This window comes from uncultured Tateyamaria sp., assembly GCF_947503415.1.
GTDB lineage: Bacteria > Pseudomonadota > Alphaproteobacteria > Rhodobacterales > Rhodobacteraceae > Tateyamaria.
In genome coordinates this window covers 1,007,149-1,122,491 of record NZ_CANNDS010000002.1, presented here as the reverse complement: position 1 = coordinate 1,122,491, position 115,343 = coordinate 1,007,149, and the positions used below count along the sequence as shown (strand labels likewise).

The 115,343-nt window shown below is 61.8% G+C and carries 100 protein-coding genes, 1 pseudogene and 1 riboswitch (2 of these 102 only partly in view); of the genes and pseudogenes, 52 read left to right on the top strand and 49 right to left on the bottom strand.

Features of this window, described 5'->3' with window-relative positions; translation table 11 throughout:
- From Q1A32_RS16610 to Q1A32_RS16510, 21 genes are all read left to right on the top strand, one after another.
- Positions 1 to 491: the 3' end of an NAD(P)-dependent oxidoreductase gene (locus Q1A32_RS16610; protein ID WP_299655541.1), read on the top strand. The gene continues 538 nt to the left of window position 1, outside the view; the window shows 491 of its 1,029 coding nt (coding positions 539-1,029); its start codon lies off the left edge, out of view; its stop codon occupies positions 489 to 491.
- 11 nt (positions 492 to 502) lie between these two features.
- A complete protein-coding gene (locus tag Q1A32_RS16605; RefSeq protein WP_299610999.1) occupies positions 503 to 1,507 on the top strand; it encodes an ABC transporter ATP-binding protein in 1,005 nt (334 codons plus the stop codon).
- Positions 1,508 to 1,526: 19 nt separating this feature from the next.
- Positions 1,527 to 2,570 (top strand): LacI family DNA-binding transcriptional regulator, encoded by a 1,044-nt coding sequence (locus Q1A32_RS16600; RefSeq protein ID WP_299655538.1) that lies wholly within the window; start codon positions 1,527 to 1,529, stop codon positions 2,568 to 2,570.
- 12 nt (positions 2,571 to 2,582) lie between these two features.
- The gene (locus Q1A32_RS16595) at positions 2,583 to 3,362 is read left to right on the top strand and encodes a ThuA domain-containing protein (RefSeq protein ID WP_299655535.1); all 780 of its coding nucleotides are present in this window, start codon (positions 2,583 to 2,585) and stop codon (positions 3,360 to 3,362) included.
- Positions 3,363 to 3,855: 493 nt separating this feature from the next.
- The gene (locus Q1A32_RS16590) at positions 3,856 to 4,356 is read left to right on the top strand and encodes a YbjN domain-containing protein (RefSeq protein ID WP_299611007.1); all 501 of its coding nucleotides are present in this window, start codon (positions 3,856 to 3,858) and stop codon (positions 4,354 to 4,356) included.
- A 30-nt stretch (positions 4,357 to 4,386) separates the two neighbouring features.
- Entirely contained in the window at positions 4,387 to 5,199 is an 813-nt protein-coding gene (proC, locus tag Q1A32_RS16585) for a pyrroline-5-carboxylate reductase (RefSeq protein ID WP_299655532.1), read from the top strand.
- Entirely contained in the window at positions 5,192 to 5,530 is a 339-nt protein-coding gene (locus tag Q1A32_RS16580; protein WP_299655529.1) for a tRNA-binding protein, read from the top strand. Before proC ends, Q1A32_RS16580 begins: the two co-directional genes overlap by 8 nt.
- Positions 5,530 to 6,480: a D-glycerate dehydrogenase gene (locus tag Q1A32_RS16575; protein ID WP_299655525.1), complete on the top strand. Its 951-nt coding sequence runs from the start codon at positions 5,530 to 5,532 to the stop codon at positions 6,478 to 6,480. The genes Q1A32_RS16580 and Q1A32_RS16575 overlap by 1 nt, the downstream gene beginning before the upstream one ends.
- Positions 6,481 to 7,011: 531 nt before the next feature.
- Positions 7,012 to 8,583: an acyl CoA:acetate/3-ketoacid CoA transferase gene (locus tag Q1A32_RS16570; protein WP_299655522.1), complete on the top strand. Its 1,572-nt coding sequence runs from the start codon at positions 7,012 to 7,014 to the stop codon at positions 8,581 to 8,583.
- Positions 8,580 to 9,347: an enoyl-CoA hydratase/isomerase family protein gene (locus Q1A32_RS16565; protein WP_299655519.1), complete on the top strand. Its 768-nt coding sequence runs from the start codon at positions 8,580 to 8,582 to the stop codon at positions 9,345 to 9,347. The genes Q1A32_RS16570 and Q1A32_RS16565 overlap by 4 nt, the downstream gene beginning before the upstream one ends.
- A gap of 4 nt (positions 9,348 to 9,351) precedes the next feature.
- The gene (locus Q1A32_RS16560; protein WP_299655516.1) at positions 9,352 to 10,872 is read left to right on the top strand and encodes an aldehyde dehydrogenase family protein; all 1,521 of its coding nucleotides are present in this window, start codon (positions 9,352 to 9,354) and stop codon (positions 10,870 to 10,872) included.
- Between the two features lie 40 nt (positions 10,873 to 10,912).
- Positions 10,913 to 12,163 (top strand): ABC transporter substrate-binding protein, encoded by a 1,251-nt coding sequence (locus Q1A32_RS16555; protein ID WP_299655513.1) that lies wholly within the window; start codon positions 10,913 to 10,915, stop codon positions 12,161 to 12,163.
- Positions 12,164 to 12,244: 81 nt separating this feature from the next.
- Positions 12,245 to 13,138, top strand: a complete 894-nt coding sequence (locus Q1A32_RS16550) for a carbohydrate ABC transporter permease (RefSeq protein ID WP_299611027.1) — start codon at positions 12,245 to 12,247, stop codon at positions 13,136 to 13,138.
- Positions 13,138 to 14,019: a carbohydrate ABC transporter permease gene (locus Q1A32_RS16545; RefSeq protein ID WP_299655508.1), complete on the top strand. Its 882-nt coding sequence runs from the start codon at positions 13,138 to 13,140 to the stop codon at positions 14,017 to 14,019. Before Q1A32_RS16550 ends, Q1A32_RS16545 begins: the two co-directional genes overlap by 1 nt.
- A gap of 5 nt (positions 14,020 to 14,024) precedes the next feature.
- The gene (locus Q1A32_RS16540) at positions 14,025 to 15,137 is read left to right on the top strand and encodes an ABC transporter ATP-binding protein (RefSeq protein ID WP_299655505.1); all 1,113 of its coding nucleotides are present in this window, start codon (positions 14,025 to 14,027) and stop codon (positions 15,135 to 15,137) included.
- Positions 15,137 to 16,630 (top strand): GMC oxidoreductase, encoded by a 1,494-nt coding sequence (locus tag Q1A32_RS16535; protein WP_299655502.1) that lies wholly within the window; start codon positions 15,137 to 15,139, stop codon positions 16,628 to 16,630. The genes Q1A32_RS16540 and Q1A32_RS16535 overlap by 1 nt, the downstream gene beginning before the upstream one ends.
- On the top strand, positions 16,627 to 18,222 hold the full coding sequence (locus Q1A32_RS16530; protein WP_299655499.1) for a GMC family oxidoreductase: 1,596 nt from the start codon (positions 16,627 to 16,629) through the stop codon (positions 18,220 to 18,222). The genes Q1A32_RS16535 and Q1A32_RS16530 overlap by 4 nt, the downstream gene beginning before the upstream one ends.
- Positions 18,219 to 18,527: a Dabb family protein gene (locus tag Q1A32_RS16525; protein ID WP_299655496.1), complete on the top strand. Its 309-nt coding sequence runs from the start codon at positions 18,219 to 18,221 to the stop codon at positions 18,525 to 18,527. Before Q1A32_RS16530 ends, Q1A32_RS16525 begins: the two co-directional genes overlap by 4 nt.
- Before the next feature lie 51 nt (positions 18,528 to 18,578).
- Positions 18,579 to 19,583, top strand: a complete 1,005-nt coding sequence (locus Q1A32_RS16520; protein ID WP_299655493.1) for a LacI family DNA-binding transcriptional regulator — start codon at positions 18,579 to 18,581, stop codon at positions 19,581 to 19,583.
- 92 nt (positions 19,584 to 19,675) lie between these two features.
- Complete coding sequence (locus tag Q1A32_RS16515) at positions 19,676 to 20,839, top strand: Gfo/Idh/MocA family protein (protein WP_299655489.1); 1,164 nt, start codon at positions 19,676 to 19,678, stop codon at positions 20,837 to 20,839.
- A gap of 30 nt (positions 20,840 to 20,869) precedes the next feature.
- Entirely contained in the window at positions 20,870 to 22,966 is a 2,097-nt protein-coding gene (locus tag Q1A32_RS16510) for an FAD-binding protein (protein WP_299655486.1), read from the top strand.
- A gap of 162 nt (positions 22,967 to 23,128) precedes the next feature.
- Here the strand turns inward: Q1A32_RS16510 and Q1A32_RS16505 are convergent, their stop codons facing one another.
- Positions 23,129 to 23,710 carry a thymidine kinase gene (locus Q1A32_RS16505; protein WP_299655483.1) on the bottom strand — a complete coding sequence of 194 codons (582 nt, stop codon included), beginning with the start codon at positions 23,708 to 23,710 and terminating at the stop codon, positions 23,129 to 23,131.
- A gap of 438 nt (positions 23,711 to 24,148) precedes the next feature.
- On the opposite strand from Q1A32_RS16505, the gene Q1A32_RS16500 reads away from it, so the two are divergent.
- From Q1A32_RS16500 to Q1A32_RS16490, 3 genes are read left to right on the top strand one after another with little or no spacing between them, the layout of a single operon-like run.
- Positions 24,149 to 24,604 (top strand): hypothetical protein, encoded by a 456-nt coding sequence (locus tag Q1A32_RS16500; protein ID WP_299611054.1) that lies wholly within the window; start codon positions 24,149 to 24,151, stop codon positions 24,602 to 24,604.
- Positions 24,597 to 25,307, top strand: coding sequence for an arsenical resistance protein ArsH (gene arsH, locus Q1A32_RS16495; RefSeq protein ID WP_299655480.1), 711 nt, complete (start codon positions 24,597 to 24,599; stop codon positions 25,305 to 25,307). Before Q1A32_RS16500 ends, arsH begins: the two co-directional genes overlap by 8 nt.
- 37 nt (positions 25,308 to 25,344) lie before the next feature.
- Complete coding sequence (locus Q1A32_RS16490) at positions 25,345 to 25,662, top strand: hypothetical protein (protein WP_299655477.1); 318 nt, start codon at positions 25,345 to 25,347, stop codon at positions 25,660 to 25,662.
- Positions 25,663 to 25,783: 121 nt separating this feature from the next.
- Here Q1A32_RS16490 and Q1A32_RS16485 read toward each other — a convergent pair whose 3' ends face one another.
- On the bottom strand, positions 25,784 to 26,041 hold the full coding sequence (locus tag Q1A32_RS16485) for a YjhX family toxin (RefSeq protein WP_299655474.1): 258 nt from the start codon (positions 26,039 to 26,041) through the stop codon (positions 25,784 to 25,786).
- Positions 26,042 to 26,419: 378 nt separating this feature from the next.
- On the opposite strand from Q1A32_RS16485, the gene Q1A32_RS16480 reads away from it, so the two are divergent.
- On the top strand, positions 26,420 to 26,890 hold the full coding sequence (locus Q1A32_RS16480) for a DUF992 domain-containing protein (RefSeq protein WP_299611064.1): 471 nt from the start codon (positions 26,420 to 26,422) through the stop codon (positions 26,888 to 26,890).
- A gap of 49 nt (positions 26,891 to 26,939) precedes the next feature.
- On the opposite strand, the gene Q1A32_RS16475 is transcribed toward Q1A32_RS16480, so the two are convergent.
- The gene (locus Q1A32_RS16475) at positions 26,940 to 28,067 is read right to left on the bottom strand and encodes a beta-ketoacyl-ACP synthase III (protein WP_299655471.1); all 1,128 of its coding nucleotides are present in this window, start codon (positions 28,065 to 28,067) and stop codon (positions 26,940 to 26,942) included.
- 182 nt (positions 28,068 to 28,249) lie between these two features.
- On the opposite strand from Q1A32_RS16475, the gene otnK reads away from it, so the two are divergent.
- Positions 28,250 to 29,482, top strand: a complete 1,233-nt coding sequence (gene otnK, locus Q1A32_RS16470) for a 3-oxo-tetronate kinase (protein ID WP_299655468.1) — start codon at positions 28,250 to 28,252, stop codon at positions 29,480 to 29,482.
- Positions 29,479 to 30,129: an aldolase gene (locus tag Q1A32_RS16465; RefSeq protein WP_299655466.1), complete on the top strand. Its 651-nt coding sequence runs from the start codon at positions 29,479 to 29,481 to the stop codon at positions 30,127 to 30,129. Before otnK ends, Q1A32_RS16465 begins: the two co-directional genes overlap by 4 nt.
- Before the next feature lie 180 nt (positions 30,130 to 30,309).
- Here Q1A32_RS16465 and Q1A32_RS16460 read toward each other — a convergent pair whose 3' ends face one another.
- From Q1A32_RS16460 to Q1A32_RS16440, 5 genes are all read right to left on the bottom strand, one after another.
- Positions 30,310 to 31,362 (bottom strand): ABC transporter ATP-binding protein, encoded by a 1,053-nt coding sequence (locus Q1A32_RS16460; RefSeq protein ID WP_299655463.1) that lies wholly within the window; start codon positions 31,360 to 31,362, stop codon positions 30,310 to 30,312.
- 2 nt (positions 31,363 to 31,364) lie between these two features.
- Positions 31,365 to 32,618, bottom strand: coding sequence for a hypothetical protein (locus tag Q1A32_RS16455; RefSeq protein WP_299655460.1), 1,254 nt, complete (start codon positions 32,616 to 32,618; stop codon positions 31,365 to 31,367).
- 8 nt (positions 32,619 to 32,626) lie between these two features.
- Positions 32,627 to 33,841 carry a carbohydrate ABC transporter permease gene (locus Q1A32_RS16450; RefSeq protein ID WP_299655457.1) on the bottom strand — a complete coding sequence of 405 codons (1,215 nt, stop codon included), beginning with the start codon at positions 33,839 to 33,841 and terminating at the stop codon, positions 32,627 to 32,629.
- Positions 33,842 to 33,974: 133 nt separating this feature from the next.
- Positions 33,975 to 35,207 (bottom strand): carbohydrate ABC transporter permease, encoded by a 1,233-nt coding sequence (locus tag Q1A32_RS16445; protein ID WP_299655454.1) that lies wholly within the window; start codon positions 35,205 to 35,207, stop codon positions 33,975 to 33,977.
- A 68-nt stretch (positions 35,208 to 35,275) separates the two neighbouring features.
- The gene (locus Q1A32_RS16440; protein ID WP_299655450.1) at positions 35,276 to 36,622 is read right to left on the bottom strand and encodes an ABC transporter substrate-binding protein; all 1,347 of its coding nucleotides are present in this window, start codon (positions 36,620 to 36,622) and stop codon (positions 35,276 to 35,278) included.
- A 277-nt stretch (positions 36,623 to 36,899) separates the two neighbouring features.
- Here Q1A32_RS16440 and Q1A32_RS16435 point away from each other — a divergent pair, with 277 nt between their 5' ends.
- A complete protein-coding gene (locus Q1A32_RS16435) occupies positions 36,900 to 37,913 on the top strand; it encodes a LacI family transcriptional regulator (RefSeq protein ID WP_299655448.1) in 1,014 nt (337 codons plus the stop codon).
- Positions 37,914 to 37,977: 64 nt separating this feature from the next.
- Here the strand turns inward: Q1A32_RS16435 and Q1A32_RS16430 are convergent, their stop codons facing one another.
- A complete protein-coding gene (locus Q1A32_RS16430; protein WP_299655445.1) occupies positions 37,978 to 39,573 on the bottom strand; it encodes a GMC family oxidoreductase in 1,596 nt (531 codons plus the stop codon).
- Positions 39,574 to 39,682: 109 nt separating this feature from the next.
- On the opposite strand from Q1A32_RS16430, the gene Q1A32_RS16425 reads away from it, so the two are divergent.
- From Q1A32_RS16425 to Q1A32_RS16410, 4 genes are all read left to right on the top strand, one after another.
- On the top strand, positions 39,683 to 40,915 hold the full coding sequence (locus tag Q1A32_RS16425) for a TRAP transporter substrate-binding protein (RefSeq protein ID WP_299655442.1): 1,233 nt from the start codon (positions 39,683 to 39,685) through the stop codon (positions 40,913 to 40,915).
- Positions 40,916 to 41,062: 147 nt separating this feature from the next.
- Positions 41,063 to 41,734, top strand: coding sequence for a TRAP transporter small permease (locus tag Q1A32_RS16420; RefSeq protein ID WP_299655439.1), 672 nt, complete (start codon positions 41,063 to 41,065; stop codon positions 41,732 to 41,734).
- Positions 41,731 to 43,089: a TRAP transporter large permease gene (locus Q1A32_RS16415; protein ID WP_299655435.1), complete on the top strand. Its 1,359-nt coding sequence runs from the start codon at positions 41,731 to 41,733 to the stop codon at positions 43,087 to 43,089. Before Q1A32_RS16420 ends, Q1A32_RS16415 begins: the two co-directional genes overlap by 4 nt.
- Positions 43,090 to 43,101: 12 nt before the next feature.
- Entirely contained in the window at positions 43,102 to 43,881 is a 780-nt protein-coding gene (locus Q1A32_RS16410; RefSeq protein WP_299655432.1) for an IclR family transcriptional regulator, read from the top strand.
- Here the strand turns inward: Q1A32_RS16410 and Q1A32_RS16405 are convergent.
- The 3 genes from Q1A32_RS16405 to Q1A32_RS16395 are packed head-to-tail and all read right to left on the bottom strand — an operon-like array spanning position 43,878 to position 46,629.
- Entirely contained in the window at positions 43,878 to 44,540 is a 663-nt protein-coding gene (locus Q1A32_RS16405; RefSeq protein ID WP_299655429.1) for a GntR family transcriptional regulator, read from the bottom strand. The two genes, Q1A32_RS16410 and Q1A32_RS16405, sit on opposite strands and share 4 nt — an antisense overlap.
- A complete protein-coding gene (locus tag Q1A32_RS16400; protein WP_299655426.1) occupies positions 44,540 to 45,556 on the bottom strand; it encodes a Gfo/Idh/MocA family protein in 1,017 nt (338 codons plus the stop codon). Before Q1A32_RS16400 ends, Q1A32_RS16405 begins: the two co-directional genes overlap by 1 nt.
- The gene (locus Q1A32_RS16395; RefSeq protein ID WP_299655423.1) at positions 45,553 to 46,629 is read right to left on the bottom strand and encodes an isocitrate/isopropylmalate dehydrogenase family protein; all 1,077 of its coding nucleotides are present in this window, start codon (positions 46,627 to 46,629) and stop codon (positions 45,553 to 45,555) included. The genes Q1A32_RS16400 and Q1A32_RS16395 overlap by 4 nt, the downstream gene beginning before the upstream one ends.
- Positions 46,630 to 46,738: 109 nt before the next feature.
- Here Q1A32_RS16395 and Q1A32_RS16390 point away from each other — a divergent pair, with 109 nt between their 5' ends.
- The 6 genes from Q1A32_RS16390 (at position 46,739) to Q1A32_RS16365 (ending at position 51,995) form a co-directional block, all read left to right on the top strand.
- Positions 46,739 to 47,032 (top strand): putative quinol monooxygenase, encoded by a 294-nt coding sequence (locus Q1A32_RS16390; RefSeq protein ID WP_299655420.1) that lies wholly within the window; start codon positions 46,739 to 46,741, stop codon positions 47,030 to 47,032.
- A complete protein-coding gene (locus tag Q1A32_RS16385) occupies positions 47,029 to 47,823 on the top strand; it encodes an N-acyl homoserine lactonase family protein (protein ID WP_299655417.1) in 795 nt (264 codons plus the stop codon). The genes Q1A32_RS16390 and Q1A32_RS16385 overlap by 4 nt, the downstream gene beginning before the upstream one ends.
- 191 nt (positions 47,824 to 48,014) lie before the next feature.
- The gene (locus tag Q1A32_RS16380; protein ID WP_299655414.1) at positions 48,015 to 48,791 is read left to right on the top strand and encodes a 3-hydroxybutyrate dehydrogenase; all 777 of its coding nucleotides are present in this window, start codon (positions 48,015 to 48,017) and stop codon (positions 48,789 to 48,791) included.
- Positions 48,792 to 48,802: 11 nt separating this feature from the next.
- Positions 48,803 to 49,900 carry a patatin-like phospholipase family protein gene (locus Q1A32_RS16375; RefSeq protein WP_299655411.1) on the top strand — a complete coding sequence of 366 codons (1,098 nt, stop codon included), beginning with the start codon at positions 48,803 to 48,805 and terminating at the stop codon, positions 49,898 to 49,900.
- A 4-nt stretch (positions 49,901 to 49,904) separates the two neighbouring features.
- Entirely contained in the window at positions 49,905 to 50,777 is an 873-nt protein-coding gene (locus Q1A32_RS16370) for a cupin domain-containing protein (RefSeq protein WP_299655409.1), read from the top strand.
- A gap of 3 nt (positions 50,778 to 50,780) precedes the next feature.
- Positions 50,781 to 51,995 (top strand): MFS transporter, encoded by a 1,215-nt coding sequence (locus Q1A32_RS16365; protein ID WP_299655406.1) that lies wholly within the window; start codon positions 50,781 to 50,783, stop codon positions 51,993 to 51,995.
- Positions 51,996 to 52,079: 84 nt separating this feature from the next.
- On the opposite strand, the gene Q1A32_RS16360 is transcribed toward Q1A32_RS16365, so the two are convergent.
- Genes Q1A32_RS16360 through Q1A32_RS16345 form a run of 4 tightly spaced genes read right to left on the bottom strand, consistent with a single transcriptional unit; the run spans position 52,080 to position 56,201 of the window.
- Positions 52,080 to 53,789, bottom strand: a complete 1,710-nt coding sequence (locus Q1A32_RS16360) for an ABC transporter ATP-binding protein (RefSeq protein WP_299655403.1) — start codon at positions 53,787 to 53,789, stop codon at positions 52,080 to 52,082.
- 3 nt (positions 53,790 to 53,792) lie between these two features.
- Complete coding sequence (locus tag Q1A32_RS16355; protein ID WP_299655400.1) at positions 53,793 to 54,266, bottom strand: hypothetical protein; 474 nt, start codon at positions 54,264 to 54,266, stop codon at positions 53,793 to 53,795.
- Positions 54,266 to 55,219 carry an ABC transporter permease gene (locus Q1A32_RS16350; RefSeq protein WP_299655396.1) on the bottom strand — a complete coding sequence of 318 codons (954 nt, stop codon included), beginning with the start codon at positions 55,217 to 55,219 and terminating at the stop codon, positions 54,266 to 54,268. The genes Q1A32_RS16355 and Q1A32_RS16350 overlap by 1 nt, the downstream gene beginning before the upstream one ends.
- 1 nt (position 55,220) lies before the next feature.
- Positions 55,221 to 56,201, bottom strand: a complete 981-nt coding sequence (locus Q1A32_RS16345; protein WP_299655393.1) for an ABC transporter permease — start codon at positions 56,199 to 56,201, stop codon at positions 55,221 to 55,223.
- A 126-nt stretch (positions 56,202 to 56,327) separates the two neighbouring features.
- On the opposite strand from Q1A32_RS16345, the gene Q1A32_RS16340 reads away from it, so the two are divergent.
- Positions 56,328 to 58,118, top strand: coding sequence for an OmpA family protein (locus Q1A32_RS16340; protein ID WP_299655390.1), 1,791 nt, complete (start codon positions 56,328 to 56,330; stop codon positions 58,116 to 58,118).
- A 40-nt stretch (positions 58,119 to 58,158) separates the two neighbouring features.
- Here Q1A32_RS16340 and Q1A32_RS16335 read toward each other — a convergent pair whose 3' ends face one another.
- The 4 genes from Q1A32_RS16335 to Q1A32_RS16320 form a co-directional block, all read right to left on the bottom strand.
- The gene (locus Q1A32_RS16335) at positions 58,159 to 59,718 is read right to left on the bottom strand and encodes an ABC transporter substrate-binding protein (protein WP_299655387.1); all 1,560 of its coding nucleotides are present in this window, start codon (positions 59,716 to 59,718) and stop codon (positions 58,159 to 58,161) included.
- A 111-nt stretch (positions 59,719 to 59,829) separates the two neighbouring features.
- The gene (locus tag Q1A32_RS16330) at positions 59,830 to 61,407 is read right to left on the bottom strand and encodes an ABC transporter substrate-binding protein (protein WP_299655384.1); all 1,578 of its coding nucleotides are present in this window, start codon (positions 61,405 to 61,407) and stop codon (positions 59,830 to 59,832) included.
- Positions 61,408 to 61,530: 123 nt separating this feature from the next.
- A complete protein-coding gene (locus tag Q1A32_RS16325; RefSeq protein WP_299655381.1) occupies positions 61,531 to 64,671 on the bottom strand; it encodes an efflux RND transporter permease subunit in 3,141 nt (1,046 codons plus the stop codon).
- On the bottom strand, positions 64,671 to 65,837 hold the full coding sequence (locus Q1A32_RS16320; protein ID WP_299655378.1) for an efflux RND transporter periplasmic adaptor subunit: 1,167 nt from the start codon (positions 65,835 to 65,837) through the stop codon (positions 64,671 to 64,673). The genes Q1A32_RS16325 and Q1A32_RS16320 overlap by 1 nt, the downstream gene beginning before the upstream one ends.
- 105 nt (positions 65,838 to 65,942) lie before the next feature.
- Between Q1A32_RS16320 and Q1A32_RS16315 the strand changes: the two genes are divergently transcribed.
- A complete protein-coding gene (locus tag Q1A32_RS16315; protein WP_299655375.1) occupies positions 65,943 to 66,545 on the top strand; it encodes a TetR/AcrR family transcriptional regulator in 603 nt (200 codons plus the stop codon).
- A 99-nt stretch (positions 66,546 to 66,644) separates the two neighbouring features.
- On the opposite strand, the gene Q1A32_RS16310 is transcribed toward Q1A32_RS16315, so the two are convergent.
- The 5 genes from Q1A32_RS16310 to Q1A32_RS16290 form a co-directional block, all read right to left on the bottom strand.
- Positions 66,645 to 67,658: an AbrB family transcriptional regulator gene (locus tag Q1A32_RS16310; RefSeq protein WP_299655372.1), complete on the bottom strand. Its 1,014-nt coding sequence runs from the start codon at positions 67,656 to 67,658 to the stop codon at positions 66,645 to 66,647.
- Positions 67,655 to 68,287, bottom strand: coding sequence for a GntR family transcriptional regulator (locus tag Q1A32_RS16305; RefSeq protein WP_366141237.1), 633 nt, complete (start codon positions 68,285 to 68,287; stop codon positions 67,655 to 67,657). The genes Q1A32_RS16310 and Q1A32_RS16305 overlap by 4 nt, the downstream gene beginning before the upstream one ends.
- Before the next feature lie 64 nt (positions 68,288 to 68,351).
- A complete protein-coding gene (locus tag Q1A32_RS16300; protein ID WP_299655366.1) occupies positions 68,352 to 72,287 on the bottom strand; it encodes a translocation/assembly module TamB domain-containing protein in 3,936 nt (1,311 codons plus the stop codon).
- The gene (locus tag Q1A32_RS16295) at positions 72,287 to 74,071 is read right to left on the bottom strand and encodes an autotransporter assembly complex family protein (protein ID WP_299655363.1); all 1,785 of its coding nucleotides are present in this window, start codon (positions 74,069 to 74,071) and stop codon (positions 72,287 to 72,289) included. Before Q1A32_RS16295 ends, Q1A32_RS16300 begins: the two co-directional genes overlap by 1 nt.
- A 101-nt stretch (positions 74,072 to 74,172) precedes the next feature.
- Entirely contained in the window at positions 74,173 to 77,109 is a 2,937-nt protein-coding gene (locus tag Q1A32_RS16290) for an ABC transporter transmembrane domain-containing protein (protein WP_299655622.1), read from the bottom strand.
- A 225-nt stretch (positions 77,110 to 77,334) separates the two neighbouring features.
- On the opposite strand from Q1A32_RS16290, the gene Q1A32_RS16285 reads away from it, so the two are divergent.
- The gene (locus Q1A32_RS16285) at positions 77,335 to 77,715 is read left to right on the top strand and encodes a DUF3307 domain-containing protein (protein WP_299611164.1); all 381 of its coding nucleotides are present in this window, start codon (positions 77,335 to 77,337) and stop codon (positions 77,713 to 77,715) included.
- A 3-nt stretch (positions 77,716 to 77,718) separates the two neighbouring features.
- Here the strand turns inward: Q1A32_RS16285 and Q1A32_RS16280 are convergent, their stop codons facing one another.
- The 4 genes from Q1A32_RS16280 to Q1A32_RS16265 all read right to left on the bottom strand — a co-directional run bounded on the left by Q1A32_RS16280 (position 77,719) and on the right by Q1A32_RS16265 (position 87,871).
- The gene (locus tag Q1A32_RS16280; RefSeq protein ID WP_299655360.1) at positions 77,719 to 79,446 is read right to left on the bottom strand and encodes an adenylate/guanylate cyclase domain-containing protein; all 1,728 of its coding nucleotides are present in this window, start codon (positions 79,444 to 79,446) and stop codon (positions 77,719 to 77,721) included.
- Positions 79,447 to 79,498: 52 nt separating this feature from the next.
- Entirely contained in the window at positions 79,499 to 84,340 is a 4,842-nt protein-coding gene (locus tag Q1A32_RS16275; RefSeq protein WP_299655356.1) for a PKD domain-containing protein, read from the bottom strand.
- Positions 84,341 to 84,380: 40 nt separating this feature from the next.
- Entirely contained in the window at positions 84,381 to 86,717 is a 2,337-nt protein-coding gene (locus Q1A32_RS16270) for a FecR domain-containing protein (RefSeq protein WP_299655353.1), read from the bottom strand.
- A 203-nt stretch (positions 86,718 to 86,920) separates the two neighbouring features.
- The gene (locus Q1A32_RS16265) at positions 86,921 to 87,871 is read right to left on the bottom strand and encodes a LysR family transcriptional regulator (RefSeq protein WP_299611174.1); all 951 of its coding nucleotides are present in this window, start codon (positions 87,869 to 87,871) and stop codon (positions 86,921 to 86,923) included.
- 68 nt (positions 87,872 to 87,939) lie between these two features.
- Here Q1A32_RS16265 and Q1A32_RS16260 point away from each other — a divergent pair, with 68 nt between their 5' ends.
- The 11 genes from Q1A32_RS16260 to Q1A32_RS16210 all read left to right on the top strand — a co-directional run bounded on the left by Q1A32_RS16260 (position 87,940) and on the right by Q1A32_RS16210 (position 99,739).
- Positions 87,940 to 88,995, top strand: a complete 1,056-nt coding sequence (locus tag Q1A32_RS16260) for a maleylacetate reductase (protein ID WP_299655350.1) — start codon at positions 87,940 to 87,942, stop codon at positions 88,993 to 88,995.
- Positions 88,996 to 89,016: 21 nt separating this feature from the next.
- Positions 89,017 to 90,783 (top strand): FAD-dependent monooxygenase, encoded by a 1,767-nt coding sequence (locus tag Q1A32_RS16255; RefSeq protein ID WP_299655347.1) that lies wholly within the window; start codon positions 89,017 to 89,019, stop codon positions 90,781 to 90,783.
- Positions 90,780 to 91,652: an intradiol ring-cleavage dioxygenase gene (locus Q1A32_RS16250; protein WP_299655344.1), complete on the top strand. Its 873-nt coding sequence runs from the start codon at positions 90,780 to 90,782 to the stop codon at positions 91,650 to 91,652. The genes Q1A32_RS16255 and Q1A32_RS16250 overlap by 4 nt, the downstream gene beginning before the upstream one ends.
- Before the next feature lie 173 nt (positions 91,653 to 91,825).
- Positions 91,826 to 92,938 carry an S-(hydroxymethyl)glutathione dehydrogenase/class III alcohol dehydrogenase gene (locus tag Q1A32_RS16245; protein ID WP_299655619.1) on the top strand — a complete coding sequence of 371 codons (1,113 nt, stop codon included), beginning with the start codon at positions 91,826 to 91,828 and terminating at the stop codon, positions 92,936 to 92,938.
- 14 nt (positions 92,939 to 92,952) lie between these two features.
- The gene (locus Q1A32_RS16240) at positions 92,953 to 93,768 is read left to right on the top strand and encodes a hypothetical protein (RefSeq protein ID WP_299655341.1); all 816 of its coding nucleotides are present in this window, start codon (positions 92,953 to 92,955) and stop codon (positions 93,766 to 93,768) included.
- A 104-nt stretch (positions 93,769 to 93,872) separates the two neighbouring features.
- Complete coding sequence (locus tag Q1A32_RS16235; RefSeq protein WP_299655339.1) at positions 93,873 to 94,331, top strand: (2Fe-2S)-binding protein; 459 nt, start codon at positions 93,873 to 93,875, stop codon at positions 94,329 to 94,331.
- A gap of 2 nt (positions 94,332 to 94,333) precedes the next feature.
- Positions 94,334 to 96,571: a xanthine dehydrogenase family protein molybdopterin-binding subunit gene (locus tag Q1A32_RS16230; protein ID WP_299655337.1), complete on the top strand. Its 2,238-nt coding sequence runs from the start codon at positions 94,334 to 94,336 to the stop codon at positions 96,569 to 96,571.
- 138 nt (positions 96,572 to 96,709) lie between these two features.
- Positions 96,710 to 97,009: a dihydrodipicolinate synthase family protein gene (locus Q1A32_RS16225; RefSeq protein WP_299655335.1), complete on the top strand. Its 300-nt coding sequence runs from the start codon at positions 96,710 to 96,712 to the stop codon at positions 97,007 to 97,009.
- Positions 97,010 to 97,030: 21 nt separating this feature from the next.
- A complete protein-coding gene (locus Q1A32_RS16220; protein ID WP_299655332.1) occupies positions 97,031 to 97,180 on the top strand; it encodes a hypothetical protein in 150 nt (49 codons plus the stop codon).
- Positions 97,181 to 97,655: 475 nt separating this feature from the next.
- Positions 97,656 to 98,408, top strand: coding sequence for an aldehyde dehydrogenase family protein (locus Q1A32_RS16215; protein ID WP_299655330.1), 753 nt, complete (start codon positions 97,656 to 97,658; stop codon positions 98,406 to 98,408).
- Positions 98,405 to 99,739: an FAD-binding oxidoreductase gene (locus Q1A32_RS16210; protein WP_299655328.1), complete on the top strand. Its 1,335-nt coding sequence runs from the start codon at positions 98,405 to 98,407 to the stop codon at positions 99,737 to 99,739. Before Q1A32_RS16215 ends, Q1A32_RS16210 begins: the two co-directional genes overlap by 4 nt.
- Before the next feature lie 93 nt (positions 99,740 to 99,832).
- Here Q1A32_RS16210 and Q1A32_RS16205 read toward each other — a convergent pair.
- The 20 genes and pseudogenes from Q1A32_RS16205 to cbiE form a co-directional block, all read right to left on the bottom strand.
- A pseudogene (locus Q1A32_RS16205) lies at positions 99,833 to 101,304 on the bottom strand (trimethylamine methyltransferase family protein).
- A gap of 348 nt (positions 101,305 to 101,652) precedes the next feature.
- Positions 101,653 to 102,279, bottom strand: a complete 627-nt coding sequence (ureG, locus tag Q1A32_RS16200; protein ID WP_299655326.1) for an urease accessory protein UreG — start codon at positions 102,277 to 102,279, stop codon at positions 101,653 to 101,655.
- A complete protein-coding gene (locus Q1A32_RS16195; protein WP_299655324.1) occupies positions 102,276 to 102,905 on the bottom strand; it encodes an urease accessory protein UreF in 630 nt (209 codons plus the stop codon). The genes ureG and Q1A32_RS16195 overlap by 4 nt, the downstream gene beginning before the upstream one ends.
- Positions 102,902 to 103,357 carry an urease accessory protein UreE gene (gene ureE, locus Q1A32_RS16190; protein WP_299655322.1) on the bottom strand — a complete coding sequence of 152 codons (456 nt, stop codon included), beginning with the start codon at positions 103,355 to 103,357 and terminating at the stop codon, positions 102,902 to 102,904. The genes Q1A32_RS16195 and ureE overlap by 4 nt, the downstream gene beginning before the upstream one ends.
- Before the next feature lie 16 nt (positions 103,358 to 103,373).
- Positions 103,374 to 103,544 (bottom strand): hypothetical protein, encoded by a 171-nt coding sequence (locus Q1A32_RS16185; protein ID WP_299655320.1) that lies wholly within the window; start codon positions 103,542 to 103,544, stop codon positions 103,374 to 103,376.
- 123 nt (positions 103,545 to 103,667) lie between these two features.
- On the bottom strand, positions 103,668 to 104,258 hold the full coding sequence (locus Q1A32_RS16180) for a hypothetical protein (protein WP_299655318.1): 591 nt from the start codon (positions 104,256 to 104,258) through the stop codon (positions 103,668 to 103,670).
- On the bottom strand, positions 104,258 to 106,018 hold the full coding sequence (gene ureC / locus Q1A32_RS16175) for an urease subunit alpha (protein WP_299655316.1): 1,761 nt from the start codon (positions 106,016 to 106,018) through the stop codon (positions 104,258 to 104,260). The genes Q1A32_RS16180 and ureC overlap by 1 nt, the downstream gene beginning before the upstream one ends.
- A 366-nt stretch (positions 106,019 to 106,384) precedes the next feature.
- Entirely contained in the window at positions 106,385 to 106,780 is a 396-nt protein-coding gene (locus Q1A32_RS16170; protein WP_299655314.1) for a carboxymuconolactone decarboxylase family protein, read from the bottom strand.
- Positions 106,780 to 107,601: a cyclase family protein gene (locus Q1A32_RS16165; protein ID WP_299611224.1), complete on the bottom strand. Its 822-nt coding sequence runs from the start codon at positions 107,599 to 107,601 to the stop codon at positions 106,780 to 106,782. Before Q1A32_RS16165 ends, Q1A32_RS16170 begins: the two co-directional genes overlap by 1 nt.
- Positions 107,602 to 107,631: 30 nt before the next feature.
- A complete protein-coding gene (locus Q1A32_RS16160) occupies positions 107,632 to 107,937 on the bottom strand; it encodes an urease subunit beta (RefSeq protein WP_299655312.1) in 306 nt (101 codons plus the stop codon).
- Positions 107,934 to 108,098: an LPXTG cell wall anchor domain-containing protein gene (locus Q1A32_RS16155; RefSeq protein ID WP_299655310.1), complete on the bottom strand. Its 165-nt coding sequence runs from the start codon at positions 108,096 to 108,098 to the stop codon at positions 107,934 to 107,936. The genes Q1A32_RS16160 and Q1A32_RS16155 overlap by 4 nt, the downstream gene beginning before the upstream one ends.
- Positions 108,099 to 108,118: 20 nt before the next feature.
- The gene (locus Q1A32_RS16150) at positions 108,119 to 108,421 is read right to left on the bottom strand and encodes an urease subunit gamma (protein ID WP_011569872.1); all 303 of its coding nucleotides are present in this window, start codon (positions 108,419 to 108,421) and stop codon (positions 108,119 to 108,121) included.
- A gap of 3 nt (positions 108,422 to 108,424) precedes the next feature.
- Positions 108,425 to 109,255, bottom strand: coding sequence for an urease accessory protein UreD (locus Q1A32_RS16145; RefSeq protein ID WP_299655307.1), 831 nt, complete (start codon positions 109,253 to 109,255; stop codon positions 108,425 to 108,427).
- A gap of 98 nt (positions 109,256 to 109,353) precedes the next feature.
- Positions 109,354 to 110,097, bottom strand: a complete 744-nt coding sequence (gene cobF / locus Q1A32_RS16140; protein ID WP_299655304.1) for a precorrin-6A synthase (deacetylating) — start codon at positions 110,095 to 110,097, stop codon at positions 109,354 to 109,356.
- A gap of 54 nt (positions 110,098 to 110,151) precedes the next feature.
- On the bottom strand, positions 110,152 to 110,829 hold the full coding sequence (locus Q1A32_RS16135; RefSeq protein ID WP_299655302.1) for an energy-coupling factor ABC transporter permease: 678 nt from the start codon (positions 110,827 to 110,829) through the stop codon (positions 110,152 to 110,154).
- Positions 110,830 to 110,879: 50 nt separating this feature from the next.
- Positions 110,880 to 111,067: riboswitch (cobalamin riboswitch) on the bottom strand.
- Positions 111,068 to 111,203: 136 nt separating this feature from the next.
- On the bottom strand, positions 111,204 to 111,923 hold the full coding sequence (gene cobA / locus Q1A32_RS16130; RefSeq protein ID WP_299655300.1) for a uroporphyrinogen-III C-methyltransferase: 720 nt from the start codon (positions 111,921 to 111,923) through the stop codon (positions 111,204 to 111,206).
- The gene (locus tag Q1A32_RS16125) at positions 111,920 to 113,227 is read right to left on the bottom strand and encodes a cobyrinate a,c-diamide synthase (RefSeq protein ID WP_366141236.1); all 1,308 of its coding nucleotides are present in this window, start codon (positions 113,225 to 113,227) and stop codon (positions 111,920 to 111,922) included. Before Q1A32_RS16125 ends, cobA begins: the two co-directional genes overlap by 4 nt.
- Complete coding sequence (gene cobM / locus Q1A32_RS16120; protein ID WP_299655295.1) at positions 113,220 to 114,014, bottom strand: precorrin-4 C(11)-methyltransferase; 795 nt, start codon at positions 114,012 to 114,014, stop codon at positions 113,220 to 113,222. The genes Q1A32_RS16125 and cobM overlap by 8 nt, the downstream gene beginning before the upstream one ends.
- Positions 114,011 to 114,367, bottom strand: a complete 357-nt coding sequence (locus Q1A32_RS16115) for a cobalamin biosynthesis protein (RefSeq protein WP_299655292.1) — start codon at positions 114,365 to 114,367, stop codon at positions 114,011 to 114,013. Before Q1A32_RS16115 ends, cobM begins: the two co-directional genes overlap by 4 nt.
- Positions 114,364 to 115,343, bottom strand: the 3' portion of a protein-coding gene (cbiE, locus tag Q1A32_RS16110; protein WP_299655289.1) for a precorrin-6y C5,15-methyltransferase (decarboxylating) subunit CbiE. Its footprint extends 232 nt past the window's final position; only the last 980 of its 1,212 coding nucleotides appear in the window; the start codon falls outside the window, past its right edge; its stop codon occupies positions 114,364 to 114,366. Before cbiE ends, Q1A32_RS16115 begins: the two co-directional genes overlap by 4 nt.

The window sequence follows — 115,343 nt, the reverse complement described above, 5'->3', positions numbered from 1 at the left end:
CAGCCTTTGATCCTTGGCTGAAAGCATCCGGGGCGGCGCCGAAAGACATCGCCTTTTGCGAGCTTGAAGAGGCGTTGACGACCTGCCGCTGCGTCGTGATCGCAGCCACGCCGACGGAAGAGAACTACCAACTGGTGTCGCGCGACCTGATCCGAAAAATTCCCAACGGCACCTTGGTTGTCGTCATCAGCCGCGCCCATCTGGTCGATTTCGAGGCTCTGATCGAAGCCGCCGAACGCGGCCAAATTCGCCTCGCGAGCGATGTCTTCCCGCAAGAACCCGTCTCGAAACGCGCAGCCCTGCGCCAAGCCGAGAATGTCATCTGGTCGCCGCATCGTGCCGCCGCCGTCGAAGGTGGTCGCCATCCCATTGGCGACATGATCCTGCACGACATTCAGGCCATTCAGGCCGGACGGCCCGAGCGCAGATTGCAGGCCGCATCCAAAGACACCGTCCAAAAGATCATTCGCGCACCGCTGGTGGCGAGCTAAGGGAGGACCCAATGGCTGGACTTGAACTGAAGAACCTGTCGAAAGCCTACGGGCAGACAGAAGTGTTGCACGACATCAACCTGTCGATCGCGGATGGTGAATTCATCGTGTTTGTCGGCCCATCCGGCTGCGGGAAGTCCACGCTGCTGCGGATGATCGCCGGTCTCGAAGAGATCACGGGCGGCGAGTTGATGATCGGCGGCACCCGCGCCAACGAATTGTCCCCCAAGCAGCGCGACATCGCGATGGTGTTTCAGTCCTACGCGCTCTACCCGCAAATGACGGTGGCCGAGAATATGGGCTTCTCCCTCAGCCTTGAACGCAAATCCAAGGCCGAGATCGCCGCGAAAGTGCAGGAGGCGGCGGATGCCTTGCAGCTTGGCCCCTATCTGGACCGCAAACCGGGTCAGCTGTCGGGCGGTCAGCGCCAGCGCGTCGCCATTGGCCGCGCCATCGTCCGCAAGCCCAAAGTGTTCCTGCTGGACGAACCCCTGTCCAATCTGGACGCCGCCCTGCGGTCGGAGACACGGGTCGAGATCAGCGAACTGCACCAACGCATGGAAACCACCATGATCTACGTCACCCACGATCAGGTTGAGGCGATGACGATGGCCGACCGGATCGTGGTGCTGAATGGTGGCTACATCGAACAGGTCGGCAGCCCGATGGACCTCTACAATAACCCGGCGTCCGAGTTTGTCGCGGGCTTCATCGGCTCGCCCAAGATGAACTTCATCAAGGGGGCCCCGGCGGATGCTGTGGGCGCGACAACCCTGGGCGTGCGGCCCGAGCATTTTGAGATGAACCCGTCGGAGGGCGCGTGGCAAGGCAAGGTGACGCTGGTCGAACGGCTTGGCCACGACACCGTTCTATACGTGAATGTCGAGGGGGCGGGCCCAGTCACCGTCAACCTGAGCGGTCAGCACAGCCAGAATGTTGGCGACACGGTGCACTTGAAGCCCGACGCACACTTCATCCATAAATTCGACCACGAGGGTCGGCCGATCTCGGTATGATCATGGGGATGTGGTGAGCATGGGTGCCAAACGGCCGACAGTAAAAGATGTGGCACGCGAAGCAGGCGTTTCGATTGCAACCGTGTCGCGCGCCATGTCCAAACCCAATGATGTGAAATCGCAAACACGCGATCTGGTTCTGGACGCGATGAAGCGCCTTGGCTACCGCGCCAATCAGGCCGCCGCCGAACTGCGCCGGGGCAGCAGCAAGACCCTGCTCGTTCTGGTGTCCGACATCACCAACGCCTTCTTCGCGTCCTTCTTCAAGGGCATCGAGGAAGAGGCCCGCCTGAACGGCTATGTCGTGCTGATCGGCGACACCTCCGAAGACACGGAGACAGAGCGCGCCTACGCCGACATGCTGCTGATGAACCAGGCGGGCGGCATGATCCTGAACACGCTGTCCATCCCCGAAGACCTTCTGCCCAGCGACGAAGACGGTGCCTATTCCGGCCCGCCGCTGGTATCATGTGGCGGGCACCGGGAGCTTGATCTGCCCACCGTGCGCACGGGCGATGAGGCAGGGGGGCGACTGGCCGCCGAACACCTCATCGGGTTGGGCCATACCAATATCATTCAGGTCTGCGGATCGCTGAACGTCCCTCCGTTCGAGCGGCGCTATCTCGGCTTTCGCGATGCGCTGCAAAAGGCGCAGATCGACCCACAGGACGAACGCCGCATATTCGGCGACCTGTCCATCGAATTTGGACAGCAGGCCGCCAAGACACTGGTCGCATCTGGTAATATGCCCACGGCCGTCTTTGTCCACAACGACGAGACTGCAACAGGGCTTCTGCACGGGTTCGCCCGCGCCGGCGTCCGCGTGCCCGAGGATATTTCGGTCATCGGATATGACGACATGCCCTATTCGGCTGTGTTCAATCCCGGCCTGTCTACCATTCGGTTGCCGCGGCGCGAATGGGGGCAGTTGGCCGCACGCAAACTCATCGCCGTTCTCGAAAATCAACCGGGGGCCAAGGCCCCGCTGATCATCGAGCCCGAGTTGATTGTGCGCGACAGCACCGCCGCACCGCGCGCGCCTTCCCATGGTCCCAAGGAATGAGGAAATGATCAGATGATCCGAGCCGTTGTCTGGGGCGAAAATGTCCACGAGAAGAAAAGCGATGTCGTGGCCAAGCTGTATCCCGATGGCATGCACACCTGCATCGCTGATGCGTTGACTACGGGTGGCATCAAGGCGTCGACAGCGACGCTGCAAGACCCCGAACACGGGCTGCCACAAGCACGGCTGGACCAGACCGACGTGTTGATCTGGTGGGGCCATGCCGCCCATGGCGATGTGGACGATACGGTCGTTGATCGGGTGGCCGACGCGGTTTGGGGCGGTATGGGTCTGATCCTGTTGCACTCCGCCCATTTCTCCAAGATCTTCAAGAAACTCATGGGCACGCCTTGCAACCTCAAATGGCGCGAAGCAGGGGAGCGTGAGCGGCTATGGGTGACATCCCGTCACCATCCCATCGCGCGTGGTTTGCCGGACCATTTCGAGCTTGAGCAGGAGGAAATGTACGGCGAACCTTTTGGCGTGCCCGAACCACTGGAAACGGTGTTCATCAGCTGGTTTCAGGGCGGAGAAGTGTTTCGCTCCGGCCTGACCTACAAACGCGGGGCCGGAAACGTCTTCTATTTCAGACCCGGACATGAAACCTACCCCACATATTACGACAGCAACGTGCAAAAGGTGCTGGTCAATGCCGTCGAATGGGCGGCCAATCCGGAACGTCGGATCACAGACGTCCACGCCGCACCCAATGTCGACGTGTCAAATGCTCTGGAGCCGATCACGGCGCGCGGACCCAAACTGCATGCGGATGGAGAAGAAGGGTTCCGGTAAGAGGTTGCAAGCGCTGGCTCAACGCTGCGGCACGCAGGGCGGATAGGGCTGCCACCTCTCTTTTGATACCCTCCGCCCATGCGGGCAGGGGAGCGGCTAAACAGCCTGCACGGTGCCCCATGAATTTTTGGTTCATACGATCAACGTCAGACCATCGCGCATGTGGACCCGGAGAGATTGGATGCCGAGCGCTGCGCGGCGCGCTCCGGGCCAATCCTGACCGACACCTGTGCGAAAGTTGTCCCGATGTGTTGCCGTCGAACCCGGAAAAAGTCATCCCATGACAGTCGCGTTGGCAGCCCGTATCTTGACCAATAACCCATCTTGTCCCCAACTTATTGGGGTTATCCCCAAATAAAGGGTTGCCAGATGGCCGCCCCACAGTCACCATATCTTGTAGAGGCACGGGGGATCGCCCCGATATCTCACAGCAGGCACCTAGCGCTTGGGGCGCTGCCAGCCCCACTCGCTACAGCGAATAAGAGGTGGCACCATGGCCCTTTCCGAGCAGTTCCTGGAAGACGAAATTCACCCCATCGACATCGTCGAGCATCTGGCCGAGCATCACGAGTGGGATTTCGACCGCATCGCAGATGACCAGATCGCCATGGCCGTCGAAGGTCAGTGGCGCACCTATTCCATCACGCTGGCATGGTCCGGCTATGACGAAACACTGCGCATGGTCTGCACCTTCGAAATGGAGCCGCCAGAAGAAAAGCTGGGCGGTCTGTACGAACTTCTGAACCTTGTGAATGACCAGTGCTGGGCAGGGGCTTTCACCTATTGGGAAGAGCAGAAATTGATGGTCTACCGTTACGGGCTTGTCCTGTCGGGCGGCCAGATCGCATCCGCGGACCAGATCGACACGATGATCGGCGCAGCCGTGATGAGCGCGGAACGCTACTATCCCGCGCTGCAGCTTCTGGTCTGGGGGGATCGGACACCCAAGGATGCGATGCAGGTCGCCATTGCAGAGGCTTATGGCCGCGCGTAACCTGCGCCCCTGATTGATCAGGGGGTTTTCATGAAAGACAGTCGGATTGCAGCCCGGGGCCTTGTGCTTCTGGGCTGTGGCAAGATGGGTTCGGCGATGCTGGCCGGGTGGTTGGACCGTGGCTTGCCTGCCGCGTCCGTGTGGGTGCAGGACCCGGCACCGTCCCCGTGGGTACAGGCCACCGGTGCGCATGTGAACGCGGACCTGCCCGCTGACCCCGCCGTGATCCTGATCGCAGTGAAACCGCAGATGATGGGCAACGCGCTGCCCGACATCGCGGCCTTCGGTGGTGGCGACACGGTGTTCGTGTCGGTCGCGGCAGGCACGCCTTTGTCCGCGTTTGAGAACGCCTTCGGTCAAGCGACCCCCATCGTCCGTGCCATGCCCAACACACCCGCTGCCGTGGGCCGTGGCATCACGGCGATTTGCGCCAATGACGCCGGGCAGGGCGCGTTGGATGAGGCTGAGATGCTGCTGTCTGCCGTGGGCGATGTGGTGCGGCTGGAGGGCGAGCACCAGATGGATGCTGTCACAGGGGTCAGTGGCTCCGGTCCGGCTTACGTCTTTCACATGATCGAAACCCTCGCCGCTGGCGGTGTGGCCCAGGGCCTGCCCGAAGACCTTGCCTTGCAGTTTGCCAAGGTAACTGTCGCCGGGGCAGGGCACCTTGCGATGGAGGCCACCGAGGACCCCGCCCAATTGCGCATCAATGTCACCAGCCCCAACGGGACAACACAGGCGGCGTTGGAGGTGCTGATGGATGAACAGACAGGCTTCCCGAGCCTCTTGCCCCGCGCCGTTGAAGCGGCCACAAAACGATCAAAGGAGCTGGCCCGTGGCTGAGATTTCGTTCGATGACTTTCTGAAGGTTGATATTCGCGTGGGCCGAGTGATCAAGGCCGAACCCTTTCCCGAAGCGCGCAAACCCGCGATCAAGATGTGGGTCGATTTCGGCGGCGACATCGGGGAGCGGAAGACCTCAGCTCAGGTGACGGTGCACTATGAGCCCGAGACGCTTGTGGGGCGTCAGGTGATGGCGGTGGTGAACTTCCCGCCCCGCCAGATCGGTCCATTCATGTCCGAGGTTCTGGTTCTCGGGTTTCCCGACGACCAAGGCAACATCGTGCTGGCCACGCCCGACAAGGACGTGCCGGTTGGCGGGCGGATGCATTGATGCGGTTGTGGGTGACGCGGCCCTTGCCGGACACCGTGCTCAATGCCGCTCGGGCGCTGTGCGAGGTTGACGTGCGGGCAGAGACCGCGCCCCTGACAGACAAGGAATTGTGCCGCGCGTTGACCGACTTCGACATCGTGCTGCCGACGCTTGGCGATGCATTTTCGGCCGACGTGTTTGCCGATGTGGCAGAGCCACGGTGCAAGCTGCTTGCGAACTTTGGGGTGGGTTACAATCACATCGACGCGGCCGCGGCGCGGAACGCAGGGATTGCCGTGACGAACACACCCGGCGCGGTCACGGATGCGACTGCGGACATTGGTATGATGCTGATCCTGATGTCAGCCCGCCGCGCCGCCGAGGGCGAGCGATTGGTCCGCACGAACGATTGGCCGGGCTGGCATCCGACGCAAATGTTGGGGCTGCATGTCACCGGCAAGCGTGTCGGCATTGTCGGCATGGGACGGATTGGACAGGCCATTGCACGGCGCTGCCACCTTGGGTTCGGGATGCAGGTGTCCTACTACAACAGATCCGAAAAGGATGTCGGCTTTGACGCGCAGCGGGTGCCCGACCTTAGGACTTTGGCGGCATCGGTCGATGTGTTGGTCGTGGCTGTCCCCGGGGGGACGGAGACGCGGCATTTGATCGACGCAGAGGTGCTGAACGCCATGCAAAGTCACGCGCACCTGATCAATATCGCCCGCGGTGATGTGGTCAACGAGGCGGCCCTGATCGAAGCGCTGGAGGCGGGCGCGATTGGTGGCGCCGGGTTGGATGTGTACGAACACGAACCGGTTGTGCCCGACGCATTGCGACGCCTGAACAACGTGACGCTGTTGCCGCATCTGGGAACCGCTGCGCTGGAGGTTCGGGAAGCGATGGGGCTGATGGCGGTCGAGAATATCGCGGCATTTCTGGACGGAACGGCGCTGCCCAACGCGGTTTGACAGGTTTGTCCCCGCGGGGACAAGGTGTTCGCAAGTGTAGGGAAATGTTGATGGATTTCAAATCTGTACCTCGTTTCAATGCCTTGCCCGCCGCGCGGTAGGACAACGCAAATTTAACCACGGCGCGCGCATCCTGCGCCCCGGCGCCGGCTTGGTTTCCGTTTTGTCGGGTGAGGTCGGCTGACATTGGGTCTGGAATGAAAAGCGCACTGGCAAGCACTTTGCCAATTGGTGGCGATGTCTCCGGGCCCTTGTTCTTCGCATGTCAGCCGCCGAGCTGGTACGTTATCATTGCACAAGTGCGGCTTGTAAGAGGTTGTGCGCCGTAGACCCCGTTCCACGTGTCAGCGTGGCGGCATCCGCAACCCGAATGGCTTTGCGAGCGCGATGCGCACATGTCAAATCCCTCACCTTTCGGACCCCCCCCCCGACATCCCGCGAAAGATTTTCCTTGAGAAATATGGAACGTTCCAATATCAAAATGTGGAACGTTCCGATTTCCTGATTTCAGGGATGACGATTGGGGGGCACATGCGCAAAACTGTTTCAGCCAGAGAGGCGGTCAGCCGTATTCAGGACGGGGCAGTTGTCTCTGTCTCATCATCCTCGACGCTTGGGTGCCCGGATGCGGTTCTTGAAGCCATCGGAGCCCGCTTTGATCACGAAGGGCAACCGCGCAACCTGACGGCATTGCATCCGATTGCGGCGGGTGACGTCTATGGCGTCAAGGGAATGGATCACATCGCGAAAGATGGTCTGTTGTCACGTGTGCTGGCCGGGTCGTACCCGTCCGGTCCGTCCAGCGTGGAGATGCCGGACATCTGGAAGATGATCGTCGAGAACCGGGTCGCCGCCTACAACGTGCCATCCGGCATCATGTTCGACATGCACCGTGAAGCTGCGGCCCACCGGCCCGGCGTTTTGACCAAGGTTGGTTTGGATACGTTTGTTGACCCGGTCCGGCAGGGCTGTGCAATGAACGACCTGGGCGCGGCGGCGCCTGTTGTCTCTCGCGCTGAGTTTGCAGGCGAGACGTGGCTGCACTTTCCCAACATCGTCCCGGACGTGGCCATCATCCGTGCGACCACCGCTGATGAACGGGGCAACCTGACATATGAGCACGAGGGCGCGTATCTGGGCGGCCTGGAACAGGCAATTTGTGTGCGTAACAACGGCGGGCTGGTCATTGCGCAGGTCAAGCGCGTGACCGCAACCGGCAGCTTGCGCCCCCATGACGTGCGCGTGCCCGGCCATCTGGTTGACTGCATTGTCGTCGATCCGGATCAGAAGCAGACCACCGAAACGCCCTATGATCCCGCGATTTCGGGCGAGGTGATGCGCCCCTGGGACAGTTTTGCGATGGCGGACCATGGGGTGGAGAAGGTCATTGCACGCCGGGCTGCACAAGAACTGCGTCAGGGGATGACCGCCAATCTGGGTTTTGGCATCAGCGCGATGATCCCGCGCGTTCTGCTTGAGGAAGGGCATCGGGATGCGGTGACATGGGCGATCGAGCAGGGGGCTGTCGGTGGCGTCCCGCTGACCGGTTTTGCCTTTGGGTGCGCATCAAATGCGGATGCGTTTGTCCCGTCGCCACAGCAATTCATCTACTTCCAGGGCGCGGGCTTTGACATGTCGTTCCTGTCGTTTCTCGAGGTCGACATCGAGGGCAATGTGAATGTGTCGAAGCTGGGCAAGAAGCCCTATTTGACGGCAGGCTGCGGTGGGTTTGTGGACATCACAGCGCGGGCAAGGCACATCGTGTTTTCGGGCTGGTTCGAAGCAGGTGCCAAGATCAACCTGACAGAGGACGGCATCGACATAGCGGCCCCGGGCAAGTTCACCAAGATGGTGGACGAGGTGGAGCATGTCACATTCTCGGGTCGCCGTGCGCGCGAACAGGGGCAGAACGTCATCTATGTGACCGAACGGTGCGTGATACGCCTGACTGACAATGGTCTGCTGGCGACTGAAATCATGCCGGGCATCGACCCGCAAACCCATATTGTTGCGGCGTCGCAGGGGCGGGTTCAGGTGGCCGAGAACGCCACTGCCATGCCGAAATCCCTGTTGTCGGAAGCCCCGATGGGGTTGGTCCTATGAGCGAGGTCACATGTACCCATGAGGGCGGTGTGGCCGTTCTGACGCTGAGCAATGAGGCGAAGCTGAATGCCCTGACGACCGGGATGTTGCGCCAGTTGGAAGCGCATTTGGCCGATCTGGACCGAGCGACGGATGTGCGGGCTGTTGTGGTCACAGGTGCCGGGACCAAGGCGTTTTGCTGTGGTGCCGATATTGCAGAGTGGGGGCCGCTTGGCCCTGCCGAATTTGCCCGCAACTGGGTCCGTGACGGTCACCGTGTGTTTGACCGGTTGGCCCGGCTGTCGAAGCCGACCATTGGCGCGTTGAACGGCCATGCGTTCGGTGGCGGTCTGGAATTGGCGGCGTGCTGCGACATCCGCGTGATGACCCTGCGCGCGACGCTGGCCCTGCCCGAGGGAAAGGTCGGGATTGTGCCGGGATGGTCGGGCACACAGCGTCTGGCGCGTGTGTTGGCCGAACCTGTTCTCAAGGAGATGGCGCTGTTCGGCCGTCGGGTGACTGCCGAGCGGGCCGTGGCCCTTGGTTTCGCGGCGGAGGTGGCGGATGATGCGCTGGCCGCCGCACAGGACATCGCTGGATCGCTGGCGGATATGTCGCCGCGCGCCAACGAATTGGCCAAGGCCATGATCCACGCAGCCGTCGACGAGGACCGGGCTGCTGCCATCGAAGTCCTTGGCAGTGCGGCTGCGGCTGCCAGCGATGACCGGCAAGAGGGGGTGCACGCCTTTCTCGACAAGCGGTCCCCGAATTTTACGGGGAACTGACCTTATGAAAGATTTCACGGTAAATGCCGCCATTGATTGTGACCTTCCACCCCCTTTTCGGGGTCGGCATCTGATTGCCGGGGAGTGGGTCGACAGTGCGGAGACGTTTGAGCGCGCGTCGCCCTCCCACGGCACGGTGGTCAGCGTCTCCGCCTGTGGCGATCACGCCACCACGGAACGCGCAATCGGGGCTGCGCGGACGGCATTCGATACGGGCGTGTGGAGCCGCGCCTCGGGCAAGGAACGCGCGACGGTCCTGCTGCGGGTTGCGGCTCTGATCGAAGCAAATGTGGAGCGGATCGCGGTTCAGGAAACACTGGAAAGCGGCAAGCCGATTTCCCAATCCCGCGGCGAGGTTGGCGGTGCCGCTGATCTGTGGCGCTATGCTGCGTCGTTGGCCCGCACCGCGCATGGGGACAGTCACAACACGCTGGGCGAGGATATGCTGGGCGTTGTGCTGAAGGAGCCCATTGGCGTCGTGTCGATCATCACGCCGTGGAACTTCCCGTTCTGGATCCTGTCGCAAAAGCTGCCCTTTGCACTGGCCGCAGGCTGCACGGTGGTGGTGAAGCCGTCAGAGATGACGCCGTCCTCGACCGTGATGATGGGCGAGTTGCTGTTGGAGGCAGGGTTGCCTGCGGGCGTCTGCAACATCGTTCTGGGCCATGGGCAACCGGTTGGCAGCCTGCTGTCGACGCACAAGGATGTGGACATGGTGACGTTCACCGGATCGACCGCGGTGGGCAAACTGATCACGCAGGCGTCGTCGGACACCCTCAAGAAGGTCGCACTTGAGCTTGGCGGGAAGAACCCGCAAGTCATATGCCCCGATGCCGATCTGGAGAGTGCTGCCGATGCGGTCACGTTCGGTGTGTATTTCAATGTTGGCCAATGCTGTAATGCGTCCAGCCGGATCATCGTGCACGAGGATATCGCCGCCGATTTCGTGGCGCGTGTTGTTGCCTTGTCCCGCAAGGTCAAATTCGGGGACCCGCTGGACCCGGACACGCAAGTCGGTGCGATTGTTACGCCGGAGCATAACGCCAAGATCGACGCATACGTGCAGGCCGCTGTTGCGGCAGGGGCCACTTTGGAGCTGGGCGGGGGAATGTTGCCTGTGGAGGGGCTGGGCGCGCAGTTCTACCAGCCCACGGTGATCAGCAACGTCTCACCCGATATGGCGATTGCACGGGCGGAGGTCTTTGGTCCGGTCCTCGTGGTGATGACATACCGGACGCTCGATGAGGCGATCTCACTCACAAATGATAGCGTGTACGGACTCTCGGCTGGGATTTGGAGTGAAAACGTACATACTTGCCTCGAATTTGCGCGGCGCGTGGAGGCGGGCACCGTTTGGACGAACACCTGGATGGATGGATACCCCGAGCTTGCCTTTGGAGGGGTCAAGCAATCGGGGCAGGGCCGCGAGATTGGCCGCTATGGATTTGAGGAATTTCTTGAGGTGAAATCACTGGTCATGCGCATCGGACGCAGCAGGGCGCCTTGGGTTGAAAGCGACGTCTGACACAGACGCCGAAACACGAAACGCAAAATGGGAGGATACCATGCGTTCATTCTTTAAGACGAAGACTGCGATTGCACTCGCGCTGTCCGTAGCAGCGGGCACGGCGACAGCGGAAGATGTAGAGGTGCTGCACTGGTGGACGTCGGGGGGTGAAGCGGCAGCGTTGAACGTCCTGAAACAGGACCTTGAAGGGCAAGGCATCGGCTGGACGGACATGCCTGTCGCCGGTGGCGGTGGTGAGCAGGCCATGACGGTACTGCGCGCCCGCGTGACGGCTGGCAACGCCCCAACGGCTGTGCAGGGCCTTGGCTTTGACATCATCGACTGGGCGGACCAGGGGTCTTTGGCCAACCTGAACGACGTGGCGGCTGCCGAAGGATGGGATGATGTCGTCCCGGCCGCGCTGCAGCAATTTGCAAAAGTGAACGGTGAGTGGGTGTCTGCCCCAGTGAACGTACACTCGACCAACTGGGTCTGGGCCAACAAGGCCGTGCTGGACGCCAATGGCATCGCAATGCCCGAGACATGGGACGACTTCGTGGCGGCAATGGACACGCTGTCAGCGGCGGGGATCACACCCATCGCCCATGGTGGCCAAGCGTGGCAGGAAGCCACCGTTTTTGACTCGGTTGTCATGTCGGTGCTTGGGCCGGACGGCTACAAGGCTGCGTTCATCGATCTGGATGCAGATGTTCTGGGCAGCGACGGCATGAAAGAGGCGTTTGACCGCATGTCCGTGATCCGCGCCAATGTGGACGACAACTTTTCGGGCCGGGACTGGAACCTTGCAACCGCGATGGTCATCAATGGCGATGCCGGTTTCCAGATGATGGGTGACTGGGCAAAAGGTGAGTTCATCAACGCAGGCAAAGTGCCTGGCGAAGACTTCCTGTGCTTCCGCTTCCCCGGCACGTCCGAGCAGGTCACATTCAACGCCGACCAGTTCATGATGTTTGATCAGGGCGGCGCGGTGTCCGCTGAGCAGGCCGCGCTGGCAACCGCGATCCTGTCGCCGTCCTTCCAGTCCGCGTTCAACGTGGTCAAAGGATCGGTGCCGGCCCGTACAGACGTCTCGAACGAGGCGTTCGATGCCTGCGGCAAGAAAGGCATGGCTGATCTTGCGGCTGCTGCGTCCTCGGGCAACCTGTTCGGTTCCATGGCGCATGGTCACGCGAACCCCGCGTCGGTCAAGAACGCGATTTATGACGTGGTGACCGCGCATTTCAACGGCGAGTACGACAGCGAAACAGCTGTTCAGGAACTCGTCGATGCGGTTGATATCGCGAAATAATCAGCGCGTGGTGGAGCGGCGGAACATGCTACTCCACCCATTTCTCACTGCCCTGTCACATCGGCCCAAGGAGGGTGCGTGATGGCTTTGTCCACCAACGCAGATTTCAAAACGCGGCTCCAGTCCTGGCTGCCGAAACTGGTGCTGTCGCCGTCGCTGGCCCTTGTTCTGGTGTTTGTCTACGGCTTCATCCTGTTTTCGGTTTACCTGTCTTTTACCGACAGTAGGTTGCTGCCGTCCTTCGGCTGGGTCGGTTGGGAGAACTATTCCAAGCTGTGGCGCCTGAGCCATTGGGAAATCTCACTGAAGAACATGGGCGTCTTTGCCGCCCTTTATATTGGCATCTGCACGATGCTGGGCCTTGGCCTTGCCATATTTCTTGACCAGAAAATCCGCGGCGAAGGCATGATCCGCACCATCTACCTCTATCCAATGGCGCTGAGTTTCATCGTGACCGGCACCGCGTGGAAATGGTTCCTTGATCCGGGGATCGGTCTGGAAAACGTCATCCAAAGCTGGGGGTGGACCAGTTTCGAATTCGACTGGATCAAGAACCGGGACTACGCGATTTACACCGTCGTGCTGGCCGCCGTCTGGCAAACCAGCGGGTTTGTGATGGCCATGTTTCTGGCCGGGCTGCGCGGCATCGACAACGAGATCCTGAAGGCGGCCCAAATGGATGGCGCGTCGAACTGGAACCTGTATCGCCGGATCATCATCCCGCAACTGCGCCCCGCCTTCCTGTCTGCGTTCGTGATCCTGAGCCATCTTGCGATCAAGACCTTTGATCTGGTCATCGCCTTGACCGGCGGGGGGCCCGGACGCGCCACGGAACTGCCTGCGACGTTCATGTATTCCTACACGTTCTCGCGCAATCAGATGGGGATCGGTGCCGCGTCGGCCACCATCATGCTGATGACCATCGCCGCGATCATGATCCCATATCTTTATGCCGAATTGCGGGAGAAGAAGTGATGTCCATCGCGACCCAGGATACCGCCATTCGCACAGGCCGCGTCATGCGCACGCTGATCTATCTTGTGCTGCTGCTGTTCGTTCTGTTCTACATGCTGCCGCTTTACGTCATGGTCGTGAATTCGGTCAAACCGCTGGAAGAGATTACGGGCGGCGGCATGATGAACCTGCCGCAGGTCTTTACGCTGGAGCCTTGGGCCAAGGCGTGGTCCTCGGCCCAGATCGGCGTGGAGCCGACCGGGCTGTCGCCCTATTTCTGGAACTCCATCAAGATGGTCGTGCCCGCCGTGGCCATCTCTACCGTATTGGGTGCGCTGAACGGCTATGTGTTGACGAAATGGCGGTTCAAATACGACACCATCGTGTTTGGCCTGATCCTGTTTGCCTGCTTCATCCCGTTCCAGATCGTGCTGATCCCCATGGCGAAGATGCTGGGGTTGATGGGGCTTGCCGGCACCACGTGGGGGCTGGTTCTGGTCCATGTGGTATATGGCGTCGGGTTCACCACGCTGTACTTCCGAAACTACTACGCCGTTTTCCCGACCGAGCTGATCCGGGCCGCCCAGATTGACGGGGCCGGGTTCTTTCAGATTTTCTGGCGCATCCTGTTGCCGTCCTCCGGGCCGATCGCCGTGGTTTCGATCATCTGGCAGTTCACCAATATCTGGAATGACTTCCTGTTTGGCGCGTCCTTTGCCGGGGCCGACAGCCAGCCAATGACCGTCGCGCTCAACAATCTGGTGCAGGCGAGCCACGGGGTGAAGGAATACAACGTCCACTTCGCCGGGGCGATCCTTGCCGCACTTCCCACACTTCTCGTCTACATCGTCGCTGGCCGCTATTTCGTGCGCGGTTTGATGGCCGGTTCAGTCAAAGGATAAGACCTATGGGCTTTCTCGATATCGACAACACAACCAAGTCCTACGGCGCTGTTGAGGTGCTGCACAAGGTCGACATCTCTGTGCAAGAGGGTGAGTTTCTTGTGCTCGTCGGTCCGTCCGGCTGTGGCAAGTCCACATTGCTGAACATGATCGCCGGTCTGGAAGAGATCACTAGCGGCGAGATACGCATCAAGGACAATGTGATGAACGGGGTTCATCCATCCAAGCGCAACATCGCGATGGTGTTCCAGTCCTATGCGCTCTACCCGAACATGACTGTGGGGCAGAACATCACCTTCGGGCTTGAGATGCATGGCACGCCCAAGCCCGAGCGCGACAAGGCGATGAAGGACGTGGCCCAGTTGTTGCAGATCGAGCCGTTGCTGGATCGCAAGCCGGGGGCATTGTCCGGCGGTCAGAGACAGCGGGTGGCCATGGGGCGCGCGCTGGTGCGCAACCCGGATGTGTTCCTGTTTGACGAACCGCTTTCGAACCTCGACGCCAAGCTGCGTGTGGACATGCGCACCGAGATCAAGAAGCTGCACCAAAAGCTGGGCACAACCATCGTCTACGTCACCCATGACCAGATCGAAGCCATGACGCTGTCGACGCGGATTGCGGTGATGAATGGCGGCTATGTGCAGCAGCTTGGAACGCCGCAGGAAATCTATGACACGCCCGCCAATATCTTTGTGGCGACGTTCATGGGATCGCCCGCGATGAACGTGGTGCCGGCCAAGGTCGCGCTGGAGAATGGGCGACCGGTGGCGCAGGTGTCGCTGTTCGACGGATCGACTGTCGCTTTGCCGTTCAGCCAGAACAACATGAGTGATTGGGCGGGCAAGGACATCCTTCTTGGCATCCGGCCCGAGACGATCACCGACGAAGATGCGGCGGACCGCAAGTCGTCGAACATCGCGCATATGACCAACCGGATTGTCGTCACCGAACCTGCCGGATCAGACACGTTCGTGACTATGACCCTTGGCGGCAAGGATGTCATTGCGCGTATGCGATCCGATGCAGATGTGCATCCCGGTGCCGACTTCATGTTCGCGGTGAACATGGAAAAGGCCGTCGCGTTCGACCCAAAGACCGAGAACCGGATTGCGCCCTGATGCAGCCCGATGTCGTTATCATCGGATCTGGCATGGGGGGCGCGACCTTGGCGGCGGCACTTGCCCCGACAGGGCGTCGCATCCTCATACTGGAACGCGGCGAGCACCTGTGCCCTTCCGCGTGGGATCGTGATGCAACAGCGATATTTGGCAAGGGTGTCTTTCGTTCGGACGAGGATTGGCTGGACGGCGCGGACACCCCGTTCAATCCCGGCAACTACTATAACGTCGGCGGCAATTCGAAGTTCTATGGCGCAGCGCTGATCCGGTATCGCGCGACCGATTTTGAGCAATGCCAACACGCGGGAGGTGCAACGGCGGGCTGGCCGATATCCTACGCTGACCTTGAGCCTGATTATCAGGCGGCTGAACACTTATACGCCGTGCGTGGTGCCTTGGGCGATGACCCGACTGAGCCTGCGCATTCCGGCACATACCCGTATGACGCTGTCCCGCATGAAGCCGATATCGCCCAATTGCGCGACCGCTTGAAAGCGGCTGGATTGCACCCCTCATCAATCCCGCTGGGCGTCGATCTCGACGGCTGGCTCGCGGCGGGGCAGACGACATGGGACGCGTATCCGAACACCTGCGGGGCCAAGATGGATGCGGAAACATGTGCGCTGAAAGCTGCATTGGCGCATCCCAATGTGGAGCTTCGGACAAGGTGCCGCGTCACTGCGCTTCGGGCCGGGACGGACGCGCGCATTCAAAGCGTCGAGGTAGAGGTGGACGGGGCGGCGGAGACAATTGCGGCGCCGGTTTTTGTCGTGGCGACAGGCGCGGTGCAAACGGCGGCGCTTTTGCTGGCGTCGGCAAATGACAACTGGCCCACGGGACTGGCCAATCGGTCTGATCAGGTCGGGCGCAATTTCATGAACCACAACTGCTCTGCCGTGATGGCGCTGCACCCGTTGCGGCGTAACGGGGCAGTGTATCAGAAGACATTGATGCTGAATGACTTTTACCTTGGGTCCGAGGATCAGCTTCCTTTGGGCAACGTCCAGATGCTGGGTAAAATCACCGCGCCGATCCTTGCCGCCAATTCGAAACTGCCGACATGGGCGGCCCGGTGGATCGCCGCGCGCAGCTTTGATTTCTATGCGATGTCCGAGGACCTGCCCAATCCGGACAGCCGGGTCACATTGAAAAACGGACGGATCAAGCTCGACTGGCAACGGTCCAATTGGGATGCGCATCAGCGGCTTGTGGCAACGCTGAAACAGGCGTTGCGGCGCGCGGGGTTTCCCATTGTGCTTGCGCAGGCCTTTGACCGGCGCACACCGTCGCATCAATGCGGTACCGCGCGCATGGGCAACGACCCGGCGACCAGTGTGGTCGACACGTTCTGCCGCAGCCATGACCACGGGAACCTGTTCATCGTCGATGCGTCTGTCCTGCCCACATCGGCAGCTGTGAACCCGGCCCTGACCATTGCCGCTCTCGCCTTGCGCGCCGGCCGGCACATAGAACAGACGGAGTTTGCCGCGTGACGGCCGCCGGGTATGATTTCATCGTGATCGGCGGGGGATCTGCCGGGTCGGTCATTGCGGCACGCCTGTCCGAAAACCCAGATGCGCGCGTTCTGTTGCTGGAGGCTGGCGGAAGCGACCGGCACCCGTTCTTTCATCTGCCTGCAGGTTTCGCGAAGATGACCAAGGGCATTGGGTCTTGGGGCTGGTCCACCACGCCGCAGCGGTCCATGCAGGGCAAGGTGTTCAACTACACCCAAGCCAAGGTCATTGGGGGCGGGTCCGCCATCAACGCGCAGATCTACACACGTGGTGCAGCGCAGGATTACGATGAATGGCGGCAGATGGGCTGTGATGGCTGGGCCTATGACGATGTCCTGCCCTATTTCCGGAAATCCGAAGACAACGACACGTATGACGGCCAATATCACGGTGCGGGTGGCCCGATGGGGGTGTCGATGCCAGCAGCCCCGTTGCCGATCTGTGATGCGTTCATCGAAGCGGCGGGGCAGCTTGGTATACCCAAGACAACCGACGTGAACGGGCCAAAGCAGGATGGTGCCGGTTACTACCAACTGACCCAACGCAATGCGCGCAGGTCTTCGGCGGCGATGGCGTTTCTGGCCCCTGCCAAGTCACGCCAAAACCTGACCATTCAAATGAACGCGCAGGTGCGTCGGATCACGGTCGAGAATGGCCGTGCCACGGGCGTTGAAATGGGTGATGGCACCAGGATCACGGCGGATCGCGAAGTGATCCTGTCCTCGGGAGCCATTGGCTCTCCCCGCCTTTTGCAGCTGTCAGGCATCGGTCCGGCGGACGCGCTTGCGCCGCTTGGGATCGACGTGATGCTTGATCGCCCGGGCGTTGGATCGAACCTGCAGGATCATCTGGACCTCTATGCGATTTGCGAGGTGACGGGGCCCCACACGTATGACCGTTTTGCCAAGCTGCATCTGTCTGCGCTGGCAGGGTTGCAATATCTGTTCACGCGCAAGGGGCCCGTTGCCTCCAGCCTGTTTGAGACGGGTGGGTTCTGGTACGCGGATGAGAATGCCCGCTCGCCCGATATCCAGATGCATCTGGGTCTTGGCACCGGCATCGAAGCCGGGGTCGAGGCCATGCCCAACGGGGGTGTGACGCTGAATGCGTGCCACTTGCGTCCGCGGTCGCGCGGGACGGTGCGCCTGCAAAGCGACAACCCCGCCGATATGCCGTTGATCGACCCGAATTACCTGTCCGAAGACTATGACCGCGAGATGTCGATCCGCGGCCTGAAGCTGGTGCAGGACATCCTCGCCCAAGATGCGCTGAAACCGTACATCATGGCCGAACGTCTGCCCGGGCCGGATGTGCGCACGGATGAGGAGTATTTCAACTTCATCTGCGTGCACTCCAAAACCTCGCATCATTGCGCGGGCACCTGCCGGATGGGCAGCGATGCGGAAGCCGTCCTTGATCCGCGCTTGCGGTTCAACGGGATCGACGGCCTTCGGGTGGCCGATGCGTCGGTGATGCCGACCGTCAACTCATCCAACACCAACGCGCCTTCGATCATGATTGGCGAGAAGGCCGCTGACATGATCAAGCAAGACCAAGGAATGAACCCATGATCCGTCACATCTTTCTGACCAAGTTCAAACCCGAGACGCCCGAAGACAGGATCGCAGAGATCTATGCCGGTCTGTCTGCGCTGGCCGACACACTGCCCGGTGCGCAGAGCTTCACGGGTGGACGGTCCGAAAGTCCCGAACAGATTGAACGTGGCTACATGCATGGCTTCGTCATCGACTTTGACAGTTGGGATGCCCTGCAAAGCTATGCAGACAACCCCGAACATCAGGCGCTGGGCGGCCAGCTTGTTGCCAACGCGGTTGGCGGGATTGACGGAATTCTGGTGCTTGATCTGGATGTTTAGGTTCAGGCAGGGATGTGGCGGCAACGCACAACGATTGGACAGCGCGGCGATATGAAACCTCGGCCCACCATTTTGGATGTTGCGAAACAGGCCGGTGTGTCGAAATCCACGGTCAGCCTTGTTTTGCAGGGATCAAAGGCGGTCAAGGAAGCGACCCGAGTGGCCGTACGCGAGGCGATGGCGGAGATCGGGTATGTTTACAACCGGTCGGCGGCGACGCTGCGGTCATCGTCGTCCGGACTGATCGGTCTGGTGATCAATGACTTGCGAAACCCGTTTTTCACCGAATTTGCGGCCCTGTTTCAGATGGAGCTTGCGCGCAATGGCTTTGCCACGGTTCTTGCCAATTCTGACGAAGACCCAGAGCTTCAGACGCGCATGATCTCTTCGCTGGTGGAGCACGGTGTGTCGGGGTTCATCATTTCGCCCAGCTACGGGGGCACGCAAGAGACGCTTGCGGTACTGGAGGCGTCCAATACACCCACGATACAGGTGTTCCGGTCGCTGACATCCGGTGATCCCAAATTCCCCTTCGTTGCGCCTGATTACGACCTGGGTGGTCGCCTTGCCACTGAGCATCTGCTTGAGATGGGGTGCAAACGGATCGCCTTCATGGGGGGGCTAGAGGGGCGCGCCGTGACCGAAGAACGCATGAGCGGCTACTTGTCCGTGCTGGCTGACAACGGGATGGAGCCGGTGGTGTTGACCGGACAAGCGACGCGGGCTTTTGGAAAGGCAACGGCGGCACAGCTTCGGGCTGATCATCCAGAGGTGGATGGTGTGATTTGCTTTAACGATCTTGTCGCTTTGGGCGTGTTGGCGGCGGGGCCGGAACTTGGCGTGAAGATCGGCAGGGACCTGCGCGTGGTCGGATTTGACGACATCGAAGATTGCCGGGACAGTTATCCGCCCTTGACCTCTGTCAGTTGCAATATCCCTGACTTTGCGACGTCGACGGCAGAGCAAATCCTGGCATGGGTCAAGGATGGCAAAGTACCACGCATGACCGCGCGCAGCCCGGTCGCCCTGATCAAGCGGGCGTCGAGCGGCGCCTGACACAATCATTTTGCAAACCGGACCGCATGTTCGGTTTTCGATGCGAGTAGAGTGGAACGTTCCAGACCGGAGCGGGATGAAAGGAGAGGGATATGACAGAAGTAAAGGTGGCCGTTCTGGGCGCGTCCGGGTGGATGGGCAAGGTGCACACAATGGCCTATCAAAGTTTCCCGCATTTCTTTGGTGACGGTGATGGGACCGCCCGGGTTGTGGCGCTGGTCGAAACCGATGTGGATGCGGCAAAGAGCCTTGCCTTTCGCGCGCCCGGCGCGAAGATCCTTGGCACTTGGCAAGAGGCAGTTGCCGACCCGGACGTGGATCTGATCGACATCTGCCTGCCTGACAACCTGCATTACGAGGTGGCCAAGGCGGCCCTGTTGGCGGGCAAGCATGTCTATTGTGAAAAGCCTTTGGCCGACACCGCAGCACAGGCGCGCGAATTGGCGGACATTGCCAACGAAAAGGGGCTGATCACTCGTGTCGGACACTCTTTCCCGCGCAACCCGGTGCATGACCTTGCCAAAGAGATCATCGACGCCGGAGAGATTGGCGACATCACGTTGTTCAAGGCCTGCCAACACGTGGACATATACGGCGATCCGCTGGCTCCGTTCATGTGGCGGGCCAATGGCGATCTGGCCCCCACGGGAATGATCGGCGACACGGGCAGTCATGTCTTCAGTTTCATGGAGTTTCTGGTCGGCAAGGTCAGTGCGTTGATTGCGGACAATTTCATTGTGACCGAAAAGCGCCCCGTTGTGGACAATTTCGGATATGGCAAGGAGACGGTTCTGACCGGTGACGAGGCGTGGTCCGATGTCACGAACCCCGATGGCTCCAACATTCTGTGTCGGTTCGAAGGCGGTGCGCGCGGGTTGGTGGACTTCAGTCGCGTGGCGACGGGGCGCAAGTTCATGCAAACCTACGAGATCTACGGCACCAAGGGCAGCCTGACCTACACCTATGACGAGGTGAACCGGCTGCGTTTCTATTCAAACGACGACAAGGTTGGTCGACGCGGTTATCGCGAAATTGATGTCGGCCCGGAGCATGAGACCTTTCGTGCCTTCCTGCCGCTGCCCAATTTCGCGCTGGGCTATAACGAGGGCAAGATCATTGAAGTAGCCGAAGTCATCAAGTCCATCGTCTCGAACCAGCCGATGTGGCCGACATTCGAGACAGGCCATCACATCTGTCAGATCGTGGACGCGTGCATGGAATCTTCTCGTGAAAACAGGTGGGTCGAGATTGGTTGATCCATGGACGGTTTGCAGAGGATTTGATTGATGAGCCTGTCCGTTCCCCAGCATATTCTTGATGCGCTGACCGATGTGGCGATGCCGCGGCTGGGTGGCGAGCCCGATCCGGTGGACCATCTGACGGTTGCTGGGTTCGACATTCCTGTCTTTCGATGCGGCGGCCTTGTCATTGGCAGTGGCGCGGCCGGGCTGCGCACGGCTGTCGAGATGAGGCGCCGCGCTGTCGATGTCGTGATCATCAGCCAAAGCGCCTGGGGCGGAACCTCGGCCTGTTCCGGGTCGGACAAGCAGACGCTGCACACCGCCAATACCAAGGATCAGGGCGACAATTTCAAGGCGATGGCCGCTGCAATCCGTGCGGGCGGGGCGATGGACGAAGACACGGCCTATGTCGAGGCGGTCGGGTCGGTTCGGGCCATGGCGTCGCTGCAATACCTCGGGTTGCCCCTGCCGCAGGATAATCTGGGCGGCACGTTGCGATACCAGACGGACCATGACGAGGTCGGGCGCGCGACATCGTGCGGGCCGCGCACCTCGCGCCTCATGGTCAAGGTTCTGGCCGAAGAGGCGTTGCGGCAGGGCATCCCGTTCTACAACCACACCACTGCCGTCAAAGTGCTGACCGAAGGGCAGGGGGATCACGCGCGTGTGGTTGGTGTCTTAACCATCCGCCCAAAGGCCAGCAGCAAGGCGAACCCTTACGGTCTGGCGCTGTTTCAATGCGCGGCCCTTGTGTTTGCCGCAGGTGGTCCGGGTGAGTTGTACCGCGACAGCGTGTTCCCGAACGGCTGCTTCGGCACCCTTGGCGTTGCCTTGGAGACGGGGCTGGAACTGGTCAACATCACGGAAAGCCAGTTTGGCATCGGCACCCGGCGTGAAGGGTTTCCGTGGAACCTGTCAGGCACTTACGTACAGGTCATTCCGCATATCTTTTCACGCGACGCGGCGGGCAACGAACATCACTTTCTTGCAGACTACTACCGCACCACCCAAGAGATGGCGTCGAACATCTTCCGCAAGGGCTATCAATGGCCGTTCCATGCCAGCCGCATGTTGGACTTCCAGTCCAGCCTCGTGGATCTGGCGATCTTTCGCGAGAACCAGAAGGGGCGGCAGGTCTTTCTCGATTTCAATCGCAATCTGTTGCCGGTGCCGGGGGATGCGCCGTTCAGTCTGGACCGGTTGGATGATGATGTAGCCGCTTACCTGAGCGCTGCGGGCGCGGGGCAGGACCTGCCCATTGACCGCTTGAGCCACATGAACCCGCTCGCGATCGAACTTTACAAGCGGTACAAGGTCGACATCACCGCTGCGCCTCTGGAGTTTGCGGTGAACAATCAACACATGAACGGTGGCATCGCGGTCGACACCTGGGGGCGCACGAATATCGCCGGGATCTATGCCGTGGGCGAGGCCGCGGGCACCCATGGCGCGACCCGTCCGGGTGGGTCTGCGTTGAATGCGGGTCAGGTCTTTGGCACGCGGGTCGCCGAACATGTGGCTGCGGGCGGGCATGCCGCCAAGCCATCCAATCAAGACGCAAGTGCCCAAGCCCTTGTGGCAGTCAAGGACATCAAAGCCGTTCTGAAGGCAGACAGTCCCCAGACCATCCGAAGCGTCCGCGCCGATGTTCAGGCCAGAATGAGTGACCACGCTGGCATCCTGTGCACCGCCACAGATGTCGCGCAGGCGCATGTTGAGGCCCAACAACTGAATACGGCGATCCGTCGGCATGGCATCTCCTTCGCGCGCACCAGCGAAGCTGGTCGGGTTCTGCAATGGCAACAGATGGCGCTGGCGTCCGAGGCCGTGCTTTCAGCGCTTGATTTCTATATCGCGCAGGGGGGCGGGAGCAGGGGTGCGCGTGCGATCTGTGATCCCGAAGGCGCGTCCTTGCCCGAAGCGCGGACGGGGCCACTGCCAAAAACCCGGTTCCGCCCGGAACGCCACGAGGACATGCAAACCCAAATTCTTGTTCGGCTGGATGGGACGAAGATGGTGATCCGCATGCGCCCAAACCGACAATTCGATGAGAATACAACGTCCGTATTCGAACGCGACTGGCCCGCTTGGTTGACGGGCGGCATCTATGATCTTGGCGATGCCGATGGCCGTCCTGCTTGAGGTTTCAATGTCCGTCGTTGCGGGGCAGATGACGACAGCGAGGGCGTGTTGCGGCGCAGTTTCGTCATGCATCCGTGCGGTACGCTCACATCATGGCGGGGTCCCAAACGGGTGCTACGAAAGAGCCGCGTGGACATTCTGCTGTCTTCACGCGGCCGTGGGTCAGCCGTCGCCCACCGCATCGCGCCAGTGCCGTCGGCACAACGAAACATAGGTTTCGTTTCCGCCGATCTGAACTTGCGCGCCATCCGTGATCGTGTTGCCGTCCGAATCCTGACGGATCACCATTGTCGCCTTTTTTCCGCAATGGCAGATTGTGCGCACCTCGCGCATCTCATCGGCGAGGGCCAAAAGGGTGGCCGATCCGGGGAACAACTTGCCCCTGAAGTCGACACGCAATCCGTAGCACATCACCGGCAGACCCATGTCATCGACCGCGCGGGCCAGTTGCCAGACTTGATCTTCCGTCAGGAATTGCGCCTCGTCCACAAACACGCAGGCAATCGGCTTCGAAGCCCGGCGCGCGTCAAGGATGTCGAACAGATTGTCCTGTGTGGTGAATGTGTCCGCTTCTGCCCCGATGCCAATGCGCGATGCGATGCGGCCTGCACCCGCCCGGTCGTCAAAGGACGCGGTGAGCAGGTATGGCTCCATCCCGCGTTCGCGGTAGTTGTGAGCGGCTTGCAGCAGGACCGTCGATTTTCCTGCGTTCATCGTCGAGTAATGGAAATAGAGTTTGGCCATGGCACCGTGATTAATTCGCACGCACACAGGGAGCAAGGGGCGGGCGTACGGCCAGGTGGGGCAAGGGTGCTGCGCTTGGTCTTGGTTGCCCGCGTCTCGCACCCTTGCGCCGCTTCGGCACAAAGTCACTTGTGGGTCAGGCGATAGGCGCGGATGCGCCCTTGGGGAGGATGCCTGCCCCGATACTCAAAAAACCTCCGTCGGATCCGCCACGCTTGCTGCCGGTCAGACCGGCCTGTCGCCCCCATGGGACAGAAGATGTGGCGGACCCCACCCGGACCCGGCGCTTGGGGGCACCGGGCACTCGTTACGTCCCGAAAACCGATGGGACGCTTTTAAAATGACATTTGACGGCGAGACGATTAATGGGAAAAGACCGACGAGGTTCCCCCCGTGCCTGGGGTTGAACCACGTCCGAAGGCAACAGGGAGTTGGCGTATGGCCATCGGCAGTTATCTGAAGAAGCACACAGAATCCCTGGTCAAGGACGTGGGCATTGAGCCTGCGTGTGAATTGACGGGCAAGTCCAAGGCAACGCTGGGCCGATACTATTCCGACAATCCCGAACATGCTGATCGCTTCATGCCCATTGATGCCGTGATCGCTTTGGAGGAGGCCGCGAGCTACCCGCATGTGACCGGCGCGCTGGCCGAATTGCAGGGCATCACCCTCAGCCATGATGACCGTCGCCCCAATGATGAACGATCCGGTGGTGTGAATTCGGATGTCATCGCGCTGAGCCAACGCTTTGCCATGCTGATGTCCGAATACCAGCAATCTATCGAAGACGGCGTGATCACCGTGAACGAGGCCAAGCGCCTGCTCAAGGAAACCACGATGCTCCAGCAGGTGCTGATCGACATGAAGCTGCATCTTGAGGACGAAAGTGGCTGAGGATCTTCCAGCTCTGGTGTCGGAGGCCTTGTCGCAAATCGACGTAGAGGCCTTGCGTGCGCCGGATGATCCGGGTCATCCGCCGCGTATTCTTCTGCTTTATGGCTCGCTGCGCGATGTAAGCTACTCCCGCCGCGCGGCAGAGGAAAGCGCGCGCATCCTGCGCCATCTGGGCTGCGAGACCCGTATGTTCGACCCCTCCGGCTTGCCGCTGGTTGATGATGCGGAGGCTGATCATCCAAAGGTGGTCGAGCTGCGCGAATTGGCGACATGGTCCGAGGGTATGGTGTGGTCCAGCCCCGAACGGCATGGTGCCATGACCGGTTTGATGAAGACCCAGATCGATTGGCTGCCCCTGTCCATGAAGGGCGGCATCCGTCCCACGCAAGGAAAGACTCTCGCGGTCATGCAAGTGTCGGGCGGGTCCCAAAGCTTCAACGCGGTCAATCAGATGCGCATCCTGGGGCGATGGATGCGCATGGTCACAATTCCCAATCAATCTAGTATCCCCAAGGCGTGGCTGGAGTTCCAGGATGGACGCTTGCCTGCGGGGCCGTTCTATGCCCGTGTGGTTGATGTGATGGAAGAGCTGGTCAAATTCACGTGGTTGGTGCGGGGGCGCAAGGACTATCTTGTGAACCGCTATTCCGAACGGTTGGAGAGCGTGGATCAGGTCCACGAACGGGTGTCCAAGGCCAAGTAGGCGCATGACGCCAGACTGTACGCAGCCGGGGGGCGCCGTGATCGTTAAAGCCATCTTTGTCGACAACTACAGTGGTGATTTGTCCGGGTTCGTTTGGATTGTGGACACGCGTTCAAACCGCGCACGCTTCGAGCGCGCCCGCGCGCTGGATCACAGCAGCGCGCTGTTTTCAATGGACCCGGGGAGCCCGCTGGAGTCCGTGTTGCGTCAAACGGTCTTTAATATCCAAGACCATTATCCAGACCTCAAATCCATAACTGTGATCGGCCTTGAACTGTCTGTGGTCGAAACGCTTGCCGACATGTACCAGATCACGCCCACCACGAACGGGATCATGTGCCGCTTTTCCGCATAGGATATTGCCGGTCCGGCCCGCCGCCGCGAACAAGTTCGCAACGACGAAGGGGCACAGGATGGATGAGATCATCTGCCCTGCTGTGACGGACGGTCTTGTCGGTCACGGTATTGTCCTTTCGTCAACGTTGGTTGAGTTGCGCGCGGACGGCTTTGATGTACGCCCGGGAAGCACGATAGGGTGATCCGTTTGTGGACCGGATGAAGCGCCGTTTTTTCAGGCGCAGGAACACGGGCATGGTGCAGTCCAAAAGACAGTGGCTGTTGCGCGTGTAAGGGGTGATGTCACGTACTTTGCCGTTTTCGCCACGGGCATGCTGGATGCTGCCACCCAGGGCGAGTTCATGCAAAATATGCTGTTCGCGCTTTGAGATGTTCAACGGAAGTCTTGATCTTATGAGAGTGCAGAAACAGGGTCACTCAACGTAGCGCGCGACTGTCCTTGGTGTTCCGATGTTCTCGACGCGGGAGTTCGAGAACGGGCTCATGCCCGGGGCTCTTGCATAAAGTCTCCATTGCATGAGGCGTCATCCTCGTGCTGGTGATCAGATAGCCCTGCCATGATTCTCAAACAAGATGGACGGATCCTTTGAAATTTTGACCGTGTCTTGACCGCTCACCCGGCAGTAACAAACCCGCGCTGATACGTGTTGCATGTTACAGCTTTTGCGGGTTGTGTACCAAATGGTTCCGATTAAATGTTGGTGCATGAAACAACGCAGCCCCAGCGGGCCGCACCAACCCAAGGAACCAGACCCATGACGTCCAAACTGAAAATGATCGCCCTTGCTGCCGCTTCTGTTGCTGCCCCGATGGCCGCCTCCGCTGGCGGTGTCGCCACTGGCGTGCTGACCTGCCACCAGTCCAACGAGTCGAACTTCGTGGTCTATTCAAGTGCGAAGTACTCGTGCGATTACACCTCGGCCAGCGGTCGGTCGGATCAGTTTACGGGCGTCATCCGCAAGGTGGGTGTGGACCTGTCCACCAGCAACGAACAGACGCTGGTCTGGTACGTGTTCGCCCCGCAAAGCGGTGTGAAGGATGGTGCGCTGGAAGGTGGCTATATCGGTGCGTCGGCTGATGCATCGGTGGGTGCCGGTGCCGGTGTACACGCCCTGATCGGTGGTCTGGACCGGTCGTTCACATTGCAGCCCGTGTCCGTCTCTGGCGAGATTGGTGTGGGCGCTGCGGTAGGGGTCGAAACCTTGCGCTTGAAGCACAAGGGCTGACCCCAAGGGGCCGTCGCACTTTTGGGGAGAGCGGCGGCCCTATTTTTTCCTACCCGTGCCGTTCGACCAGAACGGACCCCACGGAATACCCCGCGCCAAACGAGCAAATGATGCCTTTGTCGCCCTCGGCCAGATCATCCGAATACTTTGAAAACGCGATGATCGACCCTGCTGAAGATGTGTTGGCATAGTCTTGCAGGATGTTGGGCTGTTCGCCCGGCGCGGGATCGCGGCCCAGCACTTTTTTCCCGATGAAATCGTTCATGGACTTGTTGGCCTGATGCAGCCAGAGCCGTTTGAGGTCCGTCGCCTCGACCCCTTCATCACCCATGTGCCCCGCGATGTGCTGGCTGACCATCGGCAGCACTTCCTTGAACACCTTACGCCCGTTCTGCATGAACTGCATGTCGCGGCGGTCCTTCACGCCGTCGGGGCGCGACCGGCGCAGGTAGCCGTTGTTGTTGCGGATGTTGTTGGAAAAGGCCGTGCCGCAGCGGGTGGACTTGATCTCGAAATAGCCGCCCTTGGCGTCTTCGGCCCGTTCGATCAGGGTGGCCGTTGCCACGTCGCCAAAGATGAAATGACAGTCCCGGTCGCGCCATTCAAGGTGCGCAGAGCAAATCTCGGGGTTCACGACAAGGGCCGACCGGATGGAGCCAGAGCGCACCATGTCTGCCGCCGCCTGAATACCGAAGGTGGCAGATGAACAGGCCACGTTCATGTCGAACGCGAAGCCTTCGATGCCCAGCAGGTCCTGAATTTCGATGGCAACGGCGGGGTAGGCGCGTTCGAGGTTGGAGGCCGCGCAGATCACTGCATCGACATCTGCGGCTGTCTTGCCCGCTTGGGCCAGCGCCTTGTTTGCCGCATCCAGCGCCATTTCCGCCATGATCGACGGCTCGTCATCGCTGCGTTGGCGGAGCAGCGGGTGCATGACCTTGGGGTCGAGGATGCCGGACTTGTCCATGACGTATCGGCTTTCGATCCCTGACGCTTTCACGATGAACTCTTCGGAGGAGTGATCCTTGGCAGTGACCTCTCCCGCCGCGATCGCGTCCGCGTGCTCGGCGTTGTAAAGATCGGCATAAGCGTTGAAGGCCACGACCAGTTCCGCGTTGGAAATGGACTGCTCTGGCGTGAAGACGCCCGTGCCGGTGATCGCTGGAGTGAAAGCCAAGGTGCGCCCCCTTCAGGGTTGTCGATGTTTGCGCGAACCTACAGGCCCCAACCCCTTGTTCGCAAGGGGGCGCGGGTCCATGTGCCGTCCGGGAAATCCCGAAATTACCGGACTTTCGGCGGGTGGGCTTGCCATTGCGGGTGCGCGGGTGCTTGTCTGCCCGCAAACGAGGGGACGACGCTGTGAAATTGGGATGTATCGGGGACGACTTTACCGGATCAAGCGATCTGGCAAATACGCTGGCCAAGGAAGGCATGCGCGTGACGCAATATACCGGCATTCCTGACGGTGACGCGGACCCGTCGGTGGAGGCTGGGGTGGTGGCGCTGAAGTCGCGGTCGATTGATCCGGGTGACGCCGTGGCGAAGTCGTTGGAAGCCTTGGAGTGGTTGCGCGCGCAAGGGTGCACGCAGTTTTTCTTCAAGTATTGCTCGACCTTTGACTCGACGCCTGAGGGTAATATCGGCCCCGTCGCCGATGCCCTTGCCGAGGCGCTGGATGCCCATCAGGTTATCGTATGCCCGGCCTTTCCCGGCACCGGGCGGTCCGTGTACCAAGGGCACCTGTTCGTGAATGATGTGCTGCTCAGCGAGAGCGGGATGCAGAACCATCCGCTCACGCCGATGACGGACCCTGATCTGCGTCGGTGGTTGGCGCTGCAGACGCGATATGCGGTGGGGCATGTTGGGTCGGGGGCCGTGTTTGCCGGAGCTGCGGCGATCCGTCAGGTTTTTGCGACCGAGCATGAGGCAGGCAAGCGTCACATCGTGGTCGATGCGATCCGGGATGAGGATTTGCGCGCGATTGGGGCAGCGGCAAAAGAGTTGCCGTTGATCACCGGCGGGTCGGGTGTGGCCCTTGGCTTGCCTGCAAATTTCGGTTGTGTCGCGGGGGAGGTGCCGTGGACGGGGCAGTCTGGAACGGCTGTGGCGCTGTCCGGGTCCTGTTCCATCGCGACGCGGGCGCAGGTGGCGTATCACGCCGCCCGTAACCCCGCGCGCGAGGTTGCAGCGGCAGATGTGATCGAGGGGCGTTTGACAGCCGCTGAGGCAGCCACTTGGGCCTTGGCGCAGGACGGTGTGCCGCTTGTTTATTCCTCGGCCGATCCGGATGTGGTGCGGAAGGTGCAAGCGCAATTTGGACGTGAGCAGTCAGCGGGCGCGCTTGAAGGGTTCTTTGCCGATGTGGCCCGCGCGGTGCGTGCGGGCGGCGCGACGCGCATCATCACCGCGGGCGGCGAGACATCGGGTGCGGTGGTCGAGGGTCTGGGCCTTGATACGCTTGAGATCGGGCCGGAGATTGATCCCGGCGTGCCCGCCTTGCGCGCGCGGCCTGATCTGGTTGTTGCGTTGAAGTCCGGCAATTTCGGAGCCGAGGATTTCTTTGAAAAGGCGGATCGGGTGTTGGGCGTATGAGTGCCGAGACCGCCTTGCGCGAACAGATATGCCTGCTGGCGAAGTCCCTGTTTGATCGGGGCCTGACCCATGGATCGACCGGCAATATCTCTGCCCGGACTGACGATGGCGGTTTGCTCGTGTCACCTACAGGCACAAGCTTTGGGCGGCTTGATCCTGGGCGGCTCAGCCGGTTTGATCCGAACGGCCAGCATGTGGCGGGGGACGCGCCGACCAAGGAGATGCCGCTGCATACCGCATTCTATGACACGCGCAGTGCCGCCGGAGCGGTGGTGCATCTGCATTCCTGCCACTCGGTTGCGCTGTCGATGTTGCCGGGGGCAGATGCGGATAACTTCCTGCCGCCGCTGACGCCCTATGGGATCATGAAGCTGGGAAAAGTGCAGTTATTACCCTTCTTCCTGCCGGGCGATCCGGCGATGGGGGATGCGGTGCGCGGTCTTGCGGGCAAGCGGTCAGCGGTAATGCTGGCGAACCACGGGCCTGTTGTCGCGGGCAGGGATGTGGAGGCTGCTTGCAATGCCATTGAAGAATTGGAGGATACCGCGCGGCTCGCGTTGATGACCCGTGGGATGCGCGCGCGGGGACTGACGGAGGATCAGGTCCAAGCGGTGGTGACAAGGTTTGATGTGGAGTGGGATGACTAATCGTGCAAGCACCGGGCTGCGGGGGGGCACATGGAAGGGCAATTCGGCGCGATTAATCTCAAATCCGTTACCGCTAGGCCAAAACGATGCGCAGGTGTTGATATAGCGCCGCCCGAGGGGGCGGTTCGGCGCTGGCACGGCGGGCTTACGCCCTTGATCCCGTGCCGTGTGCGTAGAGGTTCACGCTTGGATCGTGTTGCCATCCGTATCAAAGAAATGGGTGCGCGCTGGATCGAAACTGAGGCCCACGACGTCACCCACTTCCAACGCGGCATCCCCCGAAATCCGCACGTTGATCTGCCCTGCTGCGCCACAATCAAGCAGGACGAACGTGTCGGCCCCAAGGTATTCGGCCACATCCACGGTGCCATCACATTGGCCCGTGCCCGCCGCGCCAAGGCTGATGTGTTCCGGCCTGATGCCCATCTGCACAGCGTCCCCGCTGAGCGAATATGTCCCGCCACGCCCACCGGGCACGGTGTAGGTGCCGCCCGCAGTAGCACAGCCAAAGACGTTCATCTTCGGGCTGCCGATGAACTGCGCCACAAAGACATTGCCGGGGTGGTTGTAAAGCTCACGCGGGGTGCCAACCTGAATGATCCGGCCCGCATCCAGCACCACGATCCGGTCGGCCAATGTCATGGCCTCGACCTGATCATGGGTCACGTAGATCATTGTGGCGGACAGGGACTGGTGCAGCTTGGAAATTTCGTATCGCATCTCGACCCGCAGTGCGGCGTCAAGGTTCGACAGCGGTTCGTCAAAAAGGAACGCCGTCGGATCGCGCACGATGGACCGGCCAATCGCCACGCGCTGGCGCTGACCGCCAGACAGGTCCTTGGGGCGTCGGTCAAGATATTGGTCCAGCTTCAACGTCTCAGCAGCGGCGTTCACCTTCTCGGTGATCTCGGCCTTGGGCGCACCCGCCGTTTTCAGTGAGAACCCCATGTTGTCACGCACCGACATGTGCGGATAGAGCGCATAAGACTGGAACACCATGGACAGCCCCCGCTTGCTGGGCGGCTGGTCCGTCACGTCCGTGCCGTCGATGTCCAAAGACCCGCGGCTGATGTCTTCAAGCCCGCCGATCATGCGCAACAGCGTGGACTTGCCACAGCCCGAGGGGCCGACAAAAACAACAAACTCGCCGTCGTTTATCTCAAGGTCCACCCCCTTGATGACCTGCACCTCGCCATACCATTTCTCGACGGCATTCAGAGTGATCGCGCCCATCTTTACGCTCCTTGCCGTGAGGGAGAGGCCCACGCGAGCCAAACCGCGGCCGTCCATGTGAAGGTGCTGCCGCCTGCGGGGGTGCCATCGCGCGGGTCGAAATACTCGGCAAAGCCGTGTTCCGCGATCAGGTCAGCGGTGTTGTCGCGCAGGGCGGCCCCTTGCGGCAGGTCAAACTCCATGAGGCCGGTGCCGATCATCATGTTCATGATGGCCCAGACGGGACCGCGCCAGTAGCGCTTCCCATCAAAACGGTCGTCGTCCGGGGTCAGCGATGGCACGCCGTATTTCGAGAGCGCCATCACCTCTGCCAGACGGGTCCGCATGTCGGGATGGTCGACCCCGGCATACCAACACAGGAACGACGCGTTCGAGACGGACCCGGCCCAGCTGCCGCCCAGGACGTCGCGCCCATCAAAACAAGCCAGCGCCGGGTTCCAGAGGGTTTGCGCGCCGACTTCCAGCGTCTCAACCCAGCCCTGCAGTTCGGACACATCTTCGCCCAACATCTCGCCCATGGCGATCAGGTCACGGGTGGCGCGCAGCAGGATGAACGTCATGGTCGGATCGGCCACGCGGAAGGGCGTACCCTCCAGCATCGTTGCCTCGTCCCAGCCCAGCCGCGCGCCGCGCTGCACCAGCCAGATATAACGGTCGTAGTCGTATTTCGTCGGTCGCATAGAACTGTCCACGTGGCTGGTGTCACGGCGCGTGTATTCGCCCACACCCTCCGGCGTGATGGCCGCCATCGCAGCATCCCAGTCAGGCGCATTGTCGCGGCCTGCTTCCCACGGATGGGTGACGCAAACGGCACCTTGATCCAGCCGCCAGTCCATGAACCAACGGTGCCAAGCGACCATCTTGGGGAACAGTTCCGCGATGCGCGCGCGCCCTGCCTGCGGGTCTTTGTCCAAAACCATCCGCGCCATGGTCGCCGCCACAGGGGGCTGGCTGATGCCCGACGACGGGATCGGCCCCGTGCCCTGCCACACATCGTGGTTCGGGAAATACCCCTCATCGGGCACATGGAACAGGATATGCGGCACCATACCGTTATCCCACTGGCCCGAGAACAGCGTCTGGATCTCGGCCCAGGCGCGGTCGACGTCGAACTCGGCAAAACCCACGGCGGCAAAGGCGCTGTCCCAGTTCCACTGGTAAGGGTACAGCCCCGAGGTCGGGATCGTATACCCGCCCTTGTCGTTGCGTTTCAGGATCGCGCGCGCCTCTTCATCGCGCATGTCTGTGGATGTCATGTCTCGCATCATCCTTTCACCGACCCGGCGGTCAGCCCTTTCGTCATGAACCGTTCCAGCCCCAGGAACAGGGCCATGATCGGAATGGTCGCGATCACGGCACCCGCCATCAGGTGCTGGCGTGGAATTTCGGAGGAGTTCAACATCGCAACGCCGCGCGTCAGCGTGAATTTCGACGGATCGTCCAGCAGCATGAAGGCCAGCAGGAACTCGTTCCAGGCGATCATGAAGACGTAAAGCGACACCGACACCATCGCAGGCAGCGACAGGGGCAGAGTGATCTTCCAGATCACCTGCAGGCGCGACAGACCGTCCATCAGCCCCGCTTCTTCGACCTCGCCGGGCAGGCCGCGAAAATAACCCTGCAGCATGTAGAGTGCGACGGGGATCGTGGTGACAGGATAGATCATCAAGAGCCCCGGAATTGTGTTGCGCAGGCCCGTCATGGAAAAGACGATGTAGATGGGCAGCGCCAGCACGATCATCGGCACCATGTAGATCAGCAGGATGGACCGCGAAAACGCCGCCCGTCCCTGAAATCGTAGACGCGCCACGGCATAGGCGCCGGGGACCGAGAAAAGGAGCGTGATGACGACCGTCAGAACCGAGACGTAGAAGCTGGTCCAGAGATAACTGCCGAAATTGAACTGGCCGAACAGCTCGATATAGCTGCGAAACAGGTCCCACCCGCGGCTGAGTTCGATGGAAAAGTCCAGTGGATTGCGCAGCAAAGCCTGCTGCGACTTCAGGCTGGTCATCACCATAACGTAGAAGGGGATCAGCACCACAGCGGTAAAGACGATGTAGCCAAACCCGGTCAAAAACCGGATCACAGCGTCCTCAAACGCATGGCGGGTGAGCGCCCCGGGATGCACCTCGACCAGCATGACGTTCAGGGGCCAGATGGTGAATATGCCAAAGGCAACAACACCCAAAAGCTGCCAGTGCATCGGCACATTGTCCTGAAACAGAACCGGGGACAGCGGCGTGAAAATCAGCACCACGCACAGCAAGACAAACCCGCTGATCACCAGCCGTACGTCGCGCACATAGACAAGGGGAAGTCCCCCTGCGAACCCGAGGATCAGACACCCGAAACCGCCGGGCCGGAACCCAAGGCCCGAGGCAAAAGACAGAGTGACCGAAACGGTGATCGCAATGACAAAGGCCCAGAACAGCCCGATCAGCGCAGCCGTCACCGCGCCTTGACGCAGAACGCTCATGCCGATCCTCCTTCATCTTGCCAGATAAACTCCGGGATGAGGCCGCAGGTCGAAGGGCAGAGCCCTTGCGCGCGCAGCGCGCTTCCCCCGCCCGCCGCAGGCGCGCCACAAACTTGTTTTGTAGTTCCCACACTCACAGCCCTTCCTCCTGTGAAATGTACTTGAAGAAGAAGAAGCTGAACAAAAGCAGCGTGGCAAAGATCACCACGGCCACGGCCGCCCCGGCACCAATGTTGGAAATGGCAAAAGCCTGCTCGTACACGTTCACGGTCAGGGTCCGGGTGCCCGCATTGCCCCCTGTCAGCAGGAAAATGTCGTCGAACTTGTTGAAGGTCCAGATGAAGCGCAGCAGGAACAGGACCGACAGGATGCCCAGCAGCATGGGCAGCGACAGGTACCAGAACTTCTGGAAGGGCGACGCGCCATCCATATCGGCGGCCTCGTACATATCCGTGTCGATGGACTGCATCCGCGCCAAGATGAAGAGGAAGGACAACGGGAAATAGCGCCAGATCTCGAACACGGTGACCATGATCAGGGCAAGGGGACGCTGGCCGAAGAAATTGATGGGGCTGGCGACCACACCCATCTGAATGAGCAACGCGTTCAGCGACCCCGAGAACGGATCAAGCAGCGTGACCCAGGTAAAGGCCACGGCGATGATGGGCGAGACATAGGGGAACAAATACAACCCCCGCAGCACGCCCTTGCCCCGGAAGGACTTGTTCAACAGCAGAGCGGCAAACAGTCCGACAACCAGCGCGCCGATGGTGCCGAATACAGTGTAGAAGACGGTGGCCCACAGCACGGACCAGAACTCGTCTCCGTTAAAGATGCGGGCGAAATTGTCGAGCGTGAACTCGGAATTGGTAAGGATGTTGTCGCCGGTGCCGTAACCCGCAGGCTCTGTGCCTTCGACGATGTCCTCCAGCATGTCGGGGTCGCCATCAAGGGTAACGGGGACACGGATGCGTTCGTTAAACCCGCCTTCCACATCGCCAAAATCACACCGCAGCGCACCACCATCAACGGAACACTGTTCGGGCAAGACCCCAAGCGTCACGCCATCATGCACGGTGTCCGTAAACCCAAGGCCCACAATCTCTTTCTGCTGGGACGAGTTGCGCACACGGTACTCGATCACCATCTCGCCCGACCGCTCGCGCAGGCTTTCGCGGATCACAGGGGCCACCGGGCGCAGATCGGCCAGCCCCACGGGCTTGAAGCTGATCCAGAAGATCGCCAGCAGCGGCAGCACGATCACAAGGCTCACGATTGTGATCGTGGGCAGCAAAAGCGACCAGGCCAGCCGCGCCTCGCGGCGCTCAAGCGCACCACGGGTGGTCGGTGGGGTGGGGACTGTCATGGGATGTCTCGGACCGATGGGAAAGAGAGAGGGCAGGTGGCCCCGCCCTCTCGATGACCACGCGGGTCTTAGTTGATCGACGACAGCTCGCTGTTCATTGCCGCGATGGCACTGGCAGCATCCACTTCACCGTCGATGTACTGTCGCACGATGCGGTTGATCGCCTGGCTGTTGATCATCTTCGACGCCAGCGAAAGCTGGTTCTCTTCAACGCCCCAACGCTGAGCCACCTTGAGCCCACCCACGATCTCATCCAGCATCTCAGCGGCATAAAGGTCCTTCATCGGGGCCTTGCGGTCCACACCGACTGGAATTTCCGACCACGCAGCCGAAAACTTGCCCGGCTCGTCTGCCGTGCCCGTGCGCACAGGGAACTTGCCCTCGGCCGCGATGGACAGCGTCTGCATGTAGCCATCGTTCATCGAAAACTCGACAAAGGCCTGCGCTGTTTCGGTGTCCGCATCGGACGTGATGCCGAAGTAGCGCACGTCACCCCACGCCGCCCCGTCAGGGTTCGATGGACCGGCGAAGTTGGTCACGATGCCCGTGGCCGCGGCGAGTTCCTTGGTCGTGGGGTCGTCGTTGATGGTGGGGGCAGCACTGTCCCGCAGACCAGCCAATTCGTCCAGAATGAAGGGCGACCAGATGATCATGGCCGCGTCACCTGCGAAATAAATCTCGCGCGATTGCTTCCAGAACAGCTCTCCGGGAGGGGAGGCTTCGGCGATGGCCTTGTAGAAATCCAGCACTTCGGTCGTGGCCTGCACGTCCAGTTCCTGGAACCCGCCATCTCCCACGGGGCTGACGCCATTGGCCAGGAACACATGCTCCAGAACCTGAGACATGAAGTTCTCGTCGACCTTGGTCGCGGCGACAAAGCCGTACATTTCCGGTGGGTTGTGCAGCGCTTCAAGTGCTGCTTGGACATTGGCGAACGTGTTGGGCGGCTCCAGACCTTTCTCCGCAAACAGGTCCGCGCGGTAGACGATCATCTGCGTCCAGCCATCCACGGGAACCGACGCGATGTCGCCGTCATAGGCGGCCATCGACAACGGGCCGGAAGCGAACGTGTCACGGCCCAGACCGTCAACCACTTCGGTCGCGGCCTCAGAGTCCAGAATGCCCGCTTCGGCCCATGGCAGGGCGTATTGCAGCGGATGGTAGATCACATCCGGCAGGTCGCCCGCGGCAAATGCGGCGGTGGTGCGCGTACCAAGCTCGGTTTCGGACACCGGGATCACCTCAACAGAGTTTCCGGTCGCCTTTTCAAACTGCGCAGCCATCTCCTGCTGCTTGGCCAGACGCTCGGGCTGTTCCTCCGTTGTCCAGAAGCGGATGTCTTCCGCCATCGCTGCACTTGCGCCCAGCACAAGGGCCAGCGCGGTGCCGGTCATCAGACCTTTGGTTGCATACATTCAGATGTCCTCCCACGGAATTGTCTTTTGGTCCGGTCGCCTGCACAGCAATCCGAACGGAACCTGCCATAAATGGTCGCAGATAATTGCAACGATGCAACAGATTTCTTCGCTGCGCTGCATTCTCAAAAATATAATAAAAATCATCATTTTGCCGCATTGCAGCGATGAGCACAGGCATAAAATTGCAACGATGCACTTCGATTCGCAGTTGATCGAAGCTGCATCTCCTGTTCAGGTATTTTGACAATTCCCGCCACCTTGACCAAAGCAGGACATGGCCGACCCGACCCGCAAACCACCAACCCTCAAGACAATTGCCGAGATCACGGGCCTCAGCCTGTCGACGGTATCGTTGTCCTTGCGCGACGGGTCGCGGCTGAAGAAAGAAACGCGGGACAAGATCGCGCAGGCCGCAGCCGACGTGGGCTATGTGCCCAACCGCGCAGGCGTACGCTTGCGTACGGGGCAGACCAATGTGCTGACGCTGGTGCTGTCGCCCGCCAAGAACACGATCGACTACACCCGCCAGATGATTGAAGGGATCGGCGCGCATCTGTCGGGCACCAAGTACCACCTGAACGTCATTCCCGACCTTCAGGGCGCCACGCCCGAGGAGTCGGTGCGCTATGTCCTTCAGAACCGCACATCCGACGGGATCATCCTGACCCACACCAGCGCGCGCGACCCGCGGGTCCAGATGCTGATCGACGCGGACTTCCCGTTTGTCTCGCACGGGCGAACAGAATTCTATGCCGCACACGCCTTCCACGACTTCCATGCCGAACGGTTTGTGGAAATGGCGGTCGAGCGGCTGATCGAACGCGGGCGCAGGCGATTGGTCCTCGTCGCCGAAGACGACGCCACGACCAACTTCGCCAAGATCACGGGCGGCTTTCAACGCACCCTTGCGCGCCACGGAATGACGGGCGAAGTCGCGACCGAGACGGGTATTTTGATTTCAACGGACACCGCCCGCGCCTTTGGTCAAAACCTCGCGCAGCGCAGTGATCCCTTCGATGCAATCATCAGCAACAACGAGTTGGCGACGCTGGCCCTGATGGGCGGCATGGCGGATCAGGGGCGAATGCTGGGCCGCGACTATGATCTGATCTGCCGCCAGACGACGCAATTGCTGCCCACGCTGTATCCGCACATCGACACGGTAGGCGAAGATCTGGTTGCCACGGGGCGAGAGCTGGCCCGTCTGCTCATCGAAAGGGTGGCTTGTGTGCCAGTGGATCAGTTGCAAACCTTGCACGAACCGGAGCCGTTGTGGCGCAGCGGATAACGGCCCGAGCGAATAATCAGGCCGAACCTGCCATTGCCTTCACCGCATTGATCACGCCGCTGATTTAGGCAGAGCCCAAGATCAAGTCAGACGCTTTTTCACCGATCATGATGGCGGGGGCGTTGGTGTTGCCGCTCACAATCTCGGGCATGATGGAACAATCCGCGATGCGCAGGCCGGAAATGCCATGCACACGCAACTGATCATCAACCACAGCCCCCTTGTCGGACCCCATCTTGCAGGTGCCCGTCGGGTGATAGATCGACGCGGTGTTGTTGCGGGCCCAATCCAAAGTGGCGTCGTAGTCGTCCATCGGCAGATCGGCGTGGGGCCGGTACTCTTCCGAGATTTTCGACGTCAGCGGCGCATGACGTGCGATGCGCCGGGCGATATTGATGCCTTCGACCACCGTGCGGCAGTCGGTTTCGGTGCTCAGGTAGTTCGGAATGATCTTCGGGTACGTCCGCCCGTCCTTGCTGACGATGCGAATCTCGCCCTTTGATTCGGGGCGAAGCTGACAAACGGACATGGTGAACGCCGAAAATGGGTCAGCCCCCTTGCCAGGATTTTCTGCAGAAAGGGGCTGGACATGGAATTGGATGTCGGGGGTTTCCAGATCGTCACGGGTCTTCATGAACCCGGTTGCAAGGCTTGCTGCCATGGTCATGGGACCCGCCCGGAACATGAGGTATTTGAGGCCGATCTTGGCCTGACCAAACAGGCTCGACACCTCGTCATTCAGGGTGGGTTCGTTGCATTTATAGACCAGCCGGGCCTGCAAGTGGTCCTGCATGTTTTTGCCCACACCGGGCAGGTCGGCCACCACCTCGATGCCGTGTTCCTGAAGCTGTGCAGCCTCCCCAATTCCCGACAGCATCAAGAGCTGCGGCGAGTTGATGGCACCGCCCGACAGGATGACTTCCTTGCGCGCTTTGACGGTCTGCCAGACACCACCCTTGTCCCGGTAAGACACGCCGGTGACCCGGCTGCCATCCAGTTCGATTTTCTCGACTTGGGCGTGGGTGACAATGTTCAGATTGTCCCGGCTCCGCACCGGGTTGAGGAAGGCCACAGCCGACGAACAACGGCGTCCATTGCGGGCTGTTAATTGAAAGAAACCAACACCTTCCTGATCGGCGCCGTTGTAATCGGGATTGAACTTGTAGCCCGCGGCCTGCGCCGCTGCGACCCACGCATCGGTGATGGGCCGCTGGATGCGCATGTTGGACACGGACAGGTTGCCTTGGTCACCATGGTATTCGTCTGCACCGCGCTCGTTCTTTTCGGACCGCTTGAACAGGGGCAGGACGTCGTCCCAGGCCCAGCCCCGATTGCCCATCTGTGCCCAGCGGTCATAGTCCTGCGGCTGGCCCCGGACATAGAGTAAACCATTCAGCGACGATGACCCGCCCAGCACCTTGCCGCGGGGCCATTCGATGGACCGGCCATTGAGGCCCGGATCTGGCTCGGTCTTGTAGCACCAGTCGACATTCGGATTGTGGATGGTTTTGAAATATCCAACCGGAATGTGGATCCAAGGATTCCAGTCGCGGCCACCCGCTTCCAGCAGCAAAACCTTGGTGTTCGGGTCCGCGCTGAGACGATTCGCGATCACGCAGCCAGCACTTCCGGCACCCACGATGACATAATCGGCTTCCAAAACGGCCCCTCCCTTCCCTAAAGTCAAAAAAAGACTAGGCAGATTGTGTTCGCTGCGCTAGCCTTTTCTGAGATAAAACGTCTCAATAATGCGTATCAGGGAGGATTGCATGAAACTCAACAAAAACCTCGCGGGCATTTCGCGCCGCGATTTGTTCCGTGTGGCAGGACGCTACGGTCTGAGCTCGACGCTGCTTGCAGCGGGTAGCTTTGGCGGTGCGATGAGCCTTGCCAATCTGGCGAAAGCAGCGGAATCGACCTACGACAAGCGCTTCAAGAAAGAAGCCAAACACGTTCTGAAGTTCGGCGCTGCCGGCTTCAACCAGCAAAACTTGCTGATCGAACGCGCCGGGTGTCTCGAATTTGCCCGCGATCTGGAAGAGCGCACAGATGGTGAGATCCGTGTCGAATTCATCGGCAACAACCAGATCTGTGGCCAGCTGTCCTGCGTTGAGAAAGCACAGCAGGGCATCGTCGACATCTACGCGGCGTCCACCCAGAACTCGGCCGGTGGTGCCCCCTATCTGAACGTGCTCGACTATGCTTACATGTTCCGCAGCCGGGCGGACCAGTACTACTTCATGTACAGCCCCGACAGCCAGCGCATCCTGCGCGAGCCATTCGAGAAGCGTCACGGCCTGAAGTTCCTGTTCACCCATGCAGAATTGCGCGGCATCCAGCTGGGCCTGTCGTGGGAAGACAAGGATACGGTCACAAGCATCGACCAGCTGCGCGGCACCAAGAACCGCGTAACGGGCACACAGCTTGGCCGGATCGCCATGAACGCTTTGGGTCTGAACCCCGTGCCGGTGGCGTGGGAAGAAACCCTTGATGGTCTGAAGCAGGGCCTGATTGATGGCGCGGAAACATGGGCCTCGGCCGTGGCATATGCCAACATGTCGCCCGTCGTCAGCCAGTGTGTGGACCTGCGCTTTTTCTGCGGGACCGAACACACGGCGATGAACGCGCAAAGCTTCGACAACCTCGGTGGTGAGCTGCAGGATGCTGTCATGGAAGCGTCGTACCTGACACAGGTGCACGTGCAGGCCGCGAACGAGGCCGCTCTGGTCAACACCGTTGGGTTCTCGCACCCGCATCAGGGTCCGGACACCATCTTTGCCCAGAACAATGTGCGCGTGGCCGCACTGTCCGACGCAGAGATCAAAAAAGCGGAAGAGCAGTGCTCGCCCGAGTTCCAACCGCAACTGTGGGAGCAGTGGCGCGAGCGGATCAACGGCTGGGCCGGTGGCATCGACACCTATCAGGAAATCTACGACGGCGTGCGTCAGAACCCGCACACACTCGCAGAGAACGTCGAACCCCGCCGCTGGTGGAAAGGCTGATCCGGCAACGGATTTACCGCAAAACCAATTGCCTGGGCGCAGGTCGCCCAGGTTTCAATCCATGTCGCAGCGGTGCGGCATGGATTTCCGTATCCTGATTGCACGAAGACGTAGGAGCGGAAACAGCACGCACGAGGGAGGTGCATCATGGACATGATCGCGGGTATGGGAGAGATCCTCTCCGCCCTGATGACAGGCGATTCATTCGAATTGCAGACCGCATTGCGGGGCAATTCAGGCATGTGGCCGCTTGGTTTCATCGTGACCCTTGTGGGGGGCGTGCTGGTCGCAATGCTTTACCGCGCTGTGCCCCTGCTTGAGCGGCATCTGGAACCCGGCGTGATGGTCGTGGCGTATCTTGCCATCGGGTACATCATCTTTGCAGGTGTCATTCAGCGGTTTTACCTGAGCGGGCAACCGGCCTGGTCCACAACGCTTCCGCCCTTTCTGTTCCTCATCATGACGTGGGTGGGCTGCAGCTATAACGTCAAGCTGCGCACGCACCTCGCCTTTGCCGAATTTCGCAAGATCGCGCCCCGACCCATCCAGTTGGGCCTGCTGGTCCTTGATGCCATCCTATGGTTCGGCTTTGCATGGATCGTTGTGGTCACCACCGCTCAGGAAACCGTCCGTGCGGCCGCCAACTTCGCCATCATGCTGGGCACCGACAACGTCATGCAGTGGTGGTTCCTGGGCACGGTGCCCATTGCCTTCATCTTGCTGACCGCGCGTGTGATGGAGAACCTTGTCACCGACCTGCGGAAATTCCGCGAGGGCGGCGAGATGATCGAAGCCGCCGTCATCGGAGGTGACACATGACCGACCCCACCATCATCACGGCGATCTCCATTGCCGTCACCATCCTGTTCATGATGGGCGTGCCCGTCTTTCTGGTCATCGCCTATTGGGTGATCGGCATGTCTTACGTGCTGGACCTGCAGCTTCTGAACATGGGTGCGGCCCTGCAGGACGTGTTCACCGACGGCTTTGCGCTTCTGGCCATGCCGCTCTTCATCCTGACGGGGGACCTGATCAACCGTTCGGGCATCGCGCGGCGTCTGTCTGACTTTGCCTATGCCTGCCTTGGCTGGATCAGGGGCGGCCTTGCCATGGCGTCTCTTGGGGCCTGCGGCCTCTTTGCGGCCATCTCCGGCTCCAACTCCGCCACCACAGCCACCATCGGGTCGATGCTGCACCCTGAAATGGTCAAGGGCGGCTATGACGAACGCTTCTCGGCGGCGACAGCGGCTGCGGGTGGTACGGTCGGGATCATCATCCCGCCGTCGATCATCTTCATCGTCTACGGTTTCCTGATGAACCTGCCGATTTCCGAGCTGTTCAAGGCCGGTATCCTGCCCGGCGCATTGATGGTGGGCGGCATGATGCTCGCCTGTTTCATCATCTGCTGGCGCAATGGCTGGGGCTTCCTGATCAAGCTGAACCCGTTCCGGGTGATCAAGACGGCCATCGGCGCATGGCTTGGCTTCTTCGCCATCGGTCTGGTGCTTTGGGGCATCTACACCGGTAAATTCTCGCCCACAGAGGCGGCGGGCGTAACGGTGGGCTTCGGCATCATCGTGGGTCTGCTCAGCTGGGTCGCGACAAAACTGTTCCGCATGGACCAGTCCAAGGATTGGTCCGAGAAATCCACCCTGTCGATGCTGGTGGTCGAAGGGTTCACCGTGCCACAAATTCCCGGCATCGTGATGCGGTCCGCGCAGATCACGGGCATCCTTGCGCCGCTGATCGCCATCTCGGTCGTGATGCAGCAGATCCTGTCGCTCTTGGGCGCGCAGCAGGTCATCGGTGACTTCGTGACGTCGATGGGTGGCTACTATCCCGTTCTGTTTACCGCCATGGGGATCGTGTTCATCTGCGGCATGGTGCTGGAATCGCTGCCCGTGACGATCATTCTGGCACCCATCCTTGCGCCAATCGCAGCAAGCGTGGGCGTCGATCCGATCCACTTTGCGGTGATCTTCCTTGTCGGGGCATCCATTGGCTTCGTGACACCGCCCTATGGTCTCAATCTATACGTGGCGTCAGGCGTGACAGGCGTTCCATACTTCCGGTTGCTGCGGTATACCGTGCCCTATCTGTTCGCACTGCTCACCGTGTGGATCATCGTGTCGCTCGTTCCGGGCATCTCGTTGCTCCTCACCGAGGGATCATAGATTGACGTAGCCATGCCTGACGATCACCGCCCCCGCAAGGACACACAAATCCCCACCAATCTGCGCCTGCTGATGGTGATGGAGGAGGTGGCCCGGCGCGGGGTGGCCGTCAAACCGACAGACCTGATCGACGCATTGGGTCTGCCGAAACCCACCGTCCACCGGTTGTTGCAAACCGCCGAATCCGAAGGGTTCCTGCAGCGTGATCTGGACGGACGCAGCTATGGCCCGGGTCCGCGTCTGCGGGCCTTGGCCGTCAGCACAATCTCCTCCGAACATCTGCGCACCGCGCGTTTGACCATCCTGCGCGGTGTCGCGGAAGAGATCGGAGAGACCTGCAACCTTGCCACGCCGGACCGGGAGGGGATGACCTATCTCGACCGGGTCGAAACCGAATGGCCGCTGCGCATCCAGTTGCCCATCGGCACGCAGGTGCCGTTCCATTGCACCGCGTCGGGCAAGATGTACCTGTCGACCTTGCGCCCGCATATCCTGCGCACGGTGCTGACCACCCGGCCCTTGGAAGCGCACACGGAAGCCACCCTGATCGACATGGATGCGATCAAGGCCGAATTGGAAACCACGCGCATGCGTGGCTATTCCACCGACAACGAAGAATTCATGTCCGGCATGGCCGCCGTTGCAGTTCCGGTCTGGGACGGGCAGGGTAAGCTTTTGGCCACGCTGTCCGCCCACGCGCCCATTCAGCGCCGCAGCCTCGTTGACCTGATCGATTTCCTGCCCGCCCTGCGCCGCGGGTCCGAAGAATTGACCAAGCTGCACACCTCCTAAAGCCCATGAAACTGGTGCTTCTCCAGAAGTGCCACCAACATATCCCGTGCCGCCTGCCGGTGCGCATGGTGCGTATCATGTGCCGTCTGTGCATCGCCCCGCGCGATCGCCTGATAGACGACCCGGTGATCCTCGTTCGACTGTTTGGGCTTGGGGCGCATGAACAGCGTCGTGGCCCGCGCCCGGCGCACCTGATCGCGCATGACGGACACCACCATGCTCAGCCGTGCGTTGCGCCCCAGCCGCACCAATTCCCGGTGAAACCGGTCATCTGCCTCTGCCCATGCCCGCAGATCATCGGCGCCAAGAGCCGCATCCATATCGCGGATCGCCGTCGCAAGTGTGGCCAGATCCGCTTTCGAATACTGCGCCTCAGCGGCGCGCGCGGCGGCAAGGCTCTCCAACTCAGTCAGGATGTCGTAAATCTCGGCCATGTCTTCAGCAGATACGGGGCTGATGCGAATGCCCCGCCGTGGCCGCATCTCGACCAACCCTTGCGCCTGCAACATCAAGGCCGCCTCGCGCACAGGCGTGCGGGACATGCCCAGCTTTTCGGCCAGCTCCGTCTCAAGATGGTCCGATCCGGGCGGCAATTCACCGGCAAAGATCATCTGGCGCAACGCTGACACTGCCCGTTCCACATTGCTCATGGCGCCCATCACACCGCCTCCTCCAACTGAACCTTCCGCCCATCAAGGGCAGAGGCATAGATCGCATCCTTCACCGCAATCACCCGCAGGTACGCCCGCGCCTCATTTTCTAGTGGCGTCCCGTCCGTCATGGCCCGAACCACATGAGACTGAAGCGCATACACACAATCACCGCCAAACCCGTCCCACGTGTCGGGGCCAAGCACCGTCTCATGCGTCTCGGACCCAAACCCGCGCCGCGTCACCGACCCATCCCCATGCAGGTTCAACACGCCGCGCGTGCCTTCGATCAAAGCCTCACCCATGGTCCGCCGCAGATTGTCCGCCACATGATCCAGATGCCGGTTCCCGTCGAAAAGCGCGCGCATGTGCCCATGATCAAAGATCACATGCCCCGCATCCTCGCCCGCAATCACCGGATTGATGCGGCGCAGATCTGCGTAAACGGCACTGGCCGGGCCAAACAGATAAGCAAACGTATCCACCCAATGCACCGCCGTCTCATGGATCAAAAACCGCGGCATCTCCTGAAAATAGGGCTGCCGGTCCAGATAGGCATCCGGCCCCTGACCATCGCCGGGCCGCAGGCGGAACGTAGCATTCAGAACCTCACCAATGGCCCCGGCCTCCAGCTGCGCCCGGATCGCCCGATACCACGGCTGGAACCGAAAATTCTCATGCACCACCAGCCGCGCACCTGCAGCTTCAGCCTCTGCAACAATCCCGCGCGCTTCATCCAGATCCATGCAAAACGGCTTTTGGCAGATGATCCACTTGATCCCCGTATTCAGCGCCGCCCGAATGGTCGCCGCATGGGCGGGCGGCGGCAATATGATGTCGAGCAGATCAGGGGCCGCCTGCACCAACATCTCGGCCAGATCGTCAAAAGCCGGCGCGCCTGTCGCGCGGGCTTTTGCCAGATCGAGATCGCAGGCCCCAACAACCTCAACGCCGTCCATCCGCGCCCAGCTGCCATAGTGGAACTGACTGAAATAGCCTGCCCCCACGCAGGCCACCCGCATCATGCCAGCGCCCCTTTCACCGCCTTGACCACATCTGCGGTCCCAGCCGTCCCCCCCAGATCGCGGGTCAAAACCCGCCCCTCAGACACCACCGCATCCACCGCCTTGCGCAAGCGCGCAGCATCTGCGGCCATGCCGGGCAGGTCATGCCGCCCGGCCAGCCATTCCAGCATCATCGCGCCTGACAGGATCATCGCCATCGGGTTCGCCACCCCTTGGCCCGCGATGTCCGGCGCAGACCCATGGCACGGCTGAAACACGGCATGATCCGCCCCGATATCCGCAGAGGGGGCCAAACCAAGCCCCCCCATCAACCCCGCCCCCAGATCAGACAGGATGTCGCCAAACATATTCTCCGTCACCATGACGTCAAAGGACCAGGGCCGCTCCACCATCCAAAGCGCCGTCGCATCGACATAGGCGTGATCGGCCTCAATCCCGGGACGCTTCGCGGCTTCGGCATCAAACATCTCACGAAAGAACGCGAAGGCACGGAACACATTGGCCTTGTCCACGCAGGTCACCTTGCCCGGTCCTGTTCCTGCCGCTTTTCGCGACTCCGCCATATCAAACGCAAAACGGAACAAAGGCTCCGAAATCTCCCGCGTGATGCGCAACGTCTCGCGCGCCTCATCTGCCTCAACCTCACCGCACCCTTGGGTGTAAAACAGCCCCTCGGTGCTTTCCCGGATCAATACGAAATCCACGGGTCGGTCGGTGGCCAAGGGCGTCGGCTGCCCGGGCCGGATCGTCACCGGGCGCACCCCTGCAAAAAGGGTCAACGCCTTGCGCAGATCAATCTGCGGCGCAATCTCGGTCCCGTCCTTGTATCGAATGCTCGGCAAGCCCATGGCCGACAACAGGATCGCATCCGCCGCCCGCGCGCCGTCCATCGACGCGGCGGGCAGGCTCTCACCCGTCTTGGCGTAATGCGCGGCCCCCGCCGGATAGTCCTGAAACTCAAAGCCATAGTCACTGCCCGCAGCCAGCCCCGCCAACAGATCGACCGACGGCGCCATGATCTCCGGCCCAATGCCATCCCCCTGAAAAACAGCAATCTGAAACGTGGATGTCATGGTGCGCGGCCCTTTCGGCGTATAGTGGTCAGAAGCGACTCGCTTGCTGCATCCATTTGTGTATACATTAATGCATAAGTAATCAAACGCACACAGAAAGACGATCCGAATGCCCTACGCCGTCACCGTCATATTTGACCTCAAACCCGGAACGCTGGACGCGTTCATGCCGCATATCCTGAACAACGCGCGCTGCTCCGTGCGCGATGAACCGGGTTGCCAGCAGTTTGACGTCTGCACCGATCCGGCGATGCCCGACACCGTGTTTCTTTATGAACTCTACGACGATCTGGCCGCATTCGAGGCGCACCAGCAGATGACACATTACAAAGAAACGGGACCCAAGATCGCGGACATGGTGGCGGACAAGATCCTGAAAACATACGAAAAGGTCGACAGATGACCTACGAGGTCTACGCCATCAAATACGCCGAACAGACCGAGCGTGTGCGCGGCAATAACTACATGTTCGAGGACAACCACGACGCCCCTGATCCCATCGACTTCTATATGTGGCTGATCCGGGGGCAGGGGCGCGCGATCCTTGTGGACACGGGCTTTGATGCCGCCGAGGGGCAGGCCCGGGGCCGTCCGATCCGCATTGATCCGGGCGAAGCATTGAAGCCCTTCGGCCTGCAACCCGAAGACGTGACCGAGATCATCGTCACCCACCTGCATTTCGACCACGCGGGCGGTCTGCACCTTTTTCCCAACGCGCAACTTCACCTGCAAACGGCCGAGATGGCCTATGCCACCGGCCCCTGCATGTGCCACGACGTGTTGCGTGACCCCTTTACCGTCGGCCACGTGGTGACGGCGGTGCAGCGGCTCTACTCCGGCAAGGTCACGTTCCACGACGGCGACAGTGAAATCACCGACGGCATCACCGTGCATCGGATCGGCGGGCACACCAAGGGCATGCAGGCGGTGCGCATCCGTACCCAAGCCGGGTGGCTGGTGCTGGCGTCAGATGCCGCGCATTTCTATGGCAACTTCCTGACCGGCACGCCGTTCCCGATCGTGGTGGACATGCAGGACATGCTGGACGGTTTCGACACGATCCAACGGCTCGCCAGTGCGCCGAAACTGGTGGTGCCGGGGCACGATCCGCTGGTGCGGCAATACTTCCCGGCAGGGATGGCCGACCATGTCACACGGCTGGATGTTGGCCCGACCACGGACCCGACCTTGTAACAATCGGCCCCGCCGATTGCCTAGAATCCAAGCACTCACAGAGAAAACTCCGCTCATTCTCGAAAGACTCGGCAGTAAATCTCACGTGACAGAGAGCGTGCAAGCGCAACCATTGCTGCACGTGCAAAATGCTCCTACCTCTTTGACAGGCGCAACTTGCCGCGCCGCAGCATTGCTCAGAGGAACGGACCATGACACGCACCGCCATCATCACCGGATCGACCAGCGGGATCGGATTGGGCATCGCCGAAGCCTTTGCCGCCCAAGGGTTTAACATCATGCTCAACGGGTTCGGTCCCGCGGACGAGATCGAAGCGACCCGGGCCGAGCTGGACTCCAAATCCGCAGGGACAGTCGCATACCACGGCGCGGACATGACCAAGCCGGACGAGATTGCCGACCTTGTGGCCCAGACAGAGAAGCAGTTCGGCGCGGTCGATATCCTTGTGAACAACGCAGGCATCCAGCACGTGGCCCCGGTCGAAGACTTCCCGCTGGAGAAATGGGACGCGATCATCGCGATCAATATGTCGTCCGCCTTCCACACCACCCGCGCAGCGTTGCCCGGGATGAAAGACCGCGGCTTTGGGCGCATCATCAACGTGGCCTCGGCCCACGGTCTGGTCGCGTCGCCCTTCAAGGCGGCTTACGTCACGGCCAAGCACGGGATCATCGGCCTGACGAAGACGGTCGCTCTTGAGGCGGCACAGCACGGCGTCACCGTGAATGCCGTCTGCCCCGGATACGTGTTGACCCCGCTGGTCGAAGGGCAGATCCCCGACACCGCCAAGGCGCGCGGCATCACCGAAGAAGAGGTGAAGCACGATGTATTGCTTGCCGCCCAACCCACCAAGGAATTCGTGACCGTCGAACAGCTTGGTGCCGTCTGCACCTTCCTCGCCTCCGAGGCCGCAGCCTCCGTCACCGGTATCGCTATGCCGGTCGATGGCGGCTGGGTCGCGCAGTAGGGGCCGGGACCATGCGCAGCAACACCAATAGTCGTGCGAAACACCACGAGAAATCCGTAAACCTTGCCCTTCAAGGGGGCGGGTCGCACGGGGCATTTACCTGGGGTGTCTTGGACCGGATGTTCGAAGAGGATCGCCTGTGGGTCGAAGGCATCTCAGGCACCTCTGCCGGGGCCATGAACGCAGTCGTCGCGACCCAAGGGATGTATGATGGGGGTGCCAATGGCGCGCGCCAAGCGCTCGAAGACTTCTGGCGCGCTGTCAGTCGCGCAGGCCAGGGAAGCCCGATCAAGCGCACCCCGCTCGACATGCTTATGGGATCGTGGTCGCTGGATGCGTCGCCTGGTTATCTGTGGTCCGATATGCTCAGCCGCATGGCGTCGCCCTATGATCTGAACCCGTTGGGCTTTAACCCGTTGCGCGACGTGGTGCGGGATTTCATCGACTTCAACAAGGTCGCGAACTGCGATGACATGGGCCTTTATATTTCGGCCACCAATGTCGAAACGGGGCGCGCCCGCGTCTTTCACCGGCACGAGGTGACGCTGGATGTGGTCATGGCGTCGGCCTGTTTGCCAAGCATGTTCAAAGGGGTCGAGATTGACGGCGTGCCCTATTGGGACGGGGGATTCATGGGCAATCCGGTGCTGTTTCCCTTCATCGACCACTCGCCCTCGTCCGACATTGTGATCGTGCAGATCAACCCGCTCAAACGCCCCGGCGTCCCGCGCCGTGCGCGCGATATCCAGAACCGGGTGAACGAGATCACGTTCAATGCCTCGCTTCTGCGCGACCTGCGCACCATCGACCTGATCCACCGTCTGATCGAGGACGGGGCGCTGTCGAACAACGAATACCGCGTGATGAACATGCACATGATCGACGGCTGCGACGACATGTTGGCGCTGGATGCATCGTCCAAGCTGAATTCGGAATGGGCGTTCCTGATCCATTTGCGCGACCTTGGGCGTGAACATGCCGACCGCTGGCTGACGGCGAATTTCGACAAGATCGAGAAAGAAAGCACGCTGGATCTGCGTGCCATGTTTGACGACTTTGGCGCGCCCCACGGGGCGAACATGGTTGACCTGAAATCCAGAAAGGATTGAACCAATGACACTCCGGACTGCAACACTCGGGCTCGCAATCGCGGCGCTCGGCACCACCGCCTTTGCCTTTGATCTGGGCGGGCTGAAGACCCGTGTCCTCTATGGTCTTGAGGGGCCGAGCCAGGCGCGCGACATTTCCAACAAGGTGCTGGGCAACACGGTGCTTGGTGCAGAGGGGATCGAAAGCCTGGCCGGTCGCAATCTGCGCACAAGGTTCTGGACGATCAACGATCAAGGCATCGTGCCGATTCACGATCACGCCAACCGCCCTGCCGTGTTCACCGTCCTGTCGGGCGAGATTTTCGAATACACGTCCACCGCAGAGGAGCGGGTCCTGCACGAAGCCGGGGGTCTTGCGCTGGAGGAGGGTGAGTTGGCCCACTGGTGGCTGAACGAGGGGGATGAAACCGTCCACCTCATCGCATTTGATGTCTTTGCCCCCAACAATGCCGACACCGCGGTGGCATCTGTCCCCGCGGGGACAGATTTCGAGTTGCGGGGAAATCAAGGGGTTAGCGATGAGCTTTTAGGAGTTGTTAACCTTTCAAACCACTTTTCGGACGGCACCGGCGATGGCTGGGTCTTGTCCACGTACCGCGCCACGATTGCGCCAGGCGGCACCTTTGCCAGCTTCGTGGAGGCGGGCGAGCCGCTGCAAAGCTTTGTCTGGGAAGGAGAAGTGATTGAACATGGTGTCGACAATAGGACGACGCTTGCCACCCATGAGGGATCGACCGTCGCGGGCGGCGCAAAAGTCTGGTGGGAGAACACCGGCGACGTGCCCGCGGTGATGTATTTTGGCGTGGTCGAGCCCGAGGCGGAAGTCGCTGGCGTGCCGCGTACGGCTCCGCTGGCCCATGGCAGCCACGGAGAGTAACCGATGGCTGTGACTGCCCAGATGACGGGCCTTGCGCCCGAACTGGCCGGGAAGTCGCCGGAGGATCGCCGTATGGTGATCCGCCGGTCGACCATGATTGCGCTCATTGCGTTCCTGACGTTGATTGATCTCTTTGGCTCGCAGGCTTTGCTGCCCACGCTGGTCGAGACCTATGGCGTGACGCCTGCGGCGATGGGCTTTGCCGTCAATGCCTCGACCATCGGGATGGCCTTGGCGTCTTTGGTGGTGGCCGTCTTTGCCCGCCGGATCGATCGCAAGAGGGGCATCTGGGTGTGTCTGGCGCTGCTGAGCATCCCCACGATGTTGCTGGCGCAGCAACCGGACCTGACCACATTCACCCTGCTGCGCGTGGCGCAGGGCGTATTTATGTCCGCAGCCTTTACCCTGACGCTGACCTATCTGAGCGAGGAGTGTTCGCTGACCGCCATTGGTGGCGCGATGGCCGCCTATATCACCGGCAATGTGGCGTCGAACCTGTTTGGGCGGCTGTTGGCGTCTGAACTGGCAGGCAATCTCGGGTTGGCGGAGAGTTTCTATGGCTTTGCGATCCTGAACCTGACGGGCGCGCTGATTGCGTATCTTTATATCGGTGCGCGAGACAATCATGGGCATGATGCACCAGATGGGACGTCTGTCGTTGAAGCCTGGCTGGATCATCTGAAAAACGCGCGTCTGGTGGCGATGGTGGGGATCGGGTTTATCCTGCTGTTCGTGTTTGTGGCGACGTTTACCTACGCCAATTTCATTCTGGCGCAGGCCCCGTTCGCGTTGCCCCAGACCATGATTGGCTTGGTGTATTTCGTCTTTGTGCCGGCGATCCTGACCACGCCACTGGCGGCGGCGTCGGTCAAGCGGTTCGGCGCGCGCGCGAGCTTTGATGTGGGTATTGTCCTGTCCGCCGTGGGCTTGTTGTTGCTTTTGACGCACGCGCTGTCGCTGTTCCTGCTGGGGCTGGCGCTGGTGGGGGCCGGGTTGTTCTTTGCCCAGTCGGTCGCCACCGGATATGTGGGCCGTACCACCACCCATGATCATGCCGCGGCCAATGGGCTGTATCTGGCGAGCTATTATCTGGGCGGGATCGCGGGGGCCTATGTCATCGGGCAGGTGTTCGAAGCACAGGGTTGGGCCGTGGCCATCTGGTCGCTGGTGGCGTTGACCGTGCTGGCCTGGGCGCTGTCCTTGAAAATGGGGCGCTGATGCGCACGCGATTCGTTTTTGCTGACGAGGGGGCTGTCTGCCCCCTCGAGCTCCCCCGAGGATATTTATAGCCAAGAGAAGGGGTTAAGCGTTCTCAAGCCCTTCGGTTGAGAGCCCTTCGAGTTTTGGCATGAGGCTGAGGAGTTCCTGAGTGTAGGGGGCTTTGGGGGCGGCGAAGAGCGTTTCGGTGTCGGCCACTTCGACCATTTGACCCTGCCGCATCACGCCTACGCGGTCGCACATTTGTCGGACCACGGGCAGGTCGTGGCTGATGAAGAGCATGGTGAGGCCGAGGTGCTCTTGCAGGTCCTTGAGGATGTTGAGCACCTGCGCCTGGATTGACACGTCAAGCGCCGAAGTGGGTTCGTCACAGATGAGGAACCTTGGCTGTGTGGCAAGTGCGCGGGCGATGGAGATGCGCTGGCGTTGGCCGCCTGAAAACTCGTGTGGGTATTTGCGGCCTGCTTCGGCGCCGAGGCCCACGCGGTCCAAGAGTTCGTCGACGCGGGATTGGACGGCTGAGCCGCTGAGGAGTTTGTGGTGGAGGACGGGCTCGGCCACGATGGCGTCGACGCGCATGCGCGGATTGAGGCTGCTGAAAGGGTCCTGAAAGATCATCTGGATTTGGCGACGGTAGGCGTCGCGTTCTGTCCGAGAGGCGAGTTGCGTGATGTCGGTGCCGTCGAAGTAGATGTGCCCGCCATCTGTGGGGTAGAGCGTGGCGATCATGCGGGCGACGGTGGATTTGCCGGAGCCGGATTCACCCACGAGGCCGAACACTTCGCCTTCGCGGATGTCGAAGCTGACCTTGTCCACGGCGGTGAACATTTTGCGCCACGCGGGGATGATGGAGCCGCGCTGGACGAAAGTTTTGGTGATGCCGTCCACTTGCACCAGCGTGCCGGATTTGGATTTGGGGGGCGTGGGCCAATTGCGGGCGAGGTCTTCGATGGCGAACCGTGTGTCGCGCCCGCCGTAGGACAGCTGCGGGAAGCGGTGGACCTTGAGCGTGGCGCGGGGGACGGCGGCGATGAGCGATTTGGTGTAGGCGTGGGTGGGGGTGCCCATGACCTGTTCGGTGGTGCCTGTCTCGACGACTTCGCCCTGGTACATGACCGTCACGCGGTCGGTGGTGTCTGCGATCACGCCCATGTCGTGGGTGATGAGGATGACGCCCACCTGCCGTTCGCGGGCCAGTTCCTTGATCAGGTCGAGGATTTGCGCCTGGATCGACACGTCGAGGGCGGTGGTGGGCTCATCCGCGATGATGACATCCGGTTCGGAACACAGCGCGAGGGCGATGACCACGCGTTGGCGCATGCCGCCGGAGAATTGGTGGGGGTATTGTTTGACCCGTTCGGCGGGGTCGGGGATGCCGACGCGGTCGAGCAGGTCGACGGCGCGTTGCTTGGCGGCTTTGTCGCCGAGTTTCAGGTGGGCTTCGATGGTTTCTGTGAGCTGGTCTTCGACCGTCAGGAGCGGGTTGAGGGAGGTGAGCGGGTCCTGGAAGATCATGGAGATCTTGGCCCCGCGGAGTGCGCGCATACCGGCGGCGTCGCGGCCAGAGATTTGTTCGTCGCGGAAGCTGACCGTGCCGCCCGCGATGTGGCCCGGTGGGTCGATGAGGCCCATGACGGCAGCGCCGATGGTGGATTTGCCTGCGCCGGATTCGCCCACGAGGCCGTGGATTTCACCGGGGGCGACGGTGAGGTCGGCGCCGTTTACGGCGACGAAGGTGCCCTTGCGGGTGGGGTAGTGGACCGAGAGGTCGGAGATGTTGAGGAGCGAGGTCATAAGTTATTCGGACACCTCTTCGGCGACGCGCTTGTTTATCTTGGTGTCGGTCGCAGCTATGATCCGCGCGAGGCCTGGGTGAGCGACCCGTTGGACGGTTCCCAGTTTTGTCAAAGCTGATTGAAGCGCCTCATCTTTGAAAAACTGCAGCAACATACTTTGCTCATCTTCCGACAAGACCGTCTGGACTGCGCCAATGACGACTTGTTCGATTTGAGGGCCAGCGTTGCTCCATTCCTCTTTTGCGATTTGTCGCTTTTGTTTGATGGCGTCGGACCGCAAATCGTCGCTCACATAATTTAACAAAGCCAGATTTTTGCGGCCGTCGATGAGCGAAAGTAATTTTTGACGAAGACCGCTTTGCTGAACAATTTGTTCGGCGCGTTGGTCTTTTTGCGATGAGGTGGTGTCCGCAACGGATGCATTTGCGTAAAGAGTCATGCTCACAACGACAGCTACTAGAATGTCTGTTTGCATCACCGCAACCTCGGATTAAGCGCGTCGCGCAGCCAGTCGCCCAGCAGGTTGACGCTGAGGGCGAGCGCCAGAAGCGTGCAGGCGGGGAAGAAGAGGATCCACCATTCGCCGGAGAAGAGGAAGCCTTGGCCGATGCGGATGAGCGTGCCCAGGGATGGCTGTGTGGGCGGGGCGCCGACGCCGAGGAAGGACAGTGTGGCTTCGGCGATGATGGCGAGGGCGAGTGAGATGGTGGCGATCACGAGCACCGGGGAGAGGACGTTGGGCAGGATGTGCTGCACCATGATGGCGGGGCCCGAGCGGCCGATCAGGCGGGCGGCCTGAACGTATTCCTTGTTCTTCTCCACCAAGGTGGCACCTCGGACGACGCGGGCGAACTGGACCCAGTCACTGAGGCCGATCGCTATGATCAGGACCCAGATCGCCATTTGGTCGCGGTATTCGATGGGGGTCACGCCCTTTGCAATGCCGAAGATCAGCATGGCGACGAGGATGGACGGGAACGTCAACTGCACATCTGCGATGCGCATGATGATGGTTTCGGTCCAGCCGCCGACATAGCCCGCAAGCAAGCCCAGAGAGATGCCGAGGATCATGGCGAAGAGGACGGCGGCGACCCCCACAAAGAGCGAGATACGCATGCCGTAGAGGATGGTCGAGAACACGTCGCGGCCCTGATCGTCGGTGCCCAGCCAGAAGCTGTCGCCGGTGAAGGCGTTGGGCGTCATGGGGCGCGAGAAGCCGTTCATCAGGTTGAGCGACGCGGGGTCGAACGGGTTGAAGGGCGCGATAAGCGGCGCGAAGACTGCGCTCAGGACCAAGAGCAACGCCACCGCAAAGCTGAAAATTGCCACGGGCGAGCGTTTGAATTGATAGAAAAAATCGCTGTCCGCCCAGCGTTGCAGGCGAGTGGGGGCTTTGGTCGGGGTATCGGGGAGCGGCGTGTCGGTCATCTTAATGTCCTCCGGCCCGGTCCACGCGCAGGCGCGGGTCGATGGCGAAATAAAGCAGGTCCACGATCAGGTTGATGCCCACAAACATGACCGAAATCAGCATGAGATAGGCGGCCATGACGGGGATATCGACGAACTGGATGGCATTGATGAACAGCAGGCCCACGCCGGGCCATTGGAACACCGTTTCGGTGATAATGGCGAAGGCGATGATGGAGCCCAATTGCAGGCCAGTGACCGTGATCACCGGCACCAGCGTATTTTTCAGCGCGTGACGGAAGTTGACGGAGCGTTCCTTGAGGCCGCGAGCGCGGGCGAAGCGGATGTAGTCCTGGCGTAGAACCTCCAGCATCTCGGACCGCACCAGCCGCATGATCAGCGTCATCTGGTAGAGGCCGAGAGTGATGGAAGGCAGGATCAGGGCTTGGAGTCCGCTGGTCGTGAGGAAGCCGGTGGTCCAGTTGCCGACGCGCACTGTCTCTCCCCGTCCGAAGCTGGGGAGCCAGCCGAGTTCGACCGAGAACAGGTATATGAGCAGTATTCCTATGAGGAAGGTCGGTAGAGACACCCCGATCAGGGATACGGTCATGATCGCATTGGCGGCGAAGCCGTTTCGTCGGATGGCGGTAAATACGCCCAAGCCTATGCCGATGGAGATGGCTAGAAAACCGCTGACTGCGGCCAGTTCCAGCGTAGCAGGCGCGCGTTCCAGCAGGATGTCGGAAACTGGGCGGCCTTGGCGGAAGCTGACGCCAAAGTTGCCTTGCATGGCTTCTTGCAGGTAGCGGACATATTGCACGACGAAAGGCTGATCGAGGCCAAGTTGGGCGCGCAACCGCTCCACGTCCTCGATGGTGCGTTCTTGTCCCAGCATGTTGTCAATGGGATCACCCACAAAGCGGAACATCGCGAAGGCGACAAGCCCAACGACCAGCAGGACAAGGGCAGATTGCGCGACGCGCTGGAAGATGAAGGAGAGCATGAGCCGTTCCGGGTTCGGTCTATCGATCGTTTATCGGGCCACACCGGGGTGGGGTCAAGCAGATGGCATAGGGAACCTTGGCAGGAGTTCCCGGGTTCTTACCGCAGACAGCATAGGAGGTCTCGGATGTTTTCCCGATTGATGCAGACAGTATCCATCACCGCGCTCATGCTGGGGACGCCCCCGGTGTTTGCCCAGGATGCAGCGGCATGTGCCGAAGGTGAAACGGAAGTGGTGACAGAGGGTGTGGCGTCTTGCGTCGCAGAGACTGAGGTTGAAGCCGAGGTGGAAACCGAAGCTGAGGTTGAAACGGAAGCCGAGGTTGAGCCCGAGGAGGCTCCGGCCGAAGAGGTTGCAGAGACGCCCGCTGAGGAGGCACCAGCGGAGGAGGTCGCAGAGACACCCGTTGAGGAGGCTCCTGCCGAGGACGCAGCCGAGACGGCAGTAGAAGAGGAACAAGCGGAGGACACCGCCGAGACCGCTGCGGAGGACGCGCCCGCCGAAGAGGTGGCTGAGACGCCTGCAGAGGATGCGCAGACCGAAGAGGTGGCTGAAACGCCGGTTGAGGAGGACGCGACCGAAGACGTGGTTGAGACCCCGGCGGAGGACGCGTCAACGGAGGAGGTCTCTGAGACACCGGCCGACGACGGTTCGACCGAGGAGGTTGCTGAAACGGCAGAGGAAGATTCGTCCACAGAGGACGTTGCCGAGAGCCCAGCGGACGACGCGACCGTCGAAGAGGTTGCAGAGAGCCCGACCGACGAGGCGTCCACCGACGAGGTTGCGGACACGACCGTCGAGGACGGTGATGTGACCGACACTGAAACGGCTGACGCTGAGGCCGAGCCGGAAGTTGTGCAGGAAGATACGGTTGAAACCACCGAAGCGGCGAATACGCAAGTTGAGACAGAGGCCGCTGCGGCACCGGTCACGGAAGAAGCCAGTGCCGAGGCTGAAGTGGAAACCGTGACTGAAGATAGTACCCGGTCGTCGAGCGAAGAGTTCTCGCGCGCCGAAGCGGTTACGGATGGCGATGACGGGCTGTCGAAATTCGAGAAATTTGCGCTGGGTGCTTTGGGCGTAGCTGCTGTTGCGACCATTCTGAACCAGGACGATGATGTGGTCGTGGCCGCCGATGACCGGGTGGTTGTGCAGGACGGGCAGGGCAGCTACCGCGTGCTGAAGAACGACGACGAGTTGCTGCGTCGCCCCGGCGTGCGCATGTCGACCGAGGAGTTTGCGGACGGCTCAACCCGTACCATCGTCAACCGTGAGGACGGGTCGCGCGTTGTGACCATTCGTTCGGCTACGGGCCAGACCCTGATGCGCACGCGCATTTTGCCGGACGGGCGCGAGGTCATGCTGTTTGACGACACGCAGCAGGTACAGCCTGTGGATGTGGCAAACCTGGCCGACGTGTCGGTGCGTCCTGCGATCCGCGCGGGTGACGATGACGAGTTACGCGCGGCCCTTGCTGCGCTTGAGAACCCGACAAACCGGGCCTTTTCTTTGCAGCAGATCCGGCAGATCCGGGCGGTGCGGAACCTTGTGCCCGAGATCGACGTGGAAGCCGTGAACTTTACCAGTGGATCGGCTGTGATAGCGCCCGAGGAGGCCCGTGATCTGGCCGAGATCGGCGAATTGATTGCGGATGAGATTGCGGTTGATCCCGGTGCCGTGTTCCTGATCGAGGGGCACACGGATGCTGTTGGTGGGGCTGCGATGAATCTGGCGTTGTCAGACCGGCGGGCGGAATCGACCGCCTTGGCGTTGACCGAGTATTTCGCGATCCCGCCGGAGAATCTGGTGGTTCAGGGATACGGCGAGTCGAACCTGAAGGTACGCACCAATGAAGCCGAGCGCATCAATCGCCGCGTGGCAGTGCGGAAGATTACTCCGCTGTTGCGGGCGCAATAGGTCAGCTTGACGGGCGGGGGGTATCCCCGCCCGTTTTCGTTTAGTTCACCGTTACCCAGCGCAGGATGAAGAAGTTGTCCGGGCGTTGGGTGAGGTCGATATTGGCCTTGGCCCCCCAGACCAATGGCTGGACGTACATGGGCACATACGCCACTTCGTCCTGCAGGATCTTGGTGGTTTCATCCAGCATGGCTTGGCGCTTGGTGTCGTCAATCTCTGACTGGATCATGGGCAGGAGTTCGTCCACCCGGGCATTCGAGAATCCGCCGAAGTTCCACGAGCCCAGCTTTTTCTCCTCATTCGGAGTTGCCGCGAGGAAGCGGATCGGGTGTTCGGCGTCGAATGTGCCCGGCGACCAGCCCAGAAGGTACATGTCGTAATTGTCGGCGCGCAGTTCGGGCCAGTAGTTCTGGACCGGCATCGCGTCGAGCACTGCCGTAATCCCTACTTGCGCCAACATGCCGGTGACCGCCTGGCAGACGGCTTCGTCGTTCAGGTAGCGGTCATTGGGGCATTTGAGGCCGAAGGAGAAGCCGTTTTCATAGCCTGCCTCTGCTAGCAGAGCCTTGGCTTTTTCGGGGTCGTACTCCGGCCGGTCCGCCAGCGACGCGGAGAAGCCGCGCATGGCGGGGCTGACCAACTGGCTGGCCGCCTCTGCGTTGCCACGCATAATCGTTTGCAGGATGGCGGGCACGTTGACGGCGTGCGCCACGGCTTGCCGGACGCGGGCGTCGGCAAAGGGGTTCGTGTCCGTGGTTTCGGCTGAGTATTTCAGCGCATCGGCCTCGTGCGGGAAGCCCAGCATGATCACGCGGGCTTCGATCCCTTGGATGACCTTGACCGTGTCGCTTGCGGCCAGACGTTGGGCGTCCTGAATGGGCACCGGGTTGATCATGTCGACGTCGCCGGAGAGCAGGGCCGCGACTGCCGTCGCCGGGTTCTGGATCGGCGTCAGTTCGGCGCGGGTGATGTTGTGCTCTGCCGTGTCCCACCAGTCGGTGTTCGGCTCCAGCACGGTGCGCAGGCCGGGCTCGCGCGCGGTGACCTTGAACGCACCTGTGCCGTTTGTGTTGAGCGTGGCGTAGTTGCCGCTTTCCTTGTCGGGCAGGGTGGTGTTGTTCGCCTCGGCCCAGCCGCTGTCCATCATCATCCAGTTGGCGATGCTGTCGGGGAAGATCGGGTTGGGGGCGGTGGTCATGATGTCCACGGTGTAGTCGTCGACCTTGATGACTTCGGACACGGGCGCGAACCACGACCGGGTGTCGGAGGCTTCGTCGCTGGCGCGTTGATAGGAGAAGATGACGTCGTCGGCGTTGAAGTCTGCCCCGTCGTGGAAGGTGACACCCTGGCGCAGGGTGAACCGCCAACCCTCACCGTCGCCGATGGGTTCCCATCCGGTGGCGAGTGCGGGTTCGATGCTCATGTCCTTGCCGCGGCGGACAAGCCCCTCGTAGACGTTGTTGAGAAAGCCCAGAACGGCAGCCGAGTTGACGGCATGCGGGTCCATGGTCTGCGGGTCGGTGGTTTCGGCCCAGTTGAATTCTTCGGCAATGGCCGGGGTTGCCAGCAGCGTGCTGGCCAGAAGGAAAGCGCGGATCATGTGTTTGGTCCTTGATGCGGTTTCAGTAAAAGCGTTGAAAAACGGGCAACACCCCGGCGCGCATTCGGGGGCAAAGAAAAAGGGGGCCGCACATGCAGCCCCCGATTGGTCTTAGTTGACGGTGAAATACTTCACTTTCGGCTGATCTTCGGGATCAACTTCGATCCCCATGCCGTCGGCCATGCCCCAGTTCAGCACCTGGTGGTGGATGGGGATATACAGCGCTTCGTCCTGCACCACGCGCCAGATGTCGGCGATGTCGGCGTTGCGTGCTTCCAGATCGGTGTTGGACGCCAGCGACTTGATCTTGGCATCCAGATCGTCGTTGTCGAAGCCGGTGCCGTTCCACGTGCCGATGTCGCTTTCACGCCCGTGGACGAGGAAGTTGAAGATGTATTCCGAGTCGTAGGTCGGAACACCCCAGCCCAGCATGTAGAAGTCTGTCTTGCCGTCGGTGATCAGCGGGAAGTGCTGCGCCTTGGGCTTGGCATCGAGGTTCACGGTGATGCCGATCTGGCCCAACATACCCACGGCGGCCTGACAGATCGCTTCGTCATTGATGTAGCGGTCGTTCGGGCAGTCGAGACGGATAGAGAAGCCGTTGTCATAGCCAGCCTCGGCCAGCAGGGCCTTGGCCCCTTCGATGTCGGTTGTGGATTCGCTGTCCATCTCAGCCGTCCAGCCGTTGACGAAGGGCGGCGCGATCATGCCTGCGGGCTGCGATTGGCCGCGCATCACGATCTGGCGGATCGCATCGCGGTTCATCGCCATCGACATGGCCTTGCGCACACGCACGTCCGCGAGTGGGTTCTTGCCGTCGATATTGTCCGCGTCGATATCGTCCGCGCCCTGGTTCATGCCAAAGAAGATCACGCGGTTCTGTGGGGCCTGCTTGACCACCAGACCGTCGGCGCCGTTCACGCGGTCAAGGTCTTGGACGGGCATGTCCTGCAGGAAGTTAATCTCCCCCGACAGCATGGCAGCCACGCGAGTCGCTGCGTTCTGGATGGGGGTGTAGACGATTTCCGTCACCTCCATCGGGAACTGGTCGATGCCCCAGTAATTGTCGTTCCGGGTCATGACGGTTTTGACGTCAGGCTCGCGGCTTTGCAGCACGTAAGGACCGGTGCCGTTGGCATTGGTGGTGGCGAATGTGATCTCGCCCCCCTCAAAATCCTGCACGTTCACGGTGTTGTTCGCCTCGGTCCAGTCCTTGTCCATGATGAACAGGTTGGTGAGGTTCGAGGGCAGGATGGGGTTCGGGCCATCGGTGACAATCTCGACCGTGAAGTCATCCACGGCGCGCACTTCGGTGATGGAGCCGATCAGCTCTTTCATGTCCGAGTTGGGTTGTTTGGCGCGCTCGTAGCTGAACACCACGTCTTCGGCGGTGAAGTCGGCGCCGTCGTGGAATTTCACGCCTTCGCGCAGCTTGAAGACCCAGACGTTCGGATCGTCCGTCTTGGGGCCCCATTCGGTGGCCAGCGCCGGTTCGAACGCGCCCGTCGTGTCGCGGATGATGAGCGGTTCGTACATCTGGTGCCGCATGGTGTGCGACGGTCCTTCGTTCTGGGAATGCGGATCGAGCGTGAGCGCGTCACCGGCGCGGGCCCATTTCAGTGTCTCGGCGCTGACCAGCGCTGTCGAGGACAGCAGCAGGGCGGCGGACAGGAAGGATGTGAATTTCATTGGAAGTCTCCCCTTTTGTTTTTCTAGCTCCGAGTGTTGGGCACTCGGGCGAGATTGGCAAGCAGGTAGGGGAGGGAACCGGCCCGCAGATGCGGGACGGTCCGGGTTTTTCTGTTTCGCTGCCTATTCCGCAGCCTGACTGAACGGCGGATGCAGGACGAAGGGGGCGTCGGTTGCGTCCTCTTGTGCTGGCATTGCGGGCGCACGGCGCACGCGGTGGATCAGGGCAAAGACGGGTGGCGTGAAGTAGAAGCTGACCACTGTGGAGAGCAGCACGCCTCCCGCCACCGACATGGCGAACGGGGGCCAGAAGCCGCCGCCTGCAAGGATCAGGGGGAGGAAGCCGCCGAAGGTGGTGATCGTCGTTGAGACGATATGGCGGCTGGAGCCCATGACCACATCGACCATCGCGTCCTTGTCACCGCTGGCGGCGGCGTCATCCTCTTGCAGGCCCGTCAGGATAATGATCGCCGCGTTGATCGACACGCCGATGGAGCCGATGACGCCGATGATGGCGTTGATCCCAAACGGGTATTGGAAGATGGCGAGGGCGAGCAGGCTGAGACCGGCGCTGAGGCCTGAGACGACCAGCACCACGGCAGTGAGCCGGAAGCTGTTGAAGGTGAGCGCGATGGCGGCAATGGACAGGGTGACGATCAGGCCGAGCGAGGCCAGAAGGTCGCTGAGCGTGTCGGCGCGGGCGTCGCTGTCGCCGCCAAGCTCGAGGCGCATGGTGTCGGGGACCGCGAAGCCGTTCGCGTCGAGGGCGGCTTGGACGTCTATCAGTGCCTTTTCGGGCAGGACGTCGCGCAGGATGAACGCTTGGACCGTGTTCACCCGTTCGCCGTTGCGGCGGGTGATGTTGCTGGCGGCCGGTTCCAGTTCGATGGTGGAGACCGCCGACAAGGGAAGGGCGGGCCAGCGGCCTTGTGCCGAGAGTTCCGCCGCATCAGGCCGCAGGATCGGTAGATCGCGGATGGCCTGGAGGGAGCCGCGCGTGGCGTCGCCCAGACGGACGCGAATGGGCAGTTCCTCGTCCCCTTCGACCATAGAACCGCCGGTGACGCCCTCAAGTCCCGCCTGCATCTGACCCGCGATCTGGCGCAGGTCGAGGCCGAGGAGTTGCGCTTGCGCCTCATTCACCGTGACGACGGCCTTGGGCGCGCCGCCGCCGATGGTGCCGCGGGTCACGAGCACGCTGTCCACGCCGGACATGATGCGCCGCACTTCGTCGCCTGTCTCGCGCAGGTCTTCGAGGTCGGTGCCGACGAGGCGGATTTCGACGGGGGCGTTGACGGGCGGGCCTTGGACCAGACCGCGGACAAGGATCGTGGCGTCGGGGGCGGTCAGGGACAGGTCGCCTTGTAGATCGCGCAGGACCGCTTCGGTCGCCTCTGCCGATTGCGTGGTCAGGAGCGCATGAGCGTGACCCGGTGCGTTTTCGCGCGCGCCGACGATGTTGTAGTAGAACGGCGGGGCGGAGCGGCCCACCACCCACATGACCTGTTCGATCCGGTCGTCTGCCGTCAGGCGGGCGTCGAGCCGGGCAACGACGTCCTGCGTGTCCGCAATGCCTGCACCGGGGGCCAGATCAACTTCGATATAGAACTGGTCGCGGTCCACGCCGGGGAAGAATTGTGCCGTGAGTGTTGGCATGGACAGGAAACCCGTGACGGGCAGGACCAGCGCAAGCGCGATGGAGCGGACGGGGTTGTTCACCGACCAGCTGAGCGAGGCGGCAAATGCGCGACCCAAAGCGCCGCCCTTGATCCCGCCGCGTGTGCCGTTGGCGGGCAGCAAGTGGCCCGCGATGGCGGGGGTGAGGGTGATGGCGACGACGAAGGACCAGCCCAGCATGATCACCACGGCGATGGCGATGGAGCCGACGAAGTCGCCGGCCGGGCCGGGCAACAGGATCAGCGGGGTGAAGGAGAGGGCCGTGGTGACGGTGGAGGCGAGGAGCGGAGCAAAGAGGCGTTTGACCGACTGGCCTGCGGCCTTCACACGGCTCATACCCTTCTCAAGCCGCTGGCCCACTTCATCGGTCATCACGATACCCGCATCGACCAGCAGGCCGAGGGCCACGATCAGGCCCGTCACGCTCATCTGGTGGATGGCGAGGCCGATGAAATTCATGGTGAAGAGGGTGGCAAGCGTGACGACGGGCAGGATCAGCGCGACGATCATGGCAGAGCGCAGGCCGAGGGTGAGGAGCAGGACGCCAACGACGAGGCTGACGCCGATGGCCATATTCAGACCAACCTCTTTCAAGCGATCTGCGGTGTAGCCAGACTGATCAAAGCTCAGCTCCAGCGCCACGCCAACGGGCAGGGTGGACTGATACGCGTCGATCTCTGCCCGGACAAAGGCAGCCCATTTGTCCACCTGCAAGCCGCTTTCCAGCTTGGCCCCCACAAGGATCGCAGGCTTGCCGTTGTAGATCGCCAATTCAGCTTCGGGTGTGCGTGGCCCACGCGTGATCTCGGCCACCTGAGACAGATAGGTGACGGCCCCACTGTCCGAGCGGCGCACGACAATTTCGCCCAGACGGTCGAGCGCCTCGACCTCTCCGGCCACGGAAATCAACAGGTCGGACCCCGCCGGGCGCACGCGTCCGGCAGGGCCTTTGGCATCGGCCTGGGCAATCGCGCGGGAGATGTCGCTTGCCGTCAAGCCGAGGGCGGCGGTGGCCACAGGGTCGAGCGTGACCAACACCTCATCCTCGGGTGCGCCGAACAACTCGACAAGTTCGGTGCCGGGGATGTTGCGCAGATCCTGGGCCAGGTCGCGGGCGTAGCGGCCCAGGATCGTTGTGGGAATGCCGGGCTCTGCCGACAGGGCCGCGATCGCCGCGTAGGCGCTGCTGCGGTCGGTGTCGAATTCAGGCTCGAACGCGTCGGCGGGCAGGGTGGGGGAGAGTTCCGCCAGATCATCGCGGATCTCGGCCCAGACGGTTTCGATCCGATCATTCGGGACGGTTACACCCAGTTCGACCGTGACGATGGAGATGCCGGTGGAGGAGGTGCTTTCGATCACATCGACTTCGGAGACTTCGCGCAGAATGTCTTCGATCGGTTGGGTCACCAATGCTTCAACGCGGGCGGGGTCGGCACCCGGCACGACGGTGGTGACGGTGCCGAAGAGGTTGGTGATGGTTGGGTCTTCCTGCCGCCCGATGGCCAGCAAAGACGACAGGCCCGCCGCTATGATCACCAGCAGGGCAAGGGCGACAAGGCGGGGTTGGCGGAAGGTGAGGGTTTCCATCAGTTCGCCTCTTGGATGCGGACCTGATCGCCGGGCACCAGGCGGTGCGTGCCATCCGGTACGATCATCGCATCGCCCTGCAAGGTGCCGCGGACGAAGGCGGTGTCGCCCTCGATCTGCAACACTTCGACGGCGGCAGAGGCGGCGGTGTAAAGCTCATCCTCGCCGGGCGTCAGCACCATCACGGTCCACAGCCCGCGCACCCCGTCGCGCAAAGCGCGCAGGGGCACAGCGTAGCCCCGTTGGTCCAATTTGCTCTCCAACGTCAGCGTGCCGGAGGCGAGGTAGACGGGATCATTCGTTTCAATTTCAAAGAGGGCGGTGCGCGTCCGGGTCTGCGCATCCAGATCGGGGCGGAAGCCCACGAAGCGTGCGTCATAGGCGACGCCGTCCAACGAAACCTTCGCCCCTGTCTGCTGGACAGTGCCCGCCAACTTCGGATCAATGCCCACACGGAAGATCGGGGCGCTGTCCTCGCGGATGTCCAGAACGGGCGTGCCAACGGCCATGATAGCCCCAAGGTCCACGTGCCGGGCACCGACGATGCCATCAAACGGGGCCAGCAATTCCGTCTGGCTCAGCCGCACATCGACCTGCATGATCGCAGCATCCACTTCGGCAATCTGCGCCTGCAACGCGGCAAGGTTCAGCGCCGTGTTGTCCACCGCCTGATCCGATGCGAAGCCGCGATTGCGCAGCTCTTTTTGCCGGTCCGTGGTTCGACGCGACAGTTCCGCCTGCGCCTCCAACGCAGTGCGGGACGCGACCAAGCGGCTGCGTTCGGCCATCAGGATACGCGTGTCCAGCTTAGCGAGAACCTGCCCGGCCTCGACGCGGTCACCTTCGTCCACGTTCAGGACGTTCAGGCGACCGCCCTGCTCGAAACTCATATTCACGGTTTGGGCCGCTTCGACCTGACCGTGGAAGCTGCGGGTGACGTTCATCGTGTCCGCCGGGGCGACACGCATGGCAGCCACGGTGCTGATGGGCGCAGGCGGTGGCGCATCCACGGCGGCAGCACGAGTGGCCAGCGTGGCGCTGCCCAACCACACGGCACCGGCGGCAATTGCAATGACGGATGCGGTGCCTGTCAGCGTAACACCCCTGCGCAGCGTGCGCTTCCAAAGGGGCAGTTTCGGTGTATCCTTGGCGGTACTGTTCGTCATGGTGCCACTCCTTGACAGGAAGTAAGAGGTGCTTACTTGTATGGACAGACATATGTAATAGCCACTTACTTTGGCAAGAGAACGAGGCAAAAAAAGTTGGAGAAGGTGTCCGATAAACCCCTTAGGGCGCAGTACCACCATGGTGACCTGCGTGCGCATCTTATTGAAACTGTGCGCATTTTGGTCGAAGAAAAGGGCGCTGACGGGTTTTCCATCTCTGAAGCGGCGCGGCGTGCGGGTGTCAGTTCAGCCGCACCCTACAAGCACTTCAACGACCGGGCAGAGATCGTGCGCGAGGTCGCTCTGGCGGGAATCGACCGGATGCGTGACCAGATGGATGACGCCGCGACCGGAGCCTCGGGCAATGATCTGGCACCGATCACCGCGCTCGGTGTCTGTTACGCCAATTTCGCGCGCACCGAACCGGGTGTCTTTCGTCTGATGTTCGGCCTGACGAAGGGCCACGACGACGACCCCGAATTGCAGGAACACGGCGAGGCGTGCTTTGACGTGGTCAAGCGCGAGGTGCGGCAGGTGATGCCCGAAGGCACGCCTGATGCCGAGATAGAGCGCCGTGGCTTCATGCTGCACATGTTCGTGCACGGCCACGCCTTTCTGGAAATCGACGGCAAGCACGAATTGGAGCTGAGCGCGGAACAGGAAACTGCCCTGATGGCCGACATCGCGCAGCGGATCATGCGCGACTAGAGCGAAATCGCATTCACCTGCAACAAGCCTGATCATCTAACGCGTTGAAATCTTTGATTTCAGGCAGCGTTAGGTGATTCAGATTTTCCGATTTCTGCTCTAGCGGAACATGCGTGCAAAAAGCGGCGCGCCCAGGATCACGACAAAGATGCGCAAGACGTGGTGCGCGATGACAAACGCCACGTCTGCGCCCACGATCAGGGCCAGAACCGTCAATTCGGCTTGCCCACCGGGGGCAAAGGCCAACAGCGCCTCCATCCCGGGCGCAAGCCCGGCGCCATAAACCCCTTCGACAAAGACCACCGTCAGCACGATCAGGATACCGCAGAACCCGAGGCTCGCCGCCAGATCACGGCGGATCTCCCCCATGGTGATGCCGGTGTATTTGACACCCACACCCATCCCGATAAAGAACTGCGCGGCCCAGATCGCCTCCACCGGTGGACGGTGCTGCAACAGGCCCGAGAGCGCCAAAGCCGCGGCCACAATAAGCGGCCCAAGGATCGACGCACCGAACATGCCAATAGCCTTGGCCCCGCGCCAGCCGACCAGTGCGGCGACCACCATCAACCCCAGCTGATCCAGCCCCAATGTTACCGCAGGCGCACCCGGTGGATTACTCAAATCCGCGTCCCACACGCCTTGCAGGATGAAGGGCAGCGCCACCACAATCACCATCACCCGCGTGGCGTGGATCAGCGACAGGCTGCGCGGATTGCCCCCCGCCTCCTCTCCGAACACCAGCATGTCCTGCAAACCGCCGGGCATGGCGCAATAGTAGCTGGTGGCGAAATCAAAGCCCCAGAGCCTGCGGAAATAGGGCACTCCGATCAGGCCAATGACGATCGTCATCACCGGGATCAATAGCAGGGTGGGCCACATGCCCAACATCGACGCCAGCACCATAGGGGTAAAGGTCGCGCCCACAGCCACGCCCAAGACGGTGCGCATCGCTTCGTTGACCAAAGGCAGGCCCCCCATGCGCACACCAAGCAACGCACTGATCAAACAAGCAAAGATCGGCCCCAAGAGCCACGGCAGTGGCAAATCAAGCCTGTGAAACACGGCCACGCCGACGCTGGCGATGACAAAGGTCAGAGCCACCCGGATCAAAAGGCGACAACCTTCAAACGATAGCGCAGCGAGGTCTGCAAATGCGCCTCTGCCGCATCTCCTGCAGCCGCAACATCGCCAGCGGCAATGGCGGTCAGAATGTCGTTGTGCTGCGCGGTGACAACCTCGATCCGCGCCTTGTCCGCAAGGGTCGTCGGCCCCATCAGCATCAGCGCATTATTCAATGACCGCGCCGCGTCCAGCAGGAATCGGTTGCGTGTAGCCAGATAGATGCCCCGGTGAAAGTCTTGGTTCAGCGCCGCCGCTTCTGCCGGACAACTGTGCGCAATGGTGTTGTTCAAATCGCGCAGTGCATCGACTTCCGCCGCTCCGGCATGCTTGGCCGCCATTTCTGCCGCCGTGCGTTCCAACACGATCCGCATCTCGTAAAGCTCGACCAGTTCGGCATGGCTCAATTGCCGGATAACCGCGCCCAAGCGGGGGCGGTGTTCGACAATTCCGTCTGCCTCCAGGCGCCGCAATGCTTCTCGCACGGGCGTGCGGGACAGGTTCAGTCGGTCCGCCACATCCGTTTCACGCAACCGGTCACCGGGCGCAAAATCCCCCTTGCGAATGGCTGTAAGCAACCGGGCATAGGCGGCTTCGCCCTGCGACATGTCTCGGTCCATCATTGGCACCTCGCATTGTATCCACGTGGATACAGTATCGGTTGCCGCTTGAATAGCCCGTGACCTAGTAGTCCTTTTCGATGAAAATCCCGACACCTGTATTGGCATCCGCGCCAACCGTCCCGCGCGCGGTGATGTTCGGCGTCAGGTCGATGTTCAGGGACACTTCGGGGCCGTCTTTCCCACCCACCGTCACGTCCGTGTAGACATTTTCGGACAGATACCGGCCTGCACGCACAGCAGTGTTGCCGTCTTCGTCCGATGATACGTCGAGGTCATCAAGGCCAAAGGACCCGCGCAACTGCGATACGATCCCTTCACCACCCGCCCCGGCAAGGCTTGCCACGGCACTGGCAAGTTGCAAGGCCTGAAATGCGGACAACTGGCTGATATCGCGCCCGAAGATGATCTGGGCGAGGACCTGATCCTCTGGCCCGTCGGGCGTGGATTCAAAGCTGACCTCGGGATCGTCCGCTGGACCTTCGACAATGATGCGGGCCGTGCCTGCAGGAATGTCTGTCTCGACGACGAACAGCAGGATCGGCTCGAACCGGCCTTGTAAGGTCACGCGCCCTTCGTCCAACACGAAGCGTTGGGCCAGGATATTGAGGCGGCCGCGGATCAGGTCGAATTGCCCGGTCGAGATAATGTCGGCGGTCGTGCCTGACAGGCGCAGCTGACCACCCAGTTCAGCATCCAGTCCGCGGCCTCGAATGAAGATGCGGTTGGGCGCATTGATCGTCAGATCCAGGGGAAAAGCGGCGCCAGAGTCTGTATCACCCTCTGTTTCGCTCAGACCCGCCCGGTCGCGCGTGCGCATGACGGGGCGGGTGGCCCCGATATGCGTGATGTCGGGGACCGAGCCAAAGGTCGAGATGCCGGTCGACGGCACCTGCACATTCGTCTCACCCAGATTGATCTGGCCCGATATCGCGGCACCGCCTGTCAGTGGCCCCTGTAGATTGACCTGACCTTCCAGCGTCGTTGAATACAGGCTGGGATCACGGAGCACGACGCTGTTCAGGGCGACGGCCAGTTGCGCCGGATAGCCGCCGTTCAACGTGATGGGGCCAGAGATGCCGATATTGCCGCCGTCAGAGCTTTGGGCTGTAAAGTTCAGTGCCGCTTGGCCGCCCGACAGGCGCACGTCGCCGGTCAAGTTCGAGATCGACAGGGGCAGGTTTGGTGTCGCCACCCGCGCCCCTTGCGTCGTGATCTGGCCCGAGACGGAGGACAGGGCAGGCCGACCGTTTATGGCCAAATCAAAGGCCGCCGTGCCGATAATGGTGCGCGGCGCGATGAAGGGATTGGCCAGGCCCAGTTGAAGCTGCCCTTGTGACGTGATGTTGAGCGTACCGTCGGGCTGAATCCGACCGGCGGCTGTGGCCGTGGTACCGGACGGGCCTGCGATCTGCGCATCAATGTCATAGGCCGATCCGACCTGTTGCAAGGTGCCATCGACCGACGCCCCGCCGCTTAGGCCCGGAACCAAAGGTGCGACGTTCGGCAGGCGCAATGCATAACGCGCTGCCGCCACGCCGTTGTCCAATGTGGCGCTGACCTCGCCTGTGCTGCTGTAGGGGCCAGCCACATCCGCGATCACCTCCCATCCGGAGGAGGTCTGTGTCAACGTCCCGTCCAATGCCAGCGGCCCGGTGATGCCCGGAGCAATCGCGCCCACATTGGGAAGCCCGATATCGAAATTGGCGGCGAGGCGCGCCTCTTCGTAACGACCCGATACCGTGCCTTCGCTGGCATATGGTCCGCTGATCTGCGTGTCGAAGGCCCACCCATCGTCTGTCTGGCGCACATCGCCATTCAGCGCAGCACCGCCCGGTACACCGGGCGCAAAGGCTGCCAGTTCGGGTGCTTCGATGTCGTATCGCGCGGTCAGGCGGGTGCCGTCATAAAGCCCGCTGATTGCGGCCTGCGCGCCTGCGGGTCCGTCCACATCTGTTTCAAATTCCCACACACCGTCCGCTTGCTCGGCTTCGGCGGTCAATTGGATGCCGCCTGCGATCTGGGGCACAAGTGCTGCGATGTCGTCCGCCGAGGCGTCAAGCGTGATGCGTGTTCGGTCCGGGTCCACACGCGCCGTTCCGGTTGCCGTGCTCTGCAGGGGGCCGCTCAGACCTGCGCTGATATCCCAGACCTCGTCCGTTTGTGTCGCCGTGCCGTCCAGGGTCAATGGCCCGTCCACAGCGTCAGTGATCTGGCCCACATCCGCAAGCGACGCGTTGAAACGCGCCTCGGACGCGCCTGTGCGCAAATCGGCCGAGGCAGTCAGGTCAAGCGCCGCATTCTCAAGCGTCAAGCGATCCACGAAGGTGCCTGTGGTGTCGCGACGCGCGGCCAACAGCAGGTCCGTCTCTCCGGCCAGCAACGTGTCGGCCTGCGGTATCCCTACGGCGAGGTCGCGTGTCTGTCCTTGCACTTCGATGTCAAAGAAACCGCCCAAGGCCGCAGAGCCGGACACAGACAGATCGCCAGCACCATCCAAGGCCAACCCGGCAAGATCAGCAAAGGCGGACAGGTCGCCTGCGACCAACCCGGTGTCAAAACGCGTCTCGAACCCATCGGCGAACCCGTCGATGATGGCTTGCCCGCTCAACGTCCAGTCGCCGCCTGCAATCGACATCTGCGACAACTCCAGCGGTGCCTCGTCCGCATACGCGATATCTAGGCCGCCGGTCACCGCCGAACCCACGGCACGGGCCACAGCCGGATCCGCCAATTCAAGCCCCGACGCCGTCACATCCAACCGACCCGAAAATGCGCCGATGGCCCCAACCGCTCCGCTCAGGCTGCCGTCAAACGTCAGTGCCACTTCGTCCACTGACGTGCCAGCTTGCTCAAGGTCGGTTGCGGTGATCCGCGCCGACAGCGCGTCGCTTTGGTCCGCATCAAACTCGATATCAAGCAGCGCCCGCGCGAGAGTTGTTTCTGCCGCACCAGGCAGGCGAACAGGCGCGCCACCGGGGTCAACCAACTCACCTTCGATATCGAGCAAGGTGGGCCACGCGTCGCTGTTCAGGTTGGCCTGACCCGCCAGCCGCAGCGCCCGTGTCTCAAGTGCAAACTGGTCGAGTGACAACGCGCCGTCTGCGTCGCTACGACCTTGGGCGGTTAACCCTACCTGCCGGCCAAAGAAGTCGCGATATTCCGGTAGGAACAACGCGGACACATCACCATCCATCGCGACATCAAAGGCCATTGGCCCATCGACCTCACTTTGCAAGGCCAGCGTTCCTGCAAGCCGTGGCGTATCATCAGTGCGCAAATCCAGCGTCGCATTGAAATCATCCAGCGCGCCATCGCCCAGCACCGTCAGGTCCACACTGGGGCGGTCGGGAATGTTCAAAAGGCCCGAAATCAACCCGGCCTCCCCCTCGGTCAGGCCCAGATCAAGGGTCAGGGCGCGGCTGTCGTTGGCATAGGCGGCGGTCACATCAAACACGCCGCGTACGCCGTCGGTGCGGGTGGCGTTGATACGTGCGTTCCCGGCACCTCCGGCCAGTTCAGCAGATCCCGAAACCGTGAAATTGGCGGCCTCTCCCAGCACCGTCTCACCCAACAGCACCTCATCCAGCTCAAGCTGTCCGATGCTGATGGACGCTGGCAACTCCGGCAGGGAGAAGGGGGCGGCCTCGGGGGCAGGCATTTCGTTGGGGGCAGCCACGGGCAGCCGGGACAGATCAATGCGGGCAGCCCGCAGTTCCTCGATATCGATCGCGGCACGGAACAGCGCACTGCGGTTCCACTGCATCGCCACTTCGTCGAGGGTCAGCCATACGCCCTCACTGTCGGCGATGGTGATGCGGTCAATGGTGGCGCGGCTGCTCAGCGCACCCGCAAACCCGTCGATACGAACGGTGCGGCCTTCACCGCCCAGACTGCTTTCCAGCAGACCCACAAGAAAGCCGCGGTCTTCGTCGTCATCCTGCGCGACGGCCACGAATGGCCATATCAGGATCAGAGCGCATGCCAGAAAAAACCGCATCAAAACGCCTGTCCAATCCCGATATAGACCTCAAGCCCCGTGCTGTCGTCCGGTCCCGACCCCGGCAACCCGACATCAAAGCGAATAGGGCCGATGCCGGTGCTGTAGCGGATACCCGCACCATAACCAGTGTGCCATTCCCCGGAATCGCTGAAAAAGCTGTCCGCCGCGACATATCCCGCGTCATAAAACCCGACGACAGAAAGGCGTTCACCAGTCTTGACCCGCATCTCGCCCGACAGGCCCAGAAAGGACCGACCGCCGATGGTCACGCCGGGGCTCAGCTCAACGCCGAGGGACTGGAAATCCTGCCCGCGCACCGTCCCGCTGCCGCCTGAAAAGAACAGGAAGTCGGCGGGCGCTTCTTCAATCGAAGGACCCGCGACCGAGCCCAGCAAGCCGCGCGCCGCAAATACAACGCGATTACCCAGTTTGCGATAAGTGCGCAGATCCAACTCGGTCACGATGCCCTCGCTGGTCCCTTGGATATTCAGGAAAGGGCGCAGGGACGCTTCGGCGTAATAGCCGCTCGTGGCGTCGAGCTTGTCATCGCGGCGGTCGAACTTGGCGGTAAAGGGAAACGTCAGAATGGTGTAGTCCCGCTCGCCCAAGTCATCCCGCGTCTTGGCGCGCTGCAGCCCGACACCATAGCTGTATTCACGGTCTTCGCTGGCGAAATAGACGGTGTTGAATTCCAGCCGCGCGGTGCGTGCAAACAGGTTTGGATCGTCCCGTTGCTCGATTTCGGCCAACAGGCTGGCCTCCAGGTCGGTGCGCCATGTGGCCGGGCGGGACAATTGTGCACCCAGTCTAAAATCCACACCGCCGCCATCGCTCCCGACGCCCTTGATCTCGCCTTCAAGCTGCAACCGCTCGGCGCCGCCGAAGATATTGCGGTGCAGCCAAAGTGCGCTGACGCTGAACCCATCTGTCGTGCCATATTCTGCGCCAAAGCTGTAGCGGCGGGGCAGTTGGTCGGTGACCAAAGCCGTCACATCCAGCGTATCATCCGGGTTTGCCACCTCGGCTTCCGTCAGTGTCGCGGTGGCAAATGTGCCTGTGCGGCGCAGCCGGGTCTCGACCTTGTCCAGCGTGTCGGGATCGAACACTTCGCCGCTGGGCCAGCCCGCAATCTCTCGGATGCGCTTTTCGCGCACGGCGCTTTCGCCCTCAAGGTCCAGACGACCCAGGCGCAGGCGCGGCCCGGGATCGATCTGAACGTCAGCGTTCAGTTGTGCCTGAGGGTGATTGGCGGTGATTTGCTGATTGGATACGGCTGCCTTGGCGTGGCCCTGCTTGCGCCACCCTTCAATGCCGGCCGCGGTTGCAGTGCGCAGGGCGGACACGCTGGCGGTTTGGCCCGGCTGCGCCTCGGCCGTCGGCTCAGTGCCCTTGGCCGTCGGGCGCACAGCAACCGTTCCGAAAGTAAACACCTTGCCGGGGTCGACGTTCAGAACAACTGTGCCAATCGCTTGCGGGGCCGCCACGGGCGACAGGCTCGCCGCCTCCCGGCCATCGACGGTGATTGAAATGACCGGACCGAAATATCCCTTGTCGTAGAGGAGTGCGATCAGACGGGCATAATCGGCCTGGGCGGCGCTGATAATATCGATGGGCCGAACCGCTTCTTCGTCGTCCACCAATCCGGCGGTCAAGGACGCGTTGCGCACCTCTTCGGTCAGATCCTCTGGGGCCTGCACAACGACATCAAGGGCCCACAAGGAACCCGATGCGCCAAGTGTGGCTCCGCACACTGCCAACACCTGGCAGACTTTCCGAAACATCGCAGCACTCCAACGCGCGCAATGCGCGGTCTTACCTAAGGTGAATGCCAAATCTGCCCCGAAGGTTCCAGCGCTTAAAGCAAGCGGCGGTGACAACGTGATCAGGTTTTGACGTATCCGGCAACAACTTGCAGCAAACGGAAGGCGGTGGCCGCGTCATTTTCCACAACGGCCATGAATTCTTCCTCTCCGATGCGCAGGCAGGTCAGGTCGGTGTTGGCGCGCATATCAAGGGCGCGGGGTTCACTGCGGATCAGCCCCAATTCACCCACAAGCGCGCCAGCGCCCACAGTGGCGATCAGAGTGTCTTCGGCCCCCTCTTGCGGCAACAGCAGATCCGCCTCGCCCTCGATCACCATGTAGGCGCCGTCGGTCGGGTCATCGTTTTTGTGAAAAACATACTCGCCCGGGTGGGCGCTGTACCACCGCGCGCCGAAGGCCAACAGACGCAATTGCTTGCGTTTGAGCGTCGAAAACATTGGCGCGCTGCGCAATGCGTCCACTTTGCGGGCAAGGTCGGCGCTGGCATCGGAACCGGCTTCGCTTCGGGCTCCTTCGGCCCCGTGCAGGCGGCCCTGTACGACCTCGACATGCATGTCGAACACGTCTTCGTCCTCAAACGCCGTGCCCAGGAAAATCAGCGTGGCATCTGGTAACAATGTGCGCAGATTGCCGAAAAGGGCCGCCCGGGTTTCTTCGCCGTAGCTCGCCATCGGCTCGTCCAGGATCAGGATATCCGGGCGCTTGATGGTGGCGCGGCTGATCGACAGGGGTTCTGCGAACAAAGCAGGCAAGTTGGCGCCGCCAAGCGCGATGGGCACATCAAAGACCAACTCCAGCACCAACTGGTTCACACCCGCGTCAGCCAGCACTTCGCTGACGACCCGGCGCAACTCGTCCGCGCGCGCGCCCGCGCTGTCAGATACCTTGCCATAGAGCGCGTTTTCCAGAACGGACAGGCCGTGCACATGCGCGTCCGCCTGGATGGGGACAAACACATCGTCCATCTGCGCGCGCAACGTCGCGCCATGTTCGGTGCGCATGTTCAAGACCCGGTCACGCACGTCCTCAGGGAAGGCGGCGGCCACCTGTTCGGCGGTCACATTGGTTGGCACGCTGAGCAGCAGGGCCAGTTCCTTGTCGGTGATGTCGGATCCGGCCTCCTTGCGGCCCACCAGCTCAAGTGCGGCTTCATATACGTTCGCCTCAAGACCGACCTTGCGGAACAACGGATGGTCCGTGCCATTGGGGCCAAAAATCTGGCGGAGCATTTCCAGAATGTTGCGCGCCAACATCTCAAGGTTCGACGCCAAAGCCAGATCATGCAGCAGACGCAGGAACTCCAGCTTGGATTCGATCAGATCAGGGGTGATGGCCTCTCGGGGTGTGGCAAACAGCAGGTTCTCGGCAATGGGCAAGGCAGGGTTGTAGGTGCCCGGATCAAAACGGTGCACATAGCGATCCAACCCCGCCGCCTCCACGGCAGCGGCCACTTTGGGGCGCAGATCGATCAAGGCCTGCGCCAGCCCGGGGTGGGCGTCCGCATCAAAGGTCTGATCCATGGTGCGACGGGTCAATGCCTCGCCACTGCCACTGCCCTCGATCAGCGTGTACCACCATGCGCGCAGATCATCCTTGCCCGTCACACCGGCAATGGACGGGTCGATCCACTGGGCGTCCAACATGTCGGCCGTGTTGCCCGCGCGCACGGCCTCGCGGCTGAACTCTGTCTCTTCCGCAGGGACCAGCGGGGCTAGGCGCATCGGCATCATCACGTTCTGTCCATAGCTGCCCTGAAACATGATGGGGCGCGAATTGGCATGGCCGATCCGCTTGGCAATAACGGCCTGATGCAGGGTGCGGATGTCCTGATCGGCAAGTTTGACGACACCGCTGGCAGGCAAGGTCTCGCGCGTCAGCACCTCGGCCAGCGCACGGCGATCTTCGTCATTGGGGGCCGTGATGCCCAGAATGGTGCCAGCAGGCACCGTCAGCGAGATATCTTCCAGCACCGCGTTGCCATCACCGTCCCGGACGGTGACTTGATCCAGCACAACGTCACCATGCAGATCGCAGGTATCGGGGGCGGGGGCATAGAACAGCTTGTCGTCGATCATGCCCGCAGGGGCAAAGCGCTCGGTGATCGTTTCCCAACGCAGGGACATGTCTGCGACCTGATTGTAATAGGCCAGCAACTCTTTCCATGGGCTCGACAAGTCCTTGTAGGCGGCCAAGGCGGCCACAAGCGCCCCGATGGTCACATCGCCTTGGATCACCAGATAGCCACCGATGGAAAAGAAGAAGAACGGGGTGAGTTGCGTGATGAAGTTGTTGAGGAACTTCATGAAGAATTTCTTCTGGTAGATCTGGAAACGGATGGCAAAAAGGTTGCCCAACCGGTTCCCGATCATCGCCATGCGAAAACGCCAGCCGCCATTGACGCGCAAGGTGCTGGCTCCGGCAGCGCCCTCGCCAATCTCGGCGGCCAAGGCGCGCACCTGCACGACGCGCTTCTTGTTCAGCAGGTTGATCTGGCGTTGCAGCTTGGGGATCAGCCACGCTTGCAGGGGGATCAGGGCAATGGCGGCAAATCCAAACGCCACCGACTGGAAGAACAGAAAGCCCAGGATGGTCAGCATCTGACCCGCCTGCAAAACGGGCTGGGCCACTGCATCTCCCATAAGGCCGCCCATGGGTTCGCTTTCGGCAGTGACCATGCTGACCAATTCACCCTGACTGGTGCGTTCGAAGTAGGGCTGCGGGAACCGCAGGATGCGTGCGATCAGCGTGTAGCGAAAGCGGCGCAACAGCCGCTCGGCCAACACACCTTTCATGGTGTTGATGCGCATTTTAAGCAGGCCATGACACAACACCGCCAACAGGAACCCACCACACAGCATCATCAGATAGGTGATCTGATCGAACTCGTAGCCGTAAGCGGTGATGGTGGGTGACCCGGACCCGATGGCATCGTTGATGATCTGCTTGGGCAGTTCCAGCGTCAGGTAAAGCAGCGGGAACAGCGTCAGCGTGACCATCAACAGGATCAGCTGATCGCGTTTTGAAAACTTCCAGATAAATCCAAAGAGGGAACGTTCTATGATGCCGGTCCACGTACTGAAAAGGGCAGGCAGTGCGCCCAATGTTAACCTATCAATGGCAGAGACGGGAAATCAATGGCCCGTCGCGTGCCAGACGGGATGGATTGCGACAGCGCCTGCGTCACCCTAGTGTGGCAATACAGGCTATGTGAAAGGCACCTTTTGACCGACCCAGTTACCTTTGCTTTGGTTCTGCTGTTCTTGCTGCAGATGAAGCATCTATTTGCGGATTTCTATCTTCAGACCCCGCGCATGCTGGCCAACCGTGCGGTGTATTTTCACCTTGGGCGGCTGCAACATGCCGGTCTGCACGCGGTGGGCTCGCTTGTGGCGATGGTGCTGGTGGGTGTGCCTGTGGCGCTCGCGCTGATTGTGGCGGTTTTCGAATGGGCCGTGCATTTCCACATCGACTGGGGCAAGGGCAGGTGGTCGGACCATACCGGCCATGGGCCTACTCAGGCGGGGTTCTGGCGCGCTTTCGGGGTGGATCAGGCCATGCATCAATGGTCCTATCTGGTCATGGTCTGGGTGGTTCTGCCCTGATAATCATTCCGCCGCTGCGGCCCGGGTGCTGAGGGCGCCGAAGGTCGGCAAAGGTTCTACGTAGCCATCAAGGTTCACGGCCGCCAGCGTGTCGAACCGCACACCGTCCAGATCGTTGCAAGCCTCCCGTGTTGCCTTGTCTATCAGCACCCGACCGGGATCCGCCTTGTCACGTAGTCGGGCGGCAAGGGTCACGGTCGATCCCAATACGGCATGGTCCATGCGGGTGTGTGACCCCAGAGCGCCCATAACAACCCGGCCCGAGGCGACGCCGACGCTCATATGCAGATTGTATTCCGGGAACCGCTCAAGCAGCGTCTGGACCGCACCGACAATCTCGACCGAGCACGCCACCGCCCGCTGTTCCTTGTCCGCCCCCTCAAACACGGCGACCATTGCGTCACCGATGAACTTGTCCACGTCGCCCTGATGCGCTTCCACGATGGCTGCCTGCACATCGAAATATTCGTTCAGAGCTTCGATCACGACCTCCGGGGCCACGCGTTCCGAAAACGCGCTGTAGCCACGAATGCGTGTATAGATCACCGACACGCGCTTGCGCACACCGCCGCGCGCCATGCCGTCCTTGGGGCTTTGCGTGGTGGTCAGGTTGCCGTAGCGCACCAACGTCCTGAGGTCCTGACGCTCGGACAGGGTGGCGATCATCGTGTTGACCCGGCCTGCCAATTGCCCGATCTCATCGTGTGTGGGCACGGTGTCGACCCGCGCACTCAAATCGCCCGCGCCGACTTTCTCGACCGTTTTTCCTATTGCTCGGACAGGCTGGGTCAGCCGCCGCGCAGAGATCAGTGCACCCATGCCTGCAATTGCAAAGCCAAGTGCGCCAAGGATCAGGATCTGCCGCGTGATGGCATCCACTACGGCAAAGGCGCTGTCCTCTGTCAGTTCTGCCACGACTGCCCACGGGAACCAGTCGGGAAAGGCATAGGCGCCCAGCACGGGCGTTCCATCGGCGCGGGTGTAGGTTTGCAAGGCATTGGCCCGCGCCCCCGCCACCATCAGGGGCAGGGCAGATTGCACGATCTCCCGGTCGAGAAGGTCGGTTTGGGTGTCGACCAGAACGGTGCGCCCGTCCTGATCTATGACGGTAATCTCACCACGCTGCGCAAAGGGATGGCGGGCCACAAGATCCGCCAGCGCTGACAACTCGATCCGCGCGGCCAAGGTGACTTGCCGCCCCGCAATCGGCGTGTTCAGGGGTAACGCCAGCGTGGCCATCCAGTCCCCCGTCTCTTGCATCTGCGAAATGTGCGGACGGCCGAACTGGCCGGTGTCCTCGATGCTGGCGATCAGGTCAGGCGGCACCATCAGCGATTGCACCGGGTCCAGCCCAAGGGCCTCCAGCTTTTGCGCAAATGCCTGGTCCGTTGCCATGATCGGCAGGTTCGATCCGGCCACTGCCAGCTGCAGCGACATCACATCAGGTAATTCCTGCAAGCCGAGTGTCAGCAATGATACCTTTTGCGGCACGTCCAGTTCGGGGCTGTCTATCCCGTTGCGGATCACCATCAGCGGCGACAACCATTGCCCCTGATAGGTTGTATCAAACTGCGTCTGAAGTTGTGCCGCAACCGACGTCAGATCTTCGTTCGCTGCCAGTTTCAATTCGTCCCGCGTCAGCTGCGTCAGGTTCAGACCGGCAATGGCCAGCGGAACCACCGCAAGCAGCGTGGCAATCACAAGGAACTTCAGGCGGAGCGGAAACCACATGGTCAGCAGATTACCTCATTCGGCACCGTCTGGATATGACGGTTTTCAACCCTTAGTTGCTGCGGGCGGTGGCTGTGACGGTCGCGGTGTCGGTGCTGACACCGCTGGGCAGGCCTGTGCTGTCGCGCGCTGTCACCGTCACGGTGTAAGTGCCCGGCGCTGAATAGGCATGGCGCACAATGGCACCCGTGGCCGTTGCCCCGTCCCCAAAGTCCCACGCAATCGCCACCCCGTGCCCATCCGCATCACCGGCGGTGGAGGCATCAAATACCAGCACATCATGCGCCGCACCCACGGGCGTCGTCCGATCTGGTCCCGCATCGACCGTGGGCGGCGTGTTCACCAGAACAGCCAGACTGTCCTGCCCGGTATCGCAACTCGATCCACTGTCGTCCTGCACGGTCAGCACCACGTCCACCGGGCCACTGGCCTCAAACCTGCGCGTTACCTCCATCCCCTCCAGCTCAATGCCATCGCTGAAAGCCCAGACATAGCGGGTCACTGTCCCGTCAAAATCACCGGATCCGGCCGCGCTGAACACCGCCTCATCACCTCGGCTTAGCACCTGATCCGGCCCCGCCATGGCCGTCGGTGCGGCATTCACACGGGCATAGACCTCTTCTGTCCGAACTGAGTTCAAAAGCCCCTTGCCGCCATCCAAGGACACGGTGACCGGATAGAGGCCGGGCGCGTCAAAGCTGTGCGAAACAGATGCGCCGGATGCCGAGACATCATCCCCAAACCGCCATGCCACGTCCGTCCCATCGGGTACATTCACCGCCCACTCCACCGGCACTGCCGGACAGATTTGCCCCGCAACTGACAAACCTACAGATGGGGCAGGGTTCACGATAACGACCCGTTCAGACAGGACACTGGAATTGCCCACCCCAGCATCATCGGTCACGGTCAATGCCACGGTAAAGGTCCCAGCCTTGGCAAAAACATGCGCGGCTGCCACGCCCGTCGCAGCCCCCCCATCGCCAAAGTCCCAGGCGAAACCGGTCACCGCCCCATCAGGATCGGACGATCCAGAGGCGTCAAACACCACCGCCTCGCCGACGGCCACGCTGGCAGGCGCATCAAATACCGCTACCGGGGCGGCATTCACGATGATCTTCCGGCGCGTTTCCAACTGATCCAGACCGGATTCCAACCCCTGCAACCCTGCTGTCAGCGTGACAAATACGTCTCCCGGCTCGGCAAAAACGTGAGACACAGCCTCACCCGTCGCGGTCCCGCCATCGGAAAACGCCCAGGAAAAAGACGTCACAGACGCATCGCCCAACCCATCCACCTCGGCCACGAACTCCGTCGGCAATCCTGCTGCAGCACGGTCGCCTGCCGCAATGGTCAGGGCAGGGGCAGGCAGCACGGTCACGGTGACCGTATCCACATCGAGGGCCGAACAATTCGCAACCGCTTCGCCCTGAATGGTCAGCGTCACCACATAAGTGCCGGGGGTCTTGTACCGATACTCCGGCCGCTCCCCGCTCGCCGTGCCACCATCACCCATGGTCCAGCTGAAGGCATCCACCGCGCCATCCCGGTCGGTCGATCCCGACCCGTCAAAGCGCACAGGCTGATTGGCGTAGACGGTCAGATCGCCACCCGCATCCGCAATCGGTCCTTCGCGGACCAGCACCGCGATGCGGTCCACGTCACTGCCCCATTCGGTGCCCTTGCCGTTGCGCACGCGCAAGGTCACGGTATAGGCCCCCGGCACCTCATAGCTCTTGGTCGGGTTGATCAGGTCAGACATGGTGCCATCGCCGAAGTCCCAAGCGTACTTCAGCAAGCCGCCATCGGGGTCCAAACTGTTAGAGGCATCAAACAGGATCGGCGCGCCGGAACACACATCACGGTTGCCCCCAGCATTGGCGAAGGGTCGGGCGTTTACGACGACAGTGGTGGCATCAATCGCACTGGCATTCGATACACCCGTGCCATCATCCACGCGCAAGGTGACGGGAAAGGTGCCCGACCGGGGATATACATGGGTGATGGTTTGCCCGGTTCGGGGCGCTGACCCATCGCCAAAATCCCACCTGTACACCAGCGGATCGCCATCCGCGTCGGCAGACCCCGACGCATCCAACAGCACGTGCAATACATCCGTCTCGATATCCGGGCCCGCTTCGGCCACTGGGGCTGCATTTACACGTACGGTCAGGGTGTCCGATGCGGTCGAATTGGAAACGCCTGCATCATCCGCCACCACAAGCTGCGCGGTCCATGTGCCGGGAGTGTCATAGCTGCGCTTGACTTGCCGCGTGTCCTGCGGTGCAAACCCATCGTCGAATTCCCATCGATAGGTTGCAATCGCCCCATCGGGATCAAAACTCGCACCGGCGTCCAGCACCACTGGATCACCGGGGGCCACAATCAGATCGGCACCTGCTTCCGCCACAGGCTGCGCGTTCACGGTGATCGTGGTCTCGTCAAAATCCTCGGCCACACCACCGCTGAAATTGTCCTCCACCCGCAGCCCGATCCGGTAGATGCCGGGCGTGCCGATCCGGTAACTCACGCGCTCTTGCTCCGCCGTCATTCCATCGGGCAGGGACCATTCATACGTCCCGATCGCCCCGTCGGGATCAACGGACGCACGCGCGCTCAGCACGAACTCCTCATCCGGGGCCACCACCAGTGGCGGGCCTGCATCGGCAATTGGGGCGGCATTCACTGTCACGCGCATTGTATCGCGGTCGGTGTTTAGCGGCGCGCCGCTCGCATCGCGCACAACCAGCGCCACTTCATAGACACCGGGGCGGGCATAGGCATGCACCGGGCGCGGGCCTGATGCCGTCGCCCCATCGCCAAAGTCCCACTCATAGGCGGACACCGTGCCATCCACATCTACAGACCCGGTGCCATCAAACTGCACATCCGAAATGGTCACAAACTGATCCGGCCCCGCCTCGGCCACCGGGGCGGCATCGACGACAATCTGCGTCTCGGTTCGCTGCGTGGCGGACCGTGTGCCGCTGTTGTCGGTCACGGTCAGCGCCACGGTATAGACGCCTGGCGCGGTCCACGCATAGCTGACGGTCTGGCCTTCGCCCATGGCCCCATCGCCAAAGTCCCACAGGTAGGACAGGATCACCCCGTCCGCGTCCACACTGCCGCTGCCATCCAGTTGCGCGGCCTCACTGACGGACACGGGCCGCTCCGGGATCACAATAGCAGGTTCGGGCGACGCATTCACATCAATGACCAGCGTATCGACTGTCGCGCCATTGGAGACACCGCTGTCATCCGTCACGGTCAAGGCAACGGTATACCGACCCGGCGCAGCATAAGAGTGCTGTACAGCCGCCCCCTCCAGCACGGTGCCGTCGCCCATATCCCAGGCATAGCCCGCCACGGCCCCGTCCACATCATAGCTCGCGGACGCGTCCAGAGAGACGATCTGCCCCACCTCCGCCGTCTGGTCCGTTCCCGCCTCGGGCACCGGCGCAAAGTTCACCACCACATCGCGGGTTGCGACGCCAAAGTCACAAGGATGCGCGCTGTCGTCCTCAACCCGCAGAACAACGCGGTACAGCCCCGGCTGGGCATAGGATTTCTCAGCCAACGGCCCAGCAACCTGTTCCCCGTCATCAAAGGTCCAAAGATACCGCGTGATCGGGCTGTCAGACGGCTCCGACCCTGTGCCGTCAAAGCTGATCACCTCATCCGGTGCCACCACAATCGGCGCTCCCGGCTTGGCGACAGGCGCGCGGCGCACATGCACGGGCACGATCACTTCCGACCCGGCCCCGGCACGGCCTCCGGGTTCCAAAACACGCAGAACGGCGTTGTAGCGCCCCGGCAAAGCATAGGCATGCGCAATCACCGGCGCTTCTGACACATTCCCATCGCCAAACTCCCAGAAATAGGACAGCGGGGCACGGCCCTGCGATGCGGTGGCATCAAAGGCGACAGAGGTACAATTCGCCAAAGGCCGCGCTGTGCCGATGGCCGTGGGGCGTGCGGGATCAAGCGTTCTACGCGGCGGCATCTGCAAGGGCATCGGCGCACCCGCCCCATCAAACACAGCCACCGTCATATCGTTGGGCGTCTCGAACCCGCCGTTCACACTCAGCGCCAGCACCCGGTCCGGGGTGTTCACCTGATCCACGGCCCAACGGTCCTGCCCCGACACGCGCACCGGCAGATCGGCATAATCGGTCACAACAGCAACGTCCGCATTGCCTCCATCAAAGCTCTGCACCGTATAAGGGCCTTCCGTCCCCGCAAAAGGCACCCGGGTCGCGGTTCCGGCAGTGGTCCAGCGAATGGTGGGTTGATAGGCAAAAACCTCCAACCCCTCGGGCGCACGGTCGCGGTCCCGCGCGCGGCTGATGTTTATCGAAAACCCGTTCCCGTCATTGCCACTCGTGGCCTCGACATCCAGACGGAAATACACACGGTCACCGACGCGTTCACCTTGCTGCGGACGCACAGCGCCGAGGGTCACCCACCGACCATTGGTTGTGCGATCGTTGTCATAGGCCGCCTCGACCAGCACACGTCCGGGCCCGGTCACCGGGAACACAGGGCGCGCCGGATCGGGCCGCGCGCCATCCTCAACCATCACCGGTCGGTCTGCGTCCGAGAACGCACCATCCCCGCCGAACACACGGAAGGTCGTCACCGCATCGCCGGGGCCGCCATAGGTGAAATCATCGGCCCCAAAGGTCTCAGGATCCCACAACCGCACAAACAAGCGCCCATCCATCTCCGCCGGAACAGAGAAAAAGATTTGTTCACGTCGGTCCGTATCCCCTTCGCGCGTCGGGGCCGCGACGCCGTAGACCACGATCAAGCCCTCATTCGCCGGCTGGGCAAAGGCAGGCACAACCGCGCACAGGGCAAGGACCACACTCAAAAACTTCAGGGCGTACAACATCTTCCCAGATCCTCCTCGGGCGCGGCACACCGCGTCCCCATCACCGGAACACAACGTTTCCGACATAATCCTCGATCGCCACCTCGATCAGGCGCAGGTCCCCCGGCTCCGCAGGCAGGGACGCCCGGCAGATGCCGGTCTCCGCATCACAGCGCAGAAACCCCTCGCGTTCGACCTCGCCAACTTGCAGCAGATACGGGGCCGCCTGACGCAACCCGCTGACATCAGAGGCGACAACAACCAGTTCAATAGGGCCACCAAGACCGTTCGGGCGGATCAGTTCCACTGACAGCACATCGGGCGGCTCAACATCGTAAAGGGTCTGTAACCTTGCGGCATGCACATTGCCGACAGCGTCAACAGCGACCAGATCAAAAGCGTTCAGACCCGGCGACAATGGAACCTCAACGGCAAATCGGCCCCCCGCCAAAGGCACAGGTGCGCCGTTCAGGGTCACTTTCACAGCGTCAATCGCAATACCGGCGACGGTCGCCACTGCCATATCTGTCGCACGGGGCAAGGGGGCATCCAGCATCACATTCGGCGGCACCTGATCGCGCACCACTTGAAACGCGGCACGTCCCTCGATCCGACCCGTTGGCCCCAGAACCACCAACGTGTAGTCGGTCGGCGCATCCCCGGCAGGCACTGAAAAGCGGATGGCACCGTTGGTCTCGACACGGCTCCGCACCACCACCGCGTCGCCTGATCGTACCTGAACATCGGCCCCCTCGGCGGCATTGGACATGGCAACGACCGACAGATTGGCAGACCGCGTGGCCAAGGCATCACCGACCCGCGGCAGATCAGGGGCAAAGCCAATCCGCACCTGCGCGTCCGGGCGATAGATCACCGATTGCTCGGTCACACTTTCATTGCCCGCAGGGTCCACTGCGCGCAGGGTCAGCACATTGGTTCCGGGCCGCAACCCGGCCTCAAGGACAAAGCTGCCGTCGGTCCCAAGAGGCACGGGATCGTCGTTCAAGGTCACATCGGCATTGGGCTCAGATGCGCCAAAGACCTCGACACCGGACTGCCCCACGATCGCTCCGTCAGAAGGCGACAACAGGGTCAGAAAGGGTGGGTTCGTATCCTCGCGCAGGGTAAAGGACCGTGACCTGCTCCACTGTCCCGGCAGCCCGAGACGATCAAGGGCCGCCACCCGCCAGTGATAGCGACGCGGGGGCAGGGGGACAGTGTCAAAGGCGGTGCCCCGCACCCCCCATTGCGACACCTTCATCTGATTGAAACCAGGGTCCAGAGCAACTTCGATCCAATAGGCTTCGGCCCCCTCGAACGGGGCCCAACCCAAGGGCGCAAACCCGTCATAGAGTATCGCATCCCGCGCTGGCGCTGTGAGTTGAACAGCCTCCAGCACGTTCGCTTGTTCCGCACCGCGCGGACCAACAACCAGGCCCTCATTCTGGCCCACTTCGATGGTCTGATCCCCATCAGTGATACGCAGACCGGGCGCGTCAAAGTTCACGAAACGCGCGCCGTTGGCATCGGTCCGGACCCAGAAATCGGTGGAATTGGTTTTGGTTTCGATCCCCGGTACATCGACCTCAAAGGCGGACTTATCCGACAGTGGGTTCAGCAGAGCGTAGAAATCCCCTTCCACCAGCGACACACGGGTCACCTCCTCCCCTGTCAAAGGATCCGATCGCATCCGCTGGATCGTGGCGTTCGAATTGGCATTCAAACGCAGACGGCTCAGATCGCGAAAGGTGACCTGCGTGGTGCTTTCAGACAGGGTGCGAACACGCTCGAATTCGACAAGCACATCGCTCAATCCCCGACCACTCCAGCCCGGGTCTTGTGGCGCGCGGCCTTCTACGTTGCCGTGCACGTCGGACACGATGGCTTCTGCAGACCGATCGCGTTGGGCGATGGAAATCTCCAGTGCTTCGACGGCCAACACGGTGGCGATGTCGGAAAAGTCCACCACCTCTACCCACGCTCCGACGTCGCGGCGCTCCACGGCAGTTTCGCGGTTCTCGATGGCGGCACCGATCTGCTCGGGGGCAAAGACCTGTGCCCCTTCCGCATTCGCGCGCTGGATGGCGGCAAGGCTTTCGGCCAGCGCGGCATCGGCTGCGCGAACTTGTTTGACCGGCATCCGCAACGCGGTCCCCGGCACGACCGATGCAGGCGACCTGATTGCGTTCAACTCAAGGATATAGGGCCAGAGATCCGGGTCGTTAAGGTGTTCCGCCACAACCCCGCGCAAGGTATCGCTGGCTGTGAACACAACGGTCTCAAGCGGTGCATTCAGGTCGCTGCGGTCTTGCGCCACGGCCGACAGTGCGCTGGCAGCCGCACACACCGCGGCTGTCAGGCACCGTCGCGCCATCCGCTCAAATTGCAAGACACCCAAACCAATTCCCCCAGGACGGCGATACCAAATGCGTTCTCTTTGAACGTGTCAGTGTCCCGTCATGGTTGTATCGAGGCAACCCCCTATTTGCCCTTTCCGGCGCGGGCTTGATAAATCACTCGACCGCAATGCGGCCTGCGCTCCGGCACTGGTGTGCAATCAAAGGCGATGGATCGGATGCGCGTCAGGCGTGTCGGCGCACCTTATGCCCGCCAAAGCGAATTTTGCTGGGCGTGGGAGATCGAATGGGCCAGCGTTTTGAACTCGGTCGCGATATGGCGATGAAAGCGGCGCACGGCGGGGCGCTCGGGCCGGTCGGCGGGGCTGATAATCCCGAGGTTGCGGGGCACATGATGGATGCGGATATCCAGCGCCGTCAGCGCCTTTTGCTGGCGCATCATGAACAGCACAGAATAGGGCAGGATGGTCAGGCTGTCGGACCCTTCCAGTACGGTGCGCACCGCACTGATGGAACCGCCCGAAAAGCTGACCTTCACGTCCTCCACCTCAATCTCCTGCAGGATCGCACGCAGGTCCTGATAGAGCGGGCTGTTCGTGGGCGGTGCAATCCACGGATAGTGGGCAATGTCCTCCAACTTCAGCGCCCGTTTGCGCGCCAGCGGATGTCCCATCCTGCAGGCAATCACGTTGCGCCCCTGCAGGATTTCCTCAAACGCCACGCGGTCTGGTAACTCGCCTGGCGGCAGCGGGCAGATCGCCAAATCCAGCGACCCGCTGTCCACATCCCGGATCAGCGTCTCGGCATAACCATAGCTTTGGTCGATGCGCACATTCGGGTGCGCCTGCTGAAAGCCCGCGATCATCGTGGCAATCACCGCATCCATGAACACCGGAGTCCCGGCCACGCGGACGGCGCCGGTCTTGCCCCCAATATATAGGTCGGCTTGGGTCGACGCCTCGCCACTCGCCTGCCGGATGACGCGCCCCTGCGCCGCCAGCGCCGCGCCAAGCTCCGTCGGCACCAGCGGCCTGCGCCCCTTCTCGAACAGTGGTTGCCCCAACCGCGCTTCTAGCGCGGCCAGGGTCCGTGACAGCGACGGTTGCGACTTCCCCAGCGCATGTGCACCGGGGGTCAACCCGCCTTCATCCACGACAGAGGCGAGCATAACGAGGTGATTTGGATCCAATTGCATAGCATCAGGTTATATTATGCCTCGCAATTCGTATCAACATGATCCTTGCAGCGGGTTAGCCTTCCCTCATGCTGACCAAACCCTCTCCCTCCTCCCCCCGCGTCCTCTTCGGCTCAGGCCTGCGCCACATGGTGGCCGAAGAGGTCGCACGGCTTGGCTGCCAGCACGCCCTTGTCCTGTCGACCCCGCAACAATGCGACAGCGCCATGGCCATCGCCGAAACCCTCGGTGACAAAGCCGCAGGCATCTTCGCCCGCGCCACCATGCATACGCCTGTGTCCGTTACGGACGAGGCAGTCGCTCACCTGCGCGACGTCAACGCCGACTGCATCATCGCCATCGGCGGCGGTTCAACCACGGGCCTCGGCAAAGCCATCGCCTTGCGCACGGGTGTACCCCAAATCGTGATCCCCACCACCTACGCAGGTTCCGAAGCGACCCCCATCCTCGGCCAAACTGAAAATGGCGTCAAAAACACACTCACAGATGAACGCGTCCAGCCCGAGGTCATCCTCTACGACCCCGAGCTTGTGACTTCACTGCCAACGGCCATGACCGTCACATCGGCCCTCAACGCCATCGCCCACGCCGCCGAAGCCCTCTATGCCCAAAACCGCACCGACCACAGCGACGCGCTGGCCCTAGAAGGCATGCAGCACTTCGCAGATGGCCTCCCAGCGGTCCTGCAAAACCCGACCGACGCAGAGGCCCGCGAAAAAACCCTGCGCGGTGCCTACGCCTGCGGCGCGGTGCTGGGCCAGGTCGGCATGGCGCTGCATCATAAGCTCTGCCACACGCTCGGCGGCAGCCTCAACCTACCTCACGCCGACACCCACGCGATCATCCTGCCGCACGCGATCCACTACAATGCACGGGCGGTCCCGGACCACCTGAAACCCGTCACGGATATCTTCGGCGGCACCGCCCCCGGCCTATCCCTGCACGCTTTTGCCACCAAAATGAACGCCCCGCTGGCGCTCCAGGACCTCGGCGTCACCGAAGCGCAACTCGACCACGCCGCCGATCTCGCCACGCAAAAGCCTTACCCCAACCCCGCGCCCATCACGCGCGACGGGATCCGCCACTTGCTGCAAGCCGCCTGGACCGGCACCGCACCCACCTAAACGCCATTCTGGGAGGAACACATGGCCGACATCACAACAGACGTCCTGATCATCGGAACAGGCCCCGCCGGGTCCGCCACAGCGGCCCTTCTGTCGACCTACGGGATCGAAAACATGGTGGTGAACCGCTACCGCTGGCTCGCCAATTCCCCCCGCGCCCACATCACCAACCAACGCACGATGGAGGTGTTGCGCGACCTCGGTCCCGAGGTCGAGGACGAAGCCTATATGCATGCCACCGAACAGGATCTTATGGGGTCCAACGTGTTCTGTGAAAGCCTCACGGGCGAGGAACTGGGGCGCATCCAGACATGGGGCACACATCCCCTCAGCCGCGCCGAACACGACCTCAGCTCGCCCAGCAAAATGAACGACCTGCCGCAAACCTTCATGGAACCGCTGCTGTTCAAAACGGCCTGTTCGCGCGGCACCCAGGCACGCATGTCCTGCGAATACCAAAGCCATGAAGCAGACGGCGACGGGGTCACAACCACACTGCTCGACCGGCTCACGAGCAAGACCTTCACAGTCCGCTCCAAATACCTGATCGGCGCCGATGGTGGGAACTCACGCGTCACCGAAAACACGGGCCTGCCGATCGAGGGCAAGATGGGCGTCGCAGGCTCCATCAACCTGCTTTTCAAGGCCGACCTCAGCCAACACGTCGCCCACCGGCCTTCCGTGCTCTACTGGGTGATGCAGCCCGGCTCGAACGTGGGCGGCATCGGCATGGGCGTGGTGCGCATGGTCCGCCCTTGGAACGAATGGCTTGCCATCTGGGGCTACGACATCGAAGGCGAACGGCCCGAACTCAACGAGACGCAAGCCAAGAAAATCATCCGCGACCTCGTGGGCGACCCCGAGCTTGAGATCGACATGCAGGGCATCAGCTACTGGACGGTGAACGACGCCTACGCAACGCAACTTTCCAAGGGGCGCGTCTTCATCATGGGTGATGCCGCCCACCGGCACCCACCCTCGAACGGGCTGGGGTCGAACACGTCCATTCAGGACGCCTTCAACCTCAGCTGGAAACTCGCCGCCGTGCTCAAGGGGCAGGCGGGCGAGGGGCTGCTGGACAGCTACAACACCGAACGCGCGCCCGTGGCAAAACAGATCGTCACCCGCGCCAACCAGTCCATCGGCGAATTCGGCCCCATCTTCGAAGCCTTGGGCCTGATTGGGCACACCGACCCGGACGTGATGCAGGCCAACATGGACAAACGCTGCGACAGCACGCCCGACGCCGAAGCCCAGCGGACAGCCTTGCGCGAGGCGATTGCATTCAAGAAGTACGAATTTGACGCCCACGGGGTCGAGATGAACCAACGCTACCGGTCAGACGCGGTGGTGACGGACGGGCAGATGGAACCGGCCTTCGATCTGGATCACGAACTGCACTACCAGCCCACCACGTGGCCCGGCGCGCGGCTGCCCCATGTTTGGCTCTATGACGCCCACGGCGCCAAACACTCCACGCTCGACCTGACCAAAGGCGGCTTTGCCCTGCTCACGGGCCTCAATGGTCGGGCATGGGCAGACGCCGCCGCCGAGGTCGCCGCCGACCTTGGCATCCAACTCGCCACCCACGTCATTGGCCCGCGCCAGTCGCTTGTCGATCACACCGGCGACTGGGCCCGCGCCCGCGAAGTGGGCGAAGCGGGCTGCGTCCTCGTGCGCCCCGACCACCACGTCGCATGGCGCGCCGAAGGCGGCTCTGACGATCCCAAAACCGAACTCAAACGCGTTCTCACGCATATCCTCGCCAAACAGGACACCGCCACATGACCATTCACGAAGGATACTTCACCGAAGAAAACTCCGCCCAGGTTGTCGCCGCCCGCAGCAAGACGGACAACGCCCGGCTCGAACAGTGTGTCGAGGCCATCGTGCGCCACATGCACGCCTGCATAAAAGAGATCGAGCCGACCCAGCAGGAATGGTTTGACACGATCATGTTCCTGACCAAGACGGGGCACACCTGCACCGATTGGCGGCAGGAGTTCATCCTGCTGTCGGACGTGCTGGGGGTCTCGATGCTGGTCGATGCGATCAACAACCGCAAACCAACGGGCGCTTCGGAATCCACCGTCCTCGGCCCCTTCCATCTGCCCGACGCGCCTGAACTGCCCATGGGGTCCAACATCTGCCTTGATGGCAAGGGCGATCCGATGCTGATCAAGGGGCGCATTCTGGACACCGACGGTAATCCCATCGATCAGGTCAAGATCGACGTCTGGCAGGCCAATGATGAAGGGTACTACGACGTCCAGCAAAAGGGCATCCAGCCCGACTTTAACCTGCGCGGCGTGTTCCGCACGGGCGGCGACGGCGCTTATTATTTCCGCGGCGTGAAGCCCAAAAACTACCCCATCCCCGAAGACGGACCCGTGGGCCAGTTGATGAATGCGCTTGGGCGACACTGCTGGCGGCCCGCGCACCTGCACTACATTCTTGAGGCGGACGGGTATGAAACACTCACGACCCACATCTTTGACCCGGATGACGAATACATCCACTCCGATGCGGTCTTCGGGGTCAAGGAAAGCCTCATGGCCAAGTTCGACCTGATCGAAGACCCCGACAAGATCGCAGAGGCTGGCATGGACGGCCCTTACTATGAAGTGGTGCATGACTTTGTTCTGGCCCGCGCCTGACCACATCCCAACTTCGCCGAACAACACAGGCAGGACGCCGGTCAAACAGTCTCTGTTCTAGAAAAATCCTGCCCCGAAGGGCCGATCTGTCACCAGTTTCGGCCCTTTCCATTTGACAGAGCCACCCATCGCAGTCTCACATGCCGCCAACACCAATGTGAGGACAGACCATGATGAGAACCCGCGCCGCCGTCGCCGTCGAAGCTGGCAAACCCCTTGAAATCATGGAGGTAAACCTCGACGGCCCCCGCGCCGGCGAAGTTCTGGTCGAGATCAAGGCCACGGGCCTGTGCCACACCGACGAGTTCACCCGCTCCGGCGCCGACCCCGAAGGCATCTTCCCCGCCATTCTGGGCCATGAAGGCGCAGGTGTCGTGATCGAAGTGGGCGAGGGCGTCACGACGCTTGAGGTCGGCGACCACGTTATCCCGCTCTACACGCCTGAATGCCGTGAATGCGAGTACTGCTTGAATCCAAAGACAAATCTCTGCCAAAAAGTCCGCGCGACCCAAGGCCAAGGCCTGCTGCCAGACGGCTCCACCCGCTTCTCCATGCTCGACGGAACCCCGATCCACCACTACATGGGCTGCTCCACCTTCGCCAACCACACCGTGGTCCCCGAAATCGCACTCGCAAAGGTCCGCAAGGACGCCCCCTTCGACAAGATCTGCTACATCGGCTGCGGCGTCACCACCGGCATCGGCGCGGTCATCAACACGGCCAAGGTCGAGATTGGCTCCCGCGCCATCGTTTTCGGCCTTGGTGGCATCGGTCTGAACGTCATTCAGGGCCTCAAGCTCGCGGGCTGCGACCAGATCGTCGGGGTTGATCTGAACGACAGCAAGGTCGAAATGGCCGAACACTTCGGAATGACCGATTTTGTCAATCCATCGAAGGTTGACGGCGACATGGTCGCTCATCTGGTTGAATTAACACAAGGTGGCGCCGACTACACCTTCGATGCCACCGGCAATGTGGACGTCATGCGTACTGCCCTTGAAGCCGCCCACAAGGGCTGGGGCGAGAGCATCATTATCGGCGTGGCACCCGCAGGCGCAGAGATCTCGACCCGCCCGTTCCAGCTGGTCACGGGTCGCGTCTGGCGCGGCACGGCGTTCGGCGGCGCCAAGGGCCGCACTGACGTGCCGAAGATCGTCGACTGGTACATGGACGGCAAGATCGAGATCGACCCCATGATCACCCACAAGCTGACCCTGGACGAGATCAACCACGGCTTCGACCTTATGCACGAAGGCAAATCCATCCGCGCCGTCGTCGAGTTTTGACGCCAGTCAGCTTCGTGGTCCTGCACGACGTCGCCACCGGCGTCGAGCAGATCATTCATGAAACCCCCGACCTGATCGAGGCCTCCAACTGGTCCCCCTGCGGGACCTTTCTGCTCATGAACGGCGGGGGGCGTGTCTTCCGCTTTGACCTTGAAACCAAGGGGATCACGTGGATCGACACCGGCGATCTCACCGCACTCAACAACGACCACGGCATCTCACCCGACGGCATCACCCTGGTGGTCAGCCAAAGCCCCGCGCGCGGCACGTCCTGCATCTACACCTTGCCCATCACAGGCGGCACACCGCAGCGGATCACGCCACAGGTACCCTCCTATTTCCACGGCTGGTCGCCCGATGGTGCAACCCTCACCTACACCGCCCGCCGCGACGGCCTCTTCCAGATCTGCACCATCCCGATCACGGGCGGCGACGAAACCCAACTCACGCATGGCCCCGGTCACAAGGACGGCCCCGACTATTCCGCCGACGGGCAATGGATCTGGTTCAACTCGGACCACCATGGCAGCACGCCCGACCTCTGGCGCATCCGCACCGATGGCACGGATCTGCAGCAGATGACCGCCGACGCCCCCGTCAACTGGTTCCCGCACCCTTCGCCGGACGGGCACCACGTGCTATACTTGGCCTATCCCGAAGACGTGCAGGGCCACCCGCGCGGCCAGGATGTTGCGCTGAAACTGATGCCACAAGACGGGGGCACGCCCCGCACCGTCGCAGAATTCCATGGCGGGCAGGGGTCCATCAACGTCCCCAACTGGTCGCCAGACGGGGCACGCTTTGCCTATGTTCGCTATGCCCGCGCTTAAGTGACTTGGCGTCATCTCCCATCCGATTGGCGCAATCCGCAGGTTTTAGGAAAGACGACCCCGACATATCTTCGTATCAAAGCTGACCATTTCAGGAGCGCGCGATGAAACTCACGGTCAATGGCACGGCACACGAGGTGGATGTCGAAGACGACATGCCCCTACTTTGGGTTCTGCGGGATGAACTGAACATCAAGGGTGTGAAATACGGCTGCGGCGTGGCCCAATGTGGCGCCTGCACCGTGCATATCGACGGTGAAGCGGTTCGGTCCTGCCAGACCGCGGCGGCGGATGTCTGGGGCGAGGTCACGACGATCGAGGGTCTTGGAACACCTGACGCCATGCACGCCGTGCAACAGGCGTGGGTAGACCATCAGGTGGCCCAATGCGGCTACTGCCAGTCCGGCCAGATGATGCAGGCGGCAGCCCTTTTGGCCGAGAACCCCGCGCCCACGGACACCGACATCGACATTGCCATGAACGGCAACCTTTGCCGCTGCGGCACCTACAACCGCATCCGCGCTGCGGTCAAAACCGCTGCAACCAAGCTGCAGGAGGCGTGAGGATGAGCCGCATCGGAAAAATCGCCCGCCGCACCTTCCTCGTTGGGTCTGCCGCCGTCGTCGGTGGCGTCGCCTTTGGCTACTACGCCTACAAACGCCCCCCCGCGAACCCGCTTCTGACCGATCTGGACGAGGGCGAGGCGGCGCTGACGCCTTACGTCAAAATCGACAATTCAGGCATCACCCTGATCACCCCACGCGCCGACAGCGGGCAGGGGGCCTATCACGTGCAGGCCGCCTTGATCGCCGAGGAACTGGACGTGGAGCTGGATCAAGTCACCGTCGATCCGGGCATGCCCGATCCCGCCTATTACAACACGGCACTGAGTGCCGAAGCTGCACCCTTCCGCTCTACCGATGACGGCTTTGCCGCCAACTCGACCCGCGGAATCATGGACGCGATGATGAAGTTTCTGGGCATGCAGATCACCGGCGGCTCGACCACAGTGCCTGACAGCTTCGAAAAGCTGCGCCTCGCCGGGGCCGTCGCGCGCGAAACGCTCAAGGCCGCGGCAGCCAAGAAAACCGGCGCAGACATCGCCGATCTGACAACCGAAAAAGGGGCCGTGATCCTGCCAGGCGGCGGCACGCTCGCCTACACCGAACTGGCCGCCACAGCGGCAACCATGGACCCGGTCAACGACGTTACTTTGCGCGATCCTTCCACCTGGCGGCTTGTGGGCAAAGAGATGGAGCGCGTTGATATTGTTGCTAAGTCCACCGGCACCCAAGCCTACGGCATCGACTTCGAAATTGACGGCATGGTCCACGCGAGCGTCCGCACCAGCCCGTGTCGCGGCATGATGAACGGCTTTGACGCCGAAGCCGCGCGGCAAATGCGCGGCGTGATCGACATCGTTCAGGTCAAGGACGGTGTCGCCGCCGTCGCTGACAACACATGGCGCGCCATTCAGGCGGTGAACGCCATCGATGTAGACTGGGGACCAGCGGCTTATCCGTCAGAGCAGGCAGAGCACTGGCAAGCGCTTTCCGACAGCTTCAACGCTGACCAACAGGACAGCCAGTTCCGCGACGATGGCGATGTAGAGGCTGCGCTTGACGGGGCCGAGGCGATCACCGCCGAATACCGCGCGCCCTACCTCGCCCACGCGCCGCTCGAACCGATCTCTGCTGTCGTACAGGTCACCGACGACCGCGTCGATGTCTGGACCGGCACGCAAATCCCGCGCTTCGTTCAGACCAATGTGGCCAAGCTCACCGGCCTCGACACCGATCAGGTTTTTGTCCACGTGCTGATGATGGGTGGCAGCTTTGGGCACCGGCTTGAAGACCGCGTTGTGCGTGAAGCCACTGAAATCGCGATGCAAATGAAGGGCACGCCGGTCAAGCTGACCTACAGCCGCGAGGAAGACACCATTCAGAACGACACCCGCCAGATCGCCATGGCGCGCGGGCGCGGGGCCGTAAAGGACGGCAAGGTTGACGCCTATGATCTCGGCATCGCCATGCCCTCGGTTGTGGCCAGCCAAATGGGTCGACAGGGCTTGCCCACTCCCGGTCCCGACCTGCAAATCGTTGCGGGCGCGTGGGAACAGCCCATGCAGATCCCGAACTACCGCGTCACCGGGTATCGCGCGCCGGAACTGGCCCCAATTTCCAGCTGGCGCTCCGTCGGGGCCTCCACAAATGGCTTTTTCCACGATGTGTTTCTGGACGAGCTGATCCACGCCGCCGGGGCCGACCCGATGGAAGAACGCCTGCGCCTCTGTTGGCACGACCCCTCACATAAGACGCTGGAAGCGGTGGCCGAGATGTCCAACTGGGGTAGCGATCCGGGCCCCAACAAGGGCCGCGGCGTCGCCTTCTGCATGTCCTTCGGTGTGCCGACGGCCGAGGTGGTCGAGGTGACCAACCAAAACGGAGCCATCAGGATCGACAAGGTCTGGGTCGCCGTCGAAGTGGGCCGTGTGATCGACCCGGTCAATTTCGACAACATGGTGCAGGGTGGCATCGTTTGGGCGTTGGGTCACGCGATGAACTCCGAAATCACGATCGCAGACGGCATGGCCGAACAGCGGAACTACTTCGATTTCGAAGGCATGCGCCTGTCCCAAGCGCCTGACATCTTTGTCAAAGGACTGGAAAACGGCGACACGGTGCGCGGCATGGGTGAACCCATGGTTCCGCCTGCTGCTGCCGCCCTGTCTAACGCGATCTTTGCCGCTACAGGCCAGCGCATCCGCAAGATGCCCATGAACCGGCACATCGACTTCGTCTGATCCACTTTGGGGGCAGGACAAACTTGCCCCCATGCGACCCCGCCATGCCGTTTCTGTGTTCCTAACCCGCGCACCGGACCGCTAAACCGCCATCCAACAAGGGGCAGGGAGGTCCACACATGACGCCACGCATGGTCTTTGACGGGATCTACACCCCCCGTTGTGACCCCGTTCAACGCTGACTATTCGCCCGAGTTCGGTGCCTTGCGCGACGGTCTAGAGCGGCTGATCACCGCTGGAGTGCACGGAGTAATCTCAGGCGGCTCCACGGGTGAAAACTACGCCATGACGGTCGAAGAACGACTTGCCGCGGCCCGCGAAACGATCAGGGTGGTGGACGGCCGCGTGCCCGTCATTATGGGCACCGGCGCGATGCTGCCCGCAGACAGCATGGCCCTGGCCATGGGCGGCAAGTCCATGGGCGCAGACGCGCTGTAGGTTGCCACGCCTCCCTATGCGATGCCGACGGATCGGGAGAATGCGCTGGCGGCGCTCGTCATCGACAAGGCCGCAGACCTGCCCATCATGCTTTACAATTATCCGGGCCGTATGGGCGTAAACATGAGTAAAGAGTTTCTCGACCACGTGGGGCGCAGCCGCAACGGCTGAGCCTTGCTGACGGGCCAATAATGTCAAGCCTTCGCAGCCAACCCGAGCCCGGCTAAAAGCGCCTTCATCGATGCTGGATTTCGACCACCTGCATCTGCCAAAGCCTTCCACTGCGTAAACCCTGCGACCAGCGCAGTGTTCGCGTAAGTGGCAGCCTGCGGTGCGGAGGACTTAGATTGGCCGTCTCCAACGCTCACGCGGCCAATGACGATGAGCGTTGGTCGCGGATGCAACTATCTGGCCGCACGGACGTCTTGATCTGGATGTGCAAGCTGATGACCCGTGACGCTTGTGAGTAAACGGTGTTGGAGAGCGCAGACAGCGTCAAGACGGTCCGTGACTGCGAGGCGGTCGATATGCTCAAGGCGATCCATCGCATTAATTTATAATTAGAAGTCATTGATAAAAAATATATTTATTTCGATCCGCCTCTTACAGCCATATCGCACTAGTCGTCTGTGAACCGGTAGGAGCCGTGGGTTTGGTCTTGCCTAGGAACTTCCCGCTGTTGATGATGGCCAAGAAGATCGGACTGGCGCTTGCCTCTGGTCGTTCAGCGGTTCTGAAACCGGCGGAGGAGACCTCATTGACGGCCCTGCATATGGCTGAACCGGCGATGGAGGCAGAAGTGCCTCGGGCTCTTTTCGACGTGGTTCCGGGGCACAGGGCGGATGTCCGCGGTGACCTGACGTCGCGCATCAAAGCGCACATGCGTCATACGCCTGTGGGCAATCCACTCAATCCAGAACCGCTGCAGGACGCCTTAGTCAGTGACGTGCATTTTGATATGGTATGCGGGCATGTGGACAAGGCCGGGGAAATCCTTGTGGGTGAATCTGTGGAGAAACCGTTGGCAACGCCCACAGTGGTGGCAATGTCGCCCGACAATGGTCTGGCAAGGAACGATTTTTTCGGCCCGGTCTTGTCAGTGAATTCTGTTCGATCCTTTGAAGGGGTGATTTCGGTGGCCAGCGGCACCCCTTATGGTCCGTACGCGGCTTTGTTCACCGCAAATGCCAAACGTCCCATACGAGGGGTGCGAAAGTCGCGGCCCGGCACGGTGATGGTCAATTCCAATGGTGAAGGCGACACCGCAAATCCATTTGGGGGCATGACGATGGCCAGTTCCGGCGGTCGCGACAACGGCCTGCATGCCCATGAGCAATACACCCGACTCAAGACAATTTGGCCGGACCTGCCCGACGACACGGAAGAGGTGATGGAGTGACCTACTTCGCCCGCCGCTTGCCACGCCATCGCGGACCGGCGGCTTGGTCAGAGATTTTGGGCAAAAGCAATGGCTTCCCGAGGTTGGAAACCCACGTGACCGCGGACGTCGTTGTCGTTGGCGCGGGATATGCCGGATTGTCTGCCGCGCGACGGGTGTTGCAGTTGGATCCGCAATGTCGGGTTGTCGTGCTGGATGCGGGTCGCGTGGCCGAAGGGGCGGCCGGGCGTAATTCGGGGTTCATGATCGACTTGCCCCATGATCTGGCCTCCAATGACTTTGCCGGACCGGGCGATGATCTGGCTCTGACCAGACTGAACCGGCAAGCCATTGATTTCGGACAGTCCGCTGTGGACGAGTACGGCATTCCGCCCGCTTTTTTCGATCCCGCAGGTAAAGTGAACGGCGCGGCGAGTGCGGCGGGAGATGGGCACAATCGCAACTATTCCAAGCACTTGGACGGATTGGGTGAGCAATGGGAGTGGCTTGACGCGCAGGACATGCGGGATCTGACGGGATCCAAACACTACCGTTCAGGGCTTTATACCCCCGGCACCGTGATGTTGCAGCCTGCCGGTTACGCGCTTGGCTTGGCTGCGGGCCTGAGCCGCGCCGCAGAGGTGTTTGAGCATTCGCCGGCGCTGACCATCAGACGCGAGGGTGTGTCCTGGACCGTCCAGACGCCCAAAGGATCTGTCGCGGCATCACATGTCATTCTGTGCGTAAATGGCCATTTGGAAAGTTTCGGAGTGGCGCAGGGGCGGTTGATGCAGCTGTTTCTGTTTGCCTCCATGTCAGAGGAGTTGAGCACCGATGCGCAAGCGGCCTTGGGCGGTGCACCGCGATGGGGCGTGACCCCTTCGGATCCGATGGGCACGACCATGCGGCGCATTGATACCGGGCAGGGCGGGCACCGGATCGTGACCCGGACGGCTGCAGTCGTTCGGCCGGGGATGCAACCGAAAGGGCGCGACCTGCGAAGGGCGGCGCGGTTGCACCGAGACAAATTTGCGCAGCGTTTTCCGCAGTTAAGCGACGTGCGACAAGCCTATGCCTGGGGTGGACATTTGTGCCTGTCGCTCAATGGCGTGGCCCATGCGCGCGAGATTGAGCGCGGTTTGTTCAGCGCATGTGTGCAGAATGGTTTGGGCACCGCGCGCGGCACACTCACCGGGATCGCCGCTGCCGAACGGGCGCTGGGGCATGTATCTGACATCACACGGTATTTCGACGCAGAGGCAGAACCAAGAAAGCTACCGTCGCAGCCATTGGCGACGTGGGGTGCGAACGCGTATCTGCGGTTGAAGGAATGGCGGGCAGGGACTGAATAGCCATCTTGCTTCGACTTTTGTGCACAGCAGGTCCGTTCACTCTTGTCCATATCGCACATTCGTTGGATCAACCCACATTCCTCCACCAAGGCGTCAATAAACCTGATTGAGTGGGTCAGCCGCAGGGATCTTGCGCTCCCGGCGGGAGATGTAGTCTAGCAATGCTTCGTTCAAGGCCTCATCAAACTTGGGCTCTTCATATATCAACTGCAGGGCTTCGGCGCGGTTGAGCGCGCGTTCCGTGATTTCGACCCCGCCTTCGGCCTGCCAGTGCTCGATCGAGTTATTGTCGAACAACTCCGGCATGAAGAAGGCCGTCTGGAAATTATCCTGTGTGTGCGGGTGCCCTAGATAATGCCCGCCGGGGCCCACGTCCGGCACAGCGGCAAGGGCGGCGTCGAAGTCATCCCAGTTTACCCCTTATGCCATGCGGTAGGCCATGGTGCATTGCCCTACGTCCACGATGAACTTGGCGACCGAACAGTGCATCCCCGCCTCGTTCCTGCCCGCAGAATGCCAGATGTAGTTGGCCCCCGCTTGCATGACGGAGGACAGCGTCGTCGCACTTTCATAACCTGCATGCGCATCAAAGGTCTTGGCCCCGCCCAAAGTATTTGAGGTGCACTACGGCACGCCGTAGCGCCGCGCCATCTGACCGATCATGAAGTTCATCATCGAAATCTCGGGCGTGCCCGCCATGGGCGCGCGGGATTTCATCGACACGGTGGACAGGAAGTGCCCGTATATCGCGGGACATCCGCGCCGGATGACTTGTGCGTAGGCCAGCGCGCTCAACGCCTCTGCATTCAACTGCGCGACGGAGGCTGGCACCGACGCGGGCGTGTTGGCCCCACCCAGCACGAAAGGCGAGCACAGAACCGGCTGGTTGCGGCGGCAAAAGGCGCGCATCGCACCCAGCATCGTTTCGTCCCCCACCAGCGGTGAATTTCCGTTGCAGTTGCCGGTTGTGACGGGGTGATCTTCCATGAACGCCGCGCCGAACAGGATGGCGCACATGTCCAACACATCCTCGGCGTTCTTGGGGCTGGTGGTCATGCCCATGAACGTCTTGTCCGAGTATTTCATGGACGAATAGGTGATCGCCAGATGTCGGTGGCTGATCGGGTGATCATAGGGTTCGACGATGTGGTGGGCGGACGAGTGCAGGGCGGGCATCATGTGGCTGAGCTTGTGGAATATCGCCAGATCGTCGAGCGTGGGGTTGCGGCGCACGTCGTCGAGGTCGCGCAGATAAGGCGCGCCGGTCATTGGCACGAATATACAGTGGCGCCCACCCAGACGGACGTTCTTGCGCGGATTGCGGGCGTGGTAAGTGAAACGGACGGGATGGTGGCGATTAACGCGCGCACAAGGCCCCGGTCGAGGTAGACGGTTTCGCCATCGACCTTCGCCCCCGCAGATTTCCAGTCGGCCAACGCGATATCGTCGCGAAAGACGACGCCCACGTTTTCGAGGATATCCATTGAGGCCGTGTCGATCCGTTCGACCTGGCTTTCGTCCATGATCTCGCACCAGGGCAAGGTGTTTTTGAGGCCTGGCAGCATGGCGACGTTGGGGGCTGCGCGCTGGGCGCGGCGGCTGGCGCGACCGCCGGAGCGGGTGCGGAGTGCGGGCATCTGGACCTCCCTTGAAACCTGCTTCGAGTGAACGAGACGAGGTCGGTAAAGGTGGGTCAAAAGGCGAAGGGATTGGCCTGCGAGCGATTTTTTGGGCTGTCCCCGCGGAGACAGGTGGGTTTGTCCCCGCGGGGACAGCCTGTTCGGGGCGTTGACGCAATTTTTAGCGGTCTGCAAAACGGGTGCGGGATCAATGGCTTTGCCAGCGACCGCTGCGTTTCGGGAATTTTAACCCAACAAAACGCACACTGCGTGCCGACGCCCCTTGGCGCGTCGTCAGGCGGGTGTCAGACCCAGCCCGGACAGGGCGCGGATATGGCCAATAATGTCGTCTACGCCCGTGCCGTGGCGCAGCGCGGCAAAGACAAAGGGCCGATCACCGCGCATCCGTTTTGCATCCCGCTCCATCACCTCCAGCGACGCGCCCACATGGGGGGCGAGGTCGGTCTTGTTGATGATCAAGAGGTCGGATTTGGTGATGGCCGGGCCGCCCTTGCGCGGGATTTCCTCGCCCGCTGCGGTGTCGATAACGTAGAGCGTGATGTCGGCCAGTTCCGGGGAGAAGGTGGCGGAAAGGTTGTCGCCGCCGCTCTCGATCAGGATGGCTTCGACCTCGGGGTGGCGCTGCCGCATCTCGGCCACAGCGGCCAGGTTGATCGACGCATCCTCTCGGATCGCGGTGTGCGGGCAACCGCCGGTTTCGACGCCAATGATCCGGTCTTGCGGCAGGATCTGGCGGCGCATCAGTTCTTCGGCATCTTCCTGCGTGTAGATGTCGTTGGTGATCACGCCGATGGAGTGCTGGTCTTTCAAAGCGGCGGCGAGGGCGGCGGTGAGCGTCGTCTTGCCCGCGCCCACGGGGCCGCCGATGCCGATGCGAAGGGGGCCGTTGAGCTGTGTCATGTGCGAAATATCCTTGGCTGGAGGGTTTCGTGGCGCATGGCCGCGATGTCGGCGGCAAAGCTGGTGGAGGTGAGCGCGTCGAGCGGGGTGGTTTCCGCCTTGGCTGCGGTATCTGCGATGGTTGGGGCGAGGGCGGCGAGGACCGTTTGGCCGTCGGTCTGGCCCAGCGGCATTGCGCGTTGGGCGACTGACACGAGGTTGGATACAAAGGCGTGCAGGTAGAGCGGGAGCGTGTCGCTGAGGGGGATGGCCATGGCGCGGGCGGCTGTGCCGACGGCGACGGGGTAGGTCAGGCCGCTGATATTAAGGCCCCAGACAGCGCGGGCCGTGTCGCAAAAAGCCGCCCCCTGAAGGTCGGTTTCTTTGAGCCGCTCAGCTGAGGCGGCGAAGGCGCGGGCCGTGGCATCGACATGGGACACATCGTCGGTCGTGTGGGCCGCGGCCAGCAGGATCGCATCAGCGCGGCCTGAGCCGTGGGTGAGCAGGGTTTGCAGATAGTCCTGCAAGCTGGCTGCGTCGGCAATCGTGCCATCCGCGATGACTTGTTCCAGCCCATGCGAATAGGCAAACGCCCCCACCGGGAAGGCGGGCGAGAGCCATTGCATGAGGGTGAGTGCTGCGCTCATGTATGGCTGTGCGAATGGTCGTGGCCGTGCGTGCGCCCGTGGCCATAGGCACCGCCTTCGGGCGTGAAGGGTTCGACCACCTCGCGCGTTTGCGCCCCGATCTTGGATAGCATATCGGCCATCACGTGATCGCGTTGGATCAGCAGGCGGGTGTCCTCGATTTGGCAGGGGGTGTGGCGGTTGCCGATGTGCCAAGCGATGCGGTGCAGGCTGTCGCCGGTCACTTCCAGCAGTGGTTCTGGGGCGGCCTCGATCCGGATTTCGGTCTTGTCCGTGGTGATCAGCGCGCCGCCGTGGTCCAGCGATGTGGTTTGCGGCAGATCGACCAGCACCTGCGCGCCTGAGGCAAGCGTAAGCACCTTGCGGCGCAGAAACCGGTCTTCGTAGGTGAGCGAGACATGGTCCGCCGCGTGCCCGTGCGTGTGATCGTGATAGTGTTGGGCGGTCAGCATGAGGTGTGCCCTATGCTTACGACCAGTCCCCGTTGATCATGATCTGCCTTGCCGCTTCGCGATGTTTCAGGCCGCGCGCCTTCAGTTCGGCGTCGGTCAGCGCATAGATGGCTTGGGTCTGCACCAGCGCGCCATGCGGCAAGCTGATCGAGGTGAAGAACGCGGCAAGCCGCTGTAAGAGCGTCATGGGGCACCTGTTTTGTTTCTCCTTTGACGACGTAGGATTGCGGGGTGCGGTTGGTTAGGGGGCTGCGCGCATAGCGGCGTATCGCCTGACGCATAGTGCTGGGGGGGCTGCATCTTTGTGCACTCAATTCGCGACCGCTTCGATCCGGGTGTAGGCATAGGTCAGCTTGTCTGCGCCCGCGCCGGATTCCACCACGTAGGAAATTCCGAGATCGGGCAGGTAGTGGTACTTTTCCTGGTTGTCGGGTTGGGGGCCGAACCGGCCACTGGCCGGGATCATGGCGTATTGGCAATTGCCAAGCCTGATCGTGGTCTGGGCCCCGAAGGCGTAGCTGTGGCTTTCCCGTCGTCCCCTGTTGTTCTCGACATGGGTGACGGTGCTGGACCAGTTGGAATTGGCGGTTGGGACGGGCAGGGGCACATCCGCTGACGCATAGACATACTGGATCAGCGTATCGTGGTCGGGCCGTCCGTTTCGGATGTCGTAGTTGGTGACAAGAAAGAAGCCGTTGACCATGACGGTTTCGTTGTCGGGGTAACCGGGTTCGCGGAAGCGGGAGGCGGTGTTGCCGTCGGCAAGGCGCGTGAAGGTTTCGCTTTCGCCCGCCGCATTGGACACGCGCACACCGGTGGTGAGGTCGCTGGTGGTCGGGCAGGCGAGGGCTGCGCCGGTCATGGCGCAGAATGCGGCGAGGTGCAGGGCGATACGGCGCATTAGAACAGGAAGTAGCGCTGGGCCATCGGCAGCACCTCGGCGGGTTGGCAGGTCAGCAACTCGCCATCTGCCCGCACTTCGTAGGTTTCGGGGTGCACTTCGACATGCGGGGTGGCGTCGTTCAGCTTGAGGTCTTTCTTGCCGATGTTGCGGGTGTTTTCGACCGCGACGGTGTCTTTGTGTAGGCCCAGCGATGACCCGATGCCTTCGGCCTGTGCAGCCGCCGACACGAAGGTGACGGCGGAGCGTTCGACACTGCGCCCGTAGGCCCCGAACATGGGACGGGTGTAGACGGGTTGTGGTGTCGGGATGGAGGCGTTGGGGTCGCCCATTTGGGCGCATGCGATGGTGCCGCCCAGCAGGACCATCTCTGGCTTTACGCCGAAGAACGCGGTGTTCCAGAGGCACAGGTCGGCGCGTTTGCCCACCTCGATGCTGCCGATCTCGTGGCTGATGCCGTGGGCGATGGCGGGGTTGATGGTGTATTTCGCGATATAGCGGCGCACGCGGGCGTTGTCGTTGTCGCCGGTTTCTTCCGATAGCGATCCGCGCTGTTTCTTCATCTTGTCCGCGGTTTGCCAGGTGCGGATGATCACCTCGCCCACGCGGCCCATGGCCTGGCTGTCGGACGCGATGATACTGAACGCCCCCATGTCGTGCAGGATATCTTCGGCTGCAATGGTCTCGCGCCGGATGCGGCTTTCGGCGAATGCCACGTCTTCGGGGATCGATTTGTCGAGGTGGTGGCAGACCATGAGCATGTCGAGGTGTTCTTCGAGCGTGTTCACGGTGAAGGGGCGTGTGGGGTTGGTGGAGGAGGGGAGCACATGCTCCTCCCCGCAAATCTTGATGATATCCGGGGCATGCCCGCCGCCTGCGCCCTCGGTGTGGAAGGCGTGGATGGTCCGGCCTTTCATGGCGGCGACGGTGTTTTCGACAAAGCCGGATTCGTTCAGCGTATCGGTGTGGATCATCACCTGCACGTCCATGTCGTCGGCCACTGATAGGCAGCAGTCAATGGCGCCGGGGGTGGTGCCCCAATCCTCGTGCAGCTTCATGGCGCAGGCACCGGCCTTGACCTGTTCTTCGAGGGCGGCAGGCAGCGAGGCATTGCCCTTGCCCGCAAAGGCGAGGTTCATCGCGAAGGCATCGGCGGACTGCAGCATCCGACCCAAGTGCCAGGGGCCGGGGGTCACGGTGGTCGCGAGCGTTCCGTGCGCGGGGCCGGTGCCGCCGCCCAGCATAGTGGTTAGGCCGGAGTGCAGCGCGTCATCGATTTGTTGGGGGCAGATGAAATGGATATGACTGTCGAAACCTCCGGCGGTCAGGATCTTGCCCTCGCCCGCGATGGCCTCCGTCCCCGGTCCGATGATGATGTTGACGCCCGGCTGCGTGTCGGGGTTGCCTGCCTTGCCGATGGCCGCGATGCGCCCGTCCTTGAGGCCCACGTCCGCCTTGTAAATCCCCGTCCAGTCCACGATCAGGGCGTTGGTGATGACGGTGTCCACCGCCCCATCGGCCCGCGTGACCTGAGACTGGCCCATCCCGTCCCGGATGACCTTGCCACCGCCGAACTTGACCTCTTCGCCGTAGAGCATGGCGTTGTCGCCGCTGCCGCCGGTCGCGGCTTGGCCTGCGGCCTCGGCGGTCAGGTCGCGCTCAACCTCAATGAACAACTCGGTGTCGGCCAAGCGCACCTTGTCGCCCACGGTGGGGCCAAACATGGCAGCGTAGTCGCGGCGGGAGATGGATGTGGGCATGTTAAATCCTTAGTTTTATTTAACAAAGTGGCGCGATCTGTTGAGGTTTTTCAGGCTCAAATGCTGCGTGCATTGCCAGAATTTCGAACTTGCTATGAATGGGATGTCGAGACTGATCAAAAAAGGAGTTCTCGACATGAAGACAGCGCCTCAATGGATTGCAGCAATGGCAACAGCCGTAATCGCTGGATTGGCGGCTGGTCAGGCACTTGGCTGGTGGTGAATTGTTTTCCCCCGGATCGCGCAGCGAGCCGGATCGCCCCCGACCCGCCCCCCAGGGCGGGGGCGATACCGCCCCCACCCTCGGGCCGGGGGCGATCCTTGGTTCAAGGCACATCGAACGCTGTTTATTGAGCTGACAAAGGGTCAAACCTCAAACACCTCATCCACCGGCACCTGCATCGCCGTCACCAAGCCATTGGTCTGCATCGCCATGCCGATGACACTCAACACCTCGCCATATTGCGCCTCGGACATCCCCTTGGCCCGCGCAGCCGCCGTGTGGGAATGAATGTAGTACTCACATCCGTTTGCCACGGACACGGCGATATAGAGCATCTCCTTGACCAGCGGATCGAGTTCCCCCGGCCCCATCACATCCTTCAATCGCGCCCATGTTGCCGCCAGCAAGGCCGGATCATGCGCCAAGGCCCGCCAGAAATTGTTGATGAAATCCGTCCCGCGCACGGCCCGGATATCGTCAAAGACGGCCAGCACCTCGGCGCTGGCCTCTTCATCACTTATCAACGGCAGGGTCGCCATCAGACCATCGCAAAGATGCGGGCCGGACCACCGGTGCCGCCCACATGGTTGGGCGCACCCACCACAAGCGTGGCTCCGGCGGCGGGCACCTGATCCAGACCGGCCAGGTTCTCGATCCCGTACCGACCTGTGGGCAGCCACGCATAGTGGGTCGCAAAATCAGGCGACGGCCCGTGATCCAGCGACAGCGTGTCGACCGCCATTGCGACGGCGGTGGTCTCTTCCAGCAGCATCTGCGTGGCTTCCAGATGGAACCCGGGGAAGTGCTTCACGTCGTCCGCATCATTGCCGACATAAGCGGCAGCATCGCCCGACTTGGCGGCCCAGCCGGAATGCATTGCGATGCAAGCCTTGTCGGGGATGTCGCCATTGGCCGCAATCCACGCCTTCAGGTCATCGGGGGTCACCTGGGCATCCGCGTTCTCCGCCGCCTTGGCCGCGATATCGACCACACAGAGCGGGATCACCAAATCGCTGACGGGGATTTCATCCACCGAATTGCCGTCCGCTGAAAAGTGCAGGGGCGCATCGATATGGGTGGCCGTGTGTTCGTTGACCGCCAGATTCATCAGGTTGAACCCGTGTTCGGCAAAATTGAAGGCCTGCTCCATCGAGATGCCGGGCACGCCGAAGAACGTGGGAAAGTCCGGGCTCAGCTTGTGGCTCATGTCCACCACGCCGCCGTGACCCGCAGCCATCGCGGCGGGGGCGGCTGTCATTCCGATGGTGGCCGCGGCGCCAACAGCTGCGCTCGTTTTGAAAAAGTCACGGCGCGACAGCATCCGCTCTTTCACCGAATTCATCACACATACATCACACATGGTCTGTTCCTCCCTTGGGGTTTGCCCTGCTCAAAGGTCGCCCATCACCTGTTGATTGAATCCGTACACTTTGCGCGCGCCGCCGATGGGGATCAACTGAACATCTCGTGCTTGCCCCGGTTCAAATCGCACAGCGGTGCCTGCGGCAATGTCCAGCCGCATGCCGCGTGCAGCGTCCCGGTCGAAGTCAAGCGCGGCGTTGGCCTCGCCGAAATGGTAGTGGCTGCCCACCTGAACGGGCCTGTCGCCTGTATTGGCGACATGCAGCGTGATCGCCTCGACCCCGCCATTCAGGGGGATGTCACCGTCTGCCGTAATGATTTCGCCCGGGATCATTTGCGCCTCCATGCCACCAGTGCTGCCACGACGATCAGGGCAAGGCCCATGACGACGATCCAGGGCTCCGATCCATGCGGGTGCGCGTGGGCACCGGAGTGGGCCAGGGCCGGGGCGGCCATGAGAGGCAGGGTTGCGAGGGTGATAAGCGGTGTCTTCATCGGTCTACTTTCGGGGAGTGTCAGCGGATGGGATTATGGACAGTCACCAGCTTGGTGCCGTCGGGAAAGGTCGCTTCGACCTGCACGTCGTGGATCATCTCGGGCACGCCCTCCATGCACTGATCGCGGGTGATGACCTGCGCGCCAGCCTCCATCATGTCGGCCACGCTGCGCCCGTCGCGCGCGCCTTCGACCACCGCGTCGGTGATCAGGGCAATGGCCTCTGGGTGGTTCAGCTTGACGCCGCGCGCCAGTCGCTTGCGCGCCACTTCGGCCGCCATGGATATCAGAAGCTTGTCCTTTTCGCGGGGGGTAAGTTGCATGGGTTAAAGTCTCCAGCAGATGGGCAGGTGACCGCCTGTGAGGTGGTCAAGAATGGGCAGAAGCGTCTTGCGCAGGTGATAGCCCGACGGGGCAAGAGCGCGCAGAACGAGGGTGTCTTGGGTCAGGAGGCTCGCGCCGCCGGTGGCGGGCAACAGCGCGCGGATGGTGTCAAGCTGCGCCTCGGCATCGGGGGCGATGTAGGTCAGGCTGACCATGGCCGTGGCGGTTGCACCAATAGCAGGGCGGGCCATCTGACCGGTCATGTCGCCGCTCAGCGTCCAGGCATCCAGCACCAGAGGTACGCCGCCGCGCGTGATGCTGATCCGGTCTGAGAACTGGCCGTGCACTGTGTCCTCGCCCATGGCGATCCGGCCCAAACACATCGGCTCCACAATCAGCGCACGGGCTGACGGGGCCAGATCACAGGACAGGCGGCGCGTCATGGCGCAGCCATCAAAGATCAGCGTTTCCTGCGGCAGCCACCACAGCGTCGCGTTGTCCTCGACGCACAGGCGGGTCTCGACCCGCCCCACCTCACCCGGTTGCGCGCGGTAGGCCCGTTCGCAGGCTTGCGTCGTCAATGTCAGGTGCGTGCCCGTGCCAGCAGTGGCGGCATAGTCAAAGCGGTCGCCGCCCGTGACACCGCCAGAAGTGTTCAAGAGTACAGCAGTCATGCCCCGCGCCGCGCGGGGAAACACGGCCTTGGCCGCACCTTGCTGATAGAGCCCGTCGATGGCTGTGCGACCGCTCACGTCCTTGGTCGAAAGCCGCACAGACCCAACGGCGCGTGGTTGCGCGACAGTCGGTGTCTTCAGGGCGGTATGGACGTTCATTGAAGGCCTGAGCAGCTTGGGCTTCCCGGATAAGAGCATCTGCCCGCGCGCCGGGCCAGCCAATACGGGCTTTGCTCAAGGCATCGTCATTGCGTTGCCTATTTTTCGGGCAAACGGCGCAGCAAATAGGTGTCCATGATCCAGCCATGGGCCGCGCGCGCCTTGGCCCGTGTCTCGATGATCCGCTCTGACACGTCGCTCAGACGCCCGCAGTCCAGCACCTGTTCGGGCATGCCCAGATAGGCCCCCCACCAGATATCAAAGGCATCCCCGTCCAGCGTCTGGAAGGTGCACTCCCCGTCCAGCATCACCACCAGCGTCTCGCAACCGTCGGGCCAGCCATGATCGCGCAAGCGCCGCCCGGTGGAGATGGTAACGGGTGCATTCAGGGTATTCAGAGGGATCGCATGGGCCGCCGTCAACGCCTGCACAGACGTGATCCCGGCCACCACCTGCACGTCCGGCTGCGGGTTCAGCCGCGCCGCGATGCGCAAGGTGCTGTCGTAGAGGGACGGGTCGCCCCATACCAAAAGCGCCACCTTTTGCGCCTCCGGATGTTGCGCCATGGTCGCCATCCAGATGCGCGCAATCTCGTCATGCCACGCATCTACGCGGGCGATATAGGGCAGGCTTTCGTTCCGCACCGGCATGTCGAACAGGGCCACGGGTGCATCGCTGCGGACATCCGCGATGATCTGCGTACGTAGGTCCGCCAGATCGGACTTGCCGCTGCCCTTGTGCGGCACCAGAAACAGATCGGCCTGCGCCATCACGCGCCGCGCCTCACCCGTCAGATGCTCCGGGTTGCCGGTGCCGATACCAATAAGGAAAAGCTGGGTCATGGGAAGCAAAAAGGGCCGCGCATCGGCGGCCCTTCCAATCAGGATATCAAAGGCTTAGGCGGCGTTGTGCAGGCGATGCGTGAACACGCCTTTTTCCGTCAGACCACGCAGGCCCTTCGCGCCCGCCAACACTGCCAGATCAGCAATGGGCTCAAGCAGGATCACCAGCATATAGGCCGCACCAAAGGTCAGAACGGACTGAACGTTTTCGACGCCAAAGCCCTGACCGTAGATCGCCCAAAACGCGACCCAGGCCACCACGCCGCCCTGATAGACGGCGGACATCTTCAGCACCTGGGCATAGTCCAGATCCACATAGGCCGTCGCCTGCGGCACGATCCGCTTGGCCAGCGCGTGCACTGCGAACAGCGGGAACAGCAACGTGGTCATGTTCACAAAGAACATCGGCATATCGGAAGGGGCAAAGAACGCGCCCTGCATCAGCAGACCAAACACCAGACCCATAGCCGCGGCCGCGGGGCCAAGCAGCAGGAACAGGGTTGTGCCAAGGATGAAGTGCACTTCGGACACGCCCACGGCGAAATGCGGCAGCACCTCGAAGAAGACAAAAGTGCCAACGGTGGCCAGCACTGTGCGCACCGCCAGCGACGCCACATTGTGCGCCTTTAGATCATCTGCCGCCAGCTTCAGCGTATAGCCCGCGCCAGCCGCCGCAGTGCCATAGGCCAGTGCCATTTTTGCGCCATCCACGACGCCCGGTTCGATATGCATCTTTGTCTCTCCTCGCCACCGCCCCGGCGGCATAATGGCCGGTGCCCCGGCATGTTTCGTTTCCTGATGGCAGGTCTCCTGACTGCCGGGTCGCTGCGGGGCCGGACCTTCCCAGCGCGAATGCGCCAGTGGTTCATGCCGGGCCGCTCGCCGGTCACAGTTGCGGGGGCAGTCCGGGATTTTCACCCGGTTCCCTTTTCAGACCCCTCTCGGGGCCACCATCGTCAGGTCAGGTTTACATTGATTCCGGGGTGGAACAAGTCCGGATGCGGCATTTGACGACGCGGAAGGACCGCTTGGGACATGATCCTCTTCATCTTGCCTGATAAACTCCGGGGGAGAGGTGCGCAGCGCCGAGGGGGCTGGCCCCCTGATCACACCTCTGCCAGTGCCCCATAAAGGATCAGGGCGGGTGCATCGCTGACCGCATCACTCAGCTTTTGCGCCAACTCGGCCACTGTCATGCGGTGCAGCGCCTGCGCATCCGTCGATACGCCTTCTGCCAACAGCGCAGGCGTATCGGCAGGCAATCCGCCCTCGATCAGCATCGCGGCCAAGGCGGGAAAAGTCCGTTGCCCCATGAACACAACGGTGGTGGCTTGCGGATCGGCCAGCGCGGCCATGTTCAAATCCTCGGGCAAAGCGCCGCGCACATCATGGCCGGTGATGAACTGCACCCGCCGCGCGGTCAGCCTGCGTGTCAGGGGAATGCCCGCTGCCGCAGCAGCAGCACAGGCCGAGGGGACGCCGGGAATGATCTCGAACGGGATGCCTGCGGTTTTCAGGGCGTCCGTCTCTTCCTCCAGCCGCCCAAAGGTGCCGCCATCGCCTGACTTGAGCCGCACAACCCGTTGATTGTCCTGCGCATAGTCAACCAGCAGCTGGCTCACATGGTGCTGCTTGGGCGACGGGCGTCCAGCTCGCTTGCCCACGCCCACCAGATCGGCACCGCTGCGCGCATGGGTCAGGATCGGCCCTGCACTGAGGTCATCAAACAGCACTGCATCGGCCCGCTTCAACCGGTCTACAGCCTTCAGCGTCAGCAACTCCGGATCGCCCGGACCCGAGCCCACAAAGCTGACAAAGCCGGTCACGGTGCTTCCCCGGTGATCAGGTGAAAGAATGTCCCCGTCACATTGCCCACGCGCGATCCGGTTTCGGGCACCGGATTGCCATCGGCGTCCGCCACTTGGGCCAGCGGCGCGTCGGGTTCGTCCAGAATGGTGGTGTAGTGAAACTCGTGCCCGCGCAGTGCTGCGCCTGCGTCGAACCCCGGCATCGGCGCATCCAGCACCGCGCGACGATAGCCCAGATGGAATTTTCGCTTCTCATAGCTGGTCACAAGGCCCAGCAGCCCGGCCATCTCATGCGCCACGCCGTCCTTGTCGATCAAGGTCGAGCCGAGCGTCATGTACCCCCCGCATTCACCATGCACGGGCTTGGTTTCTGCGTGTTTACGGAGGCCCGCCATGAAGGTGGACGCCGTCGCAATCGTACCCGCATGCAACTCCGGATACCCACCGGGCAACCACACCAGATTGGCATCACCGGCGGGTGCCTCATCCGCCAAAGGCGAGAAGGGCGCGATTTCAGCCCCCGCCGCGCGCCACCCTTCCAAAAGATGGGGGTAGGTAAAGGAAAACGCCGCATCTCGCGCCAATGCGATTTTTTGTGCAGGCGGCTTGGGCAACGGATGCGCGTCAAGCGCAGGCCCTGCTTGGGCCACAGCCTTGATCGCCTCCAGATCGACATTCTCGCGCAGAAAATCGGCATAGCCTGCAATGGCCGCTTCCAGGTCGGGATGCTCGACCGCCTGGATCAAGCCCAGATGCCGTTCGGGCAGTTTCAGGTCGCCGCGCCGGGGCAGGCAGCCGAGTACCTTGACGCCCGCGCGCTCCATTCCCAGCCGCGTCAGCCGCTCGTGCCGGGGGCTCGCCACCCGGTTCAGGATCACACCCGCAAAGGGCAAATCGGGATTGTAGCTCTTGAACCCAAGCGCAGTTGCCGCCGCCGATTGCGCCTGACCGCCGACATCTATGACAAGGATCACAGGCCAGCCCATGGTCAGGGCCGTCTCAGCACTCGATCCGAACCCGGTCTGCCCGCGCGTGGCCACACCGTCGAACAGGCCCATGGACCCCTCGGCTACGCAAATGTCCGCGCCTTGCGACTGCGCCGCAACGCCACCTAACAGGGTGCCATCCATCGCCCACGTGTCAAAATTGAATGACGCACGCCCTGCTGCGGCTAGGTGGAAGGCCGGGTCGATATAGTCCGGCCCGGACTTGTAGGGTTGCACCACAAGCCCGTCGTCTCGCAATGCTCGTAGCAGGCCCAACATTACGGTTGTCTTGCCCGTGCCCGAGGCCGGGGCGGAAATCATAAGGCCCTTAATCATCGCCATGGCTCCAGCTGGCCCAAGGGCTCTCCGCGCTTTGCGGGCGGTACCGTCGGTCGTAATCCGTTGAATAGAGGCAGCTTTCGTCGAACCCCTCCGCTCCGATGGCATGGCCCACAAGGATCAGCGCGGTACGGCTGATGCCTGCGTGCATGGCATCCTTGAGCGTGCCGAGCGTTGCATGAATGATTTGCTCATCTGGCCAGCTTGCACGGTAGACGACGGCCACAGGGCAGTCCGCACCATACGCAGGCGTCAAGTCAACGATGACCTGATCCAGATTGCCAATGCTCAGATGGATCGCCAGCGTGGCACCCGTGGCAGCAAAACTGGTCAAAGTCTCGCCCTCGGGCATGGAAGACGCGCGCCCCGGCGTCCGCGTCAGCACCACGGATTGCGCGACGCCGGGCAAGGTCAGTTCCGCCCCGAGTGACGCCGCCGCAGCCGAAAATGACGGCACACCGGGCGTTACGGTAAATGGAATGCCTGCCGCCTTGATGCGGCGGAGTTGTTCGCCCATGGCAGACCAGACCGACAGGTCACCCGAATGGAGCCGCGCAATGTCGAGGCCGTCGGCATGGGCCGCCTCAATCTCTGCCATGATCTGGTCGAGGTCCATGGAGGCGGTGTTGATGATCTGCGCCCCCTCCGGGCAGTGCCCAAGGATCGCTTCGGGCACGAGCGACCCGGCATAAAGGCAGACAGGGCAGGCGGCGATCAAATCGCGTCCCCGCAGGGTCAAAAGGTCGGGCGCGCCGGGGCCTGCGCCGATGAAGTGAACGGTCATGTGTCTGGTCCTTCGGCTATGGCGCAGGTGGCCATGCGGTCTTGGGAAATGGTGCGCGGGCTGATGAGTGTGGCACCGGGGCCAGCGGCGGCAAGCGCGGTTGCCTCGGCCACGCTGGGCGTGCCTTTCACGGACATGCTGCGCGCGGATTGCGTCTGTGTGTCTTGCGCCGCGGCATCCGCCCGCGAGACACGGATGATGGGCAAGCCGCGTGTGCTGGTCAATGCAGTCAGGGCATCCGCCTTGTCCTCAAGCGTCGCCAGCGCGTCCGGCGTCACCGCGTGCTGCGCAAGCGCGTCCGCGATGCTGTCGGTCCCGGCTTGTGTCGTAAATCCGAACCCAGCAACAATCATCGGCTCAAGCTCCACTGCACAACCGGATAGGCCGAGGTCCAACCACGTTTCGGACCCAATGGCGTCGCATGACTGAGCGCGATGCGCATCAGCTCGCCGCCGTGTTTGGCCTGTGCCTGCGTCAGCAATGCTTCGCCTTCCAGCGTGACAGCATTGACGACAAGCCGCGCGGATTGGGTTAGGGCCGCATTCAGAACCTCTTGGGACAGGCCGCCGCCGACAAAGATCGCATGCGGCGGTTTCAATACCTCAAGGGCGTCAGGTGCTGCCCCTTCGACAATGGTGAGGCGATGATCGACGCCAAGGTCCTGCGCGTTTTGCAGAATGCGTGCTGCGCGGTCGGCGCGGGGTTCGACCGTAGTGGCGGTCGTTGTCGGATGTGACAGCAGCCATTCGAGCGCGATGGACCCGGACCCGCCGCCGATATCCCACAGATGCTCGCCCGGTTTCGGCGCGAGTGTGGACAGGGTGATGGCGCGGATGGGCCGCTTGGTGATCTGGCCGTCGCTCTGGAACGTGTCGTCGGTCTGGCCCGTGGCTGCGGTGAGCGCGGGTCCGGTGCCTGCAACTTCGATCGCGGCACAGACGGGGTGGTCGAAGCTGCCCGAGATGTCGTCGGCGCGTACCGTGGTAAGGCGGTCCTTTGGCCCGCCCAGGTGTTCCATCACGTGCAGGGTGCTGTCACCGAACTCTTGAGCGGACAGGTAGGCGCCAAGGTCACGCACCGCGTCCCCGTCGCGCAGGGTCACGATCAGATGCGCACCGGGCGCAAGGTGGCGGCGCATGCGCGCCATCGGAGCGGCGTGCAGGCCGAGACAGGTGGTGGTCTCCAAGGCCCAGCCAAGGCGGGCAGCGGCGAGGGAAAAGCAGGACGGTCCGGGCAGGGCGGTCCATTCTTCGGGGCTGAAAGTGCGCGCGAGGACTGAACCTGCGCCGAACCAGAACGGATCGCCTGAGGCGAGGACCGCGACCCGTT

What these genes read in the sequence shown, in the direction of transcription:
- Q1A32_RS16125 (WP_366141236.1), bottom strand. Translation starts at nt 113,227, where the DNA reads ATGATTAAGGGCCTTATGATTTCCGCCCCGGCCTCGGGCACGGGCAAG.
- Q1A32_RS16150 (WP_011569872.1), bottom strand. Translation starts at nt 108,421, where the DNA reads ATGCAACTTACCCCCCGCGAAAAGGACAAGCTTCTGATATCCATGGCG.
- Q1A32_RS16180 (WP_299655318.1), bottom strand. Translation starts at nt 104,258, where the DNA reads ATGCGCCGTATCGCCCTGCACCTCGCCGCATTCTGCGCCATGACCGGC.
- Q1A32_RS16160 (WP_299655312.1), bottom strand. Translation starts at nt 107,937, where the DNA reads ATGATCCCGGGCGAAATCATTACGGCAGACGGTGACATCCCCCTGAAT.
- Q1A32_RS16440 (WP_299655450.1), bottom strand. Translation starts at nt 36,622, where the DNA reads ATGTATGCAACCAAAGGTCTGATGACCGGCACCGCGCTGGCCCTTGTG.
- Q1A32_RS16450 (WP_299655457.1), bottom strand. Translation starts at nt 33,841, where the DNA reads ATGAGCGTTCTGCGTCAAGGCGCGGTGACGGCTGCGCTGATCGGGCTG.
- Q1A32_RS16545 (WP_299655508.1), top strand. Translation starts at nt 13,138, where the DNA reads ATGTCCATCGCGACCCAGGATACCGCCATTCGCACAGGCCGCGTCATG.
- Q1A32_RS16550 (WP_299611027.1), top strand. Translation starts at nt 12,245, where the DNA reads ATGGCTTTGTCCACCAACGCAGATTTCAAAACGCGGCTCCAGTCCTGG.
- Q1A32_RS16605 (WP_299610999.1), top strand. Translation starts at nt 503, where the DNA reads ATGGCTGGACTTGAACTGAAGAACCTGTCGAAAGCCTACGGGCAGACA.
- Q1A32_RS16335 (WP_299655387.1), bottom strand. Translation starts at nt 59,718, where the DNA reads ATGATCCGCGCTTTCCTTCTGGCCAGCACGCTGCTGGCAACCCCGGCC.
- Q1A32_RS16590 (WP_299611007.1), top strand. Translation starts at nt 3,856, where the DNA reads ATGGCCCTTTCCGAGCAGTTCCTGGAAGACGAAATTCACCCCATCGAC.
- Q1A32_RS16415 (WP_299655435.1), top strand. Translation starts at nt 41,731, where the DNA reads ATGACCGACCCCACCATCATCACGGCGATCTCCATTGCCGTCACCATC.
- Q1A32_RS16520 (WP_299655493.1), top strand. Translation starts at nt 18,579, where the DNA reads ATGAAACCTCGGCCCACCATTTTGGATGTTGCGAAACAGGCCGGTGTG.
- Q1A32_RS16365 (WP_299655406.1), top strand. Translation starts at nt 50,781, where the DNA reads ATGGCTGTGACTGCCCAGATGACGGGCCTTGCGCCCGAACTGGCCGGG.
- cobF (WP_299655304.1), bottom strand. Translation starts at nt 110,097, where the DNA reads ATGACCCAGCTTTTCCTTATTGGTATCGGCACCGGCAACCCGGAGCAT.
- Q1A32_RS16455 (WP_299655460.1), bottom strand. Translation starts at nt 32,618, where the DNA reads ATGACATCCACAGACATGCGCGATGAAGAGGCGCGCGCGATCCTGAAA.
- ureG (WP_299655326.1), bottom strand. Translation starts at nt 102,279, where the DNA reads ATGACACAGCTCAACGGCCCCCTTCGCATCGGCATCGGCGGCCCCGTG.
- Q1A32_RS16405 (WP_299655429.1), bottom strand. Translation starts at nt 44,540, where the DNA reads ATGGGCGCCATGAGCAATGTGGAACGGGCAGTGTCAGCGTTGCGCCAG.
- Q1A32_RS16275 (WP_299655356.1), bottom strand. Translation starts at nt 84,340, where the DNA reads ATGTTGTACGCCCTGAAGTTTTTGAGTGTGGTCCTTGCCCTGTGCGCG.
- Q1A32_RS16380 (WP_299655414.1), top strand. Translation starts at nt 48,015, where the DNA reads ATGACACGCACCGCCATCATCACCGGATCGACCAGCGGGATCGGATTG.
- Q1A32_RS16320 (WP_299655378.1), bottom strand. Translation starts at nt 65,837, where the DNA reads ATGACGAACAGTACCGCCAAGGATACACCGAAACTGCCCCTTTGGAAG.
- Q1A32_RS16245 (WP_299655619.1), top strand. Translation starts at nt 91,826, where the DNA reads ATGAGAACCCGCGCCGCCGTCGCCGTCGAAGCTGGCAAACCCCTTGAA.
- Q1A32_RS16390 (WP_299655420.1), top strand. Translation starts at nt 46,739, where the DNA reads ATGCCCTACGCCGTCACCGTCATATTTGACCTCAAACCCGGAACGCTG.
- Q1A32_RS16340 (WP_299655390.1), top strand. Translation starts at nt 56,328, where the DNA reads ATGTTTTCCCGATTGATGCAGACAGTATCCATCACCGCGCTCATGCTG.
- Q1A32_RS16465 (WP_299655466.1), top strand. Translation starts at nt 29,479, where the DNA reads ATGAGTGCCGAGACCGCCTTGCGCGAACAGATATGCCTGCTGGCGAAG.
- ureC (WP_299655316.1), bottom strand. Translation starts at nt 106,018, where the DNA reads ATGCCCACATCCATCTCCCGCCGCGACTACGCTGCCATGTTTGGCCCC.
- Q1A32_RS16385 (WP_299655417.1), top strand. Translation starts at nt 47,029, where the DNA reads ATGACCTACGAGGTCTACGCCATCAAATACGCCGAACAGACCGAGCGT.
- Q1A32_RS16220 (WP_299655332.1), top strand. Translation starts at nt 97,031, where the DNA reads ATGCCGACGGATCGGGAGAATGCGCTGGCGGCGCTCGTCATCGACAAG.
- Q1A32_RS16165 (WP_299611224.1), bottom strand. Translation starts at nt 107,601, where the DNA reads ATGTGTGATGTATGTGTGATGAATTCGGTGAAAGAGCGGATGCTGTCG.
- Q1A32_RS16260 (WP_299655350.1), top strand. Translation starts at nt 87,940, where the DNA reads ATGCTGACCAAACCCTCTCCCTCCTCCCCCCGCGTCCTCTTCGGCTCA.
- Q1A32_RS16420 (WP_299655439.1), top strand. Translation starts at nt 41,063, where the DNA reads ATGGACATGATCGCGGGTATGGGAGAGATCCTCTCCGCCCTGATGACA.
- Q1A32_RS16255 (WP_299655347.1), top strand. Translation starts at nt 89,017, where the DNA reads ATGGCCGACATCACAACAGACGTCCTGATCATCGGAACAGGCCCCGCC.
- Q1A32_RS16300 (WP_299655366.1), bottom strand. Translation starts at nt 72,287, where the DNA reads ATGCGGTTTTTTCTGGCATGCGCTCTGATCCTGATATGGCCATTCGTG.
- Q1A32_RS16565 (WP_299655519.1), top strand. Translation starts at nt 8,580, where the DNA reads ATGAGCGAGGTCACATGTACCCATGAGGGCGGTGTGGCCGTTCTGACG.
- Q1A32_RS16525 (WP_299655496.1), top strand. Translation starts at nt 18,219, where the DNA reads ATGATCCGTCACATCTTTCTGACCAAGTTCAAACCCGAGACGCCCGAA.
- Q1A32_RS16375 (WP_299655411.1), top strand. Translation starts at nt 48,803, where the DNA reads ATGCGCAGCAACACCAATAGTCGTGCGAAACACCACGAGAAATCCGTA.
- proC (WP_299655532.1), top strand. Translation starts at nt 4,387, where the DNA reads ATGAAAGACAGTCGGATTGCAGCCCGGGGCCTTGTGCTTCTGGGCTGT.
- Q1A32_RS16570 (WP_299655522.1), top strand. Translation starts at nt 7,012, where the DNA reads ATGCGCAAAACTGTTTCAGCCAGAGAGGCGGTCAGCCGTATTCAGGAC.
- Q1A32_RS16480 (WP_299611064.1), top strand. Translation starts at nt 26,420, where the DNA reads ATGACGTCCAAACTGAAAATGATCGCCCTTGCTGCCGCTTCTGTTGCT.
- Q1A32_RS16305 (WP_366141237.1), bottom strand. Translation starts at nt 68,287, where the DNA reads ATGGACCGAGACATGTCGCAGGGCGAAGCCGCCTATGCCCGGTTGCTT.
- Q1A32_RS16370 (WP_299655409.1), top strand. Translation starts at nt 49,905, where the DNA reads ATGACACTCCGGACTGCAACACTCGGGCTCGCAATCGCGGCGCTCGGC.
- Q1A32_RS16155 (WP_299655310.1), bottom strand. Translation starts at nt 108,098, where the DNA reads ATGAAGACACCGCTTATCACCCTCGCAACCCTGCCTCTCATGGCCGCC.
- ureE (WP_299655322.1), bottom strand. Translation starts at nt 103,357, where the DNA reads ATGCTGACCGCCCAACACTATCACGATCACACGCACGGGCACGCGGCG.
- Q1A32_RS16250 (WP_299655344.1), top strand. Translation starts at nt 90,780, where the DNA reads ATGACCATTCACGAAGGATACTTCACCGAAGAAAACTCCGCCCAGGTT.
- Q1A32_RS16400 (WP_299655426.1), bottom strand. Translation starts at nt 45,556, where the DNA reads ATGATGCGGGTGGCCTGCGTGGGGGCAGGCTATTTCAGTCAGTTCCAC.
- Q1A32_RS16540 (WP_299655505.1), top strand. Translation starts at nt 14,025, where the DNA reads ATGGGCTTTCTCGATATCGACAACACAACCAAGTCCTACGGCGCTGTT.
- cobM (WP_299655295.1), bottom strand. Translation starts at nt 114,014, where the DNA reads ATGACCGTTCACTTCATCGGCGCAGGCCCCGGCGCGCCCGACCTTTTG.
- Q1A32_RS16360 (WP_299655403.1), bottom strand. Translation starts at nt 53,789, where the DNA reads ATGACCTCGCTCCTCAACATCTCCGACCTCTCGGTCCACTACCCCACC.
- Q1A32_RS16195 (WP_299655324.1), bottom strand. Translation starts at nt 102,905, where the DNA reads ATGAGCGCAGCACTCACCCTCATGCAATGGCTCTCGCCCGCCTTCCCG.
- Q1A32_RS16185 (WP_299655320.1), bottom strand. Translation starts at nt 103,544, where the DNA reads ATGACGCTCTTACAGCGGCTTGCCGCGTTCTTCACCTCGATCAGCTTG.
- Q1A32_RS16115 (WP_299655292.1), bottom strand. Translation starts at nt 114,367, where the DNA reads ATGATTGTTGCTGGGTTCGGATTTACGACACAAGCCGGGACCGACAGC.
- Q1A32_RS16515 (WP_299655489.1), top strand. Translation starts at nt 19,676, where the DNA reads ATGACAGAAGTAAAGGTGGCCGTTCTGGGCGCGTCCGGGTGGATGGGC.
- Q1A32_RS16460 (WP_299655463.1), bottom strand. Translation starts at nt 31,362, where the DNA reads ATGGGCGCGATCACTCTGAATGCCGTCGAGAAATGGTATGGCGAGGTG.
- Q1A32_RS16510 (WP_299655486.1), top strand. Translation starts at nt 20,870, where the DNA reads ATGAGCCTGTCCGTTCCCCAGCATATTCTTGATGCGCTGACCGATGTG.
- Q1A32_RS16170 (WP_299655314.1), bottom strand. Translation starts at nt 106,780, where the DNA reads ATGGCGACCCTGCCGTTGATAAGTGATGAAGAGGCCAGCGCCGAGGTG.
- Q1A32_RS16555 (WP_299655513.1), top strand. Translation starts at nt 10,913, where the DNA reads ATGCGTTCATTCTTTAAGACGAAGACTGCGATTGCACTCGCGCTGTCC.
- Q1A32_RS16435 (WP_299655448.1), top strand. Translation starts at nt 36,900, where the DNA reads ATGGCCGACCCGACCCGCAAACCACCAACCCTCAAGACAATTGCCGAG.
- Q1A32_RS16290 (WP_299655622.1), bottom strand. Translation starts at nt 77,109, where the DNA reads ATGGTCACGCTGACGCTGTTCCCGCTGCTTTACCTGACGCTGGAACTG.
- Q1A32_RS16505 (WP_299655483.1), bottom strand. Translation starts at nt 23,710, where the DNA reads ATGGCCAAACTCTATTTCCATTACTCGACGATGAACGCAGGAAAATCG.
- Q1A32_RS16265 (WP_299611174.1), bottom strand. Translation starts at nt 87,871, where the DNA reads ATGCAATTGGATCCAAATCACCTCGTTATGCTCGCCTCTGTCGTGGAT.
- Q1A32_RS16560 (WP_299655516.1), top strand. Translation starts at nt 9,352, where the DNA reads ATGAAAGATTTCACGGTAAATGCCGCCATTGATTGTGACCTTCCACCC.
- Q1A32_RS16410 (WP_299655432.1), top strand. Translation starts at nt 43,102, where the DNA reads ATGCCTGACGATCACCGCCCCCGCAAGGACACACAAATCCCCACCAAT.
- Q1A32_RS16280 (WP_299655360.1), bottom strand. Translation starts at nt 79,446, where the DNA reads ATGTGGTTTCCGCTCCGCCTGAAGTTCCTTGTGATTGCCACGCTGCTT.
- Q1A32_RS16295 (WP_299655363.1), bottom strand. Translation starts at nt 74,071, where the DNA reads ATGTTTCGGAAAGTCTGCCAGGTGTTGGCAGTGTGCGGAGCCACACTT.
- Q1A32_RS16325 (WP_299655381.1), bottom strand. Translation starts at nt 64,671, where the DNA reads ATGGAAACCCTCACCTTCCGCCAACCCCGCCTTGTCGCCCTTGCCCTG.
- Q1A32_RS16330 (WP_299655384.1), bottom strand. Translation starts at nt 61,407, where the DNA reads ATGAAATTCACATCCTTCCTGTCCGCCGCCCTGCTGCTGTCCTCGACA.
- Q1A32_RS16350 (WP_299655396.1), bottom strand. Translation starts at nt 55,219, where the DNA reads ATGACCGACACGCCGCTCCCCGATACCCCGACCAAAGCCCCCACTCGC.
- Q1A32_RS16425 (WP_299655442.1), top strand. Translation starts at nt 39,683, where the DNA reads ATGAAACTCAACAAAAACCTCGCGGGCATTTCGCGCCGCGATTTGTTC.
- Q1A32_RS16600 (WP_299655538.1), top strand. Translation starts at nt 1,527, where the DNA reads ATGGGTGCCAAACGGCCGACAGTAAAAGATGTGGCACGCGAAGCAGGC.
- Q1A32_RS16235 (WP_299655339.1), top strand. Translation starts at nt 93,873, where the DNA reads ATGAAACTCACGGTCAATGGCACGGCACACGAGGTGGATGTCGAAGAC.
- Q1A32_RS16535 (WP_299655502.1), top strand. Translation starts at nt 15,137, where the DNA reads ATGCAGCCCGATGTCGTTATCATCGGATCTGGCATGGGGGGCGCGACC.
- Q1A32_RS16500 (WP_299611054.1), top strand. Translation starts at nt 24,149, where the DNA reads ATGGCCATCGGCAGTTATCTGAAGAAGCACACAGAATCCCTGGTCAAG.
- Q1A32_RS16145 (WP_299655307.1), bottom strand. Translation starts at nt 109,255, where the DNA reads ATGAACGTCCATACCGCCCTGAAGACACCGACTGTCGCGCAACCACGC.
- Q1A32_RS16345 (WP_299655393.1), bottom strand. Translation starts at nt 56,201, where the DNA reads ATGCTCTCCTTCATCTTCCAGCGCGTCGCGCAATCTGCCCTTGTCCTG.
- Q1A32_RS16355 (WP_299655400.1), bottom strand. Translation starts at nt 54,266, where the DNA reads ATGCAAACAGACATTCTAGTAGCTGTCGTTGTGAGCATGACTCTTTAC.
- Q1A32_RS16575 (WP_299655525.1), top strand. Translation starts at nt 5,530, where the DNA reads ATGCGGTTGTGGGTGACGCGGCCCTTGCCGGACACCGTGCTCAATGCC.
- Q1A32_RS16595 (WP_299655535.1), top strand. Translation starts at nt 2,583, where the DNA reads ATGATCCGAGCCGTTGTCTGGGGCGAAAATGTCCACGAGAAGAAAAGC.
- Q1A32_RS16135 (WP_299655302.1), bottom strand. Translation starts at nt 110,829, where the DNA reads ATGCATATCGAACCGGGCGTCGTGGATGGCGCAAAAATGGCACTGGCC.
- Q1A32_RS16395 (WP_299655423.1), bottom strand. Translation starts at nt 46,629, where the DNA reads ATGACATCCACGTTTCAGATTGCTGTTTTTCAGGGGGATGGCATTGGG.
- Q1A32_RS16445 (WP_299655454.1), bottom strand. Translation starts at nt 35,207, where the DNA reads ATGACAGTCCCCACCCCACCGACCACCCGTGGTGCGCTTGAGCGCCGC.
- Q1A32_RS16230 (WP_299655337.1), top strand. Translation starts at nt 94,334, where the DNA reads ATGAGCCGCATCGGAAAAATCGCCCGCCGCACCTTCCTCGTTGGGTCT.